Annotated in this window: 105 protein-coding genes and 1 riboswitch (1 of these 106 running past the window's edge); of the genes, 59 read left to right on the forward strand and 46 right to left on the reverse strand. The window is 66.7% G+C overall.

Annotated elements, in window-relative coordinates; all coding sequences use genetic code 11:
* Positions 1-243: 243 nt before the first annotated feature.
* Both GO615_RS06605 and GO615_RS06610 read right to left on the reverse strand, forming a co-directional pair.
* Complete coding sequence (locus GO615_RS06605) at positions 244-894, reverse strand: response regulator (protein WP_169126256.1); 651 nt, start codon at positions 892-894, stop codon at positions 244-246.
* Between the two features lie 10 nt (positions 895-904).
* Complete coding sequence (locus GO615_RS06610) at positions 905-2,929, reverse strand: PAS domain S-box protein (protein WP_169126257.1); 2,025 nt, start codon at positions 2,927-2,929, stop codon at positions 905-907.
* 328 nt (positions 2,930-3,257) lie between these two features.
* Here GO615_RS06610 and GO615_RS06615 point away from each other — a divergent pair, with 328 nt between their 5' ends.
* Together GO615_RS06615 and GO615_RS06620 are read left to right on the forward strand one after the other, a co-directional pair.
* Positions 3,258-3,899 (forward strand): DedA family protein, encoded by a 642-nt coding sequence (locus tag GO615_RS06615; protein WP_169126258.1) that lies wholly within the window; start codon positions 3,258-3,260, stop codon positions 3,897-3,899.
* Positions 3,900-4,039: 140 nt separating this feature from the next.
* On the forward strand, positions 4,040-5,923 hold the full coding sequence (locus GO615_RS06620; RefSeq protein WP_169126259.1) for a putative bifunctional diguanylate cyclase/phosphodiesterase: 1,884 nt from the start codon (positions 4,040-4,042) through the stop codon (positions 5,921-5,923).
* 30 nt (positions 5,924-5,953) lie between these two features.
* Here the strand turns inward: GO615_RS06620 and gdhA are convergent, their stop codons facing one another.
* Together gdhA and icmF are read right to left on the reverse strand one after the other, a co-directional pair.
* Positions 5,954-7,297, reverse strand: coding sequence for an NADP-specific glutamate dehydrogenase (gene gdhA, locus GO615_RS06625; protein WP_169126260.1), 1,344 nt, complete (start codon positions 7,295-7,297; stop codon positions 5,954-5,956).
* Between the two features lie 218 nt (positions 7,298-7,515).
* The gene (gene icmF / locus GO615_RS06630; protein WP_169126261.1) at positions 7,516-10,794 is read right to left on the reverse strand and encodes a fused isobutyryl-CoA mutase/GTPase IcmF; all 3,279 of its coding nucleotides are present in this window, start codon (positions 10,792-10,794) and stop codon (positions 7,516-7,518) included.
* Positions 10,795-10,944: 150 nt separating this feature from the next.
* Here icmF and GO615_RS06635 point away from each other — a divergent pair, with 150 nt between their 5' ends.
* The 4 genes from GO615_RS06635 (at position 10,945) to GO615_RS06650 (ending at position 15,536) form a co-directional block, all read left to right on the forward strand.
* Complete coding sequence (locus tag GO615_RS06635) at positions 10,945-12,048, forward strand: AraC family transcriptional regulator (RefSeq protein ID WP_169126262.1); 1,104 nt, start codon at positions 10,945-10,947, stop codon at positions 12,046-12,048.
* A gap of 85 nt (positions 12,049-12,133) precedes the next feature.
* Positions 12,134-14,242 carry a PAS-domain containing protein gene (locus GO615_RS06640; RefSeq protein WP_422614259.1) on the forward strand — a complete coding sequence of 703 codons (2,109 nt, stop codon included), beginning with the start codon at positions 12,134-12,136 and terminating at the stop codon, positions 14,240-14,242.
* Complete coding sequence (locus GO615_RS06645) at positions 14,239-14,970, forward strand: response regulator transcription factor (protein WP_169126263.1); 732 nt, start codon at positions 14,239-14,241, stop codon at positions 14,968-14,970. The genes GO615_RS06640 and GO615_RS06645 overlap by 4 nt, the downstream gene beginning before the upstream one ends.
* Positions 14,971-15,059: 89 nt before the next feature.
* The gene (locus GO615_RS06650; protein WP_050417575.1) at positions 15,060-15,536 is read left to right on the forward strand and encodes a VOC family protein; all 477 of its coding nucleotides are present in this window, start codon (positions 15,060-15,062) and stop codon (positions 15,534-15,536) included.
* Positions 15,537-15,716: 180 nt separating this feature from the next.
* Here the strand turns inward: GO615_RS06650 and ypfJ are convergent, their stop codons facing one another.
* The 11 genes from ypfJ to scpA all read right to left on the reverse strand — a co-directional run bounded on the left by ypfJ (position 15,717) and on the right by scpA (position 27,161).
* A complete protein-coding gene (gene ypfJ, locus GO615_RS06655) occupies positions 15,717-16,583 on the reverse strand; it encodes a KPN_02809 family neutral zinc metallopeptidase (protein WP_169126264.1) in 867 nt (288 codons plus the stop codon).
* Between the two features lie 99 nt (positions 16,584-16,682).
* Positions 16,683-17,807: a S1C family serine protease gene (locus tag GO615_RS06660; protein WP_439328730.1), complete on the reverse strand. Its 1,125-nt coding sequence runs from the start codon at positions 17,805-17,807 to the stop codon at positions 16,683-16,685.
* A gap of 95 nt (positions 17,808-17,902) precedes the next feature.
* A complete protein-coding gene (locus GO615_RS06665) occupies positions 17,903-18,358 on the reverse strand; it encodes a group II truncated hemoglobin (protein ID WP_339379971.1) in 456 nt (151 codons plus the stop codon).
* A gap of 28 nt (positions 18,359-18,386) precedes the next feature.
* Positions 18,387-18,542: a hypothetical protein gene (locus GO615_RS06670; protein WP_169126266.1), complete on the reverse strand. Its 156-nt coding sequence runs from the start codon at positions 18,540-18,542 to the stop codon at positions 18,387-18,389.
* Positions 18,543-18,625: 83 nt separating this feature from the next.
* A complete protein-coding gene (locus GO615_RS06675) occupies positions 18,626-19,429 on the reverse strand; it encodes a M48 family metalloprotease (protein ID WP_169126267.1) in 804 nt (267 codons plus the stop codon).
* A gap of 196 nt (positions 19,430-19,625) precedes the next feature.
* Positions 19,626-21,617 (reverse strand): acetyl-CoA carboxylase biotin carboxylase subunit, encoded by a 1,992-nt coding sequence (gene accC, locus GO615_RS06680; RefSeq protein WP_169126268.1) that lies wholly within the window; start codon positions 21,615-21,617, stop codon positions 19,626-19,628.
* 21 nt (positions 21,618-21,638) lie between these two features.
* Entirely contained in the window at positions 21,639-21,848 is a 210-nt protein-coding gene (locus GO615_RS29185; protein ID WP_169126269.1) for a GDCCVxC domain-containing (seleno)protein, read from the reverse strand.
* Between the two features lie 5 nt (positions 21,849-21,853).
* Positions 21,854-23,386: an acyl-CoA carboxylase subunit beta gene (locus tag GO615_RS06690; RefSeq protein ID WP_169126270.1), complete on the reverse strand. Its 1,533-nt coding sequence runs from the start codon at positions 23,384-23,386 to the stop codon at positions 21,854-21,856.
* A gap of 174 nt (positions 23,387-23,560) precedes the next feature.
* Positions 23,561-24,568, reverse strand: a complete 1,008-nt coding sequence (gene meaB / locus GO615_RS06695; RefSeq protein WP_169126271.1) for a methylmalonyl Co-A mutase-associated GTPase MeaB — start codon at positions 24,566-24,568, stop codon at positions 23,561-23,563.
* The gene (locus tag GO615_RS06700) at positions 24,559-24,921 is read right to left on the reverse strand and encodes a GIY-YIG nuclease family protein (protein ID WP_169126272.1); all 363 of its coding nucleotides are present in this window, start codon (positions 24,919-24,921) and stop codon (positions 24,559-24,561) included. Before GO615_RS06700 ends, meaB begins: the two co-directional genes overlap by 10 nt.
* A gap of 80 nt (positions 24,922-25,001) precedes the next feature.
* On the reverse strand, positions 25,002-27,161 hold the full coding sequence (scpA, locus tag GO615_RS06705) for a methylmalonyl-CoA mutase (protein ID WP_169126273.1): 2,160 nt from the start codon (positions 27,159-27,161) through the stop codon (positions 25,002-25,004).
* 412 nt (positions 27,162-27,573) lie between these two features.
* On the opposite strand from scpA, the gene GO615_RS06710 reads away from it, so the two are divergent.
* A complete protein-coding gene (locus tag GO615_RS06710) occupies positions 27,574-28,245 on the forward strand; it encodes a GntR family transcriptional regulator (RefSeq protein ID WP_169126274.1) in 672 nt (223 codons plus the stop codon).
* A 206-nt stretch (positions 28,246-28,451) separates the two neighbouring features.
* On the opposite strand, the gene fumC is transcribed toward GO615_RS06710, so the two are convergent.
* Entirely contained in the window at positions 28,452-29,852 is a 1,401-nt protein-coding gene (gene fumC / locus GO615_RS06715) for a class II fumarate hydratase (protein ID WP_169126275.1), read from the reverse strand.
* 213 nt (positions 29,853-30,065) lie between these two features.
* Between fumC and GO615_RS06720 the strand changes: the two genes are divergently transcribed.
* From GO615_RS06720 to GO615_RS06820, 21 genes are all read left to right on the forward strand, one after another.
* Positions 30,066-31,769, forward strand: coding sequence for a sensor histidine kinase (locus tag GO615_RS06720; protein ID WP_169126276.1), 1,704 nt, complete (start codon positions 30,066-30,068; stop codon positions 31,767-31,769).
* A 13-nt stretch (positions 31,770-31,782) separates the two neighbouring features.
* Entirely contained in the window at positions 31,783-32,463 is a 681-nt protein-coding gene (locus GO615_RS06725; protein WP_169126277.1) for a response regulator transcription factor, read from the forward strand.
* Positions 32,464-32,743: 280 nt separating this feature from the next.
* On the forward strand, positions 32,744-34,357 hold the full coding sequence (locus tag GO615_RS06730; RefSeq protein ID WP_169126278.1) for a S8 family peptidase: 1,614 nt from the start codon (positions 32,744-32,746) through the stop codon (positions 34,355-34,357).
* Between the two features lie 83 nt (positions 34,358-34,440).
* Complete coding sequence (locus tag GO615_RS06735; protein ID WP_246262181.1) at positions 34,441-34,737, forward strand: type II toxin-antitoxin system CcdA family antitoxin; 297 nt, start codon at positions 34,441-34,443, stop codon at positions 34,735-34,737.
* A gap of 93 nt (positions 34,738-34,830) precedes the next feature.
* Positions 34,831-35,037 carry a CcdB family protein gene (locus GO615_RS29360; protein ID WP_211166983.1) on the forward strand — a complete coding sequence of 69 codons (207 nt, stop codon included), beginning with the start codon at positions 34,831-34,833 and terminating at the stop codon, positions 35,035-35,037.
* Positions 35,038-35,296: 259 nt separating this feature from the next.
* Complete coding sequence (locus tag GO615_RS06745) at positions 35,297-35,692, forward strand: response regulator (RefSeq protein WP_169126279.1); 396 nt, start codon at positions 35,297-35,299, stop codon at positions 35,690-35,692.
* A 520-nt stretch (positions 35,693-36,212) separates the two neighbouring features.
* Positions 36,213-36,404: a Flp family type IVb pilin gene (locus GO615_RS06750; protein ID WP_169126280.1), complete on the forward strand. Its 192-nt coding sequence runs from the start codon at positions 36,213-36,215 to the stop codon at positions 36,402-36,404.
* A 115-nt stretch (positions 36,405-36,519) separates the two neighbouring features.
* A complete protein-coding gene (locus tag GO615_RS06755) occupies positions 36,520-36,714 on the forward strand; it encodes a Flp family type IVb pilin (RefSeq protein ID WP_211166984.1) in 195 nt (64 codons plus the stop codon).
* A 93-nt stretch (positions 36,715-36,807) separates the two neighbouring features.
* Positions 36,808-37,371 (forward strand): A24 family peptidase, encoded by a 564-nt coding sequence (locus GO615_RS06760; RefSeq protein WP_169126281.1) that lies wholly within the window; start codon positions 36,808-36,810, stop codon positions 37,369-37,371.
* 23 nt (positions 37,372-37,394) lie between these two features.
* A complete protein-coding gene (locus GO615_RS06765) occupies positions 37,395-38,702 on the forward strand; it encodes a DUF8689 domain-containing protein (RefSeq protein ID WP_169126282.1) in 1,308 nt (435 codons plus the stop codon).
* A gap of 127 nt (positions 38,703-38,829) precedes the next feature.
* On the forward strand, positions 38,830-39,678 hold the full coding sequence (gene cpaB, locus GO615_RS06770) for a Flp pilus assembly protein CpaB (protein ID WP_169126283.1): 849 nt from the start codon (positions 38,830-38,832) through the stop codon (positions 39,676-39,678).
* Between the two features lie 35 nt (positions 39,679-39,713).
* Positions 39,714-41,291: a type II and III secretion system protein family protein gene (locus GO615_RS06775; RefSeq protein ID WP_246262182.1), complete on the forward strand. Its 1,578-nt coding sequence runs from the start codon at positions 39,714-39,716 to the stop codon at positions 41,289-41,291.
* Positions 41,292-41,301: 10 nt separating this feature from the next.
* The gene (locus GO615_RS06780) at positions 41,302-41,583 is read left to right on the forward strand and encodes a pilus assembly protein (protein ID WP_169126285.1); all 282 of its coding nucleotides are present in this window, start codon (positions 41,302-41,304) and stop codon (positions 41,581-41,583) included.
* A 31-nt stretch (positions 41,584-41,614) separates the two neighbouring features.
* Entirely contained in the window at positions 41,615-42,931 is a 1,317-nt protein-coding gene (locus tag GO615_RS06785; RefSeq protein WP_169126286.1) for a pilus assembly protein TadG-related protein, read from the forward strand.
* Between the two features lie 11 nt (positions 42,932-42,942).
* On the forward strand, positions 42,943-43,419 hold the full coding sequence (locus GO615_RS06790) for a TadE/TadG family type IV pilus assembly protein (RefSeq protein WP_211166985.1): 477 nt from the start codon (positions 42,943-42,945) through the stop codon (positions 43,417-43,419).
* On the forward strand, positions 43,416-43,865 hold the full coding sequence (locus tag GO615_RS06795) for a TadE/TadG family type IV pilus assembly protein (RefSeq protein WP_169126289.1): 450 nt from the start codon (positions 43,416-43,418) through the stop codon (positions 43,863-43,865). Before GO615_RS06790 ends, GO615_RS06795 begins: the two co-directional genes overlap by 4 nt.
* A gap of 31 nt (positions 43,866-43,896) precedes the next feature.
* Positions 43,897-45,057, forward strand: a complete 1,161-nt coding sequence (locus GO615_RS06800) for a CpaE/TadZ family protein (RefSeq protein WP_169126291.1) — start codon at positions 43,897-43,899, stop codon at positions 45,055-45,057.
* 36 nt (positions 45,058-45,093) lie between these two features.
* A complete protein-coding gene (locus tag GO615_RS06805; RefSeq protein ID WP_169126293.1) occupies positions 45,094-46,446 on the forward strand; it encodes a TadA family conjugal transfer-associated ATPase in 1,353 nt (450 codons plus the stop codon).
* Positions 46,447-46,453: 7 nt separating this feature from the next.
* Positions 46,454-47,428, forward strand: coding sequence for a type II secretion system F family protein (locus tag GO615_RS06810; protein WP_169126295.1), 975 nt, complete (start codon positions 46,454-46,456; stop codon positions 47,426-47,428).
* A gap of 27 nt (positions 47,429-47,455) precedes the next feature.
* The gene (locus GO615_RS06815) at positions 47,456-48,400 is read left to right on the forward strand and encodes a type II secretion system F family protein (RefSeq protein WP_169126297.1); all 945 of its coding nucleotides are present in this window, start codon (positions 47,456-47,458) and stop codon (positions 48,398-48,400) included.
* Positions 48,401-48,430: 30 nt separating this feature from the next.
* A complete protein-coding gene (locus tag GO615_RS06820; RefSeq protein ID WP_169126299.1) occupies positions 48,431-49,891 on the forward strand; it encodes a LytR C-terminal domain-containing protein in 1,461 nt (486 codons plus the stop codon).
* Positions 49,892-49,988: 97 nt separating this feature from the next.
* Here GO615_RS06820 and GO615_RS06825 read toward each other — a convergent pair whose 3' ends face one another.
* Both GO615_RS06825 and GO615_RS06830 read right to left on the reverse strand, forming a co-directional pair.
* Entirely contained in the window at positions 49,989-51,665 is a 1,677-nt protein-coding gene (locus GO615_RS06825) for a cation acetate symporter (protein WP_169126301.1), read from the reverse strand.
* Complete coding sequence (locus tag GO615_RS06830) at positions 51,665-51,985, reverse strand: DUF485 domain-containing protein (protein WP_369333963.1); 321 nt, start codon at positions 51,983-51,985, stop codon at positions 51,665-51,667. Before GO615_RS06830 ends, GO615_RS06825 begins: the two co-directional genes overlap by 1 nt.
* Before the next feature lie 203 nt (positions 51,986-52,188).
* On the opposite strand from GO615_RS06830, the gene GO615_RS06835 reads away from it, so the two are divergent.
* Positions 52,189-52,971, forward strand: coding sequence for an enoyl-CoA hydratase/isomerase family protein (locus GO615_RS06835; RefSeq protein WP_169126303.1), 783 nt, complete (start codon positions 52,189-52,191; stop codon positions 52,969-52,971).
* A gap of 51 nt (positions 52,972-53,022) precedes the next feature.
* Here GO615_RS06835 and GO615_RS06840 read toward each other — a convergent pair whose 3' ends face one another.
* Positions 53,023-54,489 (reverse strand): cobyric acid synthase, encoded by a 1,467-nt coding sequence (locus GO615_RS06840; protein ID WP_169126305.1) that lies wholly within the window; start codon positions 54,487-54,489, stop codon positions 53,023-53,025.
* Between the two features lie 265 nt (positions 54,490-54,754).
* Here GO615_RS06840 and cbiB point away from each other — a divergent pair, with 265 nt between their 5' ends.
* The 4 genes from cbiB (at position 54,755) to GO615_RS06860 (ending at position 58,923) form a co-directional block, all read left to right on the forward strand.
* On the forward strand, positions 54,755-55,681 hold the full coding sequence (gene cbiB / locus GO615_RS06845) for an adenosylcobinamide-phosphate synthase CbiB (protein WP_169126418.1): 927 nt from the start codon (positions 54,755-54,757) through the stop codon (positions 55,679-55,681).
* Positions 55,682-56,038: 357 nt separating this feature from the next.
* Positions 56,039-57,022, forward strand: coding sequence for a threonine-phosphate decarboxylase CobD (gene cobD, locus GO615_RS06850; RefSeq protein WP_169126307.1), 984 nt, complete (start codon positions 56,039-56,041; stop codon positions 57,020-57,022).
* Between the two features lies 1 nt (position 57,023).
* The gene (gene mnmL / locus GO615_RS06855; protein ID WP_169126309.1) at positions 57,024-57,992 is read left to right on the forward strand and encodes a tRNA modification radical SAM protein MnmL/YtqA; all 969 of its coding nucleotides are present in this window, start codon (positions 57,024-57,026) and stop codon (positions 57,990-57,992) included.
* Between the two features lie 7 nt (positions 57,993-57,999).
* The gene (locus tag GO615_RS06860) at positions 58,000-58,923 is read left to right on the forward strand and encodes a cobalamin-binding protein (RefSeq protein ID WP_169126311.1); all 924 of its coding nucleotides are present in this window, start codon (positions 58,000-58,002) and stop codon (positions 58,921-58,923) included.
* Between the two features lie 44 nt (positions 58,924-58,967).
* Here GO615_RS06860 and GO615_RS06865 read toward each other — a convergent pair whose 3' ends face one another.
* Entirely contained in the window at positions 58,968-60,101 is a 1,134-nt protein-coding gene (locus tag GO615_RS06865) for a M48 family metallopeptidase (protein ID WP_246262183.1), read from the reverse strand.
* Between the two features lie 326 nt (positions 60,102-60,427).
* Here GO615_RS06865 and GO615_RS06870 point away from each other — a divergent pair, with 326 nt between their 5' ends.
* Positions 60,428-61,990 (forward strand): DEAD/DEAH box helicase, encoded by a 1,563-nt coding sequence (locus GO615_RS06870; protein WP_211166986.1) that lies wholly within the window; start codon positions 60,428-60,430, stop codon positions 61,988-61,990.
* Between the two features lie 130 nt (positions 61,991-62,120).
* Here GO615_RS06870 and rquA read toward each other — a convergent pair whose 3' ends face one another.
* Entirely contained in the window at positions 62,121-62,840 is a 720-nt protein-coding gene (gene rquA, locus GO615_RS06875) for a rhodoquinone biosynthesis methyltransferase RquA (protein WP_169126313.1), read from the reverse strand.
* 171 nt (positions 62,841-63,011) lie between these two features.
* Positions 63,012-63,233: riboswitch (cobalamin riboswitch) on the forward strand.
* A gap of 177 nt (positions 63,234-63,410) precedes the next feature.
* On the opposite strand from rquA, the gene cobM reads away from it, so the two are divergent.
* From cobM to dinB, 16 genes are all read left to right on the forward strand, one after another.
* On the forward strand, positions 63,411-64,217 hold the full coding sequence (gene cobM, locus GO615_RS06880; protein WP_169126315.1) for a precorrin-4 C(11)-methyltransferase: 807 nt from the start codon (positions 63,411-63,413) through the stop codon (positions 64,215-64,217).
* Positions 64,217-65,206 (forward strand): sirohydrochlorin chelatase, encoded by a 990-nt coding sequence (locus tag GO615_RS06885; protein ID WP_169126424.1) that lies wholly within the window; start codon positions 64,217-64,219, stop codon positions 65,204-65,206. Before cobM ends, GO615_RS06885 begins: the two co-directional genes overlap by 1 nt.
* A 3-nt stretch (positions 65,207-65,209) precedes the next feature.
* Complete coding sequence (locus GO615_RS06890; protein ID WP_169126317.1) at positions 65,210-65,896, forward strand: precorrin-8X methylmutase; 687 nt, start codon at positions 65,210-65,212, stop codon at positions 65,894-65,896.
* 13 nt (positions 65,897-65,909) lie between these two features.
* Positions 65,910-67,073, forward strand: a complete 1,164-nt coding sequence (locus GO615_RS06895; RefSeq protein ID WP_169126319.1) for a cobalt-precorrin-5B (C(1))-methyltransferase — start codon at positions 65,910-65,912, stop codon at positions 67,071-67,073.
* A complete protein-coding gene (gene cbiE, locus GO615_RS06900) occupies positions 67,052-68,338 on the forward strand; it encodes a precorrin-6y C5,15-methyltransferase (decarboxylating) subunit CbiE (protein WP_169126321.1) in 1,287 nt (428 codons plus the stop codon). Before GO615_RS06895 ends, cbiE begins: the two co-directional genes overlap by 22 nt.
* 192 nt (positions 68,339-68,530) lie before the next feature.
* Positions 68,531-69,355 carry a precorrin-2 C(20)-methyltransferase gene (gene cobI, locus GO615_RS06905; protein WP_169126323.1) on the forward strand — a complete coding sequence of 275 codons (825 nt, stop codon included), beginning with the start codon at positions 68,531-68,533 and terminating at the stop codon, positions 69,353-69,355.
* Entirely contained in the window at positions 69,352-70,125 is a 774-nt protein-coding gene (locus tag GO615_RS06910; protein ID WP_169126325.1) for a cobalamin biosynthesis central domain-containing protein, read from the forward strand. Before cobI ends, GO615_RS06910 begins: the two co-directional genes overlap by 4 nt.
* 53 nt (positions 70,126-70,178) lie before the next feature.
* Positions 70,179-70,538: a cobalamin biosynthesis protein gene (locus GO615_RS06915; RefSeq protein WP_169126426.1), complete on the forward strand. Its 360-nt coding sequence runs from the start codon at positions 70,179-70,181 to the stop codon at positions 70,536-70,538.
* Between the two features lie 43 nt (positions 70,539-70,581).
* A complete protein-coding gene (locus tag GO615_RS06920; protein WP_169126328.1) occupies positions 70,582-70,767 on the forward strand; it encodes a CbtB domain-containing protein in 186 nt (61 codons plus the stop codon).
* A 14-nt stretch (positions 70,768-70,781) separates the two neighbouring features.
* Positions 70,782-71,573 (forward strand): CbtA family protein, encoded by a 792-nt coding sequence (locus GO615_RS06925; RefSeq protein WP_169126330.1) that lies wholly within the window; start codon positions 70,782-70,784, stop codon positions 71,571-71,573.
* 158 nt (positions 71,574-71,731) lie between these two features.
* A complete protein-coding gene (gene cobJ, locus GO615_RS06930) occupies positions 71,732-72,694 on the forward strand; it encodes a precorrin-3B C(17)-methyltransferase (RefSeq protein ID WP_169126332.1) in 963 nt (320 codons plus the stop codon).
* Entirely contained in the window at positions 72,691-73,080 is a 390-nt protein-coding gene (locus tag GO615_RS06935) for a (2Fe-2S) ferredoxin domain-containing protein (RefSeq protein ID WP_169126334.1), read from the forward strand. The genes cobJ and GO615_RS06935 overlap by 4 nt, the downstream gene beginning before the upstream one ends.
* 137 nt (positions 73,081-73,217) lie before the next feature.
* Positions 73,218-74,513 carry an acetyl-CoA hydrolase/transferase family protein gene (locus GO615_RS06940; RefSeq protein ID WP_169126336.1) on the forward strand — a complete coding sequence of 432 codons (1,296 nt, stop codon included), beginning with the start codon at positions 73,218-73,220 and terminating at the stop codon, positions 74,511-74,513.
* Positions 74,514-74,786: 273 nt separating this feature from the next.
* Positions 74,787-75,248: a MaoC family dehydratase gene (locus tag GO615_RS06945; protein ID WP_169126338.1), complete on the forward strand. Its 462-nt coding sequence runs from the start codon at positions 74,787-74,789 to the stop codon at positions 75,246-75,248.
* Positions 75,249-75,265: 17 nt separating this feature from the next.
* A complete protein-coding gene (locus GO615_RS06950; protein ID WP_169126340.1) occupies positions 75,266-76,141 on the forward strand; it encodes a TraB/GumN family protein in 876 nt (291 codons plus the stop codon).
* Positions 76,142-76,160: 19 nt separating this feature from the next.
* On the forward strand, positions 76,161-77,306 hold the full coding sequence (gene dinB / locus GO615_RS06955; RefSeq protein ID WP_246262184.1) for a DNA polymerase IV: 1,146 nt from the start codon (positions 76,161-76,163) through the stop codon (positions 77,304-77,306).
* Here dinB and scpC read toward each other — a convergent pair whose 3' ends face one another.
* A complete protein-coding gene (gene scpC, locus GO615_RS06960; protein WP_169126342.1) occupies positions 77,307-78,818 on the reverse strand; it encodes a succinyl-CoA:acetate CoA-transferase ScpC in 1,512 nt (503 codons plus the stop codon). It abuts the gene before it with no gap.
* A 323-nt stretch (positions 78,819-79,141) separates the two neighbouring features.
* Between scpC and gcvA the strand changes: the two genes are divergently transcribed.
* From gcvA to GO615_RS06975, 3 genes are read left to right on the forward strand one after another with little or no spacing between them, the layout of a single operon-like run.
* Positions 79,142-80,101 carry a transcriptional regulator GcvA gene (gene gcvA, locus GO615_RS06965; protein ID WP_169126343.1) on the forward strand — a complete coding sequence of 320 codons (960 nt, stop codon included), beginning with the start codon at positions 79,142-79,144 and terminating at the stop codon, positions 80,099-80,101.
* Between the two features lie 18 nt (positions 80,102-80,119).
* Positions 80,120-80,854 (forward strand): SDR family oxidoreductase, encoded by a 735-nt coding sequence (locus GO615_RS06970; protein ID WP_169126344.1) that lies wholly within the window; start codon positions 80,120-80,122, stop codon positions 80,852-80,854.
* Between the two features lie 28 nt (positions 80,855-80,882).
* Positions 80,883-81,203 carry a heavy metal-binding domain-containing protein gene (locus GO615_RS06975; RefSeq protein WP_169126345.1) on the forward strand — a complete coding sequence of 107 codons (321 nt, stop codon included), beginning with the start codon at positions 80,883-80,885 and terminating at the stop codon, positions 81,201-81,203.
* A 125-nt stretch (positions 81,204-81,328) separates the two neighbouring features.
* Here the strand turns inward: GO615_RS06975 and GO615_RS06980 are convergent, their stop codons facing one another.
* The 6 genes from GO615_RS06980 to GO615_RS07005 all read right to left on the reverse strand — a co-directional run bounded on the left by GO615_RS06980 (position 81,329) and on the right by GO615_RS07005 (position 85,557).
* Entirely contained in the window at positions 81,329-81,955 is a 627-nt protein-coding gene (locus GO615_RS06980; RefSeq protein ID WP_169126346.1) for a LysE family translocator, read from the reverse strand.
* A gap of 49 nt (positions 81,956-82,004) precedes the next feature.
* Complete coding sequence (locus GO615_RS06985; protein WP_169126347.1) at positions 82,005-82,652, reverse strand: HugZ family pyridoxamine 5'-phosphate oxidase; 648 nt, start codon at positions 82,650-82,652, stop codon at positions 82,005-82,007.
* Between the two features lie 78 nt (positions 82,653-82,730).
* A complete protein-coding gene (locus GO615_RS06990; RefSeq protein WP_169126348.1) occupies positions 82,731-83,960 on the reverse strand; it encodes a hypothetical protein in 1,230 nt (409 codons plus the stop codon).
* Between the two features lie 131 nt (positions 83,961-84,091).
* A complete protein-coding gene (locus GO615_RS06995) occupies positions 84,092-84,490 on the reverse strand; it encodes an FKBP-type peptidyl-prolyl cis-trans isomerase (RefSeq protein ID WP_169126349.1) in 399 nt (132 codons plus the stop codon).
* 127 nt (positions 84,491-84,617) lie between these two features.
* Positions 84,618-85,229, reverse strand: a complete 612-nt coding sequence (locus tag GO615_RS07000) for a 3'-5' exonuclease (protein WP_169126350.1) — start codon at positions 85,227-85,229, stop codon at positions 84,618-84,620.
* Between the two features lie 10 nt (positions 85,230-85,239).
* On the reverse strand, positions 85,240-85,557 hold the full coding sequence (locus GO615_RS07005) for a DUF5710 domain-containing protein (RefSeq protein ID WP_169126351.1): 318 nt from the start codon (positions 85,555-85,557) through the stop codon (positions 85,240-85,242).
* A 297-nt stretch (positions 85,558-85,854) separates the two neighbouring features.
* On the opposite strand from GO615_RS07005, the gene GO615_RS07010 reads away from it, so the two are divergent.
* On the forward strand, positions 85,855-87,426 hold the full coding sequence (locus GO615_RS07010; RefSeq protein ID WP_169126352.1) for a sialidase family protein: 1,572 nt from the start codon (positions 85,855-85,857) through the stop codon (positions 87,424-87,426).
* A gap of 182 nt (positions 87,427-87,608) precedes the next feature.
* Here GO615_RS07010 and glmS read toward each other — a convergent pair whose 3' ends face one another.
* Entirely contained in the window at positions 87,609-89,435 is a 1,827-nt protein-coding gene (gene glmS / locus GO615_RS07015; protein ID WP_169126354.1) for a glutamine--fructose-6-phosphate transaminase (isomerizing), read from the reverse strand.
* A 15-nt stretch (positions 89,436-89,450) separates the two neighbouring features.
* A complete protein-coding gene (glmU, locus tag GO615_RS07020; RefSeq protein ID WP_169126356.1) occupies positions 89,451-90,809 on the reverse strand; it encodes a bifunctional UDP-N-acetylglucosamine diphosphorylase/glucosamine-1-phosphate N-acetyltransferase GlmU in 1,359 nt (452 codons plus the stop codon).
* 193 nt (positions 90,810-91,002) lie between these two features.
* Here glmU and GO615_RS07025 point away from each other — a divergent pair, with 193 nt between their 5' ends.
* Positions 91,003-92,415 carry a bifunctional enoyl-CoA hydratase/phosphate acetyltransferase gene (locus GO615_RS07025; protein ID WP_169126358.1) on the forward strand — a complete coding sequence of 471 codons (1,413 nt, stop codon included), beginning with the start codon at positions 91,003-91,005 and terminating at the stop codon, positions 92,413-92,415.
* Positions 92,412-93,596: an acetate/propionate family kinase gene (locus tag GO615_RS07030; protein ID WP_169126360.1), complete on the forward strand. Its 1,185-nt coding sequence runs from the start codon at positions 92,412-92,414 to the stop codon at positions 93,594-93,596. Before GO615_RS07025 ends, GO615_RS07030 begins: the two co-directional genes overlap by 4 nt.
* A 69-nt stretch (positions 93,597-93,665) precedes the next feature.
* On the opposite strand, the gene GO615_RS07035 is transcribed toward GO615_RS07030, so the two are convergent.
* The 10 genes from GO615_RS07035 to GO615_RS07080 form a co-directional block, all read right to left on the reverse strand.
* The gene (locus GO615_RS07035) at positions 93,666-95,129 is read right to left on the reverse strand and encodes a glutamate synthase subunit beta (RefSeq protein ID WP_169126362.1); all 1,464 of its coding nucleotides are present in this window, start codon (positions 95,127-95,129) and stop codon (positions 93,666-93,668) included.
* 3 nt (positions 95,130-95,132) lie between these two features.
* On the reverse strand, positions 95,133-99,806 hold the full coding sequence (locus tag GO615_RS07040; RefSeq protein WP_169126363.1) for a glutamate synthase-related protein: 4,674 nt from the start codon (positions 99,804-99,806) through the stop codon (positions 95,133-95,135).
* 248 nt (positions 99,807-100,054) lie between these two features.
* The gene (locus GO615_RS07045; protein WP_169126364.1) at positions 100,055-101,179 is read right to left on the reverse strand and encodes a deoxyguanosinetriphosphate triphosphohydrolase; all 1,125 of its coding nucleotides are present in this window, start codon (positions 101,177-101,179) and stop codon (positions 100,055-100,057) included.
* Positions 101,176-102,258, reverse strand: coding sequence for a 3-dehydroquinate synthase (gene aroB / locus GO615_RS07050; RefSeq protein WP_169126365.1), 1,083 nt, complete (start codon positions 102,256-102,258; stop codon positions 101,176-101,178). The genes GO615_RS07045 and aroB overlap by 4 nt, the downstream gene beginning before the upstream one ends.
* 1 nt (position 102,259) lies before the next feature.
* Positions 102,260-102,772 carry a shikimate kinase gene (locus GO615_RS07055; RefSeq protein ID WP_422614261.1) on the reverse strand — a complete coding sequence of 171 codons (513 nt, stop codon included), beginning with the start codon at positions 102,770-102,772 and terminating at the stop codon, positions 102,260-102,262.
* Between the two features lie 67 nt (positions 102,773-102,839).
* A complete protein-coding gene (locus GO615_RS07060) occupies positions 102,840-105,017 on the reverse strand; it encodes a type IV pilus secretin PilQ (protein ID WP_169126367.1) in 2,178 nt (725 codons plus the stop codon).
* On the reverse strand, positions 105,014-105,529 hold the full coding sequence (locus GO615_RS07065) for a pilus assembly protein PilP (protein WP_169126368.1): 516 nt from the start codon (positions 105,527-105,529) through the stop codon (positions 105,014-105,016). Before GO615_RS07065 ends, GO615_RS07060 begins: the two co-directional genes overlap by 4 nt.
* 7 nt (positions 105,530-105,536) lie before the next feature.
* Positions 105,537-106,205 carry a type IV pilus inner membrane component PilO gene (locus GO615_RS07070; RefSeq protein ID WP_169126369.1) on the reverse strand — a complete coding sequence of 223 codons (669 nt, stop codon included), beginning with the start codon at positions 106,203-106,205 and terminating at the stop codon, positions 105,537-105,539.
* The gene (locus tag GO615_RS07075) at positions 106,202-106,774 is read right to left on the reverse strand and encodes a PilN domain-containing protein (RefSeq protein ID WP_169126370.1); all 573 of its coding nucleotides are present in this window, start codon (positions 106,772-106,774) and stop codon (positions 106,202-106,204) included. Before GO615_RS07075 ends, GO615_RS07070 begins: the two co-directional genes overlap by 4 nt.
* Positions 106,771-107,844, reverse strand: a complete 1,074-nt coding sequence (locus GO615_RS07080; RefSeq protein WP_169126371.1) for a pilus assembly protein PilM — start codon at positions 107,842-107,844, stop codon at positions 106,771-106,773. The genes GO615_RS07075 and GO615_RS07080 overlap by 4 nt, the downstream gene beginning before the upstream one ends.
* 170 nt (positions 107,845-108,014) lie before the next feature.
* Between GO615_RS07080 and GO615_RS07085 the strand changes: the two genes are divergently transcribed.
* Positions 108,015-110,372, forward strand: a complete 2,358-nt coding sequence (locus tag GO615_RS07085) for a penicillin-binding protein 1A (protein WP_169126373.1) — start codon at positions 108,015-108,017, stop codon at positions 110,370-110,372.
* A 23-nt stretch (positions 110,373-110,395) separates the two neighbouring features.
* On the opposite strand, the gene cyaY is transcribed toward GO615_RS07085, so the two are convergent.
* A complete protein-coding gene (gene cyaY / locus GO615_RS07090) occupies positions 110,396-110,719 on the reverse strand; it encodes an iron donor protein CyaY (protein ID WP_169126375.1) in 324 nt (107 codons plus the stop codon).
* On the opposite strand from cyaY, the gene lptM reads away from it, so the two are divergent.
* Together lptM and lysA are read left to right on the forward strand one after the other, a co-directional pair.
* Positions 110,718-110,936, forward strand: a complete 219-nt coding sequence (gene lptM, locus GO615_RS07095; RefSeq protein WP_246262185.1) for an LPS translocon maturation chaperone LptM — start codon at positions 110,718-110,720, stop codon at positions 110,934-110,936. The two genes, cyaY and lptM, sit on opposite strands and share 2 nt — an antisense overlap.
* Positions 110,933-112,195 carry a diaminopimelate decarboxylase gene (gene lysA, locus GO615_RS07100; RefSeq protein WP_169126377.1) on the forward strand — a complete coding sequence of 421 codons (1,263 nt, stop codon included), beginning with the start codon at positions 110,933-110,935 and terminating at the stop codon, positions 112,193-112,195. Before lptM ends, lysA begins: the two co-directional genes overlap by 4 nt.
* Here the strand turns inward: lysA and GO615_RS07105 are convergent.
* The 5 genes in view from GO615_RS07105 to rfbB are tightly spaced (at most 3 nt apart) and all read right to left on the reverse strand, a layout consistent with a single transcriptional unit that may run on beyond the window.
* Positions 112,168-112,542: a hypothetical protein gene (locus tag GO615_RS07105; RefSeq protein WP_169126378.1), complete on the reverse strand. Its 375-nt coding sequence runs from the start codon at positions 112,540-112,542 to the stop codon at positions 112,168-112,170. The genes lysA and GO615_RS07105 overlap by 28 nt on opposite strands.
* A 3-nt stretch (positions 112,543-112,545) precedes the next feature.
* Positions 112,546-113,439 (reverse strand): dTDP-4-dehydrorhamnose reductase, encoded by an 894-nt coding sequence (rfbD, locus tag GO615_RS07110; protein WP_169126380.1) that lies wholly within the window; start codon positions 113,437-113,439, stop codon positions 112,546-112,548.
* The gene (gene rfbC / locus GO615_RS07115; RefSeq protein WP_169126382.1) at positions 113,436-113,981 is read right to left on the reverse strand and encodes a dTDP-4-dehydrorhamnose 3,5-epimerase; all 546 of its coding nucleotides are present in this window, start codon (positions 113,979-113,981) and stop codon (positions 113,436-113,438) included. Before rfbC ends, rfbD begins: the two co-directional genes overlap by 4 nt.
* Positions 113,981-114,865 (reverse strand): glucose-1-phosphate thymidylyltransferase RfbA, encoded by an 885-nt coding sequence (rfbA, locus tag GO615_RS07120; protein WP_169126384.1) that lies wholly within the window; start codon positions 114,863-114,865, stop codon positions 113,981-113,983. The genes rfbC and rfbA overlap by 1 nt, the downstream gene beginning before the upstream one ends.
* On the reverse strand, positions 114,862-115,343 hold the end of the coding sequence (rfbB, locus tag GO615_RS07125; RefSeq protein WP_169126386.1) for a dTDP-glucose 4,6-dehydratase. It continues 583 nt past the right edge of the window; 482 of the gene's 1,065 nt are visible here — the last part of the coding sequence; the start codon falls outside the window, past its right edge; it ends in the stop codon at positions 114,862-114,864. The genes rfbA and rfbB overlap by 4 nt, the downstream gene beginning before the upstream one ends.

A 115,343-nucleotide genomic window follows, 5' to 3' on the forward strand; every position in this document is an offset into this window, starting at 1 on the left:
ACCCCAGCCCTCCCCTTGAAGGGGGTGCAGCAGGGGTTTCGCGGAGCATCGCTCTGCGCCTGCGGAACGGCACAGCGAAGCGGAGACTCCCGGGAGCGAACGTGCTGCATTGAACTTGACGTCAACTAATTGCCTGGCGGGTTGATAACGCGCGAGCAGGCGCGCCGCGACCTCACGGCGCAGCGGACGGGACGGGGTAGAGCGGGGGGAACCCCGGAGGCGCCGCTCGCGGGCGGCGCGGGCTTAAACGTCGGTGGACTTCACCAGGTGGTGGGCGACGGCGTAGCGGATCAGCTCGGACGTATTCGTCATCGCCATCTTCTGCAGGATGCGCGTCTTGTGCGTGCTGATGGTCTTGACGCTGAGCGACAGCTCGTTGGCGATGTCGGTGAGGCCCTGGCCGAGCACGAGGCGATGGAAGATCTGGTATTCGCGGTCCGACAGGCTGGTGTGCGGCAACTCGTTCGCGGCGGGCATGAGGCCGCGCGCCATCAGCTCCGCCACGGTGTCGCTCACGTACACGCCGCCGCGCGCCACGCGGCGGATCGCGTGCACCAGCAGGTCGGCGTCGCTCTCCTTGGTCAGGTAGCCCGACGCGCCGGCGTGCAGCGCGCGCACGGCGTATTGCTCCTCGTGGTGCATGCTCAGGATCAGGATGGGGAGCTTGGGCTTCTCGTCGTGGATCAGGCGGATGAGATCGAGGCCGCTGCGTCCGGGCATGGAGATGTCGAGCACGACCACGTCCCAGTCCTGCTCGCGCACGAGCTGCAGGGCCTCGTTGCCGTTGGCCGCCTCGCCGCAAACGGCGAGGTCCTCGGTGTCGGCGAGGATCTGCTTCAGGCCATCGCGAATGATCGCGTGGTCGTCGGCGAGCAATACCCGGAGTTTTTCCATCTTGCTTCCCTCATTGCCCGGTCGGCACGGTGACGTCGATCGTCGTGCCGTCGCCGGGCGTGGAATGGATCGCGAAGGTCCCCTGCACCAGGCGGATGCGCTCGCGCATGCCCAGCAGGCCGAACCCCGCCTGGTTCGCCGCATCGAGCACGAAGCCGACGCCGTCGTCGCGCACGGTCAGGCGCCAGTCGTCGCCGTCGCGGCGGAACGCCACCCATACGGTACTCGCTTGCGCGTACTTCGTGACGTTGGTGAGCGACTCCTGCAACACGCGGAACAGCGTCGTCGCCTCGGCGCTGCCGCGCTCGGGTTCGTCGTCGTCCAGGTCCAGCACCAGCTCGATATCCGTCCGTTTGGAGAAATCGTCCGTGAGCCAGGAGATCGCCGCGCGCAGGCCGAGGTCATCGAGGATCAGCGGGCGCAGCTCGTAGGTGATGCGCCGCACCGACGCGATCGTCTGGTTGAGCTGCTCCTTGATGACGCCCACCTTGTCCTGCAGGTCGGCGCGCTCGCCGGGCAGGCGGCCGCCGAGCCAGGAGAGCTCGAGCTTGATCGCGGTGAGCCGCTGCCCGAGTTCGTCGTGCATCTCGCGTGCGATGCCGGCACGCTCGTCCTCGCGCACCCGCTGCAGCGCGGTGGAGAGTTCCTGCAGCTGGCGATTGGTCTCGCGCAGATGCGTCTCGATGCGCTTGCGCTCGGTCAGGTCGCGCAGGACCACGGTGAGAAAACGCCGCCCCTGGGTTTCGGTCGAGGAGAAGGTCGCGTCGGCGGGGAATTCGCGCCCGTCGGCGTGGCGGGCGACGAGTTCGGCGCGGCCACGGCGCGCGTGTCGCGGCTCACCCGAATTGCGCCGCCGCCCGACGATGGCGTGGTAGGCGCCGCGCGACTCGCTGCCGAGCAGGCGGTCGAAGGGTTTGCCCAGGGCATCCTCGGCACGGACGCCGAACATGTGCTCGGCCGCACGGTTGAACAGCACGACGGACAGGTCCTCGTCGATGGTGACGATCGCATCCATCACCGACTCGACCATCTCGCGCAGGCGCTCCTCGCTGTCCTGCAGTGCGCTCGCCATCAGCGCCCGCCGGCGCATGCTCCACACCACGCCGCAGGAAGCGGCGAGCAGCAGCGCGGCGACGATGCCGGCGCCGGCAACGATGGGCCGCGCGGTCATCGGCCAGGACACCAGCGCCGAGTCCTGATCGACGGCGACGCCGATCAGGAAGGGATAGCGCGGCACGGGATGATAGGCGACGAAGCGGTTCTCGCCGGCCAGGGTCTCGGTGACGTGGACCGTGCCGTTCGGGTCGGCAGCCTTCTCGCTGAGGCGTGGCAGCTCCTGCACCGGCTGGTCGACCTTGTCCATGTCACTGGGGAAGCTCGCGACCAGGTTGCCGCGCGCGTTGATCAGCTGGATCTGCTTGCCGAAGCGCAGGTCGAGGCGGCGGTAGAACGATTCGAAATAGTTGGCGACGACCGCCGCGGCGACGACGCCACGGAAATTCCCGGAGCCATCGACGAGCCGCGCGCTGAGGTAGAAAGTCCACTCGCCGTCGAAGCGGCGGCGGTACATCTGGCTGACGAAGAGCCCTTCATCCTTGCGCACCAGGCTCGCAAAGTAGTCGCGGTCGGCTTCATTGAAGCCCGGACGGGTGCCGAGCAGGGTCGAATTCATGACGACGCCGCTGGCATTGACGACGAACATCGACGAATACTGCGGCAAGCCTTCGGCGCGGGCCTTTAGGAGCGCCTGGACGGGGAAGCTGTCGAGCTCGAGCTGCTGCCCGATGCTGTCGGACAGCCTGTCCTGGGCGCCGCGCAGGGCCATCGTCACGCCATCGAGCGTGCGCGCCGTCTGCTCCGCGAGGATGCGGCTCAGGGTGGAGATCTCGCTGCGCGCGTACTCGATCTCGCGCTGGCGCATGTCGTAGAGCAGGAAGGCGGTGCCGCCGGCCAGCACGGCGAGCATCAGCGCGGTCAGCAACATCACCGCACGCACGGGCGGCTCGATCCAGAACTTGCGCAACAGGCCTGACATGCGGAATTCCCGAGCTAAGGCCGGCGCGCCATTCCGACGCCATCGTCGGTCCCGGCCCCCCGGTGCGGGCGGACTATAGAAGGCGGAGGCGTGCTCGGCAAGTTTGAAACAAACAATTCATCGTGGCGATTCCTGCAACAATCGCCGGCCACAATGCAGCGCTGCGAGATTTCCCTGTGGGAGCGGCTTCAGCCGCGAAGGGGCCGCGCCACGTGCGACACCGCCGATTCGCGGCTGAAGCCGCTCCCACACGAAACCCGCCCCGCACGCCGGTCACCGGCCCGGGTGTCGGGTAGAATTCCCGCCTTTCCCACCTGCGCATCCGTCCATGGAATTTTTCGCTCCGCTGCTCGACATCGTCCTTCACCTCGACAAGCACCTCGAAGCGCTCGTCAGCGCCTACGGGGTCTGGATCTACGCCATCCTGTTCGCGGTGATCTTCAGCGAGACGGGCTTCGTCGTGACGCCCTTCCTGCCGGGCGACTCGCTGCTCTTCATCGCCGGCGCACTGGCGGCGCTGGGCAACATGGACATCTCGCTGCTGATCCTCACGCTGACGGCCGCGGCGATTCTCGGCAACACTGTGAACTACTCGATCGGCCGCTACTTCGGCCCCAGGGTCTTCCACTGGGAAAACTCGCGCCTGTTCAACAAGGCGGCGCTGATGAAGACGCACCTGTTCTACGAGAAGCACGGCGGCAAGACGCTGGTGATCTCGCGCTTCCTGCCGCTGTTCCGCACCTTCGCGCCCTTCGTCGCCGGCATCGGCAGCATGAGCTATGCGCGCTTCACGCTGTTCAACGTCGTCGGCGCGGTCGCCTGGGTCGTGTCGCTCACGCTCGCCGGCTACTGGTTCGGCAACATGCCGTGGATCAAGCAGAACCTCACGCTGGTGATCGTGGGCATCATCGTGCTGTCGCTGCTGCCGGTGGTGATCGGCGCACTGAAGGCGCGCTCGACCGCCTCCTGAGCGTGACGGAAGTGGCGGCGCAGCGTTGCGTCGCCACGCGCCGGGCACTAGGATGAATTGCCGCCGGTGCGAGCGCGCGCCGTCGGCACGGTGCTCGGGCCGACAGACGCCGTTGCGGTGCACGCGCAAAGGAGAGCGTCATGAGCTACGCCGAACGCGCGCTGCGCACGCTGAGCGCGGGCAACCGCACGCTGTTGCGGGCGCAAGACGAAACAACGCTGCTGCACGACATGTGCCGGGTGATCGTCGAACTCGGCGGCTATCGCATGGCTTGGGTCGGGTTTGCCGAACATGACGAGAGCCGGACGATCCGCCCGGTTGCGCACCACGGTGTCGAGGAGGGATTCCTCGGACTCGCGCACTTCAGCTGGGCCGATGGCGACAGCCCCGACGCCCGCGGCCCGACGGCCAAGGCGATCCGCACGGGCCAGCCGGTCGTCATCCAGGATCTGCAGCACATCCCCGAGATCCAGCTGCCGATCGCACTGGCCGAATCGTACAAGCGCGGCTACGCCGCGCTCGTGGCCTTCCCCCTGGTCATCGACGGCACCGTGATCGGCAATCTCACGATCTTCGCGGCCGAAGCCGATGCCTTCGACGAATGCGAATGCAAGCTGCTCGCCGAGATGGCCGACGACCTCGCCTTCGGCATCGCGATGCTGCGCATGCGCGAACGGCACCGCGCGGCGGAGGAAACCATCCGCCACATGGCCTTTTACGATGCCCTCACCGACCTGCCGAACCGCAGCTCGCTGGGCGAGACGCTCGCCACGGAAATTGCGCAGGCGCAGCAGGAAAACCAGTCCATGGCCGTGCTGCTGCTGAAGATCGGGCGCTTCCAGGAGATCAGCGACACGCTCGGCTACCAGGAGGGCGACCACCTGATCGCGGAGATGGCCGCCCGCCTGCGGCAGATCGCCGGCCCGAACAAGTCGGTGGCGCGCGTCGGCGAGGACGAGTTCGCGATCATCATGCCGCGTTCGAGCGCCGAGGCGGCGATGCGCGTCGCCCACCATGCGATGCGCGAAGCCTGCGACCCGGTGGACTTCGCCGGCCTGGCGATGGATCCGCACGCCCATATCGGCATCTCGCTCTTCCCCGGACATGGCAACACGCCCGAGGCGCTGCTGCGGCGCGCGAAGATCGCGGCGGTGCAGGCGCGCAGGACGGCGTGCAAATACACCCTCTACAAGGGCACGGAAGACCGCGAGAGCACGCGTCGGCTGGAGCTGATGAGCGAGCTGCGCAGCGCGATCGACCAGAACGAGTTGCTGCTGTACTGCCAGCCCAAGGTTTCCATCCGCAGCGGCGAGATCTGCGGCGCCGAGGCGCTGGTGCGCTGGCAGCACCCGCAGCACGGCATGATCGCCACCGGCGAATTCATCGCGCTTGCCGAACATGCGGGCCTGATCATGCCGCTCACGCGCTGGGTGCTGGAAGCGGCCTTCCGCCAGTCCTACGCGTGGTACGAAAAGGGCATCAAGCGGCCGCTGTCGGTGAACCTGTCGGCGCAGGACCTGCGCGATCCGCGCCTCATCGACCGCATCAGCGGCCTGTTCGCGACCTGGGCGCTGCCGCCCGAGCTGGTGCAGTTCGAGCTCACGGAGAGCGCGCTGATGGAAGACCCGGCCGGCGCGCTGGAGACGCTGGACCGGCTCAAGGAGCTCGGCGTCGAACTGTTCATCGACGACTTCGGCATCGGCTACTCCAGCCTGAGCTACCTGCAGAAGCTGCCGGTCGACTCGCTGAAGATCGACCACTCCTTCGTCACCAGCATGCTCACCAATTCCGGCTCGGCCGTGATCGTGCATTCGACGGTGGAGCTGGGACACAACCTGGGGCTCGGCGTCGTCGCCGAGGGGGTCGAGAGCGAGGCGCTATGGAACCGGCTGCAGGAGCTGGGCTGCGACACGGCGCAGGGCCATTTCGTCGGCCGTCCGATCCCGACCGCGCAGTTCGACGACTGGGAGGCGCAGTCGCCGTGGAGCCACCCGACGCCGGGCGGCGGCGCGGCGCTGCACTGAGCGCCACGCACCGCCCCACTCAAGCGAGCGTCAGATCACGCCCTGCGCGAGCATCGCGTCGGCCACTTTGACGAAGCCGGCGACGTTGGCACCGTCCACGTAGCTGACCGTGCCGTCCGGACGCAGACCGTGCTGCACGCAGGCGTCGTGGATGCTGTGCATGATGCCGAGCAGGCGCGCATCGACCTCCTCGCGCGGCCACGACAGGCGCATCGCGTTCTGGCTCATCTCGAGACCCGAGGTCGCGACGCCGCCGGCGTTGCTCGCCTTGCCCGGCGCATACAGCACGCCCGCCTGCTCGAACACGCGCACCGCCTCGGCCGTCGAGGGCATGTTGGCGCCTTCGGCGACGCACTTGACGCCGCTCGCCACCAGCTTGCGCGCGTCCTCGCCGTCGAGCTCGTTCTGCGTCGCGCAGGGCAGCGCGACATCGACCGGAACGTGCCACGGCGACACGCCGGGCTGGAAATTGGCCTTGACGCGCTGCGCGTAGTCGCTGACGCGGCCGTACAGGTGGTTCTTCACTTCCATCAGCTCGGCGAGCTTCTCGGTGGTGAAGCCGTCCTCGTCCACCACCGTGCCGCTCGAGTCGGACACCGTGACGACCTTCGCACCCAGCGCCATGGCCTTCTCGACCGCGTACTGCGCGACGTTGCCCGAGCCGGACACGCTCACGCGCAGGCCGTCGAAGGACATGTCGCGGCGCTTGAGCATCTCCTCGGCGAAATACACGGTGCCGTAACCGGTTGCCTCGGGGCGGATCAGCGAGCCGCCGAACGCGAGGCCCTTGCCGGTGAACACGCAGTCGGCGCGGTTCGACAGCTTCTTCATCATGCCGGCCATGAAGCCGACCTCGCGTCCGCCCACCCCGATATCGCCGGCAGGAACGTCGGTATCGGAACCGACATGACGGAACAGCTCGCTGACGAAGGCCTGGCAGAAGCGCATCACCTCGGCGGGGCTCTTGCCCTTGGGATCGAAGTCCGAGCCGCCCTTGCCGCCGCCCATCGGCAGCGTGGTGAGCGCGTTCTTGAAGGTCTGCTCGAAGGCGAGGAACTTGAGGATGGAGAGATTCACCGAGGGGTGGAAGCGCAGCCCGCCCTTGTAGGGGCCGATCGCCGAGCTGTGCTGGATGCGGTAGCCGCGGTTGACCTGCACATCGCCGTGGTCATCGACCCAGGAGACGCGGAACATGATCACGCGCTCGGGCTCGACGAGGCGGTCGAGCAGGCCCTGCTCGGCGTATTTGGGGTGGCTGGAGATGAAGGGCCAAAGGCTTTCGATGACCTCGGTCACCGCCTGCAGGAATTCGGGCTGGCCGGGATTGCGCACAGCGACGTGTTCAAGAAACTGTTCGAGCGACTGGTATTTCATCGAATTCCCCAAAATGGTGCGTCTAATACGCCGGTAGTGGATCGCCCGCCTTTATGCACCAATTTGAGGCGCAGAATCAACGATTTTCTACAGCTTCATTAACTTTTCTTAATGCTCGCCCCATTATGGTGCGCTTTTCGCCGCCTACAAGGCGTAATAGACAAGAAAAACGGCGCCGAAGCGCCGTTTTCCGATCGATTGCACAGGTTTTCTGCGACTTACATGCTGCGGCGGTACTGCCCGCCGACCTCGTACAGCGCGCTGGTGATCTGGCCGAGCGAGCAGTAGCGCACGGCATCCACCAGCACCTCGAACACGTTGCCGTTCTCGATCACGGTCTGGCGCAGCTTGGCCTGCCACTTCGGCGCTTCGGCCTTGTTGCGGGCATGGAAGTCCGCGAGACGCTTCAACTGGCTCTGCTTCTCTTCCTCGGTCGAGCGGGCGAGCTCGATTTCCTGCTGCGCCTGGCCCTTCGGGTTGAGGAAGGTATTCACGCCGATGATCGGGTAGGAGCCGTCGTGCTTCTTGTGCTCGTAATAGAGCGACTCCTCCTGGATCTTGCCGCGCTGGTAGCCGGTTTCCATCGCGCCGAGCACGCCGCCGCGCGAAGCGATCGCTTCGAACTCCTTCAGAACCGCTTCTTCGACGAGGTCGGTCAGCTCGTCAATGATGAAGGCACCCTGATTCGGGTTCTCGTTCTTCGCCAGGCCCCATTCGCGGTTGATGATCAGCTGGATCGCCATCGCGCGGCGCACCGATTCCTCGGTCGGCGTGGTGATCGCCTCGTCGTAGGCGTTGGTGTGCAGCGAGTTGCAGTTGTCGTAGATCGCGATCAGCGCCTGCAAGGTGGTGCGGATGTCGTTGAAGTCCATCTCCTGCGCGTGGAGCGAACGGCCCGAGGTCTGCACGTGGTACTTCAGCTTCTGGCTGCGCTCGTTCGCGCCGTACTTGTTCTTCATCGCGACGGCCCAGATGCGGCGGGCGACGCGGCCGATCACCGAGTACTCGGGGTCCATGCCGTTGGAGAAGAAGAAGGACAGGTTGGGCGCGAAGTCGTCGATGTGCATGCCGCGCGCCAGATACGACTCGACGTAGGTGAAGCCGTTCGACAGCGTGAAGGCGAGCTGCGAGATCGGGTTCGCGCCGGCCTCGGCGATGTGGTAGCCGGAGATCGACACCGAATAGAAGTTCTGCACCTTGTGATGGACGAAGTATTCCTGGATGTCGCCCATCATCTTCAGCGCGAACTCGGTCGAGAAGATGCAGGTGTTCTGGCCCTGGTCTTCCTTCAGGATGTCGGCCTGCACCGTGCCGCGCACCGAGGACAGCGTCCATTCCTTGATCTTCTGGAACTCGGTCTCGGTCGGCTCGCGGCCGTTGTCGGCCTTGAACTTCACGACCTGCTGGTCCATCGCGGTGTTGAAGAAGCACGCGAGGATGATCGGCGCCGGGCCGTTGATCGTCATCGACACCGAGGTCGTAGGCGCGCACAGGTCGAAGCCGTCGTACAGCACCTTCATGTCGTCGAGCGTCGCGATCGACACGCCGGAGTTGCCGATCTTGCCGTAGATGTCCGGACGCGGATCGGGATCGCAGCCGTACAGGGTCACCGAGTCGAAGGCGGTCGACAGGCGGTGTGCGGGCATGCCTTCGGACACGCGCTTGAAACGGCGGTTGGTGCGGAAGGCGTCGCCCTCGCCCGCGAACATGCGCGTCGGATCCTCGCCCTCGCGCTTGAACGCGAACACGCCGGCGGTGTAGGGGAAGGAGCCGGGGACGTTCTCCTTCATCAGGAATTTCAGCGATTCGCCGTCATCCTCGAAGTTCGGCAGCGAGACCTTGCGGATCTTGGTGCCCGACAGCGAATCGGAGGTCAGCTTGGTGCGGATCTCCTTGTCGCGGATCTTCACGACGTACTCGTCGGCGGCGTACAGCTCCTTCGTGCGCGGCCACATGTCGAGCAGCTTTTTCGCGGCCGGCGTGAGTTCGCCGTCCTTCCAGTCGATCATCTCGGCGAAGTTGCCCGAGTCCTTGCCGCACTGCTCGAACAGGGACTTGGCGATCTTCAGCGACTGGCGCTCGCGCGCGACGCGGGCTTGCTGCTCGATGTGCTTGTGGTAGTCGCGCACCGTATCGGCGATCTCGGCGAGGTAGCGCACGCGCTCGGCCGGGACGATCGCGCGGCCGCGCGACGAAGCCTTGGTGGTGACCTTGGGCAGCGCGCCGGGCTTGGCCTTGAGGCCCTTCTCGACCAGGCGCGGGAAGATCGCCTGGTACAGCGCGGTGATGCCGTCGTCGTTGAAGCGCGCGGCCATGGTGCCGAACACCGGCATGTCGTCGGTCGGCGTGGAGAACAGCTCGCGGTTGCGCTGGTACTGCTTGCGCACGTCGCGCAGCGCATCCTCGGCGCCCTTGCGGTCGAACTTGTTGATCGCGACGAAGTCGGCGAAGTCGAGCATGTCGATCTTCTCGAGCTGGCTCGCGGCACCGAACTCGGGCGTCATCACGTAGAGCGACAGATCGACGAAGGGAACGATCGCGGCGTTGCCCTGGCCGATGCCGGAGGTCTCGACGATGATCAGATCGAAGCCGGCGAGCTTCGCGGCGGCGATGACTTCAGGGAGTGCAGCCGAGATCTCGGAGCCGGTGTCGCGCGTCGCCAACGAGCGCATGTAGATGTTCTCGTGCTCGATCGCGTTCATGCGGATGCGGTCGCCCAGCAGCGCGCCGCCGGTGCGCTTGCGCGAGGGGTCGATCGACACGATGCCGATACGCAGCTTGTCGTTCTGGTCGAGGCGGAAGCGACGCACCAGTTCGTCGGTGAGCGAGCTCTTGCCGGCGCCGCCGGTGCCGGTGATGCCCAGGGTTGGGGTCTTGACCTTGGCGGCGGCCTCGATCAACGCCTTCTTCACGTCCTCACCATAGGCGCCGTTCTCGAGCGCGGTGATGATGCGCGACAGGCTGCGCAGCTGCGCCTTGCGCTCGCCGCCGGTGAGCTGACGCAAGACTTCCTCGGCGGACTTCGGCGCCGCGCCGGTCAGATCCTGGTCCGACTTCGCGACGAGGTCGTTGATCATGCCCTGCAGGCCCATCATCGCGCCGTCTTCGGGCGAGTAGATGCGCGTGACGCCGTAGTCGTGCAGTTCCTTGATCTCGGACGGGACGATCACGCCACCGCCGCCGCCGAACACCTTGATGTTCTCGCCGCCATTGGCCTTCAGCAGGTCGATCATGTACTTGAAGAACTCGACATGGCCGCCCTGGTAGCTGGTGATCGCGATGCCCTGCACGTCTTCCTGCAGCGCCGCATTGACGATCTCGCCGACCGAGCGGTTGTGACCCAGGTGGATGACCTCGGAGCCGGTCGATTGCAGAATCCGCCGCATGATGTTGATCGATGCGTCGTGGCCGTCGAACAGCGCCGCGGCGGTGACGAAACGCACCTTGTGCTGCGGCTTGTAGGCGACGAGCTTCTTGGCTTCGCTGAGATTGGTCATGCCTTCTTCCCTCTGGTTGGCGCCCGGGCGGCGCTCGGTCCTGTTTGTGGGCTTAATCTTAGAAGGCGGAGGAGGCATTTGCCATTGTGCGTGCCGACGACAATCGTGCAAAATCCGCCAATCGCCTTCCGCCTGTCAGGACGCTTCCGCATGCCCGCAAGCCTGCCGCCCCCCGGCGTCGATGCCGCGCCGCTGCGCCCCAAACGAGCCACGGTCGCCATGGGTTTCGTGACCGGGATGCTCGCGGGAATGCAGGGGCGCGGGCGCGACCCGGCGCCCTTTCTCGCCGCGGCGGGCATCGACCTTGCAGACCCTGCCACGCGCGTGCCGATCGACCGTTATGCACGGCTCTACAACGACCTCACACGCGCACTCGACGACGAGGGCTTCGCGCTGTTCGCGCAGCCGATGCGCAGCGGCAGCTTCGAGTTCCTGTGCCGCGGCATGCTCGGCGCGGCGACGCTGGGCGAGGCGCTCGACCGCGCGGCGCGCTTCCTGCGCATCGTGCTCCCCGACCTCGCCGTGAGCGTACGCCGCGCCGAGGATCCGGACGACGAGCGCGCCGAGCTGCGCATCTCCGAGACGCGCCGCCTCGCGGACTGGCGCGGCGATCCGGCGCGCGTATTCGCCTTCGAGTGGCTGCTGCGCCTGATCCACGCGGTGGCGTGCTGGCTCGTCGGCCGCGGGCTCGCACTCGACTCGGTACATTTTCCCTACCCACGGCCAGCACACGCCGACGACTACGCGCTGGTCTATACCGAGCACTCGTTCTTCGACGCCGGCACGCTGGTCGCACGCCTGCGCGACAACCTGCTGGACCTGCCGGTGCGGCGCGACGAGGCGGCGCTGAAGGCCTTCCTCGACGGGGCGCCGGGCAAGATCACGATGCTGTACCGGCGCGACCGCGACATGGTGCTGCGCGTGCGCGACCTGCTGCGTCACGCGCTGCCGGCGAGCCTCGCGCTGGAGGACGTCGCCGCGCGCCTGCATCTTTCGCCGCGCACGCTGCACCGCCGCCTTGAGGACGAAGGCGCGAGCTTCCGCTCGATCAAGGACGCGCTGCGCCGCGACATCGCGCTGTCGCGGCTGACGAAGACGCAGCAGCCGGTTGCGACGATCGCCGCCGAGCTGGGGTATGCCGACACGTCCGCCTTCTACCGCGCCTGCGTCGCCTGGACGGGGGTGTCGCCGGAACGCTTCCGCCGGCAGCTGCACCATCAGCCGGGCGGCCGCCGGACCTCGCGGGACGGATGAGCACCACGCTTTCCGCCCTGCACCCCGGTCCCGCGAGAACAAGCTGCTCTAGAATGGTGCCGACTCTGCCGGAGCCGACCACCCGATGCTACGCAACGCCCCCCCATCCGAGCCGCCCAAACCGCCGCCGCGCATGTCCGGGCACGAACTGCGGCGCTACGACCTGCTGCTTGCCGGCCTCGACCTGCTCGACCAGGCCATTGCGGTATTCGACGCGACCCCGAAGCTCGTCACCTGGAACAAGGCGATGCTGCGCCTGCTCGACTTCCCCGAGAGCATGGTGCGCGTCGGCACGCCCTTCGAGGAATTCGTGCGCTTCAACGCCGAACGTGGCGAGTACGGCGACGGCGAACTGGAAAAACTGGTGTCGGAGCGCATGGCAGCGGCCCGCGCCTTCCTCCCGCACTACGCAGAACGCAAGCGCCCCAATGGAAAGATCCTCGCGATCCGCGGCGTGCCGATCCCGAACCTCGGCTTCGTCTCGCTGTGGACCGACATCACCGAGCAACGCCGCGCCGAGGAGGTTATCCACCAGCAGAATCTCGAGCTCGAAGCCCGCGTCAAGGCGCGCACGCAGGAACTGGAAGACGCCAACGCCTGCCTCGCGCGCGCCAACGCCGAGATCGACGAAATCGCCGGCGCTCTGCGCCACAGCGAGGAGAAGCTCAAGACCATCATCGACTCGATCCCAGCACTGATCGCCTACGTCGGCCGCGACGAGGTGTACCGGTTCGCGAACCGCGGCTATGCGGAGTGGTTCGGACTGGGCAAGGAAGAGATCGTCGGGCGCTCGATCGAGAGCGTATTCGGCCCCGAGCTCTATCCCATCGTCCGGCAACGTCTCGCGGTCGTGGACCGCGGCGAGCGCGTGAGCTACGAATACGCGCGCAGGCTCGCCAATGGCCGCACGGTGCATGCGCGCAGCGTGATCGTGCCGGAGATGTCCGCACAGGGCGAGGTGCAAGGCTATTTCGTGCTGTCGACCGACATCACCGAGCAGAAGGCGAGCCAAGCCGCGCTGATCCAGGCGCAGAAGATGGAGGCCGTCGGGCAGCTCACCGGTGGCCTCGCGCACGACTTCAACAACCTGCTGACCATCATCATCGGCAATCTGTCGGCGCTGCAGGGGCAGGCGCCCGGCGCCCGCCTGAGCGAGCACCTCGACCCCGCGCTGCACGCCGCGCGACGGGGCGCGGAGCTCATCAAGCGCCTGCTGACCTTCTCGCGCGGCCAGGCGCTGGAGCCGCGCGCCGTAGAGGTCGGCGCCCTGGTGCAGGACATGGCGCAGCTGCTCGCTCGCTCGCTGACCGAGAACGTACGACTGCACGCGAGCCTGCCGGACGCACCGCTGTTCGCCTTCGTCGACGCCCATCAGCTCGAGAACGCGCTGCTGAACCTCGCGCTCAACGCGCGCGACGCGATGCCCGACGGCGGCGACCTGACGATCGCGATCAGCGAACGCCACATCGACGAAGGGCTGGCAGCACTGGCCGAGCTGCCGGCAGGCGACTACGTGCAGATCGACATCACCGACACCGGCAGCGGTATCGACCCGGAACTGCTGCCTCGCCTCTTCGAACCCTTCTTCACGACCAAGCCCTTCGGGCGCGGCAGCGGGCTGGGTCTGGCGATGGTGTACGGCTTCGTGCGCCAGTCCGGCGGCAACATCCGCATCCGCAGCACCCCCGGCAAGGGCACCACGGTGACCTTCGTGCTGCCGCGCGCGGAAGCCCCCGCAAGCGCCGACGCGAACGTTTCCGCACCGGCCGTGCGTGCGGCCCGCAGCGTGTCCGGCCCTGTCCTGCTGGTCGAGGACGAACCGGAAGTGCGGCGCATCATCCGCCTGCAGCTCACCGCGCTGGGCCACACCGTGATCGAAGCGGGCGATGGCGTCGAAGCCTGGCTGCTCCTCGAAGCGGTATCCGACATCGCGATCCTCGTCACCGACACCATCATGCCGGGCGGCATCGGCGGGCGCGAGCTGGTCACCCGCACGCGCGCCTTGCGTCCCGACATGCCCATCCTCATGATTACCGATTACGCCAGCGACAATGCCCTCGCCGGCACCGCCGAACTCGACGTGCCCGTGCTGCGCAAACCCTTCGACCAGGCCGCGCTCGCCGCCGCCATCGACGAACTGCTCGAACACAACGCCACCCCTGCCATCCAGAGAGAGGAAGCCCCCGACCGATGACCGGACAAGAAAGCTCGCCGCTGATCCTTGTGCTGGAGGACGAACCGGACATCGCCCGCATCATCTGCAGCGCGTTGTCCGGCTACGGCTTCCGCAGCGAACACCTGCGCACCGGACGCGAGCTGCTCGCCCGCGCGCAGCAGACCTCCCCCGACCTGGTGATCGTCGACCTCGGCCTGCCCGACATGGACGGCATGCAGGTCGTGCGCGAACTGCAGGACGGCAGCCCCTGCGCCGTGCTGATCCTCACCGGCCGCAACGACGTCACCGACCGCGTGCTAGGCCTCGAGCTCGGCGCCGACGACTACATCGTCAAGCCCTTCGAGCCGCGCGAGCTGGTCGCCCGCGTGCGCTCCATCCTGCGCCGCTACACGCGCTCGGCCGCCCCCGAGGCTGGCGGCGAGGCACCCGCCGAACGCACCGTCGCACGCTTCGGCGACTGGCGTTTCGACACCGGACGCCATTCGCTGGTGCACGCGGACGGCAGCGAGACCAGCCTATCCTCGGCCGAAGCCGCGCTGCTCCTGACCCTGGTGCGCCGCCCGAACAAGATCCTCAGCCGCGAGCAGCTCCTCGGCGAGCGCGACGTCGATCCCTTCGACCGCAGCATCGACGTGCGCATCTCGCGCCTGCGCCGCAAGCTCGGCGACGACCCGCACAGCCCAAAGATGATCAAGACGGTGTATGGCGCGGGCTATCTCTTCGCCGCACAGGTCGGCTGGGAGTGAGCGACCTCACGCGTCTGACCTCTCGACGGACCGGCACAAAGAATTCATAATTATGGATTCTTAATCCAAATTTACCGGCGGAGATTTCCATGACGCAGCGCCCGTTCAAGATCCTCGGCATCCAGCAGATCGCCATAGGCGGCCCGAGCAAGGACAAGCTCAAGACCCTGTGGGTCGACATGCTCGGCCTGGAAGTGACCGGCAACTTCGTCAGCGAGCGCGAGAACGTCGACGAGGACATCTGCGCGATGGGCAAGGGCCCGTTCAAGGTCGAGGTCGACCTGATGCAGCCGCTGGACCCGGAGAAGAAGCCGGCCGTGCATGCGACGCCGCTGAACCACGTCGGCCTGTGGGTGGACGACCTGCCGAAGGCGGTCGAGTGGCTCTCCGCCAACGGCGTGCGCTTTGCCCCCGGCGGCATCCGCCGCGGCGCGGCCGGCTACGACATCACCTTCCTGCACCCGAAGGGCAACGACGAATTCCCGATCGGCGGCGAAGGCGTGCTGGTCGAGCTGGTGCAGGCCCCGGCCGAGGTCGTCGAGGCGTTTGCGAAGCTGGCCGGCTGATTCGACATCTGCAGGCGGCACGCGACGCCGATCGCCGCGGCCGCCGATTTCGTCGTGGGAACGGCTTCAGCCGCGAATCGGCGGTGTCGCAGCGGCGCGGGCCATTCGCGGCTGAAGCCGCTCCCACGGGGCGCCTCCCGCCGGGCAGCTCCCTGATCGCCGTCTCCGGCGAGCCCCTGACTAGAGCTTCGCCGTGTTGAAGGTGTCGCACGCCTTCAACGAGCCCTTCTCCAGCCCGATGCGGAACCAGCGCACGCGCTGCGCGGAGCTGCCGTGCGTGAAGCTGTCGGGCATCACCCGCCCCTGCGACTGGCGCTGCAACTGGTCGTCGCCGATCGCGGTCGCGGCGCCGAGCGCTTCCTCGACGTCGCCCGCTTCGAGCACCTGCCGACTGCGGTCGGCGTGATGCGCCCACACGCCGGCAAGGCAGTCCGCCTGCAGCTCGAGGCGCACCGACAGCTGATTGCCCTGACGCTCCGACACCCGTTCGCGCGCCAGCTGAACCTTCTCCGAGATCCCCAGCAGGTTCTGCACGTGATGCCCGACCTCGTGCGCGATCACGTAGGCCTGCGCGAAGTCGCCGGGTGCACGGAAGCGGTCCTTCAGCTCGTTGAAGAAGGACAGATCGAGATACACCTTCTGGTCCGCCGGGCAATAGAACGGCCCCATCTCCGCCTGGCCGACGCCGCAGGCGCTGCGCGTCGCGCCGGTGTACAGCACCATGCGCGGCTCCCGGTACTGCCCCCCGCCCGAACGGAAGATGGCCCCCCAGGTGTCCTCGGTGTCCGCGAGCACCATGGAGGCGAACCGTGCCAACTCGTCCTCGGCGGGCGAGCGCGGCGCCGCGCGGCGGGCGGCCGGCGGCGGGGGCTGGCTGACGCTCGCGGTGTCGAGGATCACGCGCGGGTCGATACCGAAATACATCGCCACCAGCGCGATCACCAGCGTGCCGACACCGATGCTACGGCCACCGCCGAAGCCGCCCCCGCCGCCTTCGCTGCGGCGGTCCTCGACGTTGTCGCTCTCGCGGCCGTTGCGAAACAGCATGTGCGCTCCCCGTCCTTCAATGAACCGTGAGATTCACATTATGGACCAGCGCATCCCGCCCTCCGCCAGCGGTGCGTAACCGGGAGTGAACGGCGCGCCTCAATTGCCCGGCTGCAGCGTCACCGACAGGCTCGTCTCCTTGCCCTCGCGCAGCACACCGAGCTTCACGGTGTCCCCCACACGGTGATCGTCGAGGCGCGCGGTTAGTTTCGCGACGGAATCGACCGCCTGCCCGTCCAGCGACACGATGATGTCGCCCGGATAGAAGCTGCCGTCGCGCTCCTGCCGGATGCCGCGCAGCCCGGCCTTGTCAGCCGCCGAACCGGGCATCACGCGCAGCACCACGACGCCCTCGACCTCAAGCTCTTCGAGCAGGCGCGAATTCACATCCTCGTCGATCTGGATGCCCAGCACCGGGCGGACGTACATGCCGTTCTTGATGAGTTGCGGCACGACGCGCATCACGGTATCGACCGGTACGGCGAAACCGATGCCCGCCGAAGCCCCCGAGGGGCTGTAGATCGCGGTATTGATGCCGATCAGCCTCCCGTTAGAGTCCAGCAGCGGGCCGCCCGAATTACCGGGGTTGATTGCAGCGTCGGTCTGGATAAGGTGCTCGATCGTCGTTCCGCCGTCCTCTCCGGGCAGGGAGCGATCCAGCGCCGAGACGATACCGGTCGTGAGCGTCCAGTCCAGCCCGAAGGGGTTGCCGATCGCGAACACCTTCTGCCCGACCTTGAGGTCGCCGCTCGTCCCGATCGGCACCGGCGGCGGGCGCTTGAAGCCCACGCCTATCCTCAGCACCGCAATATCGTGTGCCGGACTCACCCCGACCAAGGCCGCCTGGTAGTCTCGCCCGTCGGCAAGCTTGACGGTCGCCTGCGAGGCTTCCCGGATCACATGGAAGTTCGTCACGACGTGCCCCGCATCATCCCAGATGAAGCCCGAGCCGGTGCCGCGCGGCACCTGCATCACGTTGCGGGTCCAGGTATCGCGCACCAGTTGGGCCGTGCTGATGAAGACGACCGAATCGCGCGCATGCTCGAACAGTTCGATCGTCGACTTCTCGTCTGCAGCAAGGTCTCCGCGCGGCGTCACCGTGCGCTCGGCCGCCTGCTTGGGGCTGAACCAGTCCTCGATGACCGGCTGCAGCCGCCACAACGCCATCAGCGCGGCAGCAGCGAGGGTCACCAGGACCAGGCGCCGCAGGAAACGGTCTCGCACGGGCGCGGAGTCGGGGTTTCGGGAATCGGGTCTCATAATTACATCGAAGCAGAAAAAGAGCGGAAACCAGCCACGATCGCCGCCGTCAGTGCCCTTCAGTGGCGAGCGATCGACTCAGCCACCTTTGCGAACGCGGCGACGAGTTGAGCACGCAGTTCCGCATCGGCGACCTGCTCCTCGAGCGCTCGCTTCATGCAGAGCATCCACGCGTCGCGCGCGGCGCTATCAACGCCGAAGCGGGCATGGGCGCGGCCCAGTCGCGGCGGGCCGTGGCGTTCCGCATACAGGGGTGGGCCGCCCAGCCAGCCCGACAGGAACATGAAGAGCTTTTCCTTCGAGTGGCCGAGATCCTGAGGGTGCATCGCCCGGATCGCCGCCGCTTCCGGCAATTCGTCCATCAATTCGTAGAAGCGATCGACCAGCCGCCGCACGGCGGGCCCTCCGCCCAACTTCTCGTAGTGCGGATTGGCGTTGACGGCGACTTTCGGAGATTGCGGCAACATCGGGAACACCTCAGCGAACGACTTGGGATGGCCGAACGGCGCCGGCACTGAACGGCTGGGCCATCGCGACCCGGACTCAGCAATTGCCCTTCTTCGCCTGTCCCGGCGGGCAGAAACCGCCACCCGAACCTCGGGGGCCTCCCGGGTCGACCACGACCGAACCGGCCGGCGTGTAGACGGCACATGCGCCGAGGAGCGACGCCAGCGCAATCAGGGCAAGAAACCGCTTCATGTAAGCTCCGCAGGTCAAGGAATAAGGCGCAATCATAGCGCGCCAGCGGGCCGGCTCCGGCCCTGGAGGCGTTGCGGATGATTTCAGTCGGGCTCGCGCTCCGCAAGGGCGCGTGCCGCCGCGATGCGTTCGGCGCTGTCCGGATGGGTACCGAGGAAGGCGAATCGCTCCGCCTGCCCGCTGGTGGAGAGCTTCTCGAAGAAGCGCACCGCCCCCGCGGGGTCGTAGCCCGCGCGCAGCATGTAGGCGATGCCGGCCTCGTCGGCGGCGCGCTCATCGTCGCGGCTGTACCCATTCTCCGCCATGTTGGTGGCGAATTCCGCGAAGATCGGCGTGAGGGGAAAACCCACCGCGGTGAGGAGCACGCTCGCGACCGCCACCAGGCCGCCGGTTCCGTTGCGGCGCGACAGGCGCTGCTCCGAGTGGCGCAGGTTCAGATGCGCGAGTTCGTGTCCGATCAGCGCCGCCCATGCCGCCTCGTCCGCGCCGAGCAGTTCGACCATACCGGCGTGGATGCCAATCACGCCATGCTGCCCCTGGCGTAGCGCAAACGCGTTGGCGCTGGGGTCATCGACTACCAGGTACAGCGGACGCGCGCCCGGCATCGCCTCCCCGACGCGCCGTGCCGCAGCCAGGGCCGCACGCAGCGCCTCCCCGTCGAACCAGCGCACGCCGCCCTGCACCTGCACGCCAATCCTCCGCCCCTCTGCGGCGCCGAGCTCCGCCAGCGGCCACATCGCCGCGTGACCGTCGCGCGGCACCCTGCTGCGCGGCGCAGGGTTCTCCGCGGGCGGATGGCCGGCCGGCGGCTGCGTCGCACAGCCGCCGGCCAGTGCCAGCAGCAGCGCGAGCGCACACCTCCGGCCGTGGGCGGCGAAGTTCATCATCCGGACGGGCACTCCATGCGCCAATAAATTCCACAAGCATACACAAGGCACACCGAATCGTCCCGCCATTCCCGCAACACCCCCGCCTTCGGTCGATCCCGCACCGACGCCCGCGAGAAAAAAGAAGGGCCTGCTCGCGCAGGCCCTTCCGGCGTTGCGACAGGCGCCACCGCTGCTGCGGAGGCAGCCGTCCCGATCACTCGAACTCGATGATGACCTCGTCCACCGACAGGCTCGCACCCGGCTTCGCGACGATCTTCTTCACCGTGCCATCCTGCTCGGCCTTGAGCACGTTCTCCATCTTCATCGCCTCGATGATCGCAAGCTTCTCGCCGGCCTTCACTTCCTGGCCTTCGGCGACGCAGACGTCACGCAGCAGGCCCGGCATCGGCGACAGCAGGAACTTCGACATGTCCGGCGGCAGCTTCTCCGGCATCATCGCCAGCAGCTCGGCGGCGCGCTCGGTCATCACGATCGGCTCGACCTGCAGGCCGAAGTGCGAGATGCGATAGCGCAGGCCGCGACGCTCGATCTGCAGGCAGATCGGGGAACCGTTCACGGTGCCCTGGAACAGCAGGTCGCCGAAGGTCCAGTCGGACGCGATGCGGTAGGTCTTGTCGGCGTGGGTGATGTCGAAGCCTTCACCCGACGCCGTCACCGCCATGTGGTACTGCTTGCCGCCCATCACCACGACCCAGCGCTGACCCACCTTGCGACCGTGACCGGCGAGCTGGCCGTCGATCTGCACGGCGCGGCCGATGTAGCGCAGGCGCGCGAAGGTCGCGACCGCGGCCAGCAGCGCGGGATCGTCGTGCGGCACCATCGACGCGTCGAAGCCCTGCGGGTACTCCTCGGCGATGAAGCCGGTGTTGAAGTTGCCCGAGCAGAAGCGCGGATGCTGCAGCAGCGCCGCCTGGAACGGGATGTTCGAGCTGATGCCGCGGATCACGAAGGCGTTCAGCGCATCGCGCATGCGCTCGATGGCCTGCTCGCGGTTCGCGCCGTGCACGATCAGCTTGGCGATCATCGAGTCGTAGTACATCGAGATCTCGCCGCCTTCATATACGCCCGTGTCGACGCGCACCTGGCCCTCGATTTCCTTCGGCGCCTGGAACTTCACGAGGCGGCCGGTGGAAGGCAGGAAGCCGCGGAACGGATCTTCCGCGTTGATGCGGCATTCCATCGACCAGCCGTTGATCTTCACGTCGGCCTGGGTGATCGGCAGCTTCTCGCCATTGGCGACGCGGATCATCTGCTCGACGAGGTCCAGCCCGGTGATGAGTTCGGTGACCGGGTGCTCCACCTGCAGGCGGGTGTTCATCTCCAGGAAGTAGAACTCCTTGGTCGCGCCGCTGACCACGAACTCGACCGTGCCGGCCGACTCGTAGTTCACCGCACGTGCCAGCGCCACCGCCTGCTCGCCCATCGCCTTGCGCATATCGGGATCGACGAAGGGGCTCGGCGCCTCCTCGATGACCTTCTGGTGGCGGCGCTGGATCGAGCAGTCGCGCTCGTTCAGATACACGTAGTTGCCGTGCGAATCGCCCAGCACCTGAATCTCGATGTGGCGCGGCTCGAGGACGTACTTCTCGATGAACACGCGGTCGTCGCCGAACGAATTCTTCGCTTCATTCACGCACGACGAGAAGCCCTCGAAGGCTTCCTGGTCGTTGAACGCGACGCGCAGGCCCTTGCCGCCACCGCCGGCCGAGGCCTTGATCATGACCGGGTAGCCGATCTTCTTGGCAATCTCGACGGCTTCCGCCGGACCGGCGATCGCGTCGTTGTAGCCGGGAATGGTGTTCACACCGGCTTCGATCGCGAGCTTCTTCGACTCGATCTTGTCGCCCATCTTCGCGACCGAGTAGTGCTTCGGCCCGATGAACTTGATGCCTTCCTCTTCCAGGCGGCGCGAGAACTCGGCGTTCTCCGACAGGAAGCCATAACCCGGATGGACTGCCTCGGCACCGGTCTGCTTGCAGGCGGCGATGATCTTGTCCATGACCAGGTAGGACTCTTTCGACGGCGCCGGCCCGATGCACACGGCCTCGTCGGCGAGCTCGACGAAGAGCGCGTCCTTGTCGGCTTCCGAATGCACGGCGACGGTGGCGATGCCCATCTTGCGGGCGGTCTTGATCACGCGGCAGGCGATTTCACCGCGGTTTGCGATCAGGATCTTTTTAAACATGAAGAAATTCCTCTTTTGAACTCAACAACACCCGGAACGCTGCAACTGGATCGGCGGACAAGGGACGCTGCCATATGAACAGAACACGCAGCAGTCTCCCGGCTGCGGCTTCAGTACGGCATGGCAGGCCTCGCACTCGTAGAAGTACTGGCACGCGTCGGTCGGCATGCGCTCGACCTTGCGATGCCCGCACCGCGGACAAGTGAGAACCGACTCGATCTGCAGTTCCATCTCGCTTACAGCGGGATGTTCCCGTGCTTGCGCCACGGGTTTTCGAGTTCCTTGTTCTTCAGCATCGACAGCGAGCGGCACACGCGCTTGCGCGTCTCGTGCGGCATGATCACGTCGTCGATGAAGCCGCGCGCGCCCGCGACGAACGGGTTCGCGAAACGGGCCTTGTACTCGGCCTCGCGCTGGGCGAGCTTCGCCGGGTCGTCCTTCTCGCCGCGGAAGATGATCTCCACCGCGCCCTTCGGACCCATCACTGCGATCTCGGCCGACGGCCACGCGAAGTTCACGTCGCCGCGCAGGTGCTTGGACGACATCACGTCGTACGCACCGCCATAGGCCTTGCGCGTGATGATGGTGACCTTCGGCACCGTGCATTCGGCGTAGGCGTAGAGCAGCTTGGCGCCGTGCTTGATGATGCCGCCGTATTCCTGCGTTGTGCCCGGCATGAAGCCCGGGACGTCGACCAGGGTCACGACCGGGATGTTGAACGCATCGCAGAAGCGCACGAAGCGCGCCGCCTTGATCGAGCTCTTGATATCCAGGCAGCCCGCCAGCACCAGCGGCTGGTTCGCGACGATGCCCACCGGGGCGCCTTCCATGCGCGCGAAGCCGATGATGATGTTCTTGGCGTAGTCCGGCTGCAGCTCGAAGAAGTCGCCGTCATCGACCATCTTGATGATGACTTCCTTCATGTCGTACGGCTGGTTCGGGTTCGTCGGCACGAGCGTGTCGAGCGAGAAATCCAGGCGCTCGGCGGCGTCGATCGCCGGCACGGTCGGTGCCTTTTCGCGGTTGCTCGACGGGATGAAGCCGATCAGGCGGCGCGTCATCATCAGCGCCTCGACGTCGTTCTCGAACGCAAGGTCGGCCACACCCGACTTGGTGTTGTGGGTCACCGCGCCGCCCAGCTCCTCGGCGGTCACTTCCTCGTGCGTCACGGTCTTCACGACTTCCGGACCGGTCACGAACATGTACGAGGAATCCTTCACCATGAAGATGAAGTCGGTCATCGCCGGGCTATACACCGCGCCGCCGGCGCAGGGGCCCATGATCAGCGAGATCTGCGGCACGACGCCGGAGGCCATCACGTTGCGCTGGAACACGTCGGCGTAGCCGCCCAGCGAATCGACGCCTTCCTGGATACGCGCGCCGCCCGAGTCGTTGAGCCCGATCACCGGCGCGCCGACCTTCATCGCGTGGTCCATGACCTTGCAGATCTTCTCCGCGTGGGTCTCCGACAGCGAACCGCCGAACACGGTGAAGTCCTGCGAGAACACGAACACGAGGCGGCCGTTGACCGTGCCGTAGCCGATCACCACGCCGTCGCCCGGAGTGTGGTCCGCTTCCATGCCGAACTCGGTGCAGCGGTGCTCCTTGAACATGTCCCATTCTTCGAAGCTGCCTTCGTCGAGCAGCAGCTCGATGCGCTCGCGCGCCGTCAGCTTGCCCTTGGAATGCTGCGCGTCGATGCGCTTCTGCCCGCCGCCGAGGCGCGCCTTGGCGCGCTTTTCGTCGAGCTGACGAATGATCTCTTGCATTGATGACCTCCTTGACTTGTTCTGCTGTCCCGGCCTTGTGCCGGCCGGGCGTTCAACTTCGAATTCTGCTTCTCGCTGAGGGACGCAGGGCGGGTAAGCCGGGAACGCTCGCGTCACAGCGAATCGACGCGTCGCAACCTATTGCCCTGAAATCTTGTTTTTGCCTTTCGGTGCCTACTTTTCCACGTACCCGAGCAATCGCATCGCAGCGGCCGAAGGCGTCGTCGTGCCCTCCTCCACTGCTCGCGCCAGCCCGGGCAATTCCTGCTTCACCTGTCCATGACTGCGGAAATGGCTGCGCAGCCCGGCATCGATCAGATCCCACATCCACGCCAGCGCCTGGTGGCGGCGCTTGGCCTCGAACTCGCCGGAGGCCTGCATCGCCTTGCGGTAGTCCGAGACCGCCGTCCAGAAGTCCGCGATGCCCTGCTTCTGCAGCGCGGAGAGCGTCAGCACCGGCACCGTCCAGTTCGGGCTCGCCGGCCGCAGCATGTGCAGCGCGGTCTTCATCTGCGACTTGGCGCGCATCGCCGCGCCGGCGTCGATGTCGGCCTTGTTGATGACGATCAGATCGGCGATCTCCATGATGCCTTTCTTGATCGCCTGCAGGTCGTCGCCGGCGTTGGGCAGCTGCAGCAGGCAGAAGATGTCGCTCATGCCGGCGACCGCGGTCTCGGACTGGCCGACGCCGACCGTCTCGATGATGATCACGTCGAAGCCCGCGGCCTCGCACACCAGCATCGTCTCGCGCGTCTTCTCGGCCACGCCGCCCAGGCTCCCCGCGGACGGGCTCGGACGGATGAAGGCTGCCGGATTCTGCGACAGCAGCTCCATGCGCGTCTTGTCACCGAGGATGGAGCCGCCGGTGAGCGACGAGGACGGATCGACCGCCAGCACTGCAACGCGCAGCCCCTGCTCGATGAGGTACAGACCCAGCGCCTCAATAAAGGTGGACTTGCCGACCCCCGGCACGCCGGAAATGCCCACGCGCATCGCGCCGCCGGTATGCGGCAGCAGCGCTTCGAGCACGTGGCGCGCACGCGCCTTGTGGTCCTCGCGCTGCGACTCGATCAGCGTGATCGTCTTCGCGAGCGGGCGCAGCTGGCGGGCGAGCACGCCGTCGACCAGCGCCTGGTCGAAAGCGTCGAGTTCGGGCAGGTGTTCGGGCTTGTTCATCGGCAATTTTCGCTATCCGTTTCAGTCACCACACCGTTCGCCCTGAGCTCGTCGAAGGGCAGATTCGGAGGGAAATCGCGTGCCCTCGGTTTGGCAAGCTCGCTGATTCTGTTCCAATCCCCGGCGATCAAGGCCGCCTTCTTGGCTCTGGACCAGCCTTTGATCTTCCTCTCAAAAGCAACCGCACTCTCCCGCGTCTCGAACTCTCCCGTCCAAAGCAACTTCAAAGGTCTGCGCGTTACCGTGTATCCGTGCAGCCCCTCCCCGTGCTGCCGCAGTCGCCGCTCCAGGTCGTCCGTATGGCCGCAGTAATACGAGGCGTCGGCGCACTGCAGGATGTAGACAAGAAACGGTTTCATGCCGGCCGGGGTGCAAATCGCCCTTCGACAAGCTCAGGGCGAACGGTTGTACCAAGGTTCAGCGTTCAGCTGATACGCAATCAGGCCTTCGCCGCGCGGATCTGCTTCAGCACTTCGCGCGCGGCCGCCGGAATCGGCGTGCCCGGCCCGAAGATGCCTTTTGCCCCGGCAGCATACAGCGCATCGTAGTCCTGCGCGGGGATCACGCCACCGACGAACACGACGATGTCGTCCGCACCGAGGCGCTTCAGCTCGTTCACGATCTGCGGCACCAGCGTCTTGTGCCCCGCGGCGAGGCTGGAGCAGCCCACCGCATGCACGTCGTTCTCGACCGCGTGGCGCGCGGCCTCTTCCGGCGTCTGGAAGAGCGGGCCGATGTCGATATCGAAGCCGAGGTCGGCGAAGGCCGAGGCGACAACCTTCGCGCCGCGGTCGTGGCCGTCCTGGCCGAGCTTGGCGATCATGATGCGCGGGCGGCGGCCTTCTTCGGCGACGAAGGCTTCGATGTCGGCCTTCAGTTCCTTCCAGTCGGAATCGTTTTCCACGACGGCTCCATACACGCCGGACACGGCTTGCGGGTTGGCACGATAGCGGCCGAAAACCTTCTCCAGCGCATCGGAGATCTCGCCGACGGTCGCGCGCAGGCGCACCGCCTTCACCGACAGGTCGAGCAGGTTGCCCTCACCCGTCTCGGCGCACTTCGTCAGCGCGTCGAGCGCAGCCTGCACCGCCGCGTTGTCGCGCGTCGCGCGGATTTTCGTCAGGCGGGCGACCTGCGCCTCGCGCACGGCGTGGTTGTCGATGTCGAGGATCTCGATCGGGTCTTCCTTCGCCAGCTTGTACTTGTTCACGCCGACGATGACGTCCTTGCCCGAGTCGATGCGCGCCTGCTTGTCCGCGGCGCACTCCTCGACCTTCATCTTGGCCCAGCCGGACTCGACCGCCTTGGTCATGCCGCCCATCGCCTCGATTTCCTCGATCAGCGCCCAGGCCTTGTCCGCCATGTCCTGGGTGAGCTTCTCCATCATGTAGGAGCCAGCCCACGGATCGACGACGTTACAGATGTGCGTCTCTTCCTGGATGATGATCTGGGTGTTGCGCGCGATGCGGGCCGAGAACTCGGTCGGCAGCGCGATCGCCTCGTCGAGCGCGTTGGTGTGCAGCGACTGCGTGCCGCCGAACACCGCGGCCATCGCCTCGATCGTCGTGCGCACGACGTTATTGTACGGATCCTGCTCGGTGAGCGACCAGCCCGAGGTCTGCGAGTGCGTGCGCAGCATCATCGACTTGGCGCTCTTCGGGTTGAACTGCTTCATGATCCGCCACCACAGCAGACGCGCCGCGCGCATCTTGGCGATCTCCAGGTAGAAGTTCATCCCGACCGCCCAGAAGAAGGACAGGCGGCCGGCGAAGGTGTCGACGTCCATCCCGCTGTTGATGCCGGTGCGCACGTACTCCATGCCGTCGGCGAGCGTGAATGCGAGTTCGATCGCCTGGTTCGCGCCCGCTTCCTGGATGTGATAGCCGGAGATCGAGATCGAGTTGAACTTCGGCATGTGCTGCGCCGTGTACCCGAAGATGTCGGCGATGATCTTCATCGACGGCGTCGGCGGGTAGATATAGGTGTTGCGGACCATGAACTCTTTGAGGATGTCGTTCTGGATGGTCCCGGACAGCTTTTCCTGCGAAACGCCCTGCTCTTCGGCAGCCACGATGTATCCGGCGAGGATGGGCAGGACGGCTCCGTTCATCGTCATCGACACCGACACCTTGTCGAGCGGAATCTCGTTGAAGAGGATCTTCATGTCCTCGACCGAGTCGATCGCCACGCCGGCCTTGCCGACGTCACCCACGACGCGGGGATTGTCCGAGTCGTAGCCGCGGTGCGTCGCGAGGTCGAACGCGACCGACACGCCCTGGCCGCCGGCGGCGAGCGCCTTGCGATAGAAGGCATTGGAGGCTTCCGCGGTCGAGAAGCCGGCGTACTGGCGGATCGTCCACGGCTTCACCGCGTACATCGTCGGCTGCGGGCCGCGCAGGAAGGGCTCGAAGCCGGGCAGCGTGTCGGTGTGCGACAGGTCGGCGGTATCGGCCTTGGTATACAGCGGCTTCACCGAGATGCCTTCGGGCGTCACCCAGTTGAGCTTCTCCACGTCGCCACCCGGCGCATGTTTCGCGGCAGCCTTGTTCCAGGCTTCCAGGTCCGACTGGGGATAAGCCGGCATCTTGTCGTTCGGCATGACAAACCCTCTTCTTGAATCCGTTTGGCCGCGGGAGCGGCATTACTGGTGCGACAACCTGACACCGTTCGGGCGGAGCCCTTCGACAGGCTCAGGGCGAACGGAGGTATTTGATTGCCGCCCGACTAACAGCTTCCGGCCTCGTCAGCTGCGACGACGAGACCGCCCGCAGTCCGAAGACTGCAGGCGGTCGCCGGCGCTCCCATGCATTCGGCGTAGCTCCCTCTCCCTCTCGTTGCGCAGCAGACCAAGGATCCGCCAACGCAAGCTCCCAATCCTACGCCGCACATGGGAAGTTGACTTGTACCGTCGCACAAATAATACTTTATCCATAATTATGAATGCAACTGTCCGTGAGTCGGGATTTCGACGACAATCCGGCCCGCAACATTTCGCACACCGAACAGCACCCATGACCGCCACCCGCATCGCCCCGCTCGCGCTGTACCAGGAAGTCGCCGAGCGGCTGCGCCAGCTCATCTTCTCGCACGAACTGGCGCCCGGCACCTGGATCGACGAGCAGGCGCTCGCCGACAACTACGGCATCTCGCGCACGCCGCTGCGCGAGGCGCTGAAGGTGCTCGCCTCCGAAGGGCTCGTCACGCTCAAGCCGCGCCGCGGGTGCTACGTCACCGAGATTTCCGAGCGCGACCTCGACGAGATCTTTGCCGTGATGGCCCTGCTCGAAGGCCAGTGCGCGCAGACCACGGCGCAGAAGGCCACCGACGCGGACCTGGGCCGCTTGCGCGAGATCCACGCCGGACTCGAAAAGGCGGCGGCGGCGGACGACATCAACGGTTTCTTCGAATCGAACCAGGCCTTCCACCTCGCGCTGCAGGAGATCGCCGACAACCGCTGGCTGCAGCACGCGATCGAGGACCTGCGCCGCGTGATCAAGCTGTCGCGCCACCACTCGCTGTTCGGCGAAGGCCGCCTCGAGCAGTCGCTCGCCGAACACCGCGAGCTCCTCGCCGCGCTCACCGAGCGCCGGGCGGACGATGCGGAGCGACTGATGCGCGCCCACATCAGCAGCGGCCGCGCAGCCCTCGTGCGCATCGCCAAGGCGCGCAACAAGGTCGCCTGAACGACCGCGAGGGGATCACGCTTCCCCGTGGGAGCGGCTTCAGCCGCGAATCGGCGGTATCGCACACGACGCGGCACATTCGCGGCTGAAGCCGCTCCCATCCCACAAGGAAAACCCAAGGCAGCTTCCCGAAAACAGCGTCTGGGAAGCCGCTCCCACAAAGCAAAAGGCCAAAACAGCTCCCACGAAGGCGGCTTCCCCTGCCCTCACTCCCCAGGTCGCGTCATCGCCTCCGGATCCACCCACAGGTCGAACTCCTCCGCCCGCACGTAACCCGACGCCAGCGCCGCCTCGCGCAGCGACAGCCCCTCGTGGTGCGCCTTCTTCGCGATCTCCGCAGCGCGGTCGTAGCCGATGTGGCGGTTGAGCGCCGTCACGAGCATCAGGTTCTTCTCCAGGTTTTCGCGGATGCGCGGCAGGTTCGGCTTCAGGCCGCGCGCGCAGTGCGCCTCGAAGGCGTCGCAGGCATCGGCCAGCAGCGCGATGCTCTCCAGCACGTTGTGCGCCATCACCGGCTTGTACACGTTCAGCTGAAAATTGCCCTGCGTGCCGGCAAACGCGACCGCGGCGTCGTTGCCGAACACCTGCACGCACACCATCGTCAGCGCCTCGCACTGCGTCGGGTTCACCTTGCCCGGCATGATCGACGAACCCGGCTCATTCTCCGGAATCAACAGCTCGCCGATGCCGCAGCGCGGCCCGCTCGCCAGCCAGCGCACGTCGTTGGCCATCTTCATCAAGCCGCCCGCGAGCGTGCGCAGCGCCGCTGAACACTGCACCAACGCATCGTGCGCCGCCAGCGCGAAGAAGCGATCCGGCGCACTGCGGAACGGCTGACCGGTGAGCTGCGCGATCTGCGCCGCCGCGCAATCGCCGAAGCGCGGATGGGCATTGAGGCCGGTGCCGACCGCGGTGCCGCCGATCGCCAGCTCGTGCAGCCGCGGCAGGCTCGCCGTCACCGCGGCAAGACCGAAATCGATCTGTGCCACCCACGCGCCGATCTCCTGCCCCAGCGTCACCGGCGTCGCGTCCTGGAGATGCGTGCGACCGGTCTTCACGATCTCCTCGCAGCCCTTCGCCCGGTCCGCCAGGGTGTTGCGCAGGCGCCGCACGGCGGGGAACAGGCGATCATGCAGCTCGCCGACGACCGCAATGTGCATCGCGGTCGGGAACGTGTCGTTCGACGACTGCCCGCGATTGACATGATCGTTCGGATGGATCGGCCGCTTCGAGCCGACCTCGCCCCCCGCCAGCTCGATCGCGCGATTCGCGATCACCTCGTTGGCGTTCATGTTGGACTGCGTGCCCGATCCGGTCTGGAACACCACCAACGGAAAGTGGCCGTCCAGCTCGCCCGAGATGACCTCGTCCGCCGCCGCAGCGATCAGGCCCGCGAGTTCTGGCGGCAACTCGCCGAGCTCCGCATTGGCCTGCGCCGCGGCCTTCTTGAGGATGCCCAGCGCGCGGATCATCGCCCGGCCCCAGCGGAAGCGGTCCGTGCCGATGGGGAAGTGCGCCAGCGAGCGCTCCGTCTGGGCGCCCCAGTAACGGTCCGCCGCCACCTCGACGGGCCCCATCGAATCGGTTTCGGTACGCGTCGCATCCATGCTCGTCTCCCGGCCATCTCGCAGCCATCTCCCGGCCACGTGGAGTTTGACGCCTACACCCGCGCGTGATTCCCCGGCCCGGCGCAAGCGCCGCGTCCCGTGAATTTGTAACTTTATGCGCCACCTCCATGCCTCTAACATCCCACGCGGGATCCGGAAGCATTCGCTCCGAGAAGACGCTCCAGGCGCGACACCCGAGGGAGGCACGACGCAATGCCGCGAACCGACGGCGAAACCGGCAAGCCGGCAGCTGCAACACCGGCGACCACGCGCGCGGGCAACAGCCCGGAGCTGCGCCGCGTACTCGCGAACATTCGCGTGCTGGTCGCCATCGTCGCCGCCACCGAGGCAGTCTCCCTTTCTGCTGCAACACGCCCGTCCATGATGCTCGCCGTGCTCGGCTACGCCGCCTGGGCCGGCTGGCTGTGCTGGATCGAGCTGAACGGCAACCGCCCGATCCGCTCCATGCTGACGTCCTGGGTGGACGCGATCTGGATCCTCCTGTTTGCATGGCTGGCGGGCACTCAGAGCAGCCTGTACACCCTGCTGCTACTGTTTCCCGTGCTATTCGCCGCGCTGAGTTTCGGCTTCGTCCCCGGCCTCGTGATATCGCTCTTCGCCGCCGCGGGCGCGGGCGCCGAACTCCTCGCCCGCGACATCAACCTCGGCAAGCTCTCCCCCGAAATCATCCTCCAGCCGCTTTCGATCCTGATCCTCGGGCCGCTCGTTGCCGGCCTCGCACGCGCCGGCGTGCAGATGAACGAGCAGATATCCGTCGCCGACCGCCTGCTCGGGGCCGCCGACCCGCGCCTCGGCGTCAAGCGCGTCGCCGAGACCCTGCTGCGTGCCGTCTCGCGGCACTTCTCGGCCGATCTCGGGCTGCTGCTGATCTGGCTCCCCGGCAGCGACGCGCGCTTGTTTCGCTGCGACCGCAACGGCCGCTTCGTCGAGCTCGACGGCGAACTGCGCAGCGCCCTCATCGACGCGCTGGTGCGCCTGCCCGCCGACGTCGTCAGCGTGCACCACCACGCCCACGTCCTCGGCCGCTTTCCGCTGCGTTACACCAGCGGCTTCGACCTGGTGAGCAAGACGCCTACAAACGCGGCACGGACGGCCGTGCAGGATCTTGCCGAGGCACTGGATGCGCACTCGATGATCGCCATCCCCATCTGCCGCCGCGGCCCCCATCCCTGCCGCCTTGTCCTGGAATCGGGACACCGCCGCTATCGCTCCCACGACGCCGACCTCCTCGCCGGCATCATGGACCAGCTCGCCCCCGTACTCGAGAACGCCGGCCTGCTGGAACGCCTCGCCGACGAGGCGATGGCGACCGAGCGCGCACGCATCGGCCGCGACCTCCACGACAACGCGATCCAGCCCTATCTGGGCCTCAAGTACGGCATCGAGGCCCTCGCGCGCAAGGCGGACACCGACAATCCGCTGCGAACCGACATCCTCGCCCTGCAGGAAGTCGCCCTCGACGAGCTCCACACCCTGCGCGAACTGGTGAGCGGCATGCGCAACGGCGCCTCAGGTGGCGACGACGCCCTCTGCCCCGCCTTGCAGCGACAAGCCAAGCGCTTCACCGAGCTGTTCGGCATAGACGTGACGGTGCAGTGCGAAGGCAACCTGTCGATTCGGCGCAAGCTCGCAGCCGCCATCTTTCCGATGGTCAGCGAGGCCCTCACCAATATCCGGCGCCACACCCCGGCCCAGCGTGCGGAGATCCTCGTCCGCGCGGATGGCCACGACTACGTCGTCGAAGTCCGCAACCCGCATGACATCGACTCGCCGCCCGAGCCCTTCGTACCGCGTTCCGTTGTCGAACGCGCGGATTCTGTAAGTGGATGTGTCGTAGTCGACATACGGCATGACGGCACCACTGCTCTAATGATCTCGATTCCAAAATCAACCTGAGTGGCGACAGATCATGATCGAAGTCACCGAACGCCCAATCCGTGTTTTCCTCGTCGACGACCATCGTGCAACGCTGTGGGGCCTCGAACGCCTCGTCGGCGCAGCACAGCGCATGCAACTGGCCGGCAGCGCGACCAGTGTCGCCGAACTCCTCGCATCCCCCGAAAGCCGCGAGGCCGACGTCATCGTCATCGACCTCGACCTCGGCGGCCACGACTCCAGCGACTCCTTCGCCGAACTGCTTGCCACCTACGGCGCGAAAGTCCTCGTCCTCACCGGCGCCCGCGACCTCGACGCCCATCGCCGCGCCGTCATGGCCGGCGCCCGCGGCGTCGTGCGCAAGGAAGAGCCGGTCGACGTCCTGCTGCGCGCGATCGAGAAGGTGCACGAAGGCGACGTGTGGGTGAACCGCGCCCTGATCGGCGACATCATGAACATGCTCACCGGCAGCAAGAAGGCCGCTGCCCCCGACGACGCCCGCATCGCGAGCCTCACTCCCAAGGAGCAGGAGGTCATCGGCGCCGTGGTCCGGCACAAGGGCGCGAAGAGCCTCGTCATCGCCGACGACCTCGGCATCAGCGAACACACGCTGCGCAACCACCTCACCGCCATCTACCACAAGCTCGAAGTGCACGGCCGGCTCGAGCTGTACCTGTACGCGAAGGAACGCGGCATCGGCACGGTCGCTCAGTAACACCCTGCGCGGCGCCACATGCGTTGGTGCCGCGCCCGCCGCTCGCCGGCTCCCACATCCATCCGTCGTCGAAGCCCCACCCGCTAACCGGCGGCTAGTTCAATTGTCACGCCCGGCAGGGGCACCTCCACCCGCGCGCTGCCCCCGCCTGAGAACTACGCTTGGAAGATAACGCGGACGCAGCCATCGCCCGCGACTTCGCAACAGGCCACGCGGCCGCTCCACACCCGCACCGCCAACCTGTCCGTCACGCACTTGCCGCCGCACCGGAGGAGAGATCATGCGTCACGCAGTTTTCCTTGCCCCGTTCGTCGCCGCCTGCCTGCTGATCGCCCAGCCGCCTGCCCACGCCGGCGGACTCCCCGAAGACGTCCCACAGCCCCCGCGCTTCGCCCCCGATCAGTTGCTCGTCGCCTTCAAGCCCGGCACCGCCGGCGCGCAGATCGCCCAGGCCCACGCCGCAGCCGGCGCACAAGTGATCAAGCGCTTCGACGCCATCGGCGTTCAGCTGCTCGCCATCCCTTCCGGCGCCGTCGAAGCGAGCATCGCCCTCTACGAGCGCAACCCCAACGTCCGCTACGCCGAACCCAATTTCCACCGTCCGCTGGTCCTCCCCACCGAAGGCCGCGACCCGATGCTCCCGACCGGCCTCGGGACCGAATACTTCGCACTGCAATGGGGCCTCAACAATACCGCGCAGGCCCTATACGAAGTCGCCTCGGGCGCCAACGTCACCGGCACCCTCGACGCCGACATCGACGCACCTGAGGCATGGGACCTCTCGCGCAGCAACGAGAACATCAGGATCGCGATCCTCGACAGCGGCGTCGAATGCACCCATGTCGACCTCCTCGGCAAATGCATCGAGGAGCGGAACTTCACCGCCAGCACCACCACCGCCGACCTCCTCGGACACGGAACCCACGTCGCCGGCATCGCGGCCGCGAACACCAACAACGGCAAGGGCACGGCCGGCGTCGGCTGGAACGCCAGGATCGGTTCGCTCAAGGTGTGCCACGAGTGGCCCTCGGTTGATTTTCCCTACCTCGGCATGTGCGACGTCGCCGACTCCGTCGCCGGCCTCATGTACGCCGCCGACAACGGCTACCGCGTCGCCAACATGAGCTACGGCAGCGACCCCGACCCCTACTCCCCGTCCCAGGCCGAAGCCGACGCCATCAAGTACGCCTGGAGCAAGGGCGTCGTCCTCGTCGCCGCCGCCGGCAACGACTACGCCTCCACGCGCCACTACCCCGCCGCCTTCCCCGAAGTCATCTCCGTCGCCGCCACCGACCGCCACGACAACCTCGCCTACTTCTCGAGCTTCGGCTCGTCCTGGGTGTCGGTCGCAGCCCCCGGCCACGACATCCTGTCGGCCTACCCGAACGTAGCGTGCAGCATCCCGCCGGACGACCCCGAAGGCTGCTACAACTGGCTCTCCGGCACCTCCATGGCCTCGCCCCATGTCGCCGGCCTCGCCGCGCTCGTGCTCACCCGCTACCCCGGCATCACCAACGTCCAGGCACGCGCCTACATCGAAAACAGCGCCAACGCGCAGGGCGCCCTCGGCCAGAACTTCCGCGCCTGGGTCAGATACGGCCGCATCAACGCCCACCTCGCCCTCACCGCCGACAACCCGCCGCCGCCACCGGCCCCCATCACGCTCAGCGCCACCGGCTACAAGGTCAAGGGCCAGCAGAAGGCCGACCTGCAGTGGACTGGCTCGACCGCCTCGATGAACGTCCTGCGCAACGGCAATATCGTCGCCACCACCGACAACGGCGCCACCGCCTACACCGACCCGATCAACCGCACCGGCGGCGGTTCCTACACCTACACGGTATGCGAATCGGTCGGGGCCACCTGCTCGAACGAGGCCGTCGTCGTGTTCTGACCGCCCCCCCCTGGAAGCGACCGCGCGAGACGAAGTCATGCGTCTCGAGCCTCGGCATTCTCATGCGCACTCACGTATTGCCCATGATGCGCATGACGGCCAATATGTCGATGTCGGCAGCCGAGGAAGTCGCCATGAGAACCACCACAACGAAAGGAAGCGTGCGCAAGGCCACGAATGTCACGTTCGGCGAAACTCTTCTGGCCGAGGCGAAAGCCCTGAACATCAACATTTCACAAGCGGCAGAGGCCGGACTGGCTCGAGCGGCAGCCGAACGACGTCGTGAGCTGTGGTTGGCCGAGAATCGTGCCGCACTGGACAGTTCCAATGCGTACGTCGAAGCGCACGGCCTTCCTCTTGCGCGCTACAACGGGTTTTGATGTCCCGGTTCAGCGCATTCAGGAATCCGGACGGCGTCGGTTACCTGCTCGATGTCCAGGCTGATTTGCTCGACCACCTGAAACACTCGTGTCGTGGTCCCGCTCCTGCCCCTGAACGTCGCGCCGGCGCCAGCCAAATCCCTCAATCCCGTCTTTGAGGTGGAAGGGGAGCCCGTGGCGATGGTGACCCAATTTCTCGCAGCGGTTCCAGCCCATCTACTTAAAACGGCCGTGGCCAATTTGGAAACCCGGCGTCACAAAATCACGACCGCGTTGGACATGCTTTTCCAGGGAATCTGAACGACTGACGAGCAGCGAAGTAACGACGCGATCGCCTTCCGCTTGTCCGGCGGCCCGTCGGATGGAAATCAGCATTGATCGTGTAATCGACGCGACGAGCCTCGACGAGATCTTCACCGACGACTGATCCGTCCCCGCCCGGCCTCCCATCCGGGCGTTTTGTCATGGGTATCCCGCGCGCTTCCTCCCATGGGCGAAACTACCCAGTAAACGGTATGTTGAACCCATCGCGGCACACGTCGCAAAAGCGGAGCACGCCGTGCCCTGCCTCACCCTCGCCCCTCCGATCGAAGTGCTGCTCGTCGATGACCAGCGCGCAATACTTGCGGGCGTCACCGCGCTGATCGAAAGCGGGGGCCCGGCGATGCGGGTCGCCGCGCGCGCCACATGCGCACGCCAGGCGCTCGACCTGGCATGCAGCATCCAGCCGGACGTGATCGTCCTCGACGTCGATCTCGGCGGCGAGGACGGGCTCGCGCTGATCCCCCGGATCCACGCCGGCTGCAACGCACGGATCGTCGTCTTCACCGGCCTCGCCACCGCCGACATCCGCGCTCGCGCGCTGCGCCTCGGGGCGTGCGATGTGATCTCGAAAGCTGCGTCGGGTAGTGAGCTGCTTGCAGCAATTCACGCCGCGACGAATTTTCCCGACTGAACCTCGAAACCGCAGTTATCGCCCGAGAGCCCTTCGACACGCCCGCTGCGCGGGCTGCTCAGGGCGAACGGTAGTGCCACCAGATGGGTGAAGGGGGTACAAATCCGTTCATCCTGAGCCTGTCGAAGGATGAGCGGATTTTTACCCGCGCAACTGCTGTTTCCAGGATGGATCAACACCGAGCACGCCGACACAGGCAACCACCTTCTCCATGGGAGCGGCTTCAGCCGCGAAAGAACCGGGGGCAGCCGCTTTTCGCGTCTGAAGTCGCTCCCACTGGCTGTCCAAGCGCGCGAATTCCCTGCGAGGCCGGGACAGGCCAGTCCGACAGGAGTCCTACCGTCTCGCATCCCACCCTTGCAGGATCGCCGCGACCGCACACAAACAACGCACCTCCCCATGACAGTTGTCATGCATGCGCCCCGGCACATCTGCCCATGCGAATTGGGCCCAAACGCCGATGCCGGAAAAGCTCCGTACCCCTAATCTGCAATCAACAGAGAGGGAACGAGGCGATGCGATGAATACGGCGCAAGTCAAGAAATCGCTGAGCGAGTTCTGGTCCGATCAGGAGGGGGTCACTGCGATCGAATACGCACTGCTCGCAGCCCTGATATTCGCTGTGATCGTCGTTTCGGCCGGACTGCTCGGCACTAACCTCCAGGCGCTGTATGACGATGTTGCGGCGAAGGTTGCGGCGGCAATGCCCTAGCGAATTCAGGTTTGTGCGGGATGTGAATGCAACACGAAATAGATTTTCCGGAACGGGCCTCCCGCTCCGGTAGTTTGCCGGGAGGTCCGGCGTTTTCTAGATGAAGGAGATGATCATGTTGGAAATGCTCAAGCAATTCGTTCGGGACGAGGAAGGCGTGACCGCAATCGAATATGGCCTGATTGCAGCACTTATCGCGGTAGTGATCATTGTCAGCGTTACATTGGTTGGCACCAATCTTGACGCAGTCTTCAATCACATTGGGCTCGAATTGGCCAAGCCGCTGGCTGCACCACCGGCTGGAGGCTGACCTCCCGATACTCGACCACCCGGAACATCCGTCGCAGTTTGGGCAGAAGTTCCGGGTGGTTTCTCAGGCCACTTCTTACCTGAGTTTACGGCAATGACTTTTGCAATTCTTTTCTTTGTCCTCGCAGCCGCCGTCGCCATGGACATCCGATCCCGAAGAATTCCGAACTTACTGATCGCCGCGGGCCTCGCAGCCGGATTTCTCGTCCAACTGATTACCCCCGCCGGGAATGGTCCGCTGTTCGCAAATGTCAATGCCGACGGCATTGCTGCATCTCTATGCGGCATCTTCGTCGGCTTCTCCGCACTTCTTCCGCTCTATGCACTACGCGCGATGGGAGCGGGCGACGTAAAACTCATGATGACGATAGGCGCCTTCCTCGGCCCCCTGCAAACCCTTGGCGTTGTTGTGCTGACCTTTGCCGCGGGCGGCGTTCTCGCCCTCGCGATGGCGCTTTGGCAACGCTCCTTCCGCCAGCTCGTGCTCAACCTGCGCTTCATGCTGACCACCAGCGCAATTAGCGCTGCCGGCGGGAGCAGCCCCAAATTCGAACCGCTACAACAGACCGCCGGGCGCATGCCCTACGCGGTCGCGATCGCTGCGGGCACCCTCCTCCAGCTCTATCTCGTCCGCTCCGGAGGCTGGGCACTGAGCTGAACCGACTTTCACGGAGCACGACCATGAACGCACCGTCCAGCGCCCGCGTCATTCCCATCGACGAAGCAGGCGCCTTTCCGCGCGCCCCGCGCACGCTCGAGGACACCGGCTTGCCGCTACTCTTCCTGGTCGAGCTGGCGTCAAAGCTGCTTTTCGTGCGCGGTCAGATGCGCCTCACCGAGATCTCGCACCAGTTGCACCTCCCCGCGATCGTTCTCGAAAACTTGCTCGCCTTCATGCGCGCGGAACGCATCTGCGAAGTGATGCGGCGCGGCGAAACGGACGGCGACATCCTCTACGAACTGACCGACGCGGGACGCGCACGCGCGACGGAGTACCTCGGACGCTGCAAGTACGCCGGCGCAGCCCCCGTCAGCCTCGCTGCCTATGTCGCGCAAGTCGAGCGTCAGTCGGTCACGAAGATGCACGTCACGAAGGAAGACGTGAATGAAGCCTTCCGCGGACTGATCATCAACCCGGAAGTTCGCGACCAGCTCGGCGCCGCAATGGGCTCGGGCCGCGCGATGTTCCTGTACGGCCCCGCCGGCGCCGGCAAGACCTACCTCGCCGAGCGCCTGTCGCTACTGCTCGAGGGTGACATCGCGGTGCCGCACGCAATCCTCGTCGATGGCGAGATCATCCAGGTCTTCGATCCGCTGATCCACACGCCCGTCGAACACGATCAACGCCCCACTGGTCTCGATACCCTGCAGCGCCCCGACCAACGCTGGGTGCGCTGCAAGCGCCCGGTCGCGATCACGGGCGGCGAGCTGACGATGCGCATGCTCGACCTCGACTACGACGCCAGCACCGGTTTCTACCAGGCCCCCCCGCACGTGAAGGCGAACAACGGCCTGTTCGTCGTCGACGACCTCGGCCGTCAGCTGGTGAAGCCCGAGCAACTCATGAACCGCTGGATCGTGCCGATGGACCGCCATCACGACTACCTCGCGCTGCATAGCGGCACGAAATTCACCCTGCCCTTCGACGTCGTGCTCGTGTTCTCGACCAACCTGATGCCTTCCGAAGTCGCCGACCCCGCATTTTTACGTCGGCTTGGATACAAAATTCACATCGGACCGATGAGTGAGGACGAATACAGGAACATATTCACGCGTGTCTGCGAGGAGCGCGGCGTACCCTTCAATGAAACGGCCTTCCAGACGCTGCTGAGCGAGTACCACAAGGTCCATGAGCAGCCGCTGCTGGCGTGCTACCCGCGTGACATCATCAATCAGATTGCCGATCTGGCGCGGTATCGGGGAGAGGCTCCCAGGCTGACGCCGGACGTGCTGCACTGGGCCTGGCACAACTACTTCGCGTCCCGCTAGGAACGCAGTTCGCACGGCGCCGCCGCTCTCGTCGAGGGCTTGGGGGCACCAGACTGAAGCGCCCGCGGTGGTGGGCATTTGCAGGGCCTGAGCACGCAGCATACGGCCCGGAAACAAGGGGACTCACATGAAGACCAAAGGTCTCGTCTTTCTCTTCGTCGCGATGCTCGCCGGTCTCGCTGCCGTGGTGCTCGGAACGCGGTGGCTGCAGTCCAAGGCCGCCGGCGACGGCAACCGCATCGCCGTGGCTGCGGTGGAGTTGCAGCTGGGCGGACGCATCACCCCGGAAGCCGTCCGTCTCGTCGAGTGGCCATCCGGCAGCGTGCCGAAAGGCGCCTTCAACGATCTCGCGAAAGTCGACGGTCGTGTCGCAATCACCGGCATCCAGCCCGGAGAACCGATTCTCGAATCGCGCCTAGCCCCTGATGGCACGAAGGGTGGCCTCTCTGCCGTCGTCCCGGAAGGGAAGCGGGCGATCACGGTGCGCGTCAATGACGTCGTCGGCGTCGCGGGTTTCGCCCTGCCCGGCAACTATGTCGACATCATGGTCAACACGGAAGCTGCCGGAGCAGACCGTAACAGCGAGGACAAAATGATCTCCAAGATCGTTCTCGAACGCATCCTAGTGCTGGCCGTCGCGCAGGAAGCAAATCGAGACGAAACGAAGCCCAAGGTGGTCAACGCCGTCACTCTCGAAGTGACTCCCGAGCAGGCCGAGCGTCTGGATCTCGCACGCAGCGTCGGCAACCTGTCGCTCGTGCTGCGCAACCAGATTGACTCCAACCCCACCGAAACCGCCGGCATCACCAAGGCGATGCTGCTGCGCACTGCCGCCGAGGCGCCGCCCACCGCGGCGCAGCCGAAGCCCGCAACCCCCCGCCGTGTCGCTGCGAAACCCCGTCCTGCAGCGGCGCCCAGTTCAAGCGTCTGCGTCGAAGTGATCCGCGGAGTGAACAAGGTCAACGAATGCTTCTAGCCACATCCAAACCTGCATGGACGCATGAGGACATCATGACCACGAACAAAAAGAAACCCGGTTGCGGGACCCTACTACGGCATACCGTTGCGGTGATTGCACTGCTGATCGCAGGCACAGCCGGCGCCGCGGTCACCAACGCACCAACAGGAACTAAACCCCTGGCCGTCAGTGCCACCGGAGGCTCACCTTGCGGTCGCGTAGAGATTGCGCCCATGGTGACGATTCCTGTCGGCAAATCGTCCGTCATTCGCCCGCAGACGCCTGTCACTCGCATTTTGCTAGGCAACCCCGAGAACGCTCAGGCCGCGCGACCGAGCACAGAGAATCAGAAGGACGGGAAGGACAACAATCAGTCTTCCCAGTCCGACGGCCGACCCGGCGTTGCACAGGTCGACGTGCTCCTGCTCAGCCCCAACGAAATCTACCTTCTCGGCAAGAGCGTCGGGGCAACCAACGTGGTCCTGGTCGATCGCGCAGGCGGCTGCACCGCACTGGACGTCACCGTGGCAATGGATGTGACCTCAGTACAGGGCGTAATCACTTCGCTATTGCCGGACGAGAAGGACATCAAGGTCAGCTCCGCATATGATTCGCTGGTCCTCACCGGTACCGTCAGCGACGCGACCAAGGTGGATCGCGCAGTGCAGATCGCTTCGGCATACGTGCGCGAAGGTGGCGGCGCGAAGTCCGGCACCAACCTGCGCGTACTCAACATGCTGCAGGTAGGCGCGCCCCAGCAGGTCATGCTGGAGGTGAAGGTCGCCGAAGTTTCAAAGACCCTGCTCGAAAAGATCGGCGTCGGCCTGAGTCACACTCGCAAGACCGATGGTGTCGTCTATAGCGTCGTGTCCGACTTCCTGACCGGCGGAAATGGTGTCATTGACATTATCCGCCGCAGCAAACCCGACACAGTCACACTTGACGCGCAAAAGGACGACGGGCTCATCAAAGTTCTGGCCGAGCCTAACGTCATGGCAATTAGCGGACAGGAAGGCAGCTTCCTCTCCGGCGGAAAGATCTTCATCCCCGTGGAGCAGAGTAATGCCAACGGTGGGACGAAGATCAGCCTAGAAGAGAAGGAGTTCGGTATTGCACTCAAATTCACCCCGACTGTATTGGCCGGCGGCCGGATCAACCTCAAGGTCGCACCCGAGGTTTCCGAACTCAATCGCGAAGGGATCGGCATTAGCGCACCGGGCATCACCGGAGGCGCGATTCTGCCCTCGTTCACCACGCGCCGCGCAGCCACGACCGTGCAACTGCTGGATGGCCAAAGCTTCGCCATCGGCGGCCTGATCAAGAACAACGTCACGACGAATATCAAGGCATTCCCCTTCCTCGGGGAAATTCCAGTCCTCGGCGCACTGTTCCGGAGTACGGACTTCCAGACCGACCGCTCCGAACTGGTCTTCGTCATAACTCCAAGGCTCGTCAAGCCCTTGCCGGCCGACTACCGCCTGCCCACAGACGACTACACCCCGCCGAGCCGCTCGGATCTGCACCTCCTCGGACGCATGGAGGGAACACGGCCGCAGGAAGAGTCCCCCACGTCTGCTGAGTCCATCCCTCCGCAACCCGGCCCGGCCGCGGGCGGCTTTGAAACCAAGTGAGGATGCGGTCATGAACAATGGAATCAACCTCGTTGTTGCCTGGCTTCTCGCTGCTATTGCAGCGGGCTGTTCCTCGACCCCGATCTGGGATGCCCGGTTCGGCGATCCGGTCAGAGTCATTGCGGCCCAGCAGATCATCGATCCCGACGCATCGCGCAACGCCGACCCTGTCAAGGGGATCGACGGCAAGGCAGCGCAAGGCTCGATGGGTGAATATCAAAAGAGCTTTGTACAGCCGGAACCTCAAACGACGTCGTTTTCGATCGGCGTCGGTGGCCAGTCCGGAAAGTAAGCTCGCTTGACCGCAGACGAGGACGACAACGATGGATTTTCGCGAAAATCTCCGCCGGAAACAAAGCGGCGCAGTGGCGATCATCACGGCACTTGCACTCGTCGTCCTTGTCGGATTCGCGGGCCTGGCGCTCGATGGTGGCCACCTGTACCTGACCAAGACTGAACTGCAGAATGCGGCAGACGCCTGCGCATTGGCCGCTTCCTACGAACTGACCGGCTCGCCTATCCCTGCAGACAACTTCACGCGCGGAGAGAATGCCGGCAAGACAGTCGGCACTCAGAACAACGTCGACTTTCAGGGCGGCGCAATCAATGCAGCAGATATCGACGTGGAATTTGCCCCCACCCTCGATGGGCCTTGGGTTTCGGCAGCTTCAGCGACAGGTACGTCGAGATACGTACGCTGCACGATCACCGAAGACGGCATAACACCGTGGTTCATGCAGGTGATGGGCTTCGGAGACCAGACGGTTCGTGCCCTTGCGACAGCCACTCTTTCCCCTTCTCAGAACAACTGTGCGATTCCGATGGCCTTATGTACCGACCCTGCCGCCTCGGCGCCAAACTTCGGATATGTGAAGGGAAACTGGTACGGGATGAACTTCGAGGAGAGCGGCCCGACCGACGAATTAACAGGCAATTTCCGCTGGATTGACTTTGATCCGAGTAACGTCACTCCCGGTTGCTCAGGTGGGGGCGCGCAGGAGCTTGCGTGCCTGCTAAATGGAGCCGGGCAGTGCAGTTTGCCGCCCGTGGGCCCTTCGTCATGCACTACCACCTCGCCGGCGGAGCCAGGCTGTGTAGGGCAAACGGGTTCGGCTCAGGCGATCGGAAAGGCCTTTAACTCGCGATTCGGGATATGCCAAGGGGGAAGCGCATGCTCGAATAGCGAACTGATGAGCTCTCCTCCTGACTTCACTGGATTTGCCTACACGACTACGACATGGCCGCTCGGTCGCGATGCATATAGCGGATCCTCGGGCGGAGCATCCAATCTTCAGAGTGCCCGTTCCGCGCGTCTGCCGGTCCAAAGCTCAGCAAAACCACCCGGCACAGGTTCGGCGACAACAGGGCAACTGACTACATACGGGGCAGATCGACGGCTGGTTACCGTCCCGTTTGTTGATTGCGAAGATTTTACCGGCGGTGCGCCCCAGTACGCCCCTATCCGAGGATACGCATGCGTGTTACTTCTACATCCGTACGACAAGGCCCCGGGAGGTACCGTTAAGGTAAGCGCTGAGTTCCTGGGAGCATCCAACGTACCGGGAAGCCCGTGTGCGACGTCCGGAGCGGTGGGTAGTGCGACATCCGTCGGGCCTCTGGTGCCCGCCTTGGTCCAATGAGAGAACGAATCATGCGCCGCCGCATGCGAGGTGTTGCCGCCGTCGAATTCGGGATCCTGCTGATCCCGCTGGTGATGCTCGCATTCGGCATTACCGAGTTCGGTCGTGCCATTTACTCGTATAACACAATGGCAAAATCCGTACGCGATGCCGCACGTTATCTCACATCGAAAGCTCCTGGCGACCCTTTAGAGCGCGACACAGCGGCATGCATGGCTGTCTACGGCTTGCCAGTTCCAGAGTGCATTGATTGGCCCGATCCTCCACCGATACCGCCGCTCGTTACGGGCTTAACGCCCGCCATGGTCCAGACTTGCGACGCAATTTCCCCATGTATCGGGGTCCAGAGCGTCATTCTGACTGGAACCGGAACAATCAACACGGTTACGGTGAGGATTACCGGCTACCCTTACAACTCGTTCGTCGAATATGTCATGCCGGACATCATTTTCGGCAACATCGCTGTCACGATGAGGTCGCAGCTATGAAAACGCGGGTACTGAGAGCCGCGAACCAGCAGTCCGGCGTTGCTGCGGTCGAGTTCGCGATTGTTGCGTTGGTGTTCTTTACGCTACTCATCGGCATCATGGAGATGGGCCGTCTTCTCTGGACTTGGAATGCAGCAGTCGAAGCCACGCGACTCGGTGCGCGACTAGCCATCGTATGCAGCATGGGTGACGGCGACATTACTTCGCGAATGCGCGGCATGCTCCCCAGTCTCACGGATGCAAATATTGATATCGATTATCTCAATCCTCCTTTTGAGGATAACACCTGCACGGTCGACAGCTGCAAGGCAGTCCGAGTGAGTCTGACCGGGTACACGCATGTAACCGTAATCCCCCTCGTGCCGCTATCGCTGCCAATTCCGCAATTTCAGACGACTTTACCGCGTGAGGGAATGAACAGCACAGGCAATCCTGTGTGCAGTTGATCGGCCGACGCCCGAGTATTGGAGCATCATCATGAAGATCAAGATTCTCTCCGACAGTCACGACAACGCCGAACGCCTGCGCGCGACGCTGGTGCAAGCCGGCCGCACGATGGATGTCGCTGTCGGCCACGCGACGTCGAACGACCCGATTGGTGCGGTCAACGGCACGGTGCCGGACATCGTCGTCCTGGATGCATTCAAGGCAAGCGCGATCGCGGACCTCGAACGCCTGACGCAACGATATCCGCAGATCGATCCCATCGTGATCACCGCGGACACCTCTTCCGAATTTCTGCTGCAGGCCTTCCGTGCCGGCGTCCGCGAGGTCTTGCCCCCAGTACCGTCGCCCGAGGTACTGCAGGCTGCACTGACCCGCATCACCCGAAAGCGCGGGGGCGGCGCTACCGCCTCCGCCGGCAAAATCCTCGCAATGACGTCATGCAAGGGGGGCAGCGGCGCGACGTTTCTCGCCACCAACCTTGCATGGATCCTCGCGGCCAGCCACGGCAAACGCGTCGCGCTGATCGATTTGAACCTGCAGTTTGGCGACGCCTCGATGTACGTCACGGACCAGAAACCCGCGAGCAATCTCGCCCTCGTGTGCCAGCAGATTCACCGACTCGATGCGGCCTTCCTGTCTTCGGCAATGATCGAGGTGGAACCCGGCTTCAGCCTGCTCGCAGCGCCCGACGATCCAGCTCATGCGACGGACGTCCATCCCGAACATGTCGAGGCAATCCTGAAGGTAGCGCGCGCCAATTTCGACTTCGTCATTGTCGACGTCGGGCGGTCGCTCGACTCGGTGAGTCTGAAGCCCTTCGACATGGCCGACACGATCTTCCCGGTGGTGCAACTGACCCTGCCCTTCATTCGCGAAGCGAAGCGTCTGGTGCAGGTGTTCATATCGCTCGGCTATCCGCTGGCCAAAGTCGGACTCATCGTCAACCGTCACCAGAAGACCGCGGAGATCAGTCTGGAAGATCTGGAGCGCACAATAAACGCGAAGGTGTACAAGACGATTCCCAATGCGTACGAAGCGGTTGCTTCGTCGGTGAACCAGGGAGAGCCGATCGCCCGGCTGGCGAAGGGCAGTCCGGTGACCAAGGCGCTGCGCGAAATCGCTGAATCCCTTGCGGCGGAACCCGAAAAAGCAAGCAAGGGCTGGTTGTCGCGCATCTTCGCCGCGCACTAAGGCCACCACCCAAGGTATCGAACAGGGGAACATCAAATGAGCCTGCGCCAGCGCCTCGAATCGGTCTCGCCGGAAGTTGCCCTGCGCTCGCAGGCAGCGCCCGACGCCGGAAGCACCCGGGCCTACCAGGGCCTGAAGATGCGTATCCATCAGTTGCTCTTGTCTCGCATCGACCTCGAGGCGATGGAGAACCTCGCGCCCGAGCGGCTGCGCGAAGAGTTGCGGCTGATGGTGGAGCGGCTGCTCGCCGAGGAAAACGTTGTCATCAATGCGAACGAACGGCGAGATCTCGTGCGCGACATCCAGTACGAGATGCTGGGCCTCGGCCCGATCGAACCCCTGCTCGCCGACCCGACCGTGTCGGACATACTGATCAACGGTTCGCAGCAGATCTATGTGGAGCGCCACGGCAAGATCGAGATGACGAACATCACGTTCAGCGACGACGCGCACCTGATGAAGATCATCGACAAGATCGTCTCGCGGGTCGGACGTCGCGTGGACGAATCGAGCCCGATGGTCGATGCGCGCCTTCCCGATGGATCGCGCGTCAACGCGATCATTCCGCCGCTGGCACTGGACGGCCCGGTCGTGTCGATCCGCCGCTTTGCGGCGATTCCGCTGACGATGGAAAAACTGATCGACTACAAGACGCTAACCCCGCCGATGGCCGAACTGCTCGCAGGACTCGTCCGCTCCAAGGTGAACATCCTGATCTCCGGCGGCACCGGCAGCGGCAAGACGACGCTGCTGAACATTCTGTCGAGCAACATCCCCAGCGACGAACGCATCGTCACGATCGAAGACGCCGCCGAACTGCAGCTGCAGCAACCCCACGTCGTTCGCCTGGAAACCCGTCCGCCCAACATCGAGGGCAAGGGGGAGGTCACGCAGCGCGCCCTCGTGCGCAACGCCCTGCGCATGCGCCCGGACCGAATCATCCTCGGCGAGACCCGCGGCGCGGAGGCCTTCGATGTGCTTCAGGCGATGAACACCGGCCATGAAGGGTCGATGACCACGGTGCACGCCAATACACCGCGCGACGCGCTGGGACGCATGGAGAACATGATCGGGATGGCCGGCGCGAACCTGCCGCCCAAGGTCGCACGGGCGCAGATCGCCGGCGCAATCGGGGTAATCGTTCAGTCGAGCCGCCTGACCGACGGCAAGCGGAAGCTCATGAGTATCCAGGAGATCACCGGCATGGAAGGCGACGTGATCACAATGCAGGAGATCTTCACGTTCCGACAGACCGGCATTTCCGACACGGGTGCGGTGCAGGGCCATTTCACCGCGACCGGCGTGCGTCCGCATTTTGCGGATCGCCTCCGCTCCTTCGGTATCCGCCTCCCGGAAGACATGTTTAATCCGGGCCGACGCTTCGAGTGAGGCTGATATGGACGTACTGACGCTGCTGTTTGCACTTGCCACCTTCATCGCGGTGGTGCTGTTTCTGGAAGGTGCCTACCTTTGGTGGACTTCCACCCACAGCCCCGAGGTGAAGCGGCTCAATCGCCGACTGGAGGAGGTCGCGACCGGTGTCCAAGGGGCAAAACCCGCCTCCCTGTTCAAGGACGAGAGCGCCTCGGGCTCCGCCGCCGGTGACCGGCTCCTCGCCGCAATTCCGCGCCTGGGTGGAGTGAACCGCCTCATCGTGCAGTCGCGCCTCGATCTGACGCTCGCCCAGTTTCTCGGTTGGACGGTGGCACTCGGGGCGGTGGGCTTTGCACTCCCCTTGCTGCTGAACCGGCCGGTGATCCTAGGGATTTTCGGCGCTGCGATCCTGGCAACGCTGCCAACCTTGTACGTGATCCGTGCGCGTACCCAGCACATGCAGGAGTTCGAGCGCCAGCTGCCCGAGGCACTCGATCTGATGGGCCGCGCGCTGCGTGCCGGTCACGCCTTCCCGACCGCGATCAAGATGGTGGCCGACGAGATGAAGGATCCGATCGGAGGCGAGTTCCGCATCCTGTTCGACGAGATGAACTACGGCGTGCCGCAGCAAACCGCGCTGCTGAACCTTGCCTCGCGCACCGACAGCACCGACCTCAGCTACTTCGTGATCGCTGTGCTGATCCAGCGCGACTCGGGCGGCAATCTCGCAGAACTGCTCGACAACATCAGCTCGATCATCCGTGCGCGGCTCAAGCTGTATGGCGAGATCCGCACGCTGTCGGCCGAGGGGCGCCTTTCCGCTTGGATCCTGGGCAGCCTGCCCTTCGCGACGGCGGCAATGATCAACATCGTCAATCCCGGTTTCATGAAGGTGCTGTGGGAAGACCCCGCCGGCATCAATTTCATCTACGGCGCGCTGGTGATGATGGTGTTTGGCGTCCTGTGGATGCGCAAGATCATCCGCATCCACGTATAGCCCGGCGCCACAGAGGAGAACGCAGACATGGAATATACGCAGATCGCGTTTCTCGGACTGCTGTTCGTTGCAGTCACGGCCGGCGCTTTTTTCGTGATGAACCTATTCACGCGCTCGGCGACCGCCGAGCGTCTGGATGCACTCGGCGGAGGCGGCAAGACGGTCACTGCGCCAGCCGTCGACGCGTGGATCGAGCGCACCGTGAAGCTCACCGGCCCGTTCGCCAAGCTGTCGACGCCCGAGGACGGGGGCGAAGCCTCGACGCTGCGAGCGCGCTTCCTGCACGCGGGCATCCGCAACCCCTCCGCACCCCTCGCGTTCTTCGGCATCAAGACCGTGCTCGCTCTCGGCTTGCCGCTGGTCGCGTATTTCGCGGTCCTGATCTCGACGCCGGAACTCCAGTTTCAGGGGATGCTCCTCACCGTGCTTTTCGCGGCGGCGATAGGCTACTACCTGCCGAACATCGTGCTGAATCGCCTTATCTTCTTGCGCCAGCGCGAAATCTTCGAGACCTTCCCTGATGCACTTGACCTGATGACGGTCTGCGTAGAGGCGGGCCTCGGCGTTGAAGCGGCTCTCGTGCGCGTCGCCGACGAAATGCAACACAAGAGCGAAGCATTGGCGGAAGAACTACACCTCGTCACACTGGAACTACGCGCCGGCCTCGAACGCGCGCGCGCCTTGCGCAATCTCGCGATGCGCACCGGCGTCGAAGAGGTCGAGGGTTTCGTCGCAATGATCATCCAGGCCGAACGCTTCGGCACCAGCATCGCCGCGTCGCTGCGGGTGCATTCGGACATGCTGCGCACTCGTCGCCGTCAGCGGGCCGAAGAAGCCGCCGCGAAGATCGCGTTGAAGCTGCTGTTCCCGCTGATCTTCTGCATCTTCCCCTCGTTGATGCTCGTGCTGCTCGGGCCGGCGATGATCCAGATCTACCGCATCCTGCTACCGACCATGGCTGGCGGCAACTGACCGCGACCGACACGCTTTTGGAGAAGGGCAATGAACAGGTACGCACTCACCCTGAAGCCCGTGCTTGCGGCCATCGTCCTCGGCGCCTGCAGCGCCACGCCGGACATGCCAAAAGACGCATGGAAGATCGCCCCGGTCCAAACCGTGCGCCACGGCGGCACCAACGCCGCCGCGGGTTACTACGCGCTCGGACGGGTCAAAGAGGGGCAGGGCGCCAACACCCAGGCGGTCGACGCCTACCGCAAGGCGCTCGCAGCCGATCCAACCCACGTTGCGGCATGGAACGCACTCGGTGCGCTGCAGATGCAGCTCGGCCGCACCGACGAAGGCCTGCAGGCACTGGAGCGCGCCGTGAGCCTGGCCCCGACGACCAGCCATCTGCACAACAACCTCGGCTACGCCCTGCTGCTCGCTGGTCGTGACGAGGCGGCGGCGAATTCGCTGCGGCGTGCGGTGGAACTGGACGGCAACAATCGTCGCGCGTGGAGCAATCTGGCGACGGCATATCGCCGCCAAGGCGCGGACGACCGGGCGGAATTCGCGGAGGCGCGTGCGCGGGGCAATTGGTCCGTTGCGACGGCGACGCCCGCGAAGGCGGCTCCGGCCTCGCCGCCGGCATTGCCCACCCCCGCGGCTTCCACGACACACGTGCTTTCGACGACCGCCGCAGCGCCGGCCCTCGTCGTGGCGCCCGCGCCCCAGCCTATGGCACCGCAGCTTCCGACCGTCGACATCGGCCCCGTGACTACCGATCCATCCCCGTACGCCACCCCGATCGCGGCACTGGGGTCGGAACCGTCTTCCGCCCCTGGAGCCGCCGCACCTGCCGCACCGGTGGCCAGCAGTATCGAAGCCAGGACGGCCACGCTCGGTTTTGCGCCCGTGTCGCCCACGGCGGTCAGCAAGGCGGCTCCCGCCGTGGCTGTCAGTACGACGCCGCAGGCGACACTCGTGAAGGTCGCGGATAACGTGTTCGAGCTGCGCAATGGCCCCTCTCCTCGCGATACCGCAGTCGCGGAGGCTGCTGCCATCATCGCTGCTGCGGCCGCGCCGGCCCCGCTTCCGGCGCCCGCCCGGATGGCCGAAGCGGTCAAGGCTTCACCCGTCGCAATCGCAGCGCCCTCCCCCACGGCACGCTACGAGATCTCGAACGGTCATGGCGGCGAAGGTCTTGCCCGGCGACTTGCCGGACTCCTCGGCCAGCAGGGCTTCGCCCGTCCCCGGCTGACGAATCAAACGCCGTACAACCAGGTCAGTTCGGTGATCCAGTATCGGGATGGCTATCGCGCATCGGCGGAAGCGTTCGCCGCGTTGCTGCCGTTCCAGCCCGAACTCCTCCCCGCCGCGGCCGGCGGCCTTAGGGTCGACGTGCGCCTGGTGCTCGGGCGTGATCTGACGACCAGCGATGCGTGCGCCGTGCTGGGTCTGTGCACACGAGTGGCCCGCACACCAGCGCCGAAACTTGCCGCTGCACCGCGCGCACCGAGATAACACCGAGCCCCAAAGAACAAGCCCCCGCGGGCGCGAGCCTCGCGGGGGCTTTTTTTGTACCGCGACACATGACGTGTCGCGGACTTCCTGCTGACGCTTAGTGCGACGCAGCGGTCGCTGCGCCCACGCCCGTCTGCGCACGCACGTACTGGTCGTCGAAGGCTTCGATTTCCTTTTGTGCGGCAACGCTGGAGTCCATCTTCGACACCACGATCGCGAGGATGAAGGCGATCGGCATCGAAAACAGGGCCGGCTGCGTGTAGGGGAAGATCGCGGCCGCATTGTGCAGCACGTCGACCCACACCGACTTCGACAGCACGACGAAGGTCACGGCGCTGGCGAGGCCGCAGTAGCCGCCCCACAGCGCGCCACGGGTGGTCAGGCCCTTCCAGTACATCGACAGGATCAGCACCGGGAAGTTGGCCGAGGCCGCCACGCCGAAGGCCAGCGCAACCATGAACGCGATGTTCATCTTCTCGAAGGCCATGCCGAGCAGGATCGCGACGATGCCCAGACCGATGGTGGCGAACTTCGACACCTTCAGCTCGGTGGTTTCCGACGCCTTGCCCTTCATGATGACGCGGGCGTAGATGTCGTGCGAGATCGCCGAGGCGCCCGCCAGTGCGAGACCGGCGACGACCGCGAGGATGGTCGCGAAGGCCACGGCCGACAGGAAGCCCAGCAGCAGGTTGCCGCCGACCGCCTTGGCGAGGTGCATGGCGATCATGTTGCCGCCGCCGATGACCTTGCCGCCCAGCTGGCCGCCCTCGAAGAACTCGGGGTTGGTGCCGACGATCAGGATCGCGCACAGGCCCATGATGGCGATGACGTTGAAGAAGTACGCGACGATACCCGAGGCGTAGAGCACCGACTTGCGCGCTTCCTTGGCGTCGGTGACGGTGAAGAAGCGCATCAGGATGTGCGGCAGGCCGGCGGTGCCGAACATCAGGCCCAGGCCGAGCGAGATCGCGGTGACCGGATCGGCGAGCAGGCTGCCCGGGGCGAGCAGCTTGCCGCCCAGCTTGTGCACTTCCATCGCGCGGGTGGTCAGCTCGTCGAAGCTGAAGCCGAACTGGCTGAACGCCAGCAGCATCACGGAGGTGCCACCGATCAACAGCATGCAGGCCTTGATGATCTGCACCCAGGTCGTCGCGACCATGCCGCCGAAGGTGACGTACACCATCATCAGGGCGCCGACCACGAACAGCGCGATGTTGTAGTCGAGGCCGAACAGCAGCTTGATGAGCTGGCCGGCGCCGACCATCTGGGCGACGAGGTAGAAGCACACGACGGTCAGCGAGCTGACGGCGGCCATCGTGCGCACCTTGCCCTGGTCGAGGCGGTAGGCGGTGATGTCGGCGAACGTGAACTTGCCGAGGTTGCGCAGGCGTTCGGCCATCAGGAACAGGATGATGGGCCAGCCGACGAAGAAGGCGATCATGTAGATGTATGCGTCCACGCCTTGCGTGTACATCATGGCGGTGAGACCGAGGAGGGTCGCCGCGGACATGTAGTCACCAGCGATCGCCAGGCCGTTCTGCCAGCCGGTGATGCCGCCGCCGGCGGTGTAGAAGTCCGACGTCGACTTGGTACGCGAGGCGGCCCAGTAGGTGATGCCCAGCGTCAGCATCACGAAGACGAAGAACATCAGGATTGCGTGCAGGTTGAGGCCCTGCTTTTCCGTCTGGGCGATGGCATCGCCGGCAACGGCCGAAGCGGCCACGGACAGCGAGAACAGGCCGGCGGCCAGGCGCGAAATAACGGAGGCTTTCATTATTTTTCCTCCTTCAGCGCAGCGCGCACGATTTCATTGTTGATGTCGTCGAACTCGCCGTTGGCGCGACGCACATAGACCAGGGTCAGCACCCAGAAGAACACGAACTGGAACAGGCCGACGGCGACGCCGAAGGTCAGGTTGCTGCCTTCCGACAGCCGCTGCGCGATGAGCCCGGGCGCGAACGCGACGAGCATCACGAAGCCGTAGAAGATCGCCAGCACGACGATCGACAGGATCGTGGCAAAGCGGGTCCGCTTCGCGACGAGTTCCGCAAAACGCGGATTGCGCCTGATGTGCGCATACATTGAAACCGACATTCCCTCTCCCTCCAAGAAAAGCAACGATGTCACGCTGCTCCTCCACATTCCTCCTTCAGCCGACCCGATGTCTGTCGCACCGGTGCCGACGGGCGGATGATATATCATCTACAAGACTCCATACCACTACGTATGGAGTTTTTTTAATTCCTTGATAAATTGAATTTTTCTACCATTCCCGAAACGAGCGAGGGACCCCGGACATGAGCGGCGAGATCTTCTTTTCCACCGATGGCGACATCGCCACGCTGACCCTCTCCAACCCCGACAAGCTCAACGCGATCGATTCCGCGATGTGGGTCGCGCTGCGTGAAGCCTTCGAGCGCATCGCTGCAACGCCCGCGCTGCGCTGCGTGATCCTGCGCGGCGCAGGCGACAAGGCCTTCGCGGCGGGCGGCGACATCGAGGAATTCCTGACCGTGCGCGCGACCGTAGACGACGCGCTGCACTACCACGACACGCTGGTCGCGGCGGCGCTGGATGCGATCCGCGCGTGCGCAATTCCCACGGTTGCCGCGATTCAGGGGGCCTGCGTCGGCGGCGGCCTGGAGATCGCCGGCTGTTGCGACCTACGCATCGCGGGCGAGTCGGCACGTTTCGGCGCGCCGATCAACCGCCTGGGCTTCTCGATGTATCCGGGCGAGATGGCGGGCCTGCTGGATCTGGTCGGCCCGGCGGTGCTGCTGGAGATCCTGCTCGAGGGGCGCATCCTCGACGCGCGCGAGGCGCTGCAGAAGGGCTTGCTGACGCGCGTGACCGACGACGAGAAGGTGCTCGACGAGGCCCGCGCGAGCGCCGCGCGCATCGTCGCCGGCGCGCCGCTGGTTGCGCGCTGGCACAAGCAGTGGGTGCACCGGCTGATGCGCGGCGGCGCCTTGAGCGACGAAGAAAAGCGCGCAGCCTTCGACTTCCTCGCGACCGACGACTACAAGGAGGGCCTCGAAGCCTTCTTCGCGAAGCGCAAACCGGTGTTCAACGGGCGCTGACCGGCCCCCTCCAGGCCGCTCCCACAACAACATCCGGTCGCCGGCATGCGATCACGCACCCCACGCTGCCGGCAGCACCGCCGAAAGATCCAGATTCGCCGCCACGCTGTCCGCCAGGCGATCGAGATCCGCTTCGCGCCGCGCCGCAAGATCGACCGTCTCGACCTCCCCCGCCCCGGCCCACGCAAGCAGGGAAGACAAGGCTTCGGGCGTGTCGAGGAGGCCATGGAGATAGGTTCCGAGGATCTGCCCGTCGGCCGATAGCGCACCATCGGGGCGCCCATCGGCGAAGCGTAGCGCTGGGCGCTCGAGCGCCGCGCCGCGGCTCACGCCCATGTGGATCTCGTAGCCGGCGACCGCCGCTCCGCCCGGCAGGCACAGACTCCCGCTGCGGTTTTCGAGCTGTTTTTCGGCTTCCAGCACCGTTTCCATGTCGAGCAGGCCCAGCCCCGCGGCAGTGTTCGCGCTTCCTTCGAGCCCCAGCGGGTCGGCCAGCGCACCACCGAGCATCTGGAAGCCGCCGCAGATGCCGATCACCTTGCCGCCGTAGCGCAGGTGCCGCTTGATCGCGGGCTCCCAGCCCTGCGCACGCAGCCAGGCGAGGTCGGCCTGCACGCTCTTGGATCCGGGCAGCACGATCAGGTCGGCGGGCGGTATGGCCTGGCCCGGGCCGACCCAGCGGAAATCGACCTGCGGATGCAGGCGCAGCGCGTCGAGGTCGGTGTGGTTGGAGATGCGCGGATAGACCGGCGCGACGACGCGCAGGCGCGCTTCGCGCTTGTCGACACGAGCTTCGCCGAGCGCGTCCTCGGCGTCGAGGAAGAGGCCGTGCAGGTAGGGCAGCACGCCCAGCACCGGCCGGCCGGTGCGTTCCTCCAGCCAATCCAGGCCGGACTGCAGCAGGCCGATGTCACCGCGGAAGCGGTTGATGACGAAGCCTTTCACGCGCGCCTGCTCCGATGGCGACAGCAGCTCGAGGGTGCCCACGAGATGGGCGAACACGCCGCCGCGGTCGATGTCGGCGACGAGGATCACCGGCACGTCGGCGGCTTCGGCGAAGCCCATGTTGGCGATGTCACGATCGCGCAGGTTGATCTCCGCCGGGCTCCCCGCGCCTTCGACCAGCACGCAATCGTAGGCGCTCGTGAGGCGGTCCCAGGACTGCATCACGGCCTTCATCGCGGTCGGCTTGTAGGCGTGGTAGTCGCGCGCCGACAGGTTGGCGGCGACCTTGCCATGGATGACGACCTGCGCGCCGATGTCGGTGGAGGGCTTGAGCAGCACGGGATTGAAGTCGGTATGCGGTGCCACGCCGGCGGCGAGCGCCTGCAGCGCCTGCGCGCGGCCGATTTCGCCGCCGTCCGCCGTCACCGCCGAGTTGAGCGCCATGTTCTGCGGCTTGAACGGCGCCACGCGCACGCCGCGACGCGCCAGCACCCGCGCGATGCCCGCGACCAGCGTGCTCTTGCCCGCATCGGAGGTCGTTCCCTGCACCATCAGGGTGATTGCTTGCGGCATGGCGTAGAATCCCGGCTCGTTCAAAGCGGCGGATTATCGCCGATTACTAACGCCGCAACTAAACACCGTTCGGGCGGAGCCCTTCGACAGGCTCAGAGCGAACGGTTGTTGTTGATTGCCGACTTGCTAACCCGGAAGTGAAAATACCGTTCGGGCTGAGCCTGTCGAAGCCCTGCCCGTGCTCTTCGACAAGCCTGTCCTGAGCCAGTCGAAGGACTCAGAGCAGACGGTTGTACTGAATTTCCGCCTTGATTGCTTCGCGCCGATGATTTCCCTGTTCGTCAAACTCCTCGCCGGCATCGCGCTCGACCACCTGCTCGGCGAGCCGCGCCGCTGGCATCCGCTGGTCGGTTTCGGCCGCTGGGCCGGTTGGCTGGAAGCGCGCCTGCGCCCGCAGCTGCCGACCCGCGCGGGCGGACTGCTTGCGTGGCTGCTGGCGATCGGACCGTGGCTCGCACTCGCGCTGTGGCTGCGCGTAAGCCATCCCGCCGCGCACTGGGTCGTCGACATCGGCCTGCTCTATTTCGCGCTCGGCGCGCGCAGCCTCGCGCAGCATGCGGAGGCCATCGCCGCACCGCTCGCGGCCGGGGACCTCGACATGGCGCGCGAGCGCGTGGGCTGGATCGTCAGCCGCGACACGCGTGCGCTGGACGAAGCCGACGTCGCCAAGGCAGGCACCGAGTCGGTGCTGGAGAACGGCAACGATGCGGTGTTCGGCGCGCTGTTCTGGTTCTGCGTCGCGGGCGGCGCCGGCGCGCTGGTGTTTCGCCTCGCCAACACGCTGGACGCGATGTGGGGCTACCGCACGGAACGCTTCATCCGTTTCGGCTGGGCGGCGGCGCGCCTCGACGATGTGCTGAACTGGTTGCCGGCGCGGCTCACCGCGCTGACCTACGCGCTGCTCGGCCGCAGCCGCGACGCGCTGGCGTGCTGGCGCGCGCAGGCGCCAGCGTGGGACAGCCCCAACGCCGGGCCGGTGATGGCCGCGGGCGCGGGTGCGCTGGGCGTGCAGCTCGGCGGCGCGGCGATCTACCACGGCCGCGAGGAGGTCCGCCCGCCGCTCGGCTGCGGCCGCACGCCCGACGCCGCCAGCGTGCGCGCGGCGGTGCAACTGATGCGGCACGGCATGTGGTTGTGGCTGGGGGTGTTCGCCGCGGGAGCGCTCCTCACGGCATGGGCGGGCACAGCATGACGCGCCTCGCGGGAGCCTTGCCTCCTTTCCCCAGGGCAATCGCACGAACCCGTGTAGGGCGGGAGGAGCGCAGCGTATCCCGCCGGTTCAGGGGGCGGAGGCAATTCAGGGGCCGCACGGCGGGATACGCCTTCGGCTCCTCCCGCCCTACGAGTCCGTGCTTTCAAGAACAATTCCGTAAGCAAGCCAACGACAAGCGGATTCATGCGATCGTTCTGCCCCCTCAGCCCGATGCATTGCGGGCCGAGCCGTTCGACAAGCTCAGTGCGAACGCTTGGACGAGCGCCCGGACAATGCCTTCGATCTCCGGCCGATGCGCAGCTGAAGCCGTTCCCGCAATCGCATTGAGGGGCCGGAATGCTTGAGCACGGCGGACGCCTGCGCCGTGCGGCGCAGCACTACGGCATCCCGCTCGCCGACTGGCTGGACCTGTCGACGGGCATCAATCCGCATGCCTGGCCGGTCCCGCCCGTTCCGGCGACCGCGTGGCACCGCCTGCCCGAGGACGGCGACGGGCTCGAGGCCGCCGCCGCAGCCTACTACGGCACCGACCAGCTGCTGCCGGTGGCAGGCTCGCAGCCCGCCATCCAGGCGCTGCCGGCCCTGATTCCCGGCGAACGGGTGACGGTGCTCGCGCCGACCTATGCCGAGCATCCGCACGCCTGGCGCGGTCGCACGCTGCGCGCGCTCGCTGCGGAGGAAATCGACGCGGCGATCGACGACACCGACGTGCTGCTCCTCGTGCATCCCAACAACCCGTCGGGCGCTCGCTTCCCGCGCGAGCGCCTCCTCGGCTGGCACGCGCGACTGGCTGCGCGCGGCGGCTGGCTGGTGGTGGACGAGGCGTTCATCGACACCGAGCCCGCCGAGAGCCTGGCAGTCGCCGCCGGACGCGACAGGCTCGTGGTGCTGCGCTCGCTGGGCAAGTTCTTCGGGCTCGCCGGTGCACGCGTAGGCTTCGTGCTCGCACCGGCGGCATTGCGCGAACGCCTGGCAGACCTCCTCGGGCCGTGGACGCTGAGCGGCCCCGCCCGCCACGTCGCGCGCGCGGCACTGGCCGACCGGGCGTGGCAGGACGCGATGCGCGAGCGCCTGCAGGGCGAAGCCGCGCGTCTCGCCACGCTGCTGCGGCACAGCGGCCTCGGCGAGCCCGCCGGGCCGGCGCTCTTCCAGTGGGTGCGGCGCCCGGACGCCCAGGCGGTGCAGGACCGCCTCGCGCGCGCCGGCATCCTTGTGCGCCGCTTCGACGAGCCGGCGAGCCTGCGTTTCGGCCTGCCGCCGGACGAGGCCGGCTGGAGCCGTCTCGCCGCGGCGCTCGACAACCTGCACGGCCCCGCCTGACGTGCAGCTCGACCATTACGTCAACACGATAGGCCGGCACCTGCGCGCGCGCTTCGGCGAACGCGTGCACAAGCTGCCGCTGCACGCGAACTTCACCTGCCCCAACCGGGACGGCACGCTCGGGCGCGGCGGCTGCACCTTCTGCAACGTGCGCTCCTTCAGCGACGAGGCCGAGGCGCCGATCGCGCAGCAGCTCGAAGCCAGGCGAGTCCGCGCCGACCGCGCGCGGCGCTACCTCGCGTACTTCCAGGCCTACACCAGCACCTATGCGGAGGTCGCGACGCTGCAGCGGCTGTACGAGGAGGCGCTGACCGGGGCGGACATCGTCGGCCTGTGCGTCGGCACGCGCCCCGACTGCGTGCCCGACGCGGCCCTCGACCTGCTCGCCGGCTACCGCGAGCGCGGCTACGAGGTGTGGCTGGAACTGGGCCTGCAGAGCGCCTTCGACGACACCCTCGCCCGCGTCAATCGCGGCCACGGCTTCGCAGCCTATGCGGATGCGACGGCGCGCGCGCACGCACGCGGGATCCCGGTGTGCACGCACCTGATCGTCGGCCTGCCCGGCGAGGCGCCCGAGCGCAGTCTCGACACGCTGGAGCGCGTGCTGGAACTGGGCGTCGAGGGGCTGAAGCTGCACCCGCTGATGATCGTCAAGGGCAGCCGCCTCGCGGCCGCGTGGCGCCGCGGCGAGGTCGCACCGCCGGACGCCGCACATTACGCCGACGTCGCCGCGGAGATGATCCGGCGCACGCCTGCGGAGGTCGTCTATCACCGCGTGTCCGCGACCGCCAACGCCCCGACGCTGCTCGCCCCCGCGTGGTGCGCCGGCCGATTCGAGGGCATCCACGAGATCGCGCGCCGGCTCGCGGCGCACGGCGCGCACGGCGCGCAGGGCTGCCTCACCGCCCGCCCGCTGGCACATACTTCCCGGCCCACCCCGGTGCAACGCGCCGCGCTGCACCCGAACTGAGACACCGATGCCACGCCGCCCAGCCCTTTCCCGCCGCAGTGCGGCCCTCGCAACGCTCCTCGTCGCTACCGCCTTAGCAGCAACCGGCACCCAGGCGGAGATCGCGATGCGCGACGACACCGGCCGCGAGGTGAAGCTCGCACGCCCCGCCCAGCGCATCGTGAGCCTCGCCCCTCACGTCACCGAACTGCTGTTCGCGGCGGGCGCGGGCGAGCGCGTCGTCGGGGCGGTGGCATACAGCGATTACCCCGAGGCGGCGCGCACGCTGCCGCGCGTGGGCGGCTACACCAATGTCGACATGGAGGCGGTCGCCGCGCTCAAACCCGACCTCGTGATCGCGTGGAAGAGCGGCAACCGCGACGCGCACATGGACAAGCTCGCGGCGCTGGGCATCCCGGTCTTCCTGAACGAGCCGCGCAGCCTGGACGACGTCGCGCGCAGCCTGGAAACCATCGGCCGGCTCGCCGGCACCGACGCGGCGGGGCGCGCTGCGGCGGACGCATTCCGGGCGCGCAAGGGGGCGCTCGCCACGAGCTTCGGACAACGTCCGCGCGTGCGGATGTTCTACCAGATCTGGGACAAGCCGCTGATGACGATCAACGACGAGCACCTGATCTCGGACGTGATCCGCCTGTGCGGCGGCGAGAATGTGTTCGCGAAGCTGGCGCAGCTGGCGCCGACGATTGGCGTGGAAAGCGTCCTGGCGGCCGACCCCGAGGTGATCGTCGCGAGCGGCATGGGCGAGGCACGGCCGGAATGGCTGGACAGCTGGAAGCGCTGGCCGAAGCTCGCCGCAACCGCGCGCGACAACCTCTATTTCGTGCCGCCGGAGCTGATCCAGCGCCACACGCCGCGCATCCTCGACGGAGCGGCGATGCTGTGCGACCAGCTCGAGATGGCGCGCGGCAAACGCCCCGCCGGGACCAGGTGACGCGGGGAGAACGGAGGGATTGTGACCAAGCGCCCCGGCTGCGCTCAGGAGCGGCGGGCGCGCTCGTAGCGCTGGCGCCAGTCGCGCCGCGAGTCCTGCCACCAGGCGCGGTCGAACACCCATGACAGCGTCGGCAGGATGGGGCCGAGATAGGTGTTGGCCAGCGACTCGCCGCCGTGCACGGGGACCTCGGGATCGACGCGCAGCACGCGCAGGCGCTCGGCCAGCGTGGGGTGGAAGTCCGCCTCCGACGCGGCGCCACCGAACATGTCGAGGATGTCCACCGGGCCGGGCTGCGGTCGGCGGAACCCCGCAAGCACACCCAGGCCCATCTCGCGGAAGGGGCGGATCAGCGGCTGGGGCGTGGAGCGGCTTTGCGCCATGATCTTGCGCCAGTAGTCCTCATTGAGGAAACGCTCCTTCAGCGCAACCTCGACGAGCGCTTCGCCCACCCGCTGGGCACCGACCACGCGCGCCGCGCCGGCGTCGGCCTCGAATTCCTCCAATCGCGACAGGCGCATCGCCGCGCGCAGGTCACCCGCGGTCCACTTGTCCAGCGCGCGGCCAAGGCGCGGCGCATCCTCGATGCAACGGTCGAGCGCACGGAACCACCACGCGCGCAGATGCCCCCACCAGCCGTCCAGCCCGCGGCGCTGCGCTGCAAGGTGGGCGAACTCGTGCGCAAGGATCGCGCCGAACTGGCGCCGGGTGACGCTGTGCGCCAGCGGCAGGCCGATCATCAGGTGGGTTTCCAGCGGCCCGACCCAGCCCCAGCGTGGCCGCTGCAGAATCGCTGCGTTCATGTCTCCCACGACCCACACGGCGTCGATGCGGATGCCGCCGAAACGGTTGCCGGTGCGCTCGATGAGGCGGAACAGCCCTTGCGCGAGTTCCTGCGGCAGGCGCACGCCGTCGGGGCGGGCAACCGGCGCGAACAGCCAGCCGCACACGAGCACGCACAAGGCCGTCGCGATCAGGAAGCTCACGACCGCAACCAGCGCCAGCAACACGTTCCCCGCAACCAGGGCGGACCAGGTTTCGGCCACCAATTGCACCACGGCGACGCCTAGCGCGAAGGCGAGCAGCCCCATTGCCGAGAGGCCTGCCGTGGCACGCAGGCCGAGCCGGCGAGCGAGGCGCGCGCGAGTGCGCGAGAGGCGGTTTTGGACTGCTGCCATGAACGAGGCACCCCGATAAACCATGATCGAAACGCGGAATATACTTAACAAGAAGTAAGCGCAACATTGCACCTTAGTGATACACGAACCAACAATTTGCATACAAATCAATGTAAAAGCAGCGCAAAACGTGGGAAACCGCCGCGCACGACTATTGTTGCGCCGCAGAAAAAAAGTGTAGAATCGCAACACCTGTGTCCTTGACCAATCGGTCGCAGGCCCTCCGATACACCCCCGTTGCGACCACCTTCTACGGTCGCACTACCCCGCCCGCCTCGATTGGTGTCGCTCTAACGCAGCGACAGGCCGTCGCTGGAGCATTCTTCTTGATCACTTCCGAAGTTTCCTTCGCCAGTCTCGGACTGGCCGAACCCCTTTTGCGCGCCATTTCCGAATCCGGCTACACGCAACCGACGCCGATCCAGGCACAGGCCATTCCGCTGGTGCTGGCCGGTGGCGACCTGCTTGCCGCCGCCCAGACCGGCACCGGCAAGACCGCGGGCTTCACGCTGCCGCTGCTGCACCGGCTGTCCACCACCTCGGCCAGCGCCCCGAAAGCCGGTCGTCCGCGCTGCCTGATCCTGACCCCGACGCGCGAACTCGCGGCGCAGGTCGAGGAATCCGTGCAGACTTACGGCAAGCACCTGCCGCTCACGTCGATGGTCATGTTCGGCGGCGTGAACATCAATCCGCAGATCGCGGCGCTGAAGAAGCGCGTCGACATCCTCGTCGCGACCCCGGGACGCCTGCTGGACCATGCCGGGCAGAAGACGGTGGACCTGTCCGGGGTGGAGATCCTCGTCCTCGACGAGGCCGACCGCATGCTGGACATGGGCTTCATCCGCGACATCCGCAAGGTGCTCGCGCTGCTGCCGAAGCAGCGCCAGAACCTGCTGTTCTCGGCGACCTTCTCGGACGAGATCCGCTCGCTCGCCAACGGCCTGCTGAACAACCCAGGCTGCGTCGAGGTTGCGCGCCGCAACACGACCACCGAACTGGTCGAGCAGTCCGTGTATTCCGTGCCGCAGAAGCAGAAGCGCGACCTGCTCGTGCATCTGGTGAAGGAGCACGACTGGCACCAGGTGCTGGTGTTCACGCGCACCAAGCACGGCGCCAACCGGCTGGCCGAATACCTCGGCAAGCACGGCATTCCGGCCGCGGCGATCCACGGCAACAAGAGCCAGGCGGCACGCACGCGCGCGCTGTCGCAGTTCAAGGACAACTCGCTGCCGGTGCTGGTCGCGACCGACATCGCGGCGCGCGGACTGGACATCGACCAGCTGCCGCAGGTGGTGAATTTCGAACTGCCGAACGTGCCGGAAGACTACGTGCACCGCATCGGCCGCACCGGCCGCGCCGGCGCGACGGGCAAGGCGATCTCCTTCGTCGACAGCGAGGAGCGGCCTTATCTTGCGTCGATCGAGCGCCTGATCAAGCGCACCATCGAGCGCGCCACCGTGCCGGAATTCGTGACCCACGCGCCCGATCCGGGCGACAACGACCGCCCGCCGCGCGATCCGCGCCAGTCGTCGGGACGGCGCAACGACGGACGCGCGCCGCGCCAGCCGCAGACCGAACGTCCCGCGCCGCGGGCGCAGGCGCATGGGGCGAACCGCCAGCCCTCACGCCAGGGCACGCAGGGCGCAGCGGCCAACGGTGGCAAGCCGGCGAATCGCCCGGCCCGCAGCGGCGAGGCGCAAGGCAATCGCACTGCACGCAACGGCGAAGCGAACCGGAGCGGTGCACCGCGCGCTCAGGAAGCAGGTGCCAACCGCGCGCCGCGCACGGCCGATGCGCCGCGCGCAGCGGCACGTCCGGACTCGGGGCGCAGCCCCGCGCCGCGGGCTGCGCTCTTCAGCGCCAAGCCGGGCAATCGCGGCGACAGCTAACCGATCCGCCAAACACGTCCGTTCGCCCTGAGCTTGTCGAAGGGCGGTGGCCAGGCTTCGACAGGCCTGCCCTGAGCGAAGTCGAAGGGCTCAGCCCGAACGGTATCCGGTTCCGGGTCGGCGGCGCGGTTCAGCCGCGCCGCACCCCGACGACTTTTTGATAGAGACCACCGAACAAGGTGGTCTTTGTCCATTCGAACCCCTCACCCCGCGGCGAAAGTGCGGTGATGTCGGCATCGAGCAGCGAAGGGGCGAAAGGCTCGAGCCAGCGGAAAACCTGCGCCATGACGGGACGCAGGGGATGCCACGGCCGCGTACGGTGGTAATCGACGAACACGATCTTGCCCCCCGGCTCGACCGCCCCGAGGAGGTTGTGCACGATGCACGCACGTTCGACCGGCGGAACTTCATGCAGCAGGAAGAAGCAGCACACCGCTGCATGCGACTCGGCCGCGAGGCAATCGGGCCGCGCCAGGTCGCCCTGGCGCACCTCGGCGTGCACGAGTCCGTCGAGCTTGCGGCGGGCATTCGCAACCTGGATCGGCGCGACGTCGATGACTTCGAGGGCGCCAGTGCAGCCGACCCGCTCGGCGAGCAGGCGCGAGAACGGCCCATAGACACACGCGGCCTGCAACAGGCGCTGCCCCGGCGCGAACTCCTCGACCGCCGCGCGCATCAGGCGTCGGGCGTTGCCCCACAGGATGGCGGAAACGACCCACTCCCTGTCCAGCCAGGGCAGGGTGCGATGGCTCAGATAGGCCCAGTGATAGGTGCGCGACAGATAGGACGGCACGGCACAGGCGTTAGTCGCAGGCTGCATCATGGCGGGATCGGCAGAAATCTGTGTCATGCCCGTCAGCATAACCGGATCTGCTGAAGCGCGGAACGCAGAGTGCATACCCTCGCCGTATTCACGGGGATGCGGACTCCCCGGCATGGGCAGGCGGCAGGATAACCGTTGTCGCAGCGGCCCCGTCTGGCGTAGCGACACTTGCATCGCGGGATGAATATCGCCTATGCTCCGCGCTGAATTCGATCCGGGTTCCCCGGCGTGCGACCGTGCGCCGGGGTGAAACGGGAAGTCCGGTGACGTCGGAGGATCAGATCCTCCGGCCAGTCCGGCGCAGCCCCCGCTGCTGTAAGCCTGACGGATCCGCCACACGCCACTGAGCCTCGCGCTCGGGAAGGCGGCGGAATCCGGTGGAAGGCGAGCCAGAAGACCGGCCCGATCGATTTGGAAGGTTTGTGCCCCGGGGTGTGGGCTTGCCGACTGGAATCCGATCGCGTCCGTTGCGGGCTCAGGCCCGTCCGTTTCGCCTCATCGACCCAGCCTCAAGTTGCACTCGACCGCGTCCGCTCGTCGGCGTCGTCGATTGCTGCCATCCCCGGTGCGTGTTCAATGCACTCGCGGGGAGACGTCATGCATTCCGATACCCTGCCGGGAACCGTGTGGTTCGTCGGCGCCGGCCCGGGCGACCCGGACCTGATCACCGTGAAGGGCCGCCGTCTGCTCGAACAGGCGGGCGGCATCCTGTTCGCGGGCTCGCTCGTCGACCAGGCGGCGACGCTCCACGCGCCGGAAGGCTGCGCGATCCGCGATTCGAAGGACATGACGCTGGAGGAAATGGCGGCCTGGCTGATCGAAGCGGCCTCCTGCCATGCGACCGTGGTGCGCCTGCAGACCGGGGATCCGGGGCTGTACGGCGCCCTGGTCGAAATGACACGGCTGCTGGATGCGGCCGCGGTGCCGTGGAAGGTGGTGCCGGGGGTGTCCTCGGCGATGGCCTCCGCCGCGGCAGCCGGCGAGACGCTGACGCTGCCGGAAGTCACGCAGACGGTGATCCTCACCCGCGTCGCAGGCCGCACGCCGATGCCGGCGGGCGAGGAGCTCGACGCGCTCGCCGCGCACCGCACGACGCTATGCATCTTCCTGTCGATCACGCTGCTGCATGAGGTGCAGGACGCGCTGCGCCGCGCCGGCTGGCCGGAGGACGCGCCGATCCTCGTCGTGCAGAAGGCGAGCTGGCCGGGCGAGGAGAAGGTCGTGCGCGGCACCCTCGCCGACATCAAGAAGAAGTGCCAGGCAGAAAGAATCGCCTCGCAGGCCATGATCATCGCCAGCCCCGCCCTGGGCGCGCGCGACTGGCCCGAGATCGCCCGTTCCAAACTCTACGACCCGGCCTTCAGTCACCGCTTCCGCCGGGCCTCTGTCACGGAGAACGCATGATGCAAGACACCACGATCCTGCTGGTAGGCCACGGTTCGCGCAATCGCGCGGGCAACGACGAGATCGAGCGCTTTGCCCAGGCGTGGCGCGAGCGCCGGCCCGAGTGGCGCATCGAGGCCTGCTTCATCGAGTACGCCGACGTGCTGCTCGACGCGGGCCTCGACCGCGCCGCCCACGGGGCCAAGCGCGTCATCGTGATCCCCTTCATCCTCAACGCGGCCGGCCACGTGAAGATGGAGATCCCGGCTGCGATCGAGGCGGCACGCGAACGCCATCCGGGCGTGGCCTTCGACTGCACCCGCCACCTCGGCATGGGGCGCGAGATCTTCGACGTGCTGACGGGCCAGCTCGACCGCCTGATGCGCGCACTGCACATGCCCGACCCCTGCACGACCGGCGTGATCCTGCTCGGCCGCGGCTCGTCGGACGCAGGCGCGAACGGCGAGCTCGCGAAGATGGCGCGCTGGATCTTCGAGGATACCGACCACGAGTTGGTCGATCTCGCCTTCACCGGCGTGACCTGGCCGCGGCTGGAGACGGCTGTACAACGCCAGGTACGCCTGGGGATGACGCAGATCGCGGTGGTGCCGGTGTATCTCTTCACCGGCGTGCTGATCGAGCGCATCGACGCGCAGCTCGCACGGCTACGCGCACAGTATCCGCAGATCGCCTTCGCGCTCGGCACGCACTTCGGCTTCGACCCGGGCGTCTTCAAGTTGGTCGAGGCGCGCGTCGCGGATGCACAAAGCGGTGAAACCGCGCTGCTCGAATGCGACGGCTGCAAGTACCGCCTCGCGGCCGAGGACGAACACCTGCACGACCATAGCCACACGGCGGGTCACCACGCGCACGACGGGCACGACCACCCTCACCACCACCACGATCACGGTCATGCGCACGGCGGCCACGATCACGGTCACGCCTGTTCGCACCACTCATCGACCAACAATCGGCCGCACGCCGGCTGCGCCCACCACGCCCACGCCTGAACCATGAACAGCAACGTCGTCACCGAACAGCTCACGGCCGCCGGACGCGCGATCGAGCACGACTCCTTCGCGATCATCGACGCGGAAGTCGGCCGCCACGACTATCGGCCGGAACAATGGCCGGTCGTGCGCCGCATGATCCATGCGAACGCGGACTTCGAATTCAACGGCCTGACCGATTTCCACGCCGAAGCGGTGGCGGCGGGGCTGGCGGCGATCCTCGCCGGTGGCACGCGCATCGTCGCCGACGTCGAGATGATCTGCGTCGGCCTGTCGGCCTCGCGCCTCACGCACTTCGGCATGAGCACGCACCAGTTCATCTCGGACGCGGACGTGATAGCCCAGGCGAAGGCCGAGGAAACCACGCGCGCCGTGCAGGCGATGCGCAAGGCGCACCGCCTGGGCCTCCTCGACGGCGCGATCGTCGGCATCGGCAACGCGCCGACGGCGCTGATCGAGGTCGTGCGCCTGATCCGCGAGGAAGGCGCGCGACCGGGGCTGGTGATCGGCATGCCGGTCGGCTTCGTGTCGGCGGCCGAGTCGAAGGACCTGATGGCGGAAGTCGATGAGGTGCCCTGGATCGTGATCCGCGGCCGCAAGGGCGGCTCGACGCTGGTCGTCGCGGCGATTCATGCGTTGCTCGGGCTGGCCGAGGCGCGCCAGCGCGAACAGCAGGCGCCGGCGGCGTAAGCAGGGACGAACCATGGCAGCGGGCCACGCCTTGCCGGAGAAGGTGCGCAAGGGCGACGCGAAGCGCGAGCGCGGCAATCGCACGGGCTTTACGACCGGTGCGAACTCGGCCGCCGCGGCGACCGCGGCCACACTCGGCCTCGTGCACGGCGAGGTTCCGGCCGAGATCGAGTGCGTGCTGCCGAACACGATGCATATCTTCTTTCGCGTCACCGACGGGCGCGTCGACGGCGACTGCGCCCACGCCGTGAGCATCAAGGACGCGGGCGACGACCCGGACGCGACCGACAAGGCGCATCTGACCGCCGACGTGCGTCGCATCCCGGACGGCGGCGGCGAGGTGATCCTGAAAGGCGGTCCCGGCGTCGGCGTCGTCACGAAGCCCGGCCTCGGGTTGGAGATCGGCGGCCCGGCGATCAACCCGGTGCCGCGTCGGAACATCTGCGAGAACGTCGCGCGCGCCGGCGCTGCGATCCTCGCCGCGGGCGACAGTCTGGAGGTGACGATCTCGGTGCCGGGCGGCGAGGAGATGGCGAAGAAGACGCTCAACGCGCGCCTGGGCATCCTCGGTGGCATCTCCATCCTCGGCACGACCGGCATCGTGCGCCCGTACTCGACCGCGGCCTTCCGCGCGAGCGTGATCCAGGCGGTCGACGTCGCCGCCAACCAGGGCCAGACGACGGTGGTGTTCACGACCGGCGGGCGCACCGAGAAGTGCGCGATGCGCGAGTTCCCCGAACTCGACGAGGCCTGCTTCGTGCAGATGGGCGACTTCGTCAAGGCGGCGTTCTCGACCGCGGTGAAGCACGGGATGCAGCGCGTCATCGTCGGCGCGATGGTCGGCAAGCTCACGAAGATCGCGCAGGGCCTGTCGGTGACACACGCGTGGCGCGAGGAGATCGACCGCCAGCTGATCGCCGACGCCGCAACCGAAGTCGGCGCACCGCCCGAGGTCGTCGAGCAGATCCGCGCCGCCGAGACCGCGCGCTTCGCCGCCGAAAGCCTCGCCGAACTGGGCCTCACCGTGCCCTTCCACCGCGCGCTCGCGCTGCGCGCGATCCGCTCCCTGCGCGACCGCTATCCCGGCCCGCACCGCCTCACCGTGCTCGCGTGCAATTTCGAAGGCGTGCCCATTGTCACCGTGGAGGAATCCGAATGTCTGACCTGCGCTGCCTGATCCTGGGCATCCTCGACGACGGCTGGGAGGGGCTCTCGGCCGCCGGCCGTGCGCGCCTCGGCGCGAGCCGCATCGTGATCGGCGCGCGCCGCACGCTGGATCTCGTCGCGCCACATCTGGGCGGTGACATCGAGCTGCGCGACATGGACGGCGCGCTGGGCAAGACACCCGAATGGGTGCGCGCTGCGCTCGCCGACCGACTGCCGGTGACCGTGCTCGCGACCGGCGACCCGCTGTGCCACGGGATCGCACGTTTCCTCGTCGACAAGCTCGGGGCGGGAAAGATCGAGGTGCTACCGGCACCGTCGACGATCGCGCTCGCCTGCGCGCGGCTCAACAAGACTTGGCAAGACGCCGCGATCCGCTCCTGCCACGGTGCGGATGCGGGCGAATGGGCCGTTGGCGCGACGCCCGGGCATGGGCTGTATCCCATCGTGCGTGCGGTCGCCGAACACGCGCGCGTCGTTAGCTTCACGAGCCCCGCGAACAGTCCGGACCGCGTCGCGCGGGCGCTCCTCGCCGCGGGCTATGGCGACGATTTGCGCATTTCGGTCGCGGCACGGCTGTGCCTTCCGGACGAGGAAATCTTCGCCGACCTGACGCTCGCCGCGGCTGCGGAGTGCCGCTTCCCCGACCCGAACATCGTTGTCATCGACCGCGTTAAACCGCCCGCAACTCGTGCAGTGTGCGGCTTCGAGGATGCGGATTTCGTGCAGCGCCAGCCGGAAAAAGGGCTGATCACCAAGCTCGAAGCGCGCGCCGTGTCGCTCGCGAAGCTCGGATTGCGCAGCGACAGCCTGGTGTGGGACATCGGCGCCGGATCGGGCTCGGTCGGACTGGAGGCCTCGCGCGTCGCCCGCCTGGGCCACGTCTGGGCGATCGAGAAGAACGGCGCCGACGCCGCCAACGCGCGCGAGAACGCCCGCCGCCTGCAGGCGACGAACTACACGCTGGTCGAGGGCAAGGCGCCGGACGGGCTCGACGCGTGGCCGGATCCGGATGCGGTCTTCATCGGCGGCTCGGGCGGAGAGCTCGCGCAGCTGATCGCGCTGTGCCTTGAGCGCCTGAAGCCCGCCGGGCGGCTGGTGATGAACTTCGTCACGATCGAGAACCTCGCGACCGCGACCGCCGCGCTCGCCGGCGCAGGCGCCGCATGGGAAGTGACGATGCTGTCGGCCGCGCGCAGCCAGCCGATCCTCGACATGCACCGGCTGGCCGCGCAGAACCCGGTGTGGATCGTGAGCGCGCAAAGGAAAACTTCATGAAGCGCCCGGCTCGGGAGAACCGAGTACAGCCCGTGGGAGCGGCTTCAGCCGCGAATAAGCCACTGCGCACGCGATACCGCCGATTCGCGGCTGAAGCCGCTCCCACATGACCGCCTCCCCCATGACCGTCTCCCACGTAGCCAGCACCCACAGGGACGACCAGCGCAAGAACGCACCGACAACGACGACAAAATGAATGACGCCCTCCCCCCGCCCCGCTACGGCCGCCTGATCGGCGTCTCCCTCGGACCCGGTGATCCCGACCTGATCACGCGCCGCGGGTGGACCGCGCTGCAGTCGGACGCACGCTGGACCTACCCCGTGAAGAAGGCCGAGGAACGTTCCTACGCGCTCGACATCGTCGTGCGTGGCGGCCTCGAAGTGCCGGGCGACGCCGTCGAACTGGTGTTCCCGATGACGCGGGACGCTGTCGCGCTCGCGAAGGCCTGGGCACGCGCCGCCGCCCGCACGGCCGAGCTCCTCGCCGAAGGGCGCGACGTCGCCTTCCTGGTCGAGGGCGACGCCTCGACCTACTCGACTTTCCGCCACCTCGCGCGCGCGGTGCGCGAGCTCGCCCCGGAAGTCGAGGTCGAAACCATCCCCGGAGTCAGCTCCTTCGCTGCCGCCGCGGCCTGCGCGGACCTCGCGCTCGCCGAGGAAGACGAGACCGTCGCGGTGATCCCGGCCGCCTACGGCGTGTCGGTGATCGACCACCTGCTCGACGAGTTCGACACGCTGGTGCTGATGAAGGTGAAGCCGCTGCTCGACGAGGTGCTGGATCTGCTCGAAGCGCGCGATCTCCTCGCGACGAGCTGCTTCGTCGAGAAGGTTGGCTCGCCCGAGGAGCGCGTCGTCAAGGACGTCGCGAGTCTGCGCGGCGAGAAGGTCAATTACCTGTCGCTGCTGCTGGTGCAGAATCCCAAGCGCGCGCGCGGCGAACTGCGTCGCGGGTGCCGCAAGCGCGCAGCCGCAACCGAGATCGGAACGGTCGCGACGACGGCGAAGGAAGCCGCATGAGCGTCCACCTCCCCTTCCCCAACGAACGCGTCGCGGTCGTCTCGATCACGAAACACGGCATCGCGCTCGCCGGCAAGGTCGTCGCGGCGATCCCCGGCGCCCGCCTCTTCGCGCCCGAGAAGTTCCGCGCCGAAGCCGAAGCCGCCGCGCCGGGCGCCGCGGCCTGCTACACGGGCAAGACCGGCGACCAGATCCCGGCGCTCTTCGCGGGCTTCGACGGCATCGTCGCGATCGTCTCGCTCGGCGCCGTCGTGCGCCTGATCGCGCCGCACCTCAAGGCCAAGGAACAGGATCCCGGCATCGTCGTGCTCGACGAAGGCGGCCGCTACGCGATCCCGATGCTCTCCGGCCACCTTGGCGGGGCGAACGCGCTGGCGGGCGTGCTGGCCGCGGCGCTAGGCGCGCAGCCGGTGCTGACCACGGCGTCGGATGCGCGCGAGACGCTCGCCGTCGATCTGCTCGGCCGCGAACTGGGCTGGAGCTTCGATGCGAGTCACGACGAGATCGTGCGCGCGAGCGCCGCGGTCGTGAACGACGAGCCGGTCGCGCTCGTGCAGGAAGCGGGCAGCCACGACTGGTGGGTGCGCCACGCCAACGGCCGCAGCGGCCCGCTGCCGGCAAACCTGAAGCGCTTCGAGCGCCTCGAGGACGTCGATCCGGAACAATTCGGCGCGGTACTGTGGATCAGCCGGCGCGAATTGCCCGCCGGCTGGGCCGAACGCCTCGCCGGCCGTCGCGTGATCTACCGCCCGCCGCAGGAGGCCGCGTGAGCCCCTCACGCAATCCTGTCGCCCTCGGCCTCGGCTGCGACCGCGGCACGCTCATGGACACGATCGCACGCGCGATCGACGAGGCGCTCGCGCAGGCGAGTGCCAGCCTCGCCGATGTGCGCGCCGTGGCAAGCATAGACCTCAAGGCCGACGAGGCCGGCTTGCTCGCACTCGCCACGCACCACGGCTGGGACATCGTCTTCCATCCGGCGGCCGCCCTTGCCGCAGTCGAAGTGCCGAACCCGTCGGAAACCGTACGCCGCCATACGGGCACGCCGTCCGTGTCGGAGGCCGCCGCGCTGCTCGCCGCCGGCACCGACCTCACGCACCTGATCGTCGAGAAACACAAGCTGCGCGGCCCCGACGGCCGCAACGCCACGGTATCGGTCGCCCGCATGCCGGCATCGAGCTGACTTTCAAACGCTGTCCCACACCCATCGAAGAAGGAGAACCACCATGCAACAGCAAGCCACCCTGCACATCGCCCGTCCCAGGAGCGCCCTGCTGGCGATCGCGATGCCCGTCGTCACCGCCGCGCTGCTCGGCGCCGTGATCGTCTATGGCGTGGGCTTCAGCCCGATTGCCGCGGCCCACAACGCCGCGCACGACGCCCGCCACGTCAACGTCTTCCCCTGCCACTGAACGCGGAGTCCGGCATGCTGTTCCGTCGTATCGTCCTGTGCGCGCTGCTGGTCGGTGCTCTCGCCGGCCTGCTCGTGAGTGCCGTGCAGCACTGGCAGGCCATCCCGCTCATCGCTGCCGCCGAGGTGTTCGAAGCTTCGGTGGAATCGGCCGATCCGGCCGCGGCGCTCGCCACCTCCGCACATGATCACGATCACGACCATGCCGGCGGCGATGCACACGCGCACGACGCCGAGACATGGGCGCCGGACGAGGGCACGGAACGGCATGTCTGGACTGCGGTGGCGAACATCCTGACCGCAATCGGCTTCGGCCTGGTACTGGTCGCTGCGATCACGACCTGGGAACACCTGCGCGGCCGTCCGCTCGCGTCCGCCGGCACCGGCCTCGCGTGGGGCGCCGCCGGCTGGATCTGCGTGTTCGGCCTGCCGACGCTGGGCCTGCCGCCCGAGCTTCCCGGCAGCGTCGCCGCGCCGCTCGGCGATCGCCAGGTGTGGTGGCTGCTTGCCGCTGCAAGCGGGGCGGCCGGGCTCGCCCTGCTCGCCTTCATCCGCGGCCCGCTGCGCCTCGCGGGCCTCGCCGTGCTCGTGCTGCCCTTCGCCGTCGGTGCACCGCACCTCGCCGGGGGGCCGTTCGCCGCCTACGACATTGGGATCGCGCGACAAATGGAAGCGCTCGCCGGTCCCTTCACGCTCGCGACGACGATCGCCACCGCGGTGCAGTGGCTCGCGCTCGGCTGCCTGTCGGGGTGGGCCGTTGGGCGGTGGGTGCGGCCCGCGCTCGCCGAGGCGGCTTCTGGCTTGTAGGGCGGGAGAAGCCGAAGGCGTATCCCGCCATCGGCCGTGGGCAAGGTCCCGACCGCCGGAATGGCGGGATACGCTGCGCACCTCCCGCCCTACGCTCCGTGCCTTCGACGCGCGTAACTGAACACCGGACGCCCGCGTCCTCAACATAGAGAGAACCCATGACCACCGGAAAAATCATGCTCGTCGGGCTCGGCCCCGGCAGCGTCGAGCACATGAGCGGCCGCGCGCGCGCCGCGATCGCCGAGGCCGACACCGTCATCGGCTACGTCACCTACATCCGCCTCGTCGCCGACCTCGTCGAAGGCAAGGAGGTCGTCAAGAAGTCGATGACCGAGGAGCTCGACCGCGCGATCGAGGCGCTCGACCGCGCCCGGCAAGGCAAGAAGGTCGCGCTGATCTCGTCGGGAGATGCGGGCGTGTACGGCATGGCCGGCCCGACCTTCGAGGTGTTGTTCCAGGCCGGCTGGACCCCAGACTCGGATATCGAAGTGGAGATCGTCCCCGGCGCCTCGGCGCTCAACACCTGCGCGGCCCTCGTCGGCGCGCCGCTGACGCATGATTTCTGCGCGATCTCGCTGTCCGACCTGCTGACGCCCTGGCCGGTGATCGCGCGCCGCCTGCATGCCGCCGCCGCCGCCGATTTCGTCGTCGCGCTGTACAACCCCAAGAGCGGGCGGCGTTCGCGCCAGATCGTCGAGGCGCAGCGCCTCTTCCTCGCGCACCGTCGCCCCGACACGCCGGTCGCAATCGTGAAGTCCGCCTACCGGCCCAAGCAGCGCATCGAGTTCACCACCCTCGACAAGATGACCGAGTGCGAGATCGGCATGCTGAGCACGGTCCTGATCGGCAACTCCAACACCTTCATCCGCGACGGACTGATGGTCACGCCGCGCGGCTATGCAAACAAATACGACGTCGAATCGGGCGCTGCACGCGACGGCGAGAAGGCGGGGCGCTCGTTGTCGACCGGCCTCGACGGCTGGCTCGAAGCGCTCCGCACGAGCGGCGAAACGGTCGAGGAGCTCGCCTGCCGCCACCGCCTGCCGGCGGACTACATCGCCGCGGCGCTCGCCGACACCAGCGACGACGAAGCCGCGGACGCGGACGAGGCGCTCGCATGAGCGCAGCGCCGGATTCGCCCGCAGCCCGGGCGGACGCCCCACCGGCCCCGCCCGCGAAGCCGAAACTCGGCAGCTATCGGCGCCACCTGCTGGTGTGCACCGGTCCGCGCTGCACGGCCAACGGTGAATCCCGGGCGCTCTTCGACAGCCTCGGCGAGACCTTCAAGGCGGCCGGTCTCGACCACGGCGAGCTACGCGTCAAGCGTACCCGCGTGTCCTGCTTCGCCGCCTGCAAGGGCGGCCCCATCGTGTGCGTACAACCCGACGGCGTGTGGTACTACAATGCCATTCGGGAGAACATGCAGCGCATCGTCGAGCAGCACCTCGTTGGCGGGCAAGCGGTCGAGGAACTGGTGTTCCACCGCGGCCCCTCCAGCCCCTGCTGAGCGCCGGCTCCGTCGATAGGCGGAGCCAATCGAATCTCCCATACGCATCCGTACGTTTTCCATACGCTTCAGTATGGACGCGACTATAATCGCGCCCGAATCGATACATAACAGTCGAAGCAAGGGAGAGGAAGGACATGAGCGTACACACCCAGTATCAGCAGAAAAGGATGAGCCCCGCGGACGCAGCTGGACTCGTGCGATCGGGCGACACCGTCGTCGTGCCCACCGGCGTGGGCGAGCCGCCGGCGCTGCTCGAAGCGCTCTCGGAGCGCCGCCGCAGCCTCGAGAACGTCGTCGTCAGCCAGATCCTGCCGCTGCGCAAGTACGGCTACTTCGATCCCGAGACGGTCGCGAATGTGCGCCACAGCGCCTACTTTTTCGGCGGCGCGTCGCGCCCTGGCGGCCAGGCCGGCTGGGTGGACTTCATGCCCAACTACTTCTCCGAGATCCCGCAGCTCATCGACCGCGGCCTGACGCCGGCCGACGTCGTCTTCTCGATGGCCTCGCCGATGGACGAGCACGGCTTCTTCGCGCTCTCGCTCGGCCCCGACTACACGATGGCCGCGGTGAAGAAGGCGCGCGCGGTGGTTCTCGAAGTGAATCCGAACGTGCCCTTCGCCTACGGCGACTGCCACGTGCACATCTCGCGGGTCGCCGCGCTCGTGGAAAGCGACGCCCCGCTCCTCGAAGTCGGCCTGCCCAAGATCGGCCCCGTGCAGGAAGCGATCGGCAAGTACGTCGCCGACCTGATCGACGACGGTGCGACGCTGCAGATCGGCTACGGCGGCATCCCCGACGCGGTCGTGATGCAGTTGAAGCACAAGCACGACCTCGGCATCCACACCGAGATGATCGGCGACGGCATCCTGTCGCTGATCGAATCGGGCGCCGTCACGAACCGCAAGAAGACGCTCAAGCCGGGCAAGATGCTCGCGACCTTCGCGCTCGGCTCGAACAAGCTCTACCAGTACATGCACCGCAACCCGACGCTGGAGATGCATCCGGTCGACGTCACCAACGACCCGTACTACGCCGCGCAGAACGACAATCTCGTCGCGATCAACGCGACGATGCAGATCGATTTCCTCGGCCAGTGCGGCTCCGAGAGCCTCGGCCCCTCGCCCTACTCCGGCACCGGCGGCCAGGTCGATTTCGTGCGCGCGGCGAACCGTTCCCGCGGCGGCAAGGCCTTCATCGTGCTGCCCTCGACGGCCAAGGAAGACACCATCTCGCGCATCGTGCCGACGCTCACCCCTGGCACGCATGTCACGACGAGCAAGAACGACATCAACTACGTCGTCACCGAATACGGCGTCGCGCAACTGCGCGGCAAGACCGCCAAGCAGCGCTGCGAGGCGCTGATCGGCATCGCCCACCCGGACTTCCGCGGCGAGCTGCGCGAGGCGGCGAAGCGCATGAACCTGCTGTAAATCACACCTCCACCCGTTCCGACGGGCGGGCGGGTTCGACTGCCGGGCTGTCGTGAGCGCCGGCGTGTTCGGGTCTGCGGGGGAAACAAGGCGACGCATGTCTGAGGCCGCGCAGCGGCCGAGTTTGCGTCGCCGCCCCCGCAGACCCGAACACGCCGGGAAGCCGAAGGCCGCGAGCGTCTGCCCGGCAGGCGAATCCGCCCGCCCGTCCCCCGCACACGTCCCGATGCCGCAAAATATCGCCCTGACAAGAAAACAGGACGACCTCGCCCCATGCACCCCCACCGCTACCTCGACGACTTCGCCCCCGGCGAGCGCTTCACCACCGCCGGCATCACCCTCACCGAAGGCCAGATCATCGACTTCGCGATGGTGTACGACCCCCAACCCTTCCACCTCGACACCAACGCCGCCGCCCGCTCCCCCTACGGCGGCCTCATCGCCAGCGGCTTCCAGACCGTCGCGCTGACCTTCCGCCTCTTCATCCAGACCGGCATCATCGCGGACTCCAGCATCGGCTCTCCCGGCATCGACGAACTGCGCTGGCTCGCCCCGGTGCGCCCGGGCGACACCCTGCACGCCGAACTCGAAGTGCTCGAAGTCAAACCCTCGCGCTCCAAACCCGACCGCGGCATCGTCCGCATGCAGTACAAGACGATCAATCAGCACGGCGACACCGTCGCCTCCTACATCGGCATGCACCTGCTCAAGCGCGCCCCGACACTGACTGACTGAACCGCACCCGCGCCCGCATGCTGCGCCGGATCCGCCTGCTGATCGCAGCCCTGCTCGTCGCGACTGCCGCGCACGCCACAGACGGCCGCTTCGAGCAGGGCCTGCTGTGGGAGATCAGCCGTCCCGGCGTCGCGCCGAGCTACCTGTTCGGCACCATGCACGTCGCCGATCCGCGGGTGCTCGCACTGCCGTCGGCGGTCGAGGAGGCGTTCGCCGCGGCGCGCACCGTCGTGCTCGAAATCCGTCCCGACGACGCCGTCGCGCGCCGCTTCTCGGAGTCAGGCCGGCTCGGAAGAACCGAACGCCTGTCGCAACTCGTACCGCCTGCGACCTTCGAACGGCTCGTCGAACATCTCGCCGAGCATGACGTCGGCCGCGACGTCGCCGACCGCCTCAAACCCTGGGCGGCGCTCCTGATCAGCACCGAGCATCCGGACAAGGGCAGCGAAAGCCTCGACGTCACGCTGTACCGGCGCGCTCGCGCCGAACACAAGCGGATCGAGGAACTCGAGTCGGCCGACGAAAAGATCGCCGCCTTCGACTCGCTGCCGCGCGACACACAGGTGGCCTTGCTGCAACGCGCCCTCGACCATCATCTCGCCCAAGGCAAAGCGACGGAGGAGGCCATCGGCGTCTACCTGCGCGGCGACCTCGCCGCCCTCGAGGCACTCGCGTGGCGCAACGGCGGCGCGGTGCGCGGCCACCCCAGCCACTATGCGCTCTTCGAAAAGAGGGTCGTACGCGACCGCAGCGTCGCGATGGCCCGGCGCCTGCAGCCGCACCTGCAGTGCGGCGCGGCCTTCGCCGCGGTCGGCGCATTGCACCTGCACGGCGAATTCGGCATGCTGAAGCTGCTGCAGGACGAGGGCTGGCAGATCCGCCCCGTGCGCTGACCCTGCCGCACCAGCCCGCATGACCATGCAACGCCGCATCGCCCACCTCGACATGGACGCCTTCTTCGCGTCCGTCGAACTCCTGCGCTACCCGCAACTCGCCGGCCTCCCGGTCGTCGTCGGCGGACGGCGCGGCACGCTCGCGGGCGACCGGCCCGAAGACTTCCCCCGGCTGCGCGACTACGTCGGCCGCGGCGTCGCCACCACTGCCACCTACCCCGCCCGCGCGCTCGGCGTGCATTCCGGCATCGGTCTGATGAAGGCCGCGGCGCTCGCCCCCGACGCCATCCTGCTGCCCGCGAACTTCGACGACTACATCCGCTACTCGCGCCTCTTCAAGGCCGCGGTGGCCGAGATCGCGCCGCTGATCGAGGACCGCGGCATCGACGAGATCTACATCGACCTGACCGACGTCCCGGGCGAGACGTTCGAACTCGCGCAGCGCATCAAGGATGCCGTGCGCGCGGCGACCGGGCTGTCCTGCTCCATCGGCGTCACGCCCAACAAGCTGCTGTCGAAGATCGCCTCCGACCTCGACAAACCCGACGGCCTCACCGTACTCGACTACGCGGACATCCCCACGCGCATCTGGCCACTCGCCGCGCGCAAGATCAACGGCATCGGCCCGCGCGCCGGGGAAAAGCTCGACGCGATGGGCATCCACACCATCGGCGAACTCGCTGCCGCCGCACCGGAAAGCCTGATCGAGGAATTCGGCCAGCACTACGGCCACTGGCTCACGGAAGTCGCGCACGGCCGCGACCAGCGTCCCGTCGTGACGGAACGCGAAACGAAGTCGGTCAGCCGCGAGACCACCTTCGAGCGCGACCTCGACGCGCGCGCCGACCGCGACATGCTGACCGACATCCTCGTGAAGCTGTGCGAGCGCGTCGCCGGCGACCTGCAGCGCAAGGGCTACGTCGGGCGCACGATAGGCCTCAAGCTGCGCTACGACGACTTCCGCACCGTGACGCGCGACATGACGATCGACCAGGCGACCGACGACGCGGCCACCATCCTCGCCACGGTGCGCAGCTGCCTCAAGCGTGTGCCGCTCGACCGCCGCCTGCGCCTGCTGGGCGTGCGCGTCGGCACGCTGCTACCGCCCGGCGAGGCCGGCCCCCGCCCGCCTCAGCCGGGCGAGAACCTGCGCCTGTTCGACTGATTACATCCGCTCGCCGCGCAGCGCGCGCAGATGCCAGCCGAACACCTCCTCCAGCAGGTGCGGCGTCTGCTTGCCGGGCGAGAACTCCAGCGCGCGCTTGTAGTAGTCCGCCAGCGCCGGACGGAAATTCGGATGCGCGCAGTTCTCGATGATCGCCTTGGCGCGCTGCTTGGGCGACAGCCCGCGCAGGTCGGCGAGCCCCTGCTCGGTGACCAGCACCTGCACGTCGTGCTCGGTGTGGTCCACATGCGAGGCCATCGGCACGATGCACGAGATCGCCCCACCCTTCGCCTGCGAGGGCGTCATGAAGATCGACAGGTAGGCGTTGCGCGCGAAGTCGCCCGAACCGCCGATGCCGTTCATGATTTTCGAACCCATCACGTGCGTCGAATTGACGTTGCCGTAGATGTCGGCCTCGATCATGCCATTCATCGCGATCACGCCCAGGCGGCGGATCACTTCCGGATGGTTGCTGATCTCCTGCGGGCGCAAGATGATGCGCTCGCGGTAGCGCGCCAGATCGGCGTTCAGTTCCGCCAGAGCCCCGTTGCTCAGCGAAAACGCCGTCGCCGATGCGCTCGCGAGCTTGCCGGATTTCAGCATCTCCAGCATCCCGTCCTGCAGCACCTCGGTGTAGGCCGTCAGGTTCTCGAACGGCCCCTCGTTGAGGCCCGCCATCACCGCATTGGCGATGTTGCCCACGCCCGACTGCAGCGGCAGCAGCTCGCGCGGCAGGCGGCCCTTCTTCACCTCGTACTGCAGGAATTCCAGGATGTGGCCGGCGATCCTCTTCGAACTCTCGTCCGGCGGGGAAAAAGCCGAATTGCGGTCCGGCGCGTGCGTCTCGACGACCGCGATGACCTTCTCCGGATCGCAGCGCAGGTAGGGCTCGCCGATGCGGTCGGAACTGCGCACGAGCGGGATCGGCTGTCGGTTCGGCGGCAGCTGCGTGCCATACCAGATGTCGTGCATACCTTCGAGCTGGGCGCTCTGCCACGAGTTGACCTCGAGGATCACCTTGTCGGCCTGATCCAGCCAGGTCTTGTTGTTGCCGATCGACGACGAGGGGATCAGCCGCCCGTCCTCGAGGATGCCCGCAACCTCGACCACCGCGACGTCGAGCTTGCCGAGGAAGCCGAACCACACGAACTGCGCGACGTGCGACAGGTGGATGTCGATGTACTCCATCTCGCCGGCGTTGATGCGCTTGCGGCAGGTCGGATCCGACTGGTAGGGCAGGCGCATCTCGATACCATCGACCATCGCCAGCGCGCCATCGAGCTCCGGCGCCGTCGAGGCGCCCGTCCACACGCCGATCTTGAAGCGCTTGCCGTTCAGGTTCGCGTCCATGATGTGCTTCGCCAGCGCGGACGGAACCGCTTTCGGGTAGCCCGAACCGGTGAATCCGCTCATGCCGACGTTCATGCCGGACTGGATCAGGCTCGCCGCCTCGGTGGCGGACATGACCTTGCTGCGCAGCGCCGCACAATGGATGCGGTTTTCTTTACTCATGTGATTCACGACTCCACAAAACGGGACGCCGGCATTCCGGCGCAAACGAGCGCCCGGCGGAGGAGTCCGCAAACCTGCCTGCATGGAATCCGGAGCCGGAACGACATGGCCAAGGCGCGGCACAGGGACAGGCCGCGCAGGCAATGCGCGCCACCGGTCACCCGATGGCGCGCACTCCGATCGATCGAAGATTCCCGGCGGCGGAGGAGGGAGGGAGGCCGCCGGACACCACGAAGGATGTGGAACGTAGTCTAGGCAGCGGCTGGCCCGGCGACAAACGACGGTTTATGATGCGACGGATTAGCACTGCTTAACCGTCAACGATGAGCTACCGGCTACCCGGCCTCGCCCTGCTGCGCACCTTCGAGGCCGCCGCGCGCCACCTCAGTTTCAAGCAGGCCGCAGCGGAGTTGTGCGTAACCCCCGCCGCCGTCAGCCAGCAGATCAAGGCGCTGGAGGACTGGCTGGGCGTGCCGCTGTTCCGGCGCATGACGCGCGCGCTGGCACTCACCGAACACGGCCGCGCGATGCTGCCCAAGGTGCGTGAAGGCTTCGACTGCTTCGCCGCCGCAGTCGAGAGCACGCGCCAGGCGGTCGCCGGACCGCTCACGGTGATCGCGCCGCCCTCCTTCGCCAGCCACTGGCTGGTGCCCCGCCTCGCCGGTTTCACCATCGCCCACCCGGAAGTCGCACTGCAGCTGTCGAGCACCGCCGGCACCGTAGACCGCCGCGGCCAGGCGGCGATCGTCGCGGCGCTCGCCGTCGACCCGCGCGACGACGAAAGCAGGGTCGCCATCCTGTACGGCACCGGCAGCTATCCCGGCCATGTCATCGAGCGGCTGTTCGCGCCGGACTACGTCCCGGTATGCGCGCCGGCGCTGCTCGCAGGCGACAGGCCGCTGCGCACGCCGGCCGACCTCGCGCACCACGTGCTGATCCACGACGACACACTGCGCGACGCCGGCCCCGGCATCGCCCGCTCCGGCTGGGCGCTTTGGCTGGACCGCGCCGGCGTCGCGGGCATCGATTCGGGCCGCGGCCCGCGCTTCGCGAACGCCGCCCTCGCGCTCGCCGCGGTGCTCGCCGGCCAGGGCGTCACCCTCGCGTCGCGCTCGCTGATCGAGTCGCGCGTCGCCGAAGGCAGCCTCGCGATCCCCTTCGACATACCGCTGCCCTCGCCCTTCGCCTATTATCTGGTCATGCACGAGGCGATCGCGCGGCGCCCCGCCGTGGCCGCCTTCCGCGCCTGGCTCACGGCCGAAGCCGCCGCGCAGGCCGTCTGACCCGGGAACACTGCCGCAATGAAAGCCATCCTCACCGGACACACCCAGGGACTCGGCGCCGCGATCGCCGAGGAGCTCCTCGCCCGCACGATCCCCGTTCTGGGCCTCGCACGGCATGCGAACGACGCCCTCGCCGAACGCTATCCCGACGACCTCTCGCAGGTGCAGATCGACCTCGCCGACACCGAGGTGGTCGCCGACTGGCTGGCCGGCGGAACGCTGCGCGCCTTCCTCGCCAACTGCTCGCAGGCGCTGCTGATCAACAACGCCGGCATGCTGCAGCCGGTGGGCCAGCTCGACACCCTGCCGCCGGAAGCGATCGCCCGCGCCATCGCACTGAACACCGCCACCCCGCTGATGCTCGCCAGCGCCTTCGCCGCCGCCAGCGGCGAGGTCGCCGACCGGCGCATCATGCACGTCTCCAGCGGCGCCGCGCGCAGCGCCTACGCCGGCTGGAGCGTGTATTGCGCCTCCAAGGCCGCCCTCGACCAGCACGCGCGCGCCGTCGCGATGGACGGCACGCCCGGCCTGCGCATCTGCAGCCTCGCCCCCGGCGTCGTCGATACCGCGATGCAGGCCGAAATCCGCGCCACCCCCGAGGACCGCTTCCCGGTGCGCGCGCGCTTCGAGGCCCTCAAGCGCGACGGCGCCCTCGCCCGCCCCGACGAATGCGCGTTCCGGCTGGTGAACTACCTGCTCGGCGACGAATTCGGCCAGGCCGCGACCGCCGACCTGCGCCAGCTCGCGCCCTGACCCCTTTTTCACTGCACAGGAAGACGCCATGCTGATGACCACCACGCCTACCGTCGAAGGCAAGACCATCCGCGCCTACCACGGCGTCGTCACCGGGGAAGCCATCATCGGCGCGAACTTCCTCAAGGACATGTTCGCTGCCGTGCGCGACTTCGTCGGCGGGCGCTCGGGCGCCTACGAGAAGACGCTGCGCTCCGCGCGCGACACCGCCTTCGAGGAAATGGCCGAAGCCGCGGAAAAGCTGGGCGCCAACGCCATCGTCGGCATCGACCTCGACTACGAGGTCCTTGGCGAGACCAACGGCATGCTCATGGTGGCGGTCAGCGGCACCGCGGTGACGCTCGGCTGAGGGATCGGCCGTAAGCTCACCGTGGGAGCGGCTTCAGCCGCGAATCGGCCTCAACGGGGCCGCGCGACTCGATTCGCGGCTGAAGCCGCTCCCACAAGGGGAAACAGCTCCGGCCACCCCTGCCCTCAGCGCTCGGCCAGCACCAGCCGCGCCGCCAGCCCCAGGAACACCAGCCCCGCCGACTTGTTCAGCACGCGCCGCGCGGTCGCCGAATTGCGCAGGCACTGCCCGATCGACGCCGCAAACAGCGCGATCGCGCCGAAGGTCAGCAGCGTCGCGACGATGAACACGAAGCCCAGCCACATCACCTGCAGCGCCACCGGCGCCGCGCCGGCCTCGACGAACTGCGGCAGGAAGGCGAGGAAGAACAGGATCACCTTGGGGTTGGTCAGGTTCATGACGATCCCGCGCACATACATGCGCCAGCCGTCCGGCGCCACCTCGGCCACGGCGGGATCGCCCCCGTCCGGCGCGCTGAGCACCTGCCACGCCAGCCACGCCAGATAGGCCGCACCGACGAACTTCAGCACCGTGAAAGCCGTCGCCGACGCCGCGAACACCGCTGCGAGGCCCACGGCCACCGCCGCGGTGTGCCCCAGCAGGCCCGTGCACAGCCCCAGCACGACCAGCATCCCGGCCCTGCGCCCGCGCAGCGCGGACTGCATCAGCACGAACAGGTTGTCCGGCCCCGGCGCCGCCCCGAGCAGCACCGACACGACGAAGAACGCGAGGGTGGTTTCGACCGAGGTCATGGCCGCTCCGTCCGCGCGGACGTCGGCCGGGAAGCGGATGCCCCCGCGCTCACAGCAGCCCGGCCACGATGCGCGGCGCGGTAGCCGCGAGATTCTCGGCGCTGCGCAGCTCGGGGAAGCGCTGCCGCGCCCGCCGCCCGTTCACGGCATAGTCGATGCCGAAGCAGTCCATGCCGAGCAGATGGGTTCCGGCCGGCACGCTGCCGGCGAGTTGCAGCAGCAGATCCGCCTCCGCCACCTCCGGCAGCAGCGGCAGCCCGGCCCAGCGCTCGTCCTCGATCCAGCCCATCTTCCCCGGGCCGCCGATGTAGCGGATGCGCTTCGGTTGCAGGCGGAAGAAGGCGAAATCGAGCTCGAGGTACTGCTTCGCATCCGGCTGGTAGCGCAGATAGCGCGCAACGAGCTCCGCCGACGGCTCGAAGCGCTCGACGTCGCCGATCACCGTCATGCGCACCCCGGCCTGGATGTTCCCGTTCTCGGCGCCGACCACCGACAGGCTGACGCGCCGGTCCGCGAGCAGGTTCTTCGTGTGCTCGGCGAGCAGGCTGACGCAGAACAGCGGGCATTGTCCCGCATCCACGACGCAGGGCACCGCCGTCGCATACGGGTAGCCCGCGAGCTGGGTCGAATGCGTCGCCAGCGTGGCATGCGCTGCCTCGTGCAGCAGGTGGATGGCGGGAGCAACGGTGATCTTCATGCCCGTCACTGTGTCGCCCCCGCCCGCCGGCGTCAATGAACTATTTCTGCCCCCGTCCGAATTTCGCCGCACCGCCGCTCACAAGGACTTCAGGAACTCCACCAGATCCGCCTTCTGTTCAGGCGTCAGCCCCAGCGCGAATTGCGTGTCGTAGTGATCCACCACGGCCCCCAGCGTCGGCGCACTACCGTCGTGGAAATACGGCGGATGCTGCCACAGCGCGCGCAGGGGCGTGCTGCGGTACTTCCCGGTTGCGCTGCGCTGCGCATAGCCTGGATCCATCCCCGTCTCCGCCGGGTCGTGCAGCAGCGGCGTGTCGGCGTCCGGCCCGTTGTGCACGTCCGTGTAGGTCGGCGCGATGTGGCACGTGCCGCAACGCGCCGCACCGTTGAAAAGCGCCTCCCCGCGCTGCGCCGCCACGACATCCACGCTGCCCTCGGGCGGCCGGGGTGCCGGCAGGCTCAACTGGTAGGCCAGCAGCGCGGGCAGCTTCGGCGTGACCAGATCCGGCGACTGCTCGATCGAAATGCCGAGCCGCGGGTCGGAGAAGTTGCCGTGCCCGCCCATCTGGGTCACGGCGACATAGTTGTTCCAGTACGAGATCGGACCGTCGCCGGTAAAGGTCTCGAAAGGCACGCCGGCGAGGCCATAGGCCGGCGGGATCACCAAGGGCCCGTTGATGCCGTCGATGCTGAAGCGCGGGTCGTAGCGACCGGGACCCCAGGAGTTGTAGACCGCCTTCACTTCGTCGGGCAGCGCGGGCGAGAGCGCAATGATCGCGCCCGGATTCAGGTCGAGATTCGGCCAGCCGTCGAGGCGCCTGCCCACCCCCGGAGCCACCGAGTTGTCGACGGTCGAGTGGCACAGCGCGCAGGTGATCCCCACCGAAGTCAGGCGCCGCCCCTTCACCTTACCCACCACGCCGACCACCGCATTGCGCCGCAGCAGCTCGACCGTCGTCTTCGGATCGTCGAGATCGTGCTTCGCGAGGAAATTCCGCGGCAAGGCCGTCGCATCCACCTTCAATCCGACCGCCAGCGCCGTGGCCGGGCTCACCGCCGCGGGGATCACCTCGTGCATGCGCAGCACGGTGGTCCATAGCTGCTGGTCGCCAAAGGTGTCGAAACGGAAGATGTACTGCCCCGTATGGCGGTTTCCGCCGGGCTGCGCGCCCCCGAGTGCCGGCGTCGCAGCAAGGGTGAAGGCCACGGCGGCGGCCAGCACGGACAGCGTGAAACCGGACGTCGCGATAACGCGGCCCCCGGTGTTTTTCCGGACTGCGGAAACCGGATCGTTGCGCTTGCTCATGATGCACTCCTCCTCGGCCGGGAGGAGCCATCGTCACGCGGGATGCGGCGCGCCCCTCCGCTTGCTGCCGATTGGATGAAGTGCGCGGGCGAAAGGTTACAGCGCGGCACCAATGTGCCGCAGCCGCCCGCCTAGCGCTTCACCTCCAGCAGCTCGACGGCGAAGTTCAGGGTGCTGTTGGGCGGGATCGTGCCCGGAATGCCGCGCTGTCCGTAGGCGGTCTGCGGCGGGCAGGAGATGCGCACCGCCTCGCCCGGCTTCATGCGCTGCAGCACCTCGGTCCAGCACGGAATGACGCCATTCACCGGAAACTCGGCCGGTTGCCCGCGGCTGTAGGAACTGTCGAACTCGCGACCGTTCGTGAGCGTGCCCTGGTAGTGGACGCGCACCACATCCGTCAGCGTCGGCGACGCGCCGGCGCCTTCGCGGTAGCGCTCCACAGTCACCCCGGACGGCAGGGTTTCCGTCGGACCGGCCGCGTGGGCGGCAATCGAGAAACAGGCAAGTACAAGTGCGGAAAACAGACGCATCACGTGGCTCCCATCCCGGCTGGCGATTCCAGCCGATCAAAGTGGAAAATTCGACACCGACGGCGGAGCTCCCGCTGTCGATGTCCCGGCAACTCTGGTCGAAAACGATGCTTTCGCCGCGACCGCGTCAGCGACTCAGCTCGCGAGCGATACACTTCTTCAACTGCCCCTTGGGCACGCGTTGAATCCTGCGCAGCAGCTCGACGGACACCTCACTCACCTGGTGCCGCTCACGCAGCTCCCCCTCCAGGCATAGCAACAGGCTGGCCGCCATTTCCGCATCGGCCAAGGCCCGGTGGTAGCGGCCTGCCACCGGCAGATTCGCATACTCGACCAGCGCCCCCAGCTTGTGGCTCGGCGCCAGCGGGAAGATCCGGCGCGACAGCAACAAGGAGCAGACGAACTCCTGCCGCCTGCTTCGCTCGATGCGTGCCAGCTCGGCATCCCAGAACTTGCTGTCGAAGGAAGCGTTGTGGGCCACCAAGGGACGGTCGCCGACAAAGTCCGACACGTCCTGCATGACCTGCGCCGCCGGCGGCGCACGCCGAACCATCTCGTTGGAGATTCCCGTCAGGGATTCGATGAAGGCCGGAATCCGGACACCTGTATTCATCAGGCTCTGGTAGCGATCGACGACCTTGCCCCCCTCCAGGATCACCGCCGCAACTTCCGTTGCACGGTCCCCCTGCGCTGGCGACAGCCCCGTCGTTTCAAAGTCGATGACTGCGACGACTTCCATCACCTCGCCCCTAAATCCGGCTTCCGAAGGCCGTGGCCCGGCACTTGTCGCACACCTCCCACGGGAGGCAATCACACACCCGCGGCAGCTCAACGTATTTGCTGCCGACCTGGACCGTGCCGGACGAGTCCTGATTCCTGCCCGAAGCCCCCTTCTGCGTTCGCACGTCGCCGGCAGAAGCATCGTGAGGCGTCGGCGACCATCTGGCAAACGGCGCCAGATCGTCCTTGCCCTCCACGTACCAGATCTTTCGCCCGGCATCCCACCGCGCACCAAGCTTCTTGGCCTGGTCCTTCTCCGCGAAGGGGACCTTCAGGTTCAGCCTCATGTTGCTCCGATGACGAGGGGTACGGGCAGGCATTATATGTTGCGTTACCGTGGACCAGCGCGTACTGGCAACGACCGGCACGGATCGGAGACACCAGCCTCCCGGATCTCGATCGGCCGGGGGATCGCCGATCAGGATTCAACCTGGGACAGAAGCGCGGCTCCCGGGTTGACTCGACCTCGAATCGCATCTATTCAGCCTGAAGGGGAGACCAATGCTTGTGGACATCGGCCCCGCTCGATGCGTGTGACTCGTCGCAAAGGCTGGGACGTGACCACGACAGGAAGGAGTGCGATCATGTTTCATACGCAATCACGCTCGACCGGATCGGCAGTCGTGCGAGCGGCGACCCTCGGCATGGCGCTACTGGCAACCGGCATATGGTCCGGTGCGACGCTCGCACAAACGCCGATCAGCGGCTTCAGTTCCAACCCGGACGGCGGCAATCCGAACGATCCGCTCGCGGTGACGCAGTGCAACGGCGCGCCGCAGTTCGGTGTCCTCTATCGCAATAGCGAGAGTGAGCCGCATCTCGCGGTCAACCCGCTCAATCCGGCGAACATGATTGCCGGGTGGCACCAGGACCGCTGGAGCTCAGGTGGCGCACAAAGCCTGGGGGCGGCGTACACGACCGACGGCGGCGTGTCATGGACCCGGGTGACAATCCCGTTCACGCGCTGCTCCGGCGCCGCGCAGCGCTCTGCGGGCGACTACGAGCGCGGCTCGGATCCGTGGATCAGCTTCGGCCCGACCGGCACGGCGCATTACATGGCGCTGGTGACCGACAGGTCGGTCAACGAGAACGCGATGGTCACCGCGCGCTCGACCGACGGCGGCAACACCTGGTCGGCACCGGTGGTGATCGCGCGCATGCCCGCACAGGATCCGGTCGCGCGTTCGCTGTTCCACGACAAGAACACCCTCACCGCCGATCCGTTCGACGAACGGCTCGTCTACGCGACCTGGACCTTGTTCCGCACCGGGATCACGTCGCTCGTGTTCGCACGCTCGACGGACGGCGGACTCACCTGGTCCAAACCCGCGCCGATCGCGACGATGGGCTCGGGCGTTGCGAGCTCCGACAAGACCATATTCCGTCAAGGCGCACAGATCGTCGTCCTGCCCGACGGAACCCTGGTGAACGCGTTCTTCCGCTTAAAATTCGACGACGCCACAGGGCGCGTGACCAACGAGCAGGCGATCCTGCGCTCGACCGATCGGGGCCGGCACTGGACACGCCTGGATACCCTGGTCGCGCCGTTCGAGAGCGCGTCAGCGGTCGATCCCGAACTCGGCATTCCGGTGCGCGACGCGGGCGGCTTGCCGAGCATCGCGGTCAACCCCGATAGCGGGCAGATCTACATCGCGTGGCAGGACCGCAATGCCAACAGCGCGGGGCTGGTGGGTGTCTTCGTCGCGACCTCCGACGACGGCGGCCTGACCTGGTCGGCGCCGGTGCGCGTCAACCAGGCGACGCCGGACGACGTCCAGGCATTCCTGCCGACCGTCTCAGTCAATGCCCAGGGGATCGTGGGGGTGCTCTTCTACGACTTCCGCAACGACGTGCCCGGCGACACCCGGTTGAGCACCGACGTGTTCCTGTCGCTGTTCACGCCGGAACTGAACTTCCTCGGCGACAGACGGCTAAGCGGGGGCTCATTTGACCTGCGTCAGATGGTGATCACCGGTCCACGCGGCTTCTTCCCCGGCGACTACGTCGGACTCGCCGGCAGCGACGGCGATTTCGTCGCGGCGTTCACAAGAAGCAACGACCTCGGCCTGCCAGTCGCCTTCCCCCAAGAGGAAAACGGCCTGTTCCTTGACAGCCACAACCGGCAGGACATCGTGTTCGTGCGCGAATCGCCGTAGGCGGTGAGCGCGGCCGAGATGCCGGCGCCGACCCGCGACAGCCGATCACCCGGCCCACTGACTCGGAAGTGAAAACGCCCGGACGAGCCGGGCGTTTTCATGAGGCAATCCAGTTTTCGACTTTAATGACGAGTTTTCGACTTTAATTGTCAGGAACAAACTTCAGGACCAACTGCCCCGCCTTACTCCACCGTCACCGACTTCGCCAGGTTCCGCGGCTTATCCACGTCAGTGCCCTTCACCAGCGCCGCGTGATACGACAGCAACTGCAGCGGCACGACGTGCAGCACCGGCGACAGCATGCCGTAGTGCTCGGGCATCTGCAGGATATGCACGCCTTCGCTTTGCGGGATCTCGCTGCCGGCGTCGGCGAACACGTAGAGCTCGCCGCCGCGCGCGCGCACTTCCTGCAGGTTCGACTTGAGCTTTTCCAGCAACTCGTCGGCGGGAGCAACCGCGATCACCGGCATGTCCTTGTCTACCAGTGCCAGCGGGCCGTGCTTCAGCTCGCCGGCGGCGTAGGCCTCGGCGTGGATGTAGGAGATCTCCTTGAGCTTCAGTGCGCCTTCCATCGCGATCGGCCAATGCTGGCCGCGACCGAGGAACAGCGCATGCTGCTTGCCGGCGAAGCGCTGCGCCCAGCGCTCGATCTCCGGCTCGAGATCGAGCACCTTCCGCACGGCGACCGGCAGGTGGCGCAGTGCCGTGAGGTAACGTGCCTCGTCTGCTTCCGGCAGGCGGCCGGCGAGCTTCGCGAGCGACAGGGTCAGCAGCGCCAGCGCCGCGAGCTGTGTCGTGAATGCCTTGGTCGAGGCGACGCCGATCTCCGGGCCTGCGCGCGTGATGAAGCGCAGCGCGGCCTCGCGCACGATGGCCGATTCGGGCACGTTGCAGATCGCCAGCGTGCGCGCCATGCCCTGCGCCTTGGCATGCTTGAGCGCGGCGAGCGTGTCGGCGGTCTCGCCGGACTGCGAGATCACGACCACCAGCGTGTCCGGATTCGCGACCGATTCGCGGTAACGATATTCGCTTGCGATCTCGACGCTGCACGGCAGCTTCGCGATCGCCTCGATCCAGTACCGCGCGACGAGACCGGCGTGGTAGCTCGTGCCGCACGCGAGCACCAGCACGCGCCCGACCCCGCCGAGGAGCTCGGGCGCGTGGGTGCCGAAGAGCTGCGGCGTCACCGAGCCGCCGCCGGCGATGATTTCGAGCGTGTTTGCCAGCGCCTGCGGCTGCTCGAAGATCTCCTTCTGCATGTAGTGACGGTACTGGCCCAGTTCGACCGCGTCGGCGGACAGGCTGGACACATGCGTCGCGCGCTCGACCGGCGTGCCGTCGGGGCGGGCGATGCGGTAGCCGTCGAGACGCAGTTCGGCGATGTCGCCATCCTCGAGGTAGATCACCTTGCGCGTGACCTGCAGCAGCGCCGCGGTATCGGAGGCCGCGTACATGCCGTCCTCGCCCACGCCCAGCAGCAGCGGCGCACCGTGGCGCGACACGATCGCGCGCGAGCGGTCGCTCTCGCTGATCACGCCGATCGCGTAGGCGCCGACGAGCTCGCCCGTCGCCAGCCGCACCGCCTCGAAGAGGTCCGGCTGCACCGCGAGCTTGCTGTGGATCAGGTGGGCGATCGCCTCGGTGTCGGTCTCCGAGACGAATTCGTAGCCCTCGGCCGTGAGGCGCTGCTTGATGGCTTCGAAGTTCTCGATGATGCCGTTATGCACGACGGCGAGCCCCGCCGACACGTGCGGGTGCGCATTGCGCTCGGACGGCACGCCGTGTGTCGCCCAGCGCGTGTGCGCGATGCCGATGCCGGCATCGAGTTTCTGCTCGTCGGCACGCGCGGCCAGCTCGGCGACGCGGCCGGCCGCGCGCACGCGCTGCAGACCGCCGTTGAGCACGGCCAGGCCGGCGGAGTCGTAGCCGCGGTATTCGAGCTTGCGCAGGCCTTCGAGGAGGACGGGGACGACGTTCTTCGTCGCGATGGCAGTGACGATGCCGCACATGATGGTTTCTCCGGCTTACTTCTGCTTCACCGGCCGCTTCCAGCCGGCGATGGTGATCTGCTTGGCCCGCGACACGGTGAGCTGCTCCGCCGGGGCGTCCTTGGTCAGCGTCGTGCCCGCGCCGAGCGTCGCGCCGCGGCCGACGCGCACCGGCGCGACGAGCTGGGTGTCGGAGCCGATGAACACGTCGTCCTCGATGATGGTGCGGAACTTGTTGGCGCCGTCGTAATTGCAGGTGATCGTGCCCGCACCGATGTTCACGCGCTGGCCGACGTCCGCATCGCCGACGTAGGCTAGGTGGTTGGCCTTCGAATGGTCGGCGATCGCGCTGTTCTTGACCTCGACGAAGTTGCCCAGATGCACGTCGTCGCCCAGCGTCGTGCCGGGGCGCGTGCGCGCGTACGGGCCGATCACGCATTCGCGCCCGGTGACCGTGTCCTCGATATGCGAGAACGGGGCGATCCGGGTGCCCGCGCCGATGCGCGCGTTGCGGATCACGCAGTTCGCGCCGATGCGCACGTCGTCGCCCAGCTCCACACGCCCCTCGAACACGCAGCCGACGTCGATCTCGACGTCACGGCCGCATTCGAGCTCGCCGCGCACGTCGATGCGTGCCGGGTCGAGCACCGTCACGCCCGCGTCCATCAGCGTCTGGGCGATGTTGCGCTGGTGGATGCGCTCCAGTTCGGCGAGCTGGGGCTTGCTGTTCACGCCCAGCGTTTCCCACACCGCATCCGGCTGCACCGTGACGATCTCCACGCCCTCGGCGACCGCCAGGCCGATGATGTCGGTCAGATAGTACTCGCCCTGCGCGTTGTCGTTGCCGATGCGCCCGAGCCAGTCGCGCAGGCGTGAGACCGGCGCGACGAGGATGCCGGTATTGACCTCGCGCACGCGGCGCTGCTCGGCGCTGGCGTCCTTCTCTTCGACGATGCGCGTGACCTTGCCGCCGGCATCGCGCAGGATGCGTCCGTAGCCGGTGGGGTTGTCGAGCTCCACGGTCAGCAGTGCGAGCTTGCCGCTGCCGGCCGCCGCCTGCAGGCGACGCAGCGTCGGCGCCCCGATCAGCGGCACGTCGCCATACAGCACCAGCGCCATCTCGCCGTCGGTGAGTTCCGGCAGCGCCTGCTGCACCGCGTGTCCCGTGCCGAGCTGCGGCTCCTGCCGCGCCCAGCGCAGCGCCGCGTCCTGCAGACGCTCGCGCACGACCTCGCCGCCATGGCCATACACGACGCAGATGCGCGACGCATCCAGCGCGCGGGCGGCCCCGATCACATGCGCCAGCATCGGCCGTCCGGCGATCGGCTGCAGCACCTTGGGCAATACCGAACGCATGCGCTTGCCCTGCCCGGCCGCGAGAATCACTACTTCCATGAAAGCCTCGTCCCTGTTCGAACAGGGCGCGATTTTAGCATGCCGCCCGAGCCGCCCCCGTGCCGCACCCGGCACTGTCGCACGGATGGGACAGGGATGCGGCAGCGCAAACATGTTTTTACAGCGATGCGGGCAAATCTCTGATAACGCGCCTAAAATGCAGTTTTTGCATCGCAACGGAAATACACCGACCATGGATCGCAACGTCACCGACTTCATCCAGAACCGCACCTTCGACGAGATCCAGGTGGGCGACCGCGCCCAGCTCGTCCGCACCCTGCGGCCGGACGACATCCACCTCTTCGCCGTCATGTCCGGCGACGTGAATCCGACCCACGTCGATCCCGAATTCGCGCGCTCCAGCCAGTTCCGCGAGGTCGTCGGCCACAGCATGTGGGGCAGCACGCTGATCTCCACCATCCTCGGCACCGAATTCCCCGGCCCCGGCACCGTCTATGTCTCCCAGGGGCTCAATTTCCACCGCCCGATCACCATCGGCGACACGCTCACGATCACCGTCACCTGCCGCGAGAAGTTCGAGCACAACCATCACATGGTGTTCGACTGCCTTGCGCTCAACCAGGACGGCCTGAAAGTCATCGACGGCGTCGCCGAGGTGCAGGCGCCCACCGAGAAGATCAAGCGCGCACGCGTCCACCTGCCCGAGGTCACGATCTCCGACCGCGAACTGCGCTACGGCCACCTGCTTTCCATCACGGCGGGCATGGCCCCGATCCCGATCGCCGTCGCCCACCCCTGCGACGCCGAGTCGCTGCGCGGCCCGATCCAGGCCGCACAAGCGGGCCTCGTCATTCCGGTGCTGGTCGGCCCCGAAATGAAGATCCGCGCGATCGCCGAGCAGGAAGGCATCGACCTGCACGGCGCGCGCATCATCGACGTCGCCCATAGCCACGAGGCCGCCGAAACGGCCGTGACGCTCGCCCGCGAAGGGCAGGTCGAGGCGCTGATGAAGGGCTCGCTGCACACCGACGAACTGATGGGCGCGGTGGTGTCGAAGGCAGGCGGACTGCGCACCGCGCGCCGCATCAGCCACGTCTTCCTCGCCGACGTGCCGACCTATCCGCACCCGCTACTGATCACCGACGCTGCGATCAACATCGAGCCCACCCTCGAGGACAAGGTCGACATCATCCAGAACGCGATCGACCTCGCCCACGTCATGGGCCTGCCCGAACCCAAGGTCGCGATCCTGTCGGCGGTCGAGACGGTCACCTCGAAGATCCGCTCCACCATCGACGCCGCCGCGCTGTGCAAGATGGCCGACCGCGGCCAGATCAAGGGCGGCCTGCTCGACGGCCCGCTCGCCTTCGACAACGCCGTCTCGCTCGTCGCCGCCAAGACCAAGGGCATCCGCTCGCTGGTCGCCGGCAACGCCGACATCCTGGTCGTGCCCGACCTCGAGTCCGGCAACATGGTCGCCAAGCAGCTCGAGTACCTCGCCAACGCGCTGATGGCCGGCGTCGTGCTCGGAGCACGCGTGCCCATCGTGCTCACGAGCCGCGCCGACACCGCCGAGACGCGCGCCGCCTCGTGCGCCATCGTGCAGCTCATGGCGCACAAGAAGCGCGAGGCGCGGCTCGCATGAAGGCTGTACTCGTCATCAACGCCGGATCGAGCAGCCTGAAGTTCGCGCTCTTCGCGGTCGAACCGGAACTTGCCCGCAGTCCCGCCCTGTCGGGGCAGATCGAAGGCATCGGCGCCACGCCGGTGCTGTCGGCGAAGGACGCGGCGGACAACCGGTATCACGAGCCGGTGCTGACCGGCGGGAGCCAGAGCGAACAGCACAAGGATGCGCTCAACCACCTGTTCCGCTGGCTCACCGCGCACAACCCCGCGCTCGACATCGTCGCGGCAGGACACCGCATCGTGCACGGCGGCGAGCTGTACAGCGCGCCGGTGCGGCTCAACGAATCGGTGCTGCGCGACCTCGAAGGCTTCATTCCGCTCGCCCCGCTGCACCAGCCGCACAACCTGCGCGCGGTGCGCGCCGTGGCGACGCTGATCCCCGAGATTCCCCAGGTCGGCTGCTTCGACACCGCCTTCCATCGCACCCAGCCGCCGCTGGCCCAGGCCTTCGCGCTGCCGCGCGCGATCAGCGCGGAAGGCGTCAAGCGCTACGGCTTTCACGGCCTGTCCTACGACTACGTGGCGCGTCAGCTCCCCGACGTGATCGGCGAGCGCGCGAACGGCGCGGTACTGATCGCCCACCTGGGCAACGGCGCGTCGATGTGCGCGCTGCGCGAGGGCAAGAGCGTCGCCTCCACGATGGGCTTCACCGCGGTGGAAGGCCTGATGATGGGCACCCGCACCGGCAGCCTCGACCCTGGCGTCATGCTCTACCTGATGGAGCAGAAGGGCATGAACGCCAAGGCCCTGACCAACCTCCTGTACAAGGAGTCCGGCCTGCTCGGCGTCTCCGGCATCAGCCAGGACATGCGCACGCTGCTCGCATCGGACGCGCGCGAGGCACGCGAAGCGGTCGATCTCTTCTGCTACCGCATCGCCCGTGAAATCGGCTCGCTCGCGGCGGCGGCCGGCGGGCTCGATGCACTCGTGTTCACCGGAGGCATCGGCGAGCACGCCGCGCCGGTCCGCGCGCAGGTCGCCAGACTCTCCGCATGGCTGGGCATCGCGATCGATGCGGAAGCGAATGACGCGCACGCACTGCGCATCGACGCCCCGGAGAGCCGCGTCGCGGTCGCCGTCGTGCCGACCAACGAGGAAGGCATGATCGCCCGCTACACGCTGGAACGGCTGGCGCACTGAGCGCCGGCAGACGGTGACAAAAAGGGCGACCCGCGGGTCGCCCTTTTAATTTCGTCCGCCGAAAACGGCTCAGCGCGGCAGGACCGTCTCGCCCATGAGGAACTGATCGACCTCACGCGCGCACTGACGACCTTCCCGGATCGCCCACACGACGAGCGACTGGCCGCGGCGCACGTCGCCGGCAGCAAACACCTTCGGCGCGCTGGTCGCGTAGCAGCCGGCACCGTCGGTCGTCGCCTTGGCGTTGCCGCGCGCATCCTTCTCCACGCCGAAGGATTCGAGCAGCTTGCCCAGCGGATTCGTGAAGCCCATCGCGAAGAACACCAGGTCGGCCTTCACCTCGAATTCCGAACCCGCAATCTCCGACATGCGGCCGTCCTTCCACTCGAGCCGGACCGCCTTCAGGCCGGTGACCTTGCCGTCCTTGCCGAAGAACTCCTTGGTCGCGACGGCGAAGTCGCGTTCGCAACCTTCCTCGTGCGACGAGGAGGTGCGCATCTTGATCGGCCAGTACGGCCAAGTCAGCGCCTTGTTCTCCTGCTCCGGCGGCATCGGCATCAGCTCGAACTGGGTCACGCTGGCCGCACCGTGGCGGTTGGACGTGCCGACGCAGTCGGAACCGGTATCGCCGCCGCCGATCACGACGACGTGCTTGCCTTCGGCCGAGATCGGGTTCGGGCCGTCACCGGCCACCGCCTTGTTCTGCGGAATCAGGAACTCCAGCGCGAAATGCACGCCGCCCAGCTCGCGCCCCGGCACCGGCAGGTCGCGCGGCACTTCGGAACCCGCCGCGAGGATCACCGCGTCGAACTCCTTCTGCAGCGCCTCGGCGCTGACGAATTCCTTCGCGTCGTTGGCAATGCCGGGCGCAGCAGTGTCGGACCCGACGATCACGCCGGTGCGGAAGCGCACGCCCTCGGCCTCCATCTGCGCCATGCGGCGGTCGATCAGGCCCTTCTCCATCTTGAAGTCGGGGATGCCGTAACGCAGCAGGCCGCCGATGCGCGTGTTCTTCTCGAAAACCGTCACGTCGTGGCCGACGCGCGCCAGCTGCTGCGCGGCAGCGAGGCCCGCGGGGCCGGAACCGACGACGGCGACCTTCTTGCCGGTCTTTGCGGCAGCCGGACGCGGCTGCACCCAGCCCTCTTCCCACGCCTTGTCGATGATCGCGTGCTCGATCGACTTGATTCCGACCGCGTCGGAGTTGATGTTCAGCGTGCACGCCGCCTCGCACGGCGCAGGGCAGATGCGGCCGGTGAACTCAGGGAAGTTGTTGGTCGAATGCAGAACCTCGATCGCCTCCTTCCACTGGTTGCGATACACGAGATCATTCCAGTCCGGAATGATGTTGTTGACCGGACAGCCGTTGTTGCAGAAGGGGATGCCGCAATCCATGCAGCGCGCCCCCTGCACCGCAGCCTGCTCGTCGCTCAGACGCAGCACGAACTCCTTGTACTTCTTCAGGCGCTCCGCAACCGGCTCGTAGGCCTCCGACAGACGCTGATACTCCAGAAATCCTGTGGGCTTGCCCATTTTTTACGCGGCCTCCAGTTGCTTCTGCTTCTGCGCGGCCATCTCGGCCAGCGCGCGACGGTATTCATGCGGCATCACCTTGACGAACTTGCAGCGCCAGGCGGTCCAGTTTTCGATGATCTCGCGGGCACGTGCGCTACCGGTGTAGCGGGCGTGACGCTCGATCAACCCCTTCAGGATGAGCTCGTCGCCCATCTCGAGGTGGTTGATGTCGACACGGCCGTGCGACTCGAGGTCGTCGCCGGACTCCGAGCCCTTGCGCGCCTCGATCTCCTCGGGCACAGGCTCCAGCGCGACCTGCGCCATGTTGCAGCGCTGCTCGAAGGTGCCGTCCTCGTCCAGCACGTAGGCGACACCGCCCGACATGCCGGCCGCGAAGTTGCGCCCGGTCTGGCCCAGCACGACGACGGTACCGCCGGTCATGTACTCGCAACCATGGTCGCCCACGCCCTCGACGACCGCGGTGGCGCCCGAGTTGCGCACCGCGAAACGCTCGCCACCGACGCCGGAGAAATAGGCCTCACCCTCGATCGCGCCGTAGAGCACGGTGTTGCCGATGATGATGTTCTCGGTCGAGGTGCCGCGGAACGAAGCCTGCGGACGCACGATCACGCGACCACCCGACAGGCCCTTGCCGACGTAGTCGTTGCCTTCGCCGACCAGCTCCAGCGTCACCCCGCGCGCCGTGAAGGCACCGAAGCTCTGGCCGGCAGTGCCGGTCAGGGTCACGTGGATCGTGTCGTCGGGCAGGCCGGCATGGCCGTACTTCTCAGCGACACGCCCGGACAGCATCGCACCGACCGTGCGGTTGATGTTGCGCACCGGCACATCGATGCGCACCGGCTCGCCGCGCTCGAGTGCGGGTTTGGCCAGGTCGATGAGCTGGTTGTCGAGCGCCTTCGCGAGGCCGTGGTCCTGGGTCTCGACGTGACGCTTGGCCACGCTCGCGGCGACCTTCGGACGGTGGAAAATGCGGCTGTAGTCGAGGCCGCGCGCCTTCCAGTGCTCGATGCCCTTCTTCATGTCCAGCAGCTCGGGACGGCCGATCAGGTCGTCGAACTTGCGGATGCCGATCTGCGCCATCAGCTCGCGCACTTCCTCGGCGACGAAGAAGAAGTAGTTCACCACGTGCTCGGGCTGGCCGGTGAAGCGCTTCCTCAGTTCCGGATCCTGCGTCGCGACGCCGACCGGGCAGGTGTTCAGGTGGCACTTGCGCATCATGATGCAGCCTTCGACGACCAGCGGAGCGGTCGCGAAGCCGAACTCGTCAGCGCCCAGCAGCGCACCGATCACGACGTCGCGGCCGGTCTTCATCTGGCCATCGACCTGCACGCGGATGCGGCTGCGCAGGCTGTTCAGCACCAGCGTCTGCTGCGTCTCGGCGAGCCCCAGTTCCCACGGGCTGCCGGCGTGCTTGATCGACGACCACGGCGAAGCGCCGGTGCCGCCGTCGTGGCCGGCGATCACGACGTGATCGGCCTTGGCCTTGGCGACACCCGCGGCGACCGTGCCGACACCGATCTCGGACACCAGCTTGACCGAGATCGAAGCGGCCGGCTGGGCGTTCTTCAGGTCGTGGATCAGCTGCGCGAGATCCTCGATCGAGTAGATGTCATGGTGCGGCGGCGGCGAGATCAGGCCGACGCCCGGCACCGAGTGGCGCAGGAAGCCGATGTACTCGCTGACCTTGTGGCCGGGCAGCTGGCCGCCCTCGCCGGGCTTCGCGCCCTGGGCCATCTTGATCTGGATCTGGTCGGCATTGACCAGGTACTCGGTCGTGACGCCGAAACGGCCCGAAGCGACCTGCTTGATCGCCGAACGCAGGCTATCGCCCGCCTTCAGCTCGAGGTCGCGTGCGATGCGGTTCTCGCCGACGATCTGCGACAGGCGCATCGCCTGCGTGATCGGCTTGAAGCGCATCGGGTCCTCGCCGCCCTCGCCGGTGTTCGACTTGCCGCCGATGCGGTTCATCGCCACGGCCAGCGTCGTGTGCGCCTCGGTCGAGATCGAGCCGAGCGACATCGCGCCGGTGGCGAAGCGCTTGACGATCTCCTTGGCCGGCTCGACCTCCTCGAGCGGCACCGGGGGACCGGCGGGCTTGATCTCGAACAGGCCGCGCAGCGTCATGTGGCGCTTGCTCTGGTCGTTGATCAGCTTCGCGTATTCCTTGTAGGTGTCGGCCTTGCCCGAGCGCGTCGCATGCTGCAGCTTGGCGATCGATTCCGGCGTCCACATGTGGTCGTCGCCGCGCACGCGGTAGGCGTAGTCGCCACCTGCGTCGAGCATGTCGACCAGCACCGGGTCGTTGCTGAAGGCCTTGCGGTGCAGGCGGATGGCTTCCTCCATCACCTCGAACACGCCCATGCCCTCGACCTGGCTGGTCGTACCGGTGAAGTAGCGGTCGCACAGCGACTGCTTCAGGCCGACCGCCTCGAAGATCTGCGCGCCGGTGTAGGACATGTAGGTCGAGATGCCCATCTTGGACATGACCTTCATCAGGCCCTTGCCGACCGCCTTGACGAAATGCTTGATCGCCTTCGCGCCGGCCTCGCCGCCACCGGCGATCTGCTGCAGGGTCTCCATCGCGACATACGGATGGACGGCTTCCGCGCCGTAGCCCGCGAGCACCGCGAAGTGATGCACCTCGCGTGCGGTACCGGTCTCGACCACCAGGCCGGCGCGCGTGCGCAGGCCCTTCGACACGAGATGCTGATGCACGGCCGAGGTCGCCAGCAGCGCCGGGATCGCCACCTTCTCGGCGTCGACCTTGCGATCCGACACGATCAGGATGTTGTAGCCCTGCAGCACCGCATCCTCGGCCTCGGCGCACAGCGTCGCCAGGCGCGCCTCGACGCCTTCCTTGCCCCACGCGACCGGATAGCACGCGTCCAGCTCGGCCGAGCGGAAGCGGCTGTCGGCGTAACGCGCGATGTTGCGGATCTTCGCCATGTCGTCGAAGTCCAGCACCGGCTGGGTCACCTCGAGGCGATACGGGGGGTTGATCTCGTTGATCTCGAGCAGGTTCGGGCGCGGGCCGATGAAGGACACCAGCGACATCACCAGTTGCTCGCGGATCGGGTCGATCGGCGGGTTCGTCACCTGCGCGAACAACTGACGGAAGTAGTTGTAGAGCGGCTTCTCCTTCGCCGACAACACGGCGAGCGGCGAATCGTTGCCCATCGAGCCGGTCGCTTCCTCGCCGGTCTTGCCCATCGGCTCGAGGATGAACTTGATGTCTTCCTGCGTGTAGCCGAAGGCCTGCTGGCGATCCAGCAGCGAGGCGGCAGGCTGCACCGGCTCGACGCCTTCCGGCACGGGCAGGTCGTCGAACTTGATGTTGATGCGACGGATCCATTCGCGATAAGGCTTGGCCTGGGCCAGCGACTCCTTCAGCTCGCGGTCGTCGATGATGCGGCCCTGCTCCATGTCGATCATGAACATCTTGCCGGGCTGCAGGCGCCACTTCTTGACGATCTTGCTGTCGGGGATCGGCAGCACGCCGGATTCCGAGGCCATGACCACGAGGTCGTCGTCGGTGACGAGGTAACGCGCCGGACGCAGGCCATTGCGGTCGAGCGTCGCGCCGATCTGCACGCCGTCGGTGAAGGCGACCGCCGCCGGGCCGTCCCACGGCTCCATCATCGCCGCGTGGTACTCGTAGAAGGCGCGGCGCTTCTCGTCCATCAGCGTGTGCGACTCCCACGCCTCGGGGATCATCATCATCACCGCGTGGGCGAGCGAGTAGCCGCTCATCACGAGCAGCTCGAGCGCGTTGTCGAAGGACGCCGAGTCCGACTGGCCCGGATAGATCAGCGGCCAGATCTTCTGCAGGTCGTCACCGAGCAGCGGCGAATGCGTGCCCTTCTCGCGCGCGCGCATCCAGTTGTAGTTGCCGCGCAGCGTGTTGATCTCGCCGTTGTGCGCGATGTAGCGGAACGGATGCGCGAGGTCCCACTTCGGGAAGGTGTTGGTCGAGAAACGCTGGTGCACCAGCGCAAGCGCCGACACCGCGCGTGCGTCGGCAAGGTCGCAGTAGTATTCGCCGACCTGCGTGGCGAGCAGCAGGCCCTTGTAGTTCACGGTGCGGGCCGACATCGACACCATGTAGAACTCTTTGCCATGCTTGAGCTGCAGCGCGTTGATCGCGTTCGCCGCGCGGCGACGGATCACGTACAGCTTGCGCTCGAGCGCGTCGGTCACGGTGACGGTCGGGCCGCGGCCGATGAAGACCTGGCGCATCACCGGCTCCTTGGCCTTCACGGCCGGCGACATCGGCATGTCGCGATTCACCGGGACGTCGCGCCAGCCGAGCACCACCTGGCCTTCCGCGCGCACGGCGCGGCCGATCTCTTCCTCGCACGCGAGGCGCGACGCCTGCTCCTTGGGCAGGAACACCATGCCGACACCGTATTCGCCCGCCGGCGGCAGGGCGATGCCCTGCTTCGCCATCTCTTCGCGATACAGCGCATCGGGAATCTGGATCAGGATACCCGCGCCATCGCCCTGCAGCTCGTCGGCGCCAACCGCACCCCGGTGGTCGAGATTCTTCAGAATCTCAAGCCCCTGGCTGATGATTGCATGACTCTTGACGCCCTTGATGTGGGCGACGAAGCCCACACCACAGGCGTCATGTTCATTGGTCGGGTCGTACAGACCCTGCTTCTGGGGGAGATCCATCACGTTCTTCCTCGACACAACACGTTTGCCGGAAAAGCCGGCGTTGATCGGGCGACGGCAGCGCCGCATGCAAATAACGCACCAAAATTGTGCAGGCGTCAAAAAGAGCCGGGATGCGCGCGCACACCGGCTCCTTCGGCCAATGCTTGACACACGGCCACTGCTTACCTTTCAGGCGGACTTAGGAATATACCTCCGCAAAACCGCTGTTTCAAGAAATTTTTGCGTTGCGGTAAGCCTATGATGCCTCAATGAATTTCGCCAACGGCGAAGAGGCGGCGGTGCTCTTTCATGGCGTAGCGGTCGGTCATTCCCGCGATGTAGTCGGCGATTGCACGCGGCGTGTCGGCGCGCGCCCGCATCTGGTACTGCGGCGGGAGCAGGCGAGGATCGCTCATGAAGGCGCCGAACAGATCCTGGATGATGCGGCGCGCCTTGTCCGTCATGCGCAGCACCTGATAGTGCGCGTAGAGGTTCTGCCGCAGGAAGGCCTTCAGCTCGCGCAGGCGCGGCGCCAGCTCTTCCGAATACGCGACCAGACGCCCGGCATGGCGCACGTCCGCAAGCGACTGCACGCCGGCGGCCTCGATGTTCGCACGCGTCGTGGCGATGAGGTCGAGCGCCATCTCGTTGATCATGCGCCGGATCGTCTCGTGGATCAGGCGACGCCCGCCCAGGCCGGGCCAGCGCGCCTCCGCATCGCGGCGGGCATCCGCGAAAACGGCGACTTCGTCGAGCTGCTCGAGCGTGATCAGCCCCGAGCGCAGGCCATCGTCTACGTCGTGGTTGTTGTACGCGATCTCGTCCGCGAGGTTCGTCAGCTGCGCTTCCAGCGAAGGCTGATGGCCGGCGAGAAAGCGCTGTCCCAGCTCGCCCAGCTCCTTGGCGCGCTCGCGCGAGCAGTGTTTGAGGATTCCCTCGCGCGTTTCGTAGCATAGGTTGAGGCCGTCGAACGCGGCGTAATGCTCCTCAAGAAGATCGACGGTTCGCAGGGATTGCAGGTTGTGCTCGAAGCCCCCGTGCGCCTTCATGCAGGCATTCAGGGCGTCCTGACCCGCATGCCCGAACGGCGTGTGCCCGAGATCGTGCGCCAGCGCGACGGCCTCGACTAGATCCTCGTTGAGCTGCAGCGCCCGCGCCACCCCGCGCGAGATCTGGGCCACCTCGATGCTGTGCGTGAGACGGGTACGAAAGAGGTCGCCCTCGTGATTGACGAAGACCTGCGTCTTGTACTCGAGCCGCCGGAACGAATTCGAATGGACGATGCGGTCGCGGTCGCGCTGGAACTCGGTACGTATGCCCGGCGAGGGCTCGGGATGGACGCGCCCGCGCGAATTAGCTTCGGTAACCGCCCAGGCGGCGAGCGCCATCATGCGCAACGCGCTTCGATAGCGGCCGCGATCGCCTCGTGCGTCGCATCGGCATGGATGACCGCCCTGCCGATGCCGCGCAACAGGATCAGCCGCAGCCGCCCGGCCTCCACCTTCTTGTCGTGGGCCATCAACTCCAGATAGCGCGACACGCCAAGCCGCGGGCCATGCACGGGCAAGCCGGCACGTCGGTGCAGCGCCTCGATCCGCACGACCTCATCGCCGCTCAACCACCCCAGCCGCGCCGACAGCTCCGCCGCCATCATCGTCCCTGCCGCGACGGCCTCGCCGTGTAGCCAGGCCCCATAGCCCATGCCGGTTTCGATCGCATGGCCGAAGGTATGGCCCAGATTCAGGAGCGCCCGCTCGCCCTGTTCGGTTTCATCGGCAGCGACGACCTCGGCCTTGTTCGCACACGAGCGCTCGATCGCGAACGCCAGCGCCTCGGGATCGCGCGCAACCAGGCGCTCGATGTTCGACTCCAGCCACTCGAAGAACGCCGGATCGCGGATCAGGCCGTACTTGATTACTTCCGCCAGGCCTGCCGCGAGTTCGTTCCCCGGCAGCGTTTCGAGCGTGCCCGTGTCGGCCAGTACGAGTTTCGGCTGGTAGAACGCGCCGATCATGTTCTTGCCGAGCGGATGATTGATCGCCGTCTTGCCGCCCACCGACGAATCGACCTGAGACAGCAACGTCGTCGGAATCTGGATGAACGGCACGCCCCGCTGGTAGGTCGCTGCGGCAAAGCCCGTCATGTCGCCGACGACCCCCCCGCCCAGGGCAAGGAGGGTCGTGGAGCGCTCGCAACGCTCGGCCAGCAGCATGTCGAAGATCAGGTTCAGCGTCGGCCAGTCCTTGTGCACCTCGCCATCGGGCAAGGTCACGGCGTGCACGCGCACGCCGCTGTCGCGCAGCACGCTCTGCAGCGGACCAAGGTATAGCGGCCCCACGACGTCGTTGGTGACGATCGCGACGCGCGGCGTCCTGAGGAAGGGAACAATCAGCGAAGGGTCGGCGAGCAGGCCGCGACCGATGTGAATCGGATAGCTGCGGTCGCCGAGGGCCACATTCAGGGTACGCATATCACTTCTTGAAGTTATCGATGGCCTTCTCGATCACCCGCACCATCCCCCCGGGGTTGCCGCGACCGCCATCGACGATGATGTCCGCGACGGAACGGTACAAGGGATCACGTTCGCGGTAGAGCGTCTCGATACGCTCGCGCGGATTGGGTACCTGCAGCAAGGGCCGGTTGCGGTCGTGCCGCGTCCGCTCCCACAGGACCGAGGTCGGGACGTTGAGGTAAACGACGATACCCCGCTCGGACATCATCGCGCGATTGTCGGGGTTGAGAACGACCCCACCGCCGGTGGCCAGCACCAGGTCGGACTCGTGCGTCAGCTCGTCGATGAGCTGAGTCTCGCGCCGCCTGAAACCTTCCTCGCCCTCAATCTCGAAGATCGTGGAGACCTTGACCCCCGTGCGAGCCTCGATCTCGTGATCGCAATCGATGAAGCGCATGCGATGACGCCGGGCATACTCGCGACCAACCGTGGTCTTCCCGGCGCCCATCATGCCAACCAGAATCACTAACACCAAACCGGCATCCGATACGTAATGCCAGCAACTATACAGCAGGCCAACGAGCCTGCGCGTACGCCGATCACTTGAGCGTCAGCGTGTCCGCAACGATGCGCGGCGTCAGGAACACCAGCAGCTCGCGACGTGCCGACTGCGTGCTCGTCGAGCGGAACAGGGCGCCGAGGTAGGGAATCTCGCCGAGCAGCGGCACGCGATCCACGTTGGTCGTCTCCTCTTCCTCGAACACGCCGCCGATCACCACCGTGCCGCCGTTCTCGACCATCACTTCGGTCGTCACGCTCTTCTTGTCGATGGGCGGATTGCCGAGAATGCTGCGCGAGAAGTCGGCCCTGTCCTTGCTTACCTCAACCTTCAGCTGGATGCGGCCGTCAGGCGTGATCTGCGGACGCACCTTGAGCATCAGCACGGCGTCCTTGAAGCTGACCGTAGGCGGCTCGGTGCCGCTGGAGGGCGTGACGTAGGGAATTTCCTGGCCCTGCTTGATCGTCGCTTCGACCTGGTTGGCAGTGAGGATGCGCGGGCTCGACACGACGCGCCCGCGACCGTCAGACTCGAGAGCCGCCAGTTCCAGGTTCAGGAAGCGCGTCAGCGAACGGTTGAAAAGGGTCAGGTTCAGCGCGCCGAAAGGGTTTGTCGGCAGGAAGCCATTGCCACTGACCGCGTTCTCGCCGACACGATGGATGATCGTGTTGATCGGCGTATCCGGGTCCGTGCTGATCGCGCCGGTCGAAGAATTGAAATTGCCGAACTCGGACGATCCGAAGCCGATCTTCGCACCATCGCCGAGGTTCTTCGCGCGGCGATCGCCGTAACCAAGACGCACACCGAGGTCGCGCGCAAAGTCCTTGTTCGCCTCGACGACCCGCGCCTCGATCATGACCTGGCGCGGCGGGATGTCGATGTCCTTGATGAGGCTCGCGAGGGCCGCGAGGCGGCTGGCGACGTCGGTGACGAATAGCCGGTTGCTGCGCTCGTCGACGACGACGACGCTGCCACGCTTCGATAGCATCGTCTGATCCTTGCTCTTCAGGAAATCGAAGATTTCCTTGGACTTGTGGTAATTGATCTGGAAGCTCTCGGTCTGCAGCGGCTCGAGGTCGCCGATCTGCGCCTTCGCTTCGAGCTGCAGCTTCTCGCGCGTCGCGAGCTCCTCACCCGGGGCGATCCAGATGACGTTGCCCGACTTGCGCATGTCCAGGCCCTTGGCCTGCAGGATGATGTCGAGGGCCTGATCCCACGGCACATCCTTGAGGCGCAAGGTCAGATTGCCCTGCACGGAGTCGCTGGTGATGATGTTGAAGTTGGTGAAGTCCGCGATGACCTGCAGCACCGACCGGACGTCGATGTTCTGGAAGTTCAGCGAGAGCTTCTCACCCTTGTACTGGCCGCGTGCGGCGCCCTGGACGAGCTTGTTCGGATCCTCGACGACACGGCGCACCTCGAGCACGAACTGGTTGTCGCTCTGGTAGGCGTTGTGCTCCCACTTGCCATTGGGAGTCACCTGCAGGCGGACGTTGTCGCCCTGCTGCTGGGCGGTCATGGAGGTCACCGGAGTGGCGAAGTCGGTGACGTCGGAGCGGCGACGCAGATGCTCGGGCAGCGAGGTCTTCAGGAATTCGACGACCAGTCCGCCGCCCTGCTGACGGATGTCGATGCCGGCATCGGAGCTCGAGAGCTGAACGACCACCCGGCCTTCACCGTCCTTGCCGCGGCGGAAATTGATGTCGCGGATGCTGCTGCCCTCGGCGACCGCGTCACTCTTCTGCGGCGCGAAATTGGCCATTGCCTGCGACACCTGGGTGGTCGTCGCGCCGACCGGCGCTGCGGCACCGAGAGAAATGATGACGGAGCGCCCCTCGATGCGCGACTCGAACGGCGTCACCTTGGAAACATTCAGGACAAGGCGCGTGCGGTCACCTGCCTGCACGATGTTGGCGCTGCGCAGGTCGCCCTGGTCGATTTCCTGCACGCTGCGACCCAGGCCATTGACGGTGCCGGGAAAATCGAATGCGATCCGCGCGGGGTTCGCAACGCTGAAACTCGCCGGCGGCGCCGCCAGGGGCTCCTTCAGCGTGAGTTTCAGCAATACGGATCCCCCTTGCCGGGAAACCTCGAGATCTTCGATGCGGTTCGGCGCGGCCTGGGTCTGCGACGACGCAGCTTGCGCCAGGACGGCGGGCGCAGGAACAGCGAGGGTGAACGCCGCACACAGCAGCGCAATCATGCGTTGTTTGTTCATTTCCGTGCCTCCTGCTGCTCCTGCAGCAGCAATGTGCTGATGCGCTCGACCCAATCGCCGTTCATGTCTTCAACCAGTTCCTTAAGGGTGACTTCCGACTCCGAGATCGCCGTCACCAGTCCGAAGTTCTGGCCCATGTAGTTGCCGACCCTGACCTGGTGCAGGTTCTGGTCGGCGCGGACCAAGGCGTGTACCTTTTTGTTCTGGGTGATCACGCCGACAAGTTGCAGGGATTCGAGCGGGTAGGATTCGAGCGGCTCGCGCCTCCGATCGAGATCGGGACCGCCGCGTCGGGAGGTCTTGGTTTCCGGTTCGATGCGGCTCGCAACAAAGGGGTCTGCGGCGCCTTCGGCTTCGTATTTCACGACTGGCGCGGGCTTCACCTCGGGCAGGGGCTTGATCGTCTGGGGCATGCCCTTTTCCTGCTCGACCATCCAGCCCTGGATGTCCTCCTGGTCGCCGGCACAGGCGGTGAGGACAAGGGCACTTGCAAGTATCAGAAGGCGTTTCATGGCTTTCTCACTTGCCTCCCTTTGCCTTTGCGGCCTTCTCCTGCTGGCGCTTCTGCGCGAGCTCCTCTTCGTCGAGGTAGCGATACGTGACGGCCTTCGCTTCCAGCTTGAGCCCGCCGTCCTTGAGGGTTTCGAGCGCGACATTGTCCAGCGTCACGATGCGGGACATGCGGGCGACGTCCTCGGCAAACGCGCCGAGATCGTTGTAGGCACCGACGATGCGCACATCGATCGGCATCTCGGCATAGAAATCCTTGACCGCTTCGGCGCCCGGCTTGAAGAGCTCGAACTGCAGCCCGCGGCCCACGCCGGCCTGGTTGATGTCGGACAGCAGCGAATCCATCTCGGCGCGATTCGGAAGCTGCTTGAGCAGCGCGCCGAACTGGCGGTCGGTCTCCTCGAGCTGAAGCTTGTAGGCATCCAGATTCACGGCAAGCTTCTTCTTCGTCACCCAGTCGCTGCGCAGTTGCACCTCTTCAGCCTCGCGCTGTTCGAGGAGCGCCACCTGATCGCGCCAGTCGAACCACCATGCGAGCGCAAGGGCCGCAACCAGCAACGCGACGAACACCGCGATGCGCGGCGCCAGCGGCCATGCGCCGGGATCGTTGGGATCGAGCCCTTTGAAATCCTGCGAGAGCCGCTCGAAATCGATGCCTTTGAGTTTGCCGGGATTCATTTTCTGGCCCCTTGATCGCCTTCGGCCTTGGGCCCTTCGATACCGATATTGAGCGCGAAATCGCTGACCCGCCGCTTGTTCACGGATGCGGACTTGATTTCCACCAGCCCCGGGTTGGCGAGATAGGGCGATTCGTCGAGGCTGCGCATCAGCGCCGAAACGCGCGAATTGGACTGCGAGTAGCCGAGCAGGGCAATCTTCGGCCCGGTCTGCTTGATCGATCGCAGATACACGCCGTCGGGCACGCGCCGGGCAAACTCGTTCATGACGTTCACCGCCTGGCCCCGCGTCGTCTGCAGGGACTCGATGACCTGCTTGCGCGCCAGCAGGGCGTCGATCTGCTCGCGCAGACGCTTGATTTCGGCGATCTGGGCGTCGAGCTTGGAGATCTCGGCCTTGAGGAAGTCGTTGCGGCGTTCCTGACGCTCGACATAGCCTGCGATGACGGTGTGCACGACCAGCGCGATCAGCAGGCCGGCCGCGACCATCGCGACGGACACGACGTAGAACTGCTGGCGCCGTTCACGGCGCTTGAGCTCCCGATGGGGCAGCAGATTGATTCGAATCATGAATCGAATCTCCGGAGCGCCAGCCCGCACGCGACCATCAACGACGGTGCATCGGCCAGCAGATTCTTGGGTCGCACACGCGACGACAGCGACATCCCGACGAAGGGATTGGCGACGATGGACGGGACCTGGGTGCGACCGGCGACGACCTCGGACAGCCCGGGCATGACCGAGCAGCCGCCCGCGAGGACAATGTGGTCGACCTGGTTGAACTGTGTGGATGTGAAGAAGAACTGCAGGGCCCGCGAGACTTCGAGGGCCAGGCTATCCATGAAGGGACGCATCAGGTCGCGCTCGTAATCCTCGGGCAGCCCTCCGGTCCGCTTCGCAGACTCGGCGTCCTCGACGCTCATGCCGTACTGCCGTGCGATTTCCTGCGTGAGCTGCATGCCGCCGAACGCTTGTTCGCGGGCATAGAGCTGCTGGCCGTTGCGCAGTACGCTGACGTTCATGACGTTGGCACCGACGTCGATGACCGCGACGATCTTGTCGGCACCTCCGCCCGGGAGCTGCTTCGCCACGAGCTCGAAGGCAGCCTCCGCAGCAAAGGACTCGACGTCCATCACGACGGCCTTGAGGCCAGCGGATTCGACGACGGCGACGCGATCCTCGACCTTTTCCTTGCGCGATGCCGCGATGAGGACTTCTACTTCCTCGGGGCTGCCCGGCGACGGGCCGACCACCTGGAAGTCGAGATTGACTTCGTCCAGCGCGAAGGGGATGTACTGGCTGGCCTCGGACTCGACCTGGAGCTCCATTTCCTGGTCGCGCAGGCCGCCCGGCAGGATCATCTTCTTGGTGATGACCGCCGAAGCAGGGAGCGCAATGGCCACCTGCTTGATGCCCCCGCCCATGCGGCGCACGGCACGCGACACGGCCTCGCTCACGCCTTCGAGATTGGCGATGTTGCCGTCGACGACGGCGTCACGCGGAAGGGATTCGATGGCATACCGCTCCATGCGGTATGCACCCTTTTCGCCCTCTGACAGCTCGACCATCTTCACGGATGAAGATGAGATATCGAGGCCGACCAGTTGGCGCGCCTTGGGGCGAAAGAGGGAGAAGTCCATCACAAAGAAAATCCTTAAATTTCTTTATGTTAGGCGCCGATACTGAATAAGCTTCTGAGATGCTAGCAACAAAGTGTTGCGAGTGCAAACACAGACGGCGGCGGATGCTTTGGAGGCTCAGGTCGCGCAAACGTATAATCGCGCTCCCGCCCTCCCTTTCTGGATTCCCGATGCGCTGGGTCTTGTATCCCCTCGCGGCACTGATCGCTCTCGTCGTTCTCGGCGCGGCAACCATCGCGGCCGTCTCTGCATTCGCATGGCCGAACCTGCCTTCGCTGGACGTTCTGACCGATTACCGCCCGAAGATTCCGCTGCGAGTATACACGTCAGATGGATATTTACTCGGGGAATTCGGCGAGGAACGACGCGTCGTCGTGACGATGGACGAAGTCCCGGCGATTCTGAAGCAGGCCATCCTCGCGGCCGAGGACGAGCGCTTCTATGAACACCCCGGCATCGACGTGATCGGCATCGCGCGCGCGGCGCTCGCGAACGTCGTGTCGGGCGGGCGCGGCCAGGGGGCATCGACGATCACGATGCAGGTGGCGCGCAATTTTTTCCTGACGCGCGAAAAAACCTTCAACCGCAAGCTCTACGAGATTCTCCTGGCACTGCGCATCGAACGCAGCCTGAGCAAGGACCAGATCTTCGAGCTCTACATCAACCAGATTTTTCTCGGCCAGCGCTCATACGGTTTCTCCGCGGCGGCACGTGCGTACTTCGACAAGCCGCTGAAGGACATCACCGTGGCCGAGGCGGCCATGCTCGCAGGACTGCCGAAGGCACCGTCCGCCTACAATCCGATCGCCAACCCGCGCCGCGCGACGCAGCGCCAGCACTACGTATTGCGGCGCATGGTCGAAGCGGGCTTCATCGACGAGAAGACCTACGAGACGGCCCGCGCGGAACCGCTGGTGCTAGCCAACGGGCGTTCGGCAGCGAGTCCGCTGCGTGGCGACTTCGTTGCGGAAATGGCGCGTCAGCTGGCCGTCGAGCAGTTCGGCGATCAAGCCTACGACTCCGGCATCCGCGTGATCACGACGGTGACGCGCGAGGAACAGCAGGCCGCCTACAAGGCGGTGCGGCAGGGCGTGCAGGATTACGACCGGCGGCACGGCTATCGCGGCCCGGAGGGCTTTGTCGACCTGAACGGCATCAAGGCGGGTGACGAAGAGCGGCTCGATGAACTGCTCTCCGACGCGGCGGACTACGATGACCTGCTCGCCGCGCTGGTTCTCGAGGCATCGCCGAAGTCGGTCACGGTCTATCGCCATGGCGAGAGCCTGAAGATCTCGGGTGCGGGACTGGCCTTTGCCGCGCCGATGCTCAACGAGCGTGCGCCGCAGGCACGCAAGCTGCGGCGCGGGGCGATCGTGCGCATCCGCGAGCTCGGCGAGAAGGGCTGGGAGATCGCGCAGCTGCCGGACGTGGAGGCGGCGCTGATCTCGGTGGACTCGAAGACCGGCGCGGTGCGGGCGCTCATCGGCGGCTTCGACTTCAATCGGAACAAGTTCAACCATGCGACCCAGGCGCTGCGCCAGCCGGGATCGAGCTTCAAGCCCTTCATCTACTCGGCGGCACTCGAGCGCGGCTTCTCGCCGAGCACGGTCGAAGAGGACGGTCCGCTGTTCTTCCCGGCCGGCATCACGGGAAGCAAGGACTGGGAGCCGAAGAACTACGACGGCAAGTATGAAGGGCCGATGACGCTGCGCGAGGGGCTGGCGCGATCGAAGAACATGATCTCGATCCGCCTGCTACGCTCGATCACGCCCGAGTATGCGCAGGACTACGTCACCCGCTTCGGTTTCGACGCCGCACAGCATCCGCCCTACCTGACGATGGCGCTGGGCGCCGGGATGGCGACGCCGTGGCAGATGGCCGCCGGATACGCAGTGTTCGCGAACGGCGGCTATCGCATCGAACCGTATGTCGTGAAGGAAATGATCGACGGACAGGGACATGTGGTCGCGAAGATCGACCCGCCGGTCGCCGGCGAGAGCGCACCGCGGGTGATCGACCCGCGCAACGCCTGGCTGATGAATTCGATGATGCAGGACGTGATCCGGCGCGGCACGGCGACGCGCGCACTCGCGCTCAAGCGCGCCGACCTCGCGGGCAAGACGGGAACCACCAACGACTATGTGGACGCCTGGTTCGCCGGCTACCATCCGGATCTCGTTGCGGTGAGCTGGATGGGCTTCGACCAGCCGCGCAACCTCGGACGCGGCGAGACCGGCGGTTCAGCGGCGCTGCCGATGTGGGTGAACTACATGCGGACGGCGCTGAAGGGACTCCCGGAGAAGTTCCCGCCGCGCCCGGAGGGCCTTCTTGCCGTCGATACCGGCTCAGGACGCGAGGAGTACATCTACGCGGAGAACCTGCCGGCGGAGCCGATCATGATACCGGCCGGCATCGAGAACCTCCCGCTGCCCTCGGAGGCGCCCGACGAGGCGCTACCCCAGACCCGGCCCGCGGCGGCGCCTGCCCCCGTCGTCGAGCGATCCCCGACGCCGATCCGCCGACCCTGATCTGCGGGCAGGCTGCCGGCAGATCAGCCGGCGGCCACCACCACCGGATTGCCGGACTGCTCGCTGACCAACCGGGACAGCAGCGCGTAGAGTTCGGCGCCGTCGCGCGTGGCGATCCAGCGGCCGGAGTCGGGGCGGAAGTGGAAGCCGCCGGACTTGGCGGCGACCCAGATCTCGCGCGCGGCGGAGTGGCGGTTGATCACCATCTTGCTGCCGTTCTCGAATTCGACCTCGAGCACGCCCCCGGGCATGGTTTCGATGTCCAGTTCGGCACCGCAGCTTTCGAGCGCCGCCTCTATGCGCGCGAGTTCGGCTTCGGCCAGCGCGTTGAACGCCGATTCTTCCATGTTCGCTCCTTCTGTTAGCATTTCCGTTTTTTCGACCGACGACACCATGCGAGCCATTCCGACCGCTGCCGCGCTGTGCTGTGCCATTGCCCTGTGCGGTTGCGGGATCAAGGGGCCGCTGTACCTGCCCCAGGTTCCGCCCGCACCGGCCAAGGCGGCTCCGGCCGCCGGCGTCGATCATAGCAAAGCACCCAAGGCTGCCGACGACTCCCGATGACCTCCCGATTTCCGATTCCGACCCTGACCGAGGGCAATGACGGCCTTCAGCTCGAAGGCGTGTCGCTCGCCGCGATCGCCGCACAGCATGGCACGCCCGTTTACGTCTATTCGCGCCGCGCGCTGACCGAGGCGTTCTCGGCCTACCGCGACGCGCTTGCCGGCCGCAAGGCCCTGGTGTGCTACGCGGTGAAGGCGAATTCGAACCTCGGCGTGCTGTCGGTGTTCGCGCAGCTGGGCGCGGGCTTCGACATCGTGTCGGGCGGCGAACTCGCGCGGGTGCTGGCCGCTGGCGGCGATGCCGGCAAGGTGGTGTTCTCGGGTGTCGGCAAGAGCCGCGACGAGATGCGCCTGGCGCTGCAGGCCGGCATCCGCTGCTTCAACGTCGAGTCGGAGGCGGAGATCGACCGCCTCAACGAAGTGGCCGGCGAACTCGGCAAGGTCGCGCCGATCGCGTTCCGCGTGAATCCGGACGTCGACCCGAAGACCCATCCCTACATCTCGACCGGACTGAAGAGCAACAAGTTCGGCGTCGCGGTCGATGCGGCGGCCGACCTGTACCGCCGCGCGGCGAGCCTGCCGAACCTGCGGGTGAGCGGCGTGGCGTGCCACATCGGCTCGCAGCTGCTCGATCCCGCTCCGATCGGGGAAGCCGCGGGCAAGCTGCTCGCGCTGGTCGACCGGCTCGCCGCCGAGGGCATCGCGCTGGACCATATCGATCTTGGCGGCGGCCTGGGCATCCGTTACCGCGACGAAAAGCCGCCGACGGTCGCCGAATACCTCGCTCCGCTGCTGAAGCTGTTCGACAGGCGCAAGGAGGAACTGTGCTTCGAGCCCGGCCGCTCGCTGGTCGGCAATGCCGGCCTGCTGCTGACCCGCGTCGAGTACCTGAAGCCGGGCGAAGAGAAGAACTTCGCGATCGTGGATGCGGCGATGAACGACCTGGCGCGCCCGGCCCTGTACGACGCCTATCACGAGGTCGTGGCGGTGCAGCCGCGCGCGGGAGAGGTGAAGAACTACGAGATCGTGGGGCCGATCTGCGAAAGCGGCGACTTCCTTGCGCACGACCGCGAGCTGGCCGTCGAGGAAGGTGACCTGGTCGCGCTACTGTCGGCCGGGGCCTACGGCATGGCGATGAGTTCGAACTACAACACGCGTCCTCGCGCGGCCGAGGTCATGGTCGATGGCGACCGCGTGCACCTGATCCGCCGGCGCGAAACCGTCGAATCTCTCTACGCGCTCGAGTCGCCGTTGACCTGAGCCCTCGGGTCCACGGCCCGTCCTTCGGCCTGCGCCTCCTGGATGAGGGCGCGGCCGAAGGCCTTCCAGGCCGGACCGCCGTGGGTGTGCACCCCGGTATCGGCGCTCTCCTCCATCACGCGCAGCATCAGCACGCCCAGCGCGAAAAGTTCGCCGCGCGCGCGCAGGCGCGCATCCGGGTCGGCGAGCAGCGCCTGCGTGTGGTCGGCCCCCCCTTCGAGGGCTTCGCGCGCGAGCTTGCGCATGATGGCCGCGTCATCCCAGTCAAGCTTGAGCAGCATGCCGCGCTTGAGGATCTCGCGCTCGAGTTCGCAGGCGTCGCGGGCGAAGTGTTCGAAACCGCTCATGATTCAGCGCGCGATGTCTTCCAGGCAGCGGCGCAGTGCGTCCTGCCATTGGGGCATCGCGATGCCGAAGCGCGCGGCGAGGCGGTCCGCCGACAGGCGGGAGTTGGCCGGACGTGCGGCCGGCGTCGGGTAGGCGGACGCGGGGATCGGTTCGACACTCGCGACCTTCATGGTCAGCTCCGGCAACGCGGTCCGGGCCGTGGCGAAGATCGCCTCGGCGAATCCGTGCCAGTTCGTTTCGCCGGCCGAAGCGAGGTTGAAGATGCCCGAGGCAAAGTCGCCTTCGCACCGCTCGCGCTGCGCCCGGGTGACGACGTGCGCGGTGGCGTCGGCGATGTTGCGCGCCCAGGTCGGCGCACCGTGCTGGTCGGCGACGACGCGCAGTAGTTCGCGCTCGGCGCCGAGCCGCAGCATCGTGCGCACGAAGTTGCCGCCGCGGGCGGCGAACACCCAGGTGGTGCGCAGGATGAGGTGGTCGCAACCGGACTCGCGGATCGCCACTTCGCCGGCGAGCTTGCTGCGGCCGTAGGCGTTGACGGGCGCAACGGGGTCGTCCTCGGTGTAGGGGCCGGACTTGGAGCCGTCGAACACGTAATCGGTCGAGTAGTGGATCAGCAGCGCGCCCACTGACTTCGCGGCGCGGGCGAGTTCGCCGGGTGCGGCGCCGTTGATGGTGGTCGCGAGCGCTTCCTCCGACTCGGCCTTGTCGACGGCCGTGTAGGCGGCGGCGTTGACGATGACGTCCGGTGCGAGGTCGGCGACCAGGGCGGCCAGCGTCTCGGGACGCGACAGGTCGCAGCGCCGCCGATCGAGCGCGATGACTTCGCCGAGCGGCATCAGGCTGCGCGCGAGTTCCCAGCCGACCTGGCCGTTTGCGCCGGTGACGAGCAGTTTCATTCGAATACCTCGCATTCGGCGAGGGGCTTGCCCTCGCGGTCCTTCGCCGACAATTGCGGCTCGCCCGCGAGCGGCCACTCGACGCCGACGGCGGGGTCGTTCCACGCGAGGCAGCGCTCGTGCTCCGGCGCATAGTAGTCGGTGGTCTTGTAGAGGAAGTCCGCGGAGTCGGACAGCACGACGAAGCCATGCGCGAAGCCGGGCGGGATCCACAGCTGGCGGTGGTTATCCTCGCTGAGTTCCACGCCCGTCCAGCGGCCGAAAGTCGGCGAGCGGCGGCGCAGGTCGACAGCGACGTCGAACACCGCGCCGCGCACGACGCGCACGAGTTTCCCCTGCGGCTGGCGGATCTGGTAGTGGAGGCCACGCAGCACGCCGCGCGCGGAGCGCGAGTGGTTGTCCTGCACGAACTGTTCGTCGAGTCCCGTGGCCTCGCGGAAGGCCCGGGCATTGAAGCTTTCGAAGAAGAAGCCGCGCGCGTCGCCGAACACTTTCGGTTCGATGAGCAGCACGTCGGGAATCGCGGTGGGGATGGCCTTCATCAGAACACCTTCTCTTCGAGCACGCGCAGCAGGTACTGGCCGTAGCCGTTCTTGGCGAGCGGCTTGGCGAGGTCGGTGAGCTGGGCGGCGTCGATCCAGCCCGAGCGCCAGGCGATTTCTTCCGGACAGGCGATCTTGAGCCCCTGGCGCTTTTCGATCGTCTGGATGAAGAGGCCGGCCTCGAGCAGGCTTTCATGGGTGCCGGTGTCGAGCCAGGCGTGGCCGCGGCCCATGACCTGCACGTCGAGCGCGCCCGCCTCGAGGTAGTGGCGATTGACGTCGGTGATCTCGAGTTCGCCGCGCGGGCTGGGCTTGAGGCCGCGCGCGATGTCGACGACGCGATGGTCGTAGAAGTAGAGGCCGGTGACGGCGTAGCGGCTCTTCGGTTTCGCCGGTTTCTCTTCGATGCTGATCGCGTGGCCGGCAGCGTCGAACTCGACGACGCCGTAGCGCTCGGGGTCGGTCACCGGATAGGCGAACACGGTCGCGCCATGCGCGCGCTGGCCGGCCTGCCGGAGGTCATCGGCGAGTTCGTGGCCGTAGAAAAGGTTGTCGCCGAGCACGAGGGCGGACGGGGAGCCGGCGATGAACTGCTCGCCGATCAGGAAGGCCTGGGCGAGGCCGTCCGGGCTCGGCTGGACGGCGTACTGCAGGCTGAGGCCCCAGCGGCTGCCGTCGCCGAGGAGCTGTTCGAACCGCGGCGTGTCCTGCGGCGTCGAGATGATGAGGATGTCGCGGATGCCCGCGAGCATCAGCGTGCTCAGCGGGTAGTAGATCATCGGCTTGTCGTACACCGGCAGCAGCTGCTTGGAGACCGCCAGCGTGGCCGGGTGCAGGCGGGTGCCGGATCCACCGGCGAGGATGATGCCCTTGCGTGTGCTCATGCTCGACGTTCTCCGTAGTTGCGCTCGACCCATTCGCGGTAGCTGCCGGACTGGACATGCGCGACCCAGTCCTGGTTGGCGAGATACCACGCGATGGTCTTGCGGATGCCGGTCTCGAAGGTCTCGGCGGGGCGCCAGCCGAGCTCGCGTTCGATCTTGCGCGCGTCGATGGCGTAGCGGCGGTCGTGGCCGGGACGGTCGGCGACGTAGGTGATCAGGCGCGCGTGCGGGCCGGCCGCGTCGGGGCGCAGCTCGTCGAGCAGCGCGCAGACCGTGTGCACGATCTCGAGGTTGGGCTTCTCGTTCCAGCCGCCGACGTTGTAGGTCTCGCCGAGGCGGCCGCGCGCGAGCACTTCGCGGATCGCGGCGCAGTGGTCGCCGACGTAGAGCCAGTCGCGCACGTTGCGGCCGTCGCCATACACCGGCAGCGCCTTGCCGGCGAGCGCGTTGGCGATCATCAGCGGGATGAGCTTCTCGG

Source organism: Aromatoleum evansii, assembly GCF_012910805.1.
Classification (GTDB): domain Bacteria; phylum Pseudomonadota; class Gammaproteobacteria; order Burkholderiales; family Rhodocyclaceae; genus Aromatoleum; species Aromatoleum evansii.

Coding starts and splice junctions, on each gene's coding strand:
- GO615_RS07030 (WP_169126360.1), top strand. CDS start 92,412: ATGAAGGCTGTACTCGTCATCAACGCCGGATCGAGCAGCCTGAAGTTC.
- GO615_RS06840 (WP_169126305.1), bottom strand. CDS start 54,489: ATGCCGCAAGCAATCACCCTGATGGTGCAGGGAACGACCTCCGATGCG.
- glmS (WP_169126354.1), bottom strand. CDS start 89,435: ATGTGCGGCATCGTCACTGCCATCGCGACGAAGAACGTCGTCCCCGTC.
- GO615_RS06940 (WP_169126336.1), top strand. CDS start 73,218: ATGAGCGTACACACCCAGTATCAGCAGAAAAGGATGAGCCCCGCGGAC.
- GO615_RS07085 (WP_169126373.1), top strand. CDS start 108,015: ATGCGCTGGGTCTTGTATCCCCTCGCGGCACTGATCGCTCTCGTCGTT.
- GO615_RS06725 (WP_169126277.1), top strand. CDS start 31,783: ATGATCGAAGTCACCGAACGCCCAATCCGTGTTTTCCTCGTCGACGAC.
- cobJ (WP_169126332.1), top strand. CDS start 71,732: ATGACCACCGGAAAAATCATGCTCGTCGGGCTCGGCCCCGGCAGCGTC.
- GO615_RS07035 (WP_169126362.1), bottom strand. CDS start 95,129: ATGGGCAAGCCCACAGGATTTCTGGAGTATCAGCGTCTGTCGGAGGCC.
- GO615_RS06915 (WP_169126426.1), top strand. CDS start 70,179: ATGGACACGATCGCACGCGCGATCGACGAGGCGCTCGCGCAGGCGAGT.
- GO615_RS06970 (WP_169126344.1), top strand. CDS start 80,120: ATGAAAGCCATCCTCACCGGACACACCCAGGGACTCGGCGCCGCGATC.
- GO615_RS06635 (WP_169126262.1), top strand. CDS start 10,945: ATGCCCGCAAGCCTGCCGCCCCCCGGCGTCGATGCCGCGCCGCTGCGC.
- rfbA (WP_169126384.1), bottom strand. CDS start 114,865: ATGAGCACACGCAAGGGCATCATCCTCGCCGGTGGATCCGGCACCCGC.
- scpA (WP_169126273.1), bottom strand. CDS start 27,161: ATGCCGAACGACAAGATGCCGGCTTATCCCCAGTCGGACCTGGAAGCC.
- GO615_RS06945 (WP_169126338.1), top strand. CDS start 74,787: ATGCACCCCCACCGCTACCTCGACGACTTCGCCCCCGGCGAGCGCTTC.
- GO615_RS06795 (WP_169126289.1), top strand. CDS start 43,416: ATGAAAACGCGGGTACTGAGAGCCGCGAACCAGCAGTCCGGCGTTGCT.
- GO615_RS06730 (WP_169126278.1), top strand. CDS start 32,744: ATGCGTCACGCAGTTTTCCTTGCCCCGTTCGTCGCCGCCTGCCTGCTG.
- cbiE (WP_169126321.1), top strand. CDS start 67,052: ATGTCTGACCTGCGCTGCCTGATCCTGGGCATCCTCGACGACGGCTGG.
- GO615_RS06830 (WP_369333963.1), bottom strand. CDS start 51,985: ATGTCGGTTTCAATGTATGCGCACATCAGGCGCAATCCGCGTTTTGCG.
- GO615_RS06935 (WP_169126334.1), top strand. CDS start 72,691: ATGAGCGCAGCGCCGGATTCGCCCGCAGCCCGGGCGGACGCCCCACCG.
- GO615_RS06780 (WP_169126285.1), top strand. CDS start 41,302: ATGAACAATGGAATCAACCTCGTTGTTGCCTGGCTTCTCGCTGCTATT.
- GO615_RS06750 (WP_169126280.1), top strand. CDS start 36,213: ATGAATACGGCGCAAGTCAAGAAATCGCTGAGCGAGTTCTGGTCCGAT.
- GO615_RS06710 (WP_169126274.1), top strand. CDS start 27,574: ATGACCGCCACCCGCATCGCCCCGCTCGCGCTGTACCAGGAAGTCGCC.
- cyaY (WP_169126375.1), bottom strand. CDS start 110,719: ATGGAAGAATCGGCGTTCAACGCGCTGGCCGAAGCCGAACTCGCGCGC.
- GO615_RS07000 (WP_169126350.1), bottom strand. CDS start 85,229: ATGGAAGTCGTCGCAGTCATCGACTTTGAAACGACGGGGCTGTCGCCA.
- GO615_RS06885 (WP_169126424.1), top strand. CDS start 64,217: ATGCAAGACACCACGATCCTGCTGGTAGGCCACGGTTCGCGCAATCGC.
- GO615_RS06755 (WP_211166984.1), top strand. CDS start 36,520: ATGTTGGAAATGCTCAAGCAATTCGTTCGGGACGAGGAAGGCGTGACC.
- GO615_RS07010 (WP_169126352.1), top strand. CDS start 85,855: ATGTTTCATACGCAATCACGCTCGACCGGATCGGCAGTCGTGCGAGCG.
- cobM (WP_169126315.1), top strand. CDS start 63,411: ATGCATTCCGATACCCTGCCGGGAACCGTGTGGTTCGTCGGCGCCGGC.
- GO615_RS06645 (WP_169126263.1), top strand. CDS start 14,239: ATGACCGGACAAGAAAGCTCGCCGCTGATCCTTGTGCTGGAGGACGAA.
- GO615_RS07070 (WP_169126369.1), bottom strand. CDS start 106,205: ATGAATCCCGGCAAACTCAAAGGCATCGATTTCGAGCGGCTCTCGCAG.
- GO615_RS06975 (WP_169126345.1), top strand. CDS start 80,883: ATGCTGATGACCACCACGCCTACCGTCGAAGGCAAGACCATCCGCGCC.
- GO615_RS06910 (WP_169126325.1), top strand. CDS start 69,352: ATGAGCGTCCACCTCCCCTTCCCCAACGAACGCGTCGCGGTCGTCTCG.
- GO615_RS07075 (WP_169126370.1), bottom strand. CDS start 106,774: ATGATTCGAATCAATCTGCTGCCCCATCGGGAGCTCAAGCGCCGTGAA.
- cpaB (WP_169126283.1), top strand. CDS start 38,830: ATGAAGACCAAAGGTCTCGTCTTTCTCTTCGTCGCGATGCTCGCCGGT.
- GO615_RS06815 (WP_169126297.1), top strand. CDS start 47,456: ATGGAATATACGCAGATCGCGTTTCTCGGACTGCTGTTCGTTGCAGTC.
- accC (WP_169126268.1), bottom strand. CDS start 21,617: ATGTTTAAAAAGATCCTGATCGCAAACCGCGGTGAAATCGCCTGCCGC.
- GO615_RS06700 (WP_169126272.1), bottom strand. CDS start 24,921: ATGAAACCGTTTCTTGTCTACATCCTGCAGTGCGCCGACGCCTCGTAT.
- GO615_RS06675 (WP_169126267.1), bottom strand. CDS start 19,429: ATGATGAACTTCGCCGCCCACGGCCGGAGGTGTGCGCTCGCGCTGCTG.
- GO615_RS06775 (WP_246262182.1), top strand. CDS start 39,714: ATGACCACGAACAAAAAGAAACCCGGTTGCGGGACCCTACTACGGCAT.
- cbiB (WP_169126418.1), top strand. CDS start 54,755: ATGATTTCCCTGTTCGTCAAACTCCTCGCCGGCATCGCGCTCGACCAC.
- aroB (WP_169126365.1), bottom strand. CDS start 102,258: ATGCGTACCCTGAATGTGGCCCTCGGCGACCGCAGCTATCCGATTCAC.
- cobD (WP_169126307.1), top strand. CDS start 56,039: ATGCTTGAGCACGGCGGACGCCTGCGCCGTGCGGCGCAGCACTACGGC.
- lysA (WP_169126377.1), top strand. CDS start 110,933: ATGACCTCCCGATTTCCGATTCCGACCCTGACCGAGGGCAATGACGGC.
- GO615_RS07040 (WP_169126363.1), bottom strand. CDS start 99,806: ATGGATCTCCCCCAGAAGCAGGGTCTGTACGACCCGACCAATGAACAT.
- GO615_RS07025 (WP_169126358.1), top strand. CDS start 91,003: ATGGATCGCAACGTCACCGACTTCATCCAGAACCGCACCTTCGACGAG.
- GO615_RS06605 (WP_169126256.1), bottom strand. CDS start 894: ATGGAAAAACTCCGGGTATTGCTCGCCGACGACCACGCGATCATTCGC.
- GO615_RS06980 (WP_169126346.1), bottom strand. CDS start 81,955: ATGACCTCGGTCGAAACCACCCTCGCGTTCTTCGTCGTGTCGGTGCTG.
- GO615_RS06865 (WP_246262183.1), bottom strand. CDS start 60,101: ATGGCAGCAGTCCAAAACCGCCTCTCGCGCACTCGCGCGCGCCTCGCT.
- GO615_RS06835 (WP_169126303.1), top strand. CDS start 52,189: ATGAGCGGCGAGATCTTCTTTTCCACCGATGGCGACATCGCCACGCTG.
- glmU (WP_169126356.1), bottom strand. CDS start 90,809: ATGGAAGTAGTGATTCTCGCGGCCGGGCAGGGCAAGCGCATGCGTTCG.
- GO615_RS06790 (WP_211166985.1), top strand. CDS start 42,943: ATGCGCCGCCGCATGCGAGGTGTTGCCGCCGTCGAATTCGGGATCCTG.
- GO615_RS06950 (WP_169126340.1), top strand. CDS start 75,266: ATGCTGCGCCGGATCCGCCTGCTGATCGCAGCCCTGCTCGTCGCGACT.
- GO615_RS07105 (WP_169126378.1), bottom strand. CDS start 112,542: ATGAGCGGTTTCGAACACTTCGCCCGCGACGCCTGCGAACTCGAGCGC.
- rfbC (WP_169126382.1), bottom strand. CDS start 113,981: ATGAAGGCCATCCCCACCGCGATTCCCGACGTGCTGCTCATCGAACCG.
- GO615_RS06610 (WP_169126257.1), bottom strand. CDS start 2,929: ATGTCAGGCCTGTTGCGCAAGTTCTGGATCGAGCCGCCCGTGCGTGCG.
- ypfJ (WP_169126264.1), bottom strand. CDS start 16,583: ATGCTGTTTCGCAACGGCCGCGAGAGCGACAACGTCGAGGACCGCCGC.
- GO615_RS07080 (WP_169126371.1), bottom strand. CDS start 107,844: ATGGACTTCTCCCTCTTTCGCCCCAAGGCGCGCCAACTGGTCGGCCTC.
- GO615_RS06890 (WP_169126317.1), top strand. CDS start 65,210: ATGAACAGCAACGTCGTCACCGAACAGCTCACGGCCGCCGGACGCGCG.
- GO615_RS07060 (WP_169126367.1), bottom strand. CDS start 105,017: ATGAACAAACAACGCATGATTGCGCTGCTGTGTGCGGCGTTCACCCTC.
- GO615_RS06800 (WP_169126291.1), top strand. CDS start 43,897: ATGAAGATCAAGATTCTCTCCGACAGTCACGACAACGCCGAACGCCTG.
- GO615_RS06670 (WP_169126266.1), bottom strand. CDS start 18,542: ATGAAGCGGTTTCTTGCCCTGATTGCGCTGGCGTCGCTCCTCGGCGCA.
- GO615_RS07005 (WP_169126351.1), bottom strand. CDS start 85,557: ATGAGGCTGAACCTGAAGGTCCCCTTCGCGGAGAAGGACCAGGCCAAG.
- GO615_RS06690 (WP_169126270.1), bottom strand. CDS start 23,386: ATGCAAGAGATCATTCGTCAGCTCGACGAAAAGCGCGCCAAGGCGCGC.
- fumC (WP_169126275.1), bottom strand. CDS start 29,852: ATGGATGCGACGCGTACCGAAACCGATTCGATGGGGCCCGTCGAGGTG.
- GO615_RS06995 (WP_169126349.1), bottom strand. CDS start 84,490: ATGCGTCTGTTTTCCGCACTTGTACTTGCCTGTTTCTCGATTGCCGCC.
- GO615_RS06920 (WP_169126328.1), top strand. CDS start 70,582: ATGCAACAGCAAGCCACCCTGCACATCGCCCGTCCCAGGAGCGCCCTG.
- GO615_RS06895 (WP_169126319.1), top strand. CDS start 65,910: ATGGCAGCGGGCCACGCCTTGCCGGAGAAGGTGCGCAAGGGCGACGCG.
- GO615_RS06990 (WP_169126348.1), bottom strand. CDS start 83,960: ATGAGCAAGCGCAACGATCCGGTTTCCGCAGTCCGGAAAAACACCGGG.
- scpC (WP_169126342.1), bottom strand. CDS start 78,818: ATGAGTAAAGAAAACCGCATCCATTGTGCGGCGCTGCGCAGCAAGGTC.
- GO615_RS06820 (WP_169126299.1), top strand. CDS start 48,431: ATGAACAGGTACGCACTCACCCTGAAGCCCGTGCTTGCGGCCATCGTC.
- GO615_RS06615 (WP_169126258.1), top strand. CDS start 3,258: ATGGAATTTTTCGCTCCGCTGCTCGACATCGTCCTTCACCTCGACAAG.
- GO615_RS06860 (WP_169126311.1), top strand. CDS start 58,000: ATGCCACGCCGCCCAGCCCTTTCCCGCCGCAGTGCGGCCCTCGCAACG.
- GO615_RS06760 (WP_169126281.1), top strand. CDS start 36,808: ATGACTTTTGCAATTCTTTTCTTTGTCCTCGCAGCCGCCGTCGCCATG.
- GO615_RS06640 (WP_422614259.1), top strand. CDS start 12,134: ATGCTACGCAACGCCCCCCCATCCGAGCCGCCCAAACCGCCGCCGCGC.
- dinB (WP_246262184.1), top strand. CDS start 76,161: ATGACCATGCAACGCCGCATCGCCCACCTCGACATGGACGCCTTCTTC.
- rfbD (WP_169126380.1), bottom strand. CDS start 113,439: ATGAAACTGCTCGTCACCGGCGCAAACGGCCAGGTCGGCTGGGAACTC.
- GO615_RS06810 (WP_169126295.1), top strand. CDS start 46,454: ATGGACGTACTGACGCTGCTGTTTGCACTTGCCACCTTCATCGCGGTG.
- GO615_RS07065 (WP_169126368.1), bottom strand. CDS start 105,529: ATGAAACGCCTTCTGATACTTGCAAGTGCCCTTGTCCTCACCGCCTGT.
- icmF (WP_169126261.1), bottom strand. CDS start 10,794: ATGACCAATCTCAGCGAAGCCAAGAAGCTCGTCGCCTACAAGCCGCAG.
- GO615_RS29185 (WP_169126269.1), bottom strand. CDS start 21,848: ATGGAACTGCAGATCGAGTCGGTTCTCACTTGTCCGCGGTGCGGGCAT.
- GO615_RS06785 (WP_169126286.1), top strand. CDS start 41,615: ATGGATTTTCGCGAAAATCTCCGCCGGAAACAAAGCGGCGCAGTGGCG.
- gdhA (WP_169126260.1), bottom strand. CDS start 7,297: ATGAAATACCAGTCGCTCGAACAGTTTCTTGAACACGTCGCTGTGCGC.
- lptM (WP_246262185.1), top strand. CDS start 110,718: ATGTTCGCTCCTTCTGTTAGCATTTCCGTTTTTTCGACCGACGACACC.
- GO615_RS07045 (WP_169126364.1), bottom strand. CDS start 101,179: ATGATGGCGCTCGCCGCCTGGGCGGTTACCGAAGCTAATTCGCGCGGG.
- GO615_RS06985 (WP_169126347.1), bottom strand. CDS start 82,652: ATGAAGATCACCGTTGCTCCCGCCATCCACCTGCTGCACGAGGCAGCG.
- GO615_RS06825 (WP_169126301.1), bottom strand. CDS start 51,665: ATGAAAGCCTCCGTTATTTCGCGCCTGGCCGCCGGCCTGTTCTCGCTG.
- GO615_RS06765 (WP_169126282.1), top strand. CDS start 37,395: ATGAACGCACCGTCCAGCGCCCGCGTCATTCCCATCGACGAAGCAGGC.
- GO615_RS06805 (WP_169126293.1), top strand. CDS start 45,094: ATGAGCCTGCGCCAGCGCCTCGAATCGGTCTCGCCGGAAGTTGCCCTG.
- GO615_RS06735 (WP_246262181.1), top strand. CDS start 34,441: ATGATGCGCATGACGGCCAATATGTCGATGTCGGCAGCCGAGGAAGTC.
- GO615_RS06650 (WP_050417575.1), top strand. CDS start 15,060: ATGACGCAGCGCCCGTTCAAGATCCTCGGCATCCAGCAGATCGCCATA.
- GO615_RS06620 (WP_169126259.1), top strand. CDS start 4,040: ATGAGCTACGCCGAACGCGCGCTGCGCACGCTGAGCGCGGGCAACCGC.
- cobI (WP_169126323.1), top strand. CDS start 68,531: ATGAATGACGCCCTCCCCCCGCCCCGCTACGGCCGCCTGATCGGCGTC.
- GO615_RS06720 (WP_169126276.1), top strand. CDS start 30,066: ATGCCGCGAACCGACGGCGAAACCGGCAAGCCGGCAGCTGCAACACCG.
- rquA (WP_169126313.1), bottom strand. CDS start 62,840: ATGACACAGATTTCTGCCGATCCCGCCATGATGCAGCCTGCGACTAAC.
- gcvA (WP_169126343.1), top strand. CDS start 79,142: ATGAGCTACCGGCTACCCGGCCTCGCCCTGCTGCGCACCTTCGAGGCC.
- GO615_RS06925 (WP_169126330.1), top strand. CDS start 70,782: ATGCTGTTCCGTCGTATCGTCCTGTGCGCGCTGCTGGTCGGTGCTCTC.